The 115,343-nt window shown below is 71.8% G+C and carries 100 protein-coding genes (2 of these 100 cut by a window edge); 59 read left to right on the top strand and 41 right to left on the bottom strand.

The features are described 5' to 3' along the window. The 3 genes in view from AB4880_RS00845 to AB4880_RS00835 are tightly spaced (each overlapping or abutting the next) and all read left to right on the top strand, a layout consistent with a single transcriptional unit that may run on beyond the window. On the top strand, positions 1–206 hold the end of the coding sequence (locus AB4880_RS00845) for a DUF3375 domain-containing protein (protein ID WP_367917300.1). The gene continues 1,285 nt to the left of window position 1, outside the view; 206 of the gene's 1,491 nt are visible here — the last part of the coding sequence; its start codon lies beyond the left edge, outside the window; it ends in the stop codon at positions 204–206. Beyond that, a complete protein-coding gene (locus AB4880_RS00840) occupies positions 203–976 on the top strand; it encodes a DUF4194 domain-containing protein (RefSeq protein WP_367917299.1) in 774 nt (257 codons plus the stop codon). The genes AB4880_RS00845 and AB4880_RS00840 overlap by 4 nt, the downstream gene beginning before the upstream one ends. Continuing rightward, positions 973–4,428 (top strand): ATP-binding protein, encoded by a 3,456-nt coding sequence (locus AB4880_RS00835; protein WP_367917298.1) that lies wholly within the window; start codon positions 973–975, stop codon positions 4,426–4,428. Before AB4880_RS00840 ends, AB4880_RS00835 begins: the two co-directional genes overlap by 4 nt. On the opposite strand, the gene AB4880_RS00830 is transcribed toward AB4880_RS00835, so the two are convergent. The 3 genes from AB4880_RS00830 to AB4880_RS00820 form a co-directional block, all read right to left on the bottom strand. Further along, complete coding sequence (locus tag AB4880_RS00830; RefSeq protein ID WP_367917297.1) at positions 4,403–4,900, bottom strand: hypothetical protein; 498 nt, start codon at positions 4,898–4,900, stop codon at positions 4,403–4,405. The genes AB4880_RS00835 and AB4880_RS00830 overlap by 26 nt on opposite strands. Positions 4,901–4,910: 10 nt before the next feature. Further along, positions 4,911–6,779: a fibronectin type III domain-containing protein gene (locus AB4880_RS00825; RefSeq protein ID WP_367917296.1), complete on the bottom strand. Its 1,869-nt coding sequence runs from the start codon at positions 6,777–6,779 to the stop codon at positions 4,911–4,913. Between the two features lie 77 nt (positions 6,780–6,856). Then, on the bottom strand, positions 6,857–8,206 hold the full coding sequence (locus AB4880_RS00820) for an aminotransferase class I/II-fold pyridoxal phosphate-dependent enzyme (RefSeq protein WP_367917295.1): 1,350 nt from the start codon (positions 8,204–8,206) through the stop codon (positions 6,857–6,859). 60 nt (positions 8,207–8,266) lie between these two features. On the opposite strand from AB4880_RS00820, the gene AB4880_RS00815 reads away from it, so the two are divergent. Together AB4880_RS00815 and AB4880_RS00810 are read left to right on the top strand one after the other, a co-directional pair. Then, on the top strand, positions 8,267–9,757 hold the full coding sequence (locus AB4880_RS00815; RefSeq protein WP_367917294.1) for a CoA-acylating methylmalonate-semialdehyde dehydrogenase: 1,491 nt from the start codon (positions 8,267–8,269) through the stop codon (positions 9,755–9,757). 11 nt (positions 9,758–9,768) lie between these two features. Next, a complete protein-coding gene (locus tag AB4880_RS00810; protein ID WP_367917293.1) occupies positions 9,769–11,136 on the top strand; it encodes an aspartate aminotransferase family protein in 1,368 nt (455 codons plus the stop codon). A 200-nt stretch (positions 11,137–11,336) separates the two neighbouring features. Here the strand turns inward: AB4880_RS00810 and AB4880_RS00805 are convergent, their stop codons facing one another. Further along, positions 11,337–12,788: a gamma-aminobutyraldehyde dehydrogenase gene (locus tag AB4880_RS00805; protein WP_367917292.1), complete on the bottom strand. Its 1,452-nt coding sequence runs from the start codon at positions 12,786–12,788 to the stop codon at positions 11,337–11,339. Between the two features lie 125 nt (positions 12,789–12,913). Here AB4880_RS00805 and AB4880_RS00800 point away from each other — a divergent pair, with 125 nt between their 5' ends. Then, positions 12,914–14,308 (top strand): aspartate aminotransferase family protein, encoded by a 1,395-nt coding sequence (locus AB4880_RS00800; protein ID WP_367917291.1) that lies wholly within the window; start codon positions 12,914–12,916, stop codon positions 14,306–14,308. A gap of 187 nt (positions 14,309–14,495) precedes the next feature. Here AB4880_RS00800 and AB4880_RS00795 read toward each other — a convergent pair whose 3' ends face one another. Genes AB4880_RS00795 through AB4880_RS00780 form a run of 4 tightly spaced genes read right to left on the bottom strand, consistent with a single transcriptional unit; the run spans position 14,496 to position 18,448 of the window. Next, complete coding sequence (locus tag AB4880_RS00795) at positions 14,496–15,308, bottom strand: ABC transporter permease (protein ID WP_367917290.1); 813 nt, start codon at positions 15,306–15,308, stop codon at positions 14,496–14,498. After that, complete coding sequence (locus tag AB4880_RS00790; RefSeq protein ID WP_367917289.1) at positions 15,305–16,153, bottom strand: ABC transporter permease; 849 nt, start codon at positions 16,151–16,153, stop codon at positions 15,305–15,307. Before AB4880_RS00790 ends, AB4880_RS00795 begins: the two co-directional genes overlap by 4 nt. Beyond that, entirely contained in the window at positions 16,153–17,298 is a 1,146-nt protein-coding gene (locus AB4880_RS00785; RefSeq protein WP_367917288.1) for an ABC transporter ATP-binding protein, read from the bottom strand. Before AB4880_RS00785 ends, AB4880_RS00790 begins: the two co-directional genes overlap by 1 nt. After that, positions 17,282–18,448: an ABC transporter substrate-binding protein gene (locus AB4880_RS00780; RefSeq protein WP_367917287.1), complete on the bottom strand. Its 1,167-nt coding sequence runs from the start codon at positions 18,446–18,448 to the stop codon at positions 17,282–17,284. The genes AB4880_RS00785 and AB4880_RS00780 overlap by 17 nt, the downstream gene beginning before the upstream one ends. A 174-nt stretch (positions 18,449–18,622) precedes the next feature. Between AB4880_RS00780 and AB4880_RS00775 the strand changes: the two genes are divergently transcribed. Next, on the top strand, positions 18,623–19,087 hold the full coding sequence (locus tag AB4880_RS00775; protein ID WP_367917286.1) for an Lrp/AsnC family transcriptional regulator: 465 nt from the start codon (positions 18,623–18,625) through the stop codon (positions 19,085–19,087). 3 nt (positions 19,088–19,090) lie between these two features. On the opposite strand, the gene AB4880_RS00770 is transcribed toward AB4880_RS00775, so the two are convergent. After that, positions 19,091–19,726, bottom strand: a complete 636-nt coding sequence (locus tag AB4880_RS00770) for a TetR/AcrR family transcriptional regulator (protein WP_367917285.1) — start codon at positions 19,724–19,726, stop codon at positions 19,091–19,093. Between the two features lie 102 nt (positions 19,727–19,828). Here AB4880_RS00770 and AB4880_RS00765 point away from each other — a divergent pair, with 102 nt between their 5' ends. The 3 genes from AB4880_RS00765 to AB4880_RS00755 are packed head-to-tail and all read left to right on the top strand — an operon-like array spanning position 19,829 to position 24,917. Then, on the top strand, positions 19,829–21,328 hold the full coding sequence (locus tag AB4880_RS00765; RefSeq protein WP_367917284.1) for an aldehyde dehydrogenase: 1,500 nt from the start codon (positions 19,829–19,831) through the stop codon (positions 21,326–21,328). 14 nt (positions 21,329–21,342) lie between these two features. After that, positions 21,343–22,863: an APC family permease gene (locus AB4880_RS00760; protein WP_367917283.1), complete on the top strand. Its 1,521-nt coding sequence runs from the start codon at positions 21,343–21,345 to the stop codon at positions 22,861–22,863. Then, entirely contained in the window at positions 22,863–24,917 is a 2,055-nt protein-coding gene (locus AB4880_RS00755) for an oxidoreductase (RefSeq protein WP_367917282.1), read from the top strand. Before AB4880_RS00760 ends, AB4880_RS00755 begins: the two co-directional genes overlap by 1 nt. A gap of 168 nt (positions 24,918–25,085) precedes the next feature. Here the strand turns inward: AB4880_RS00755 and AB4880_RS00750 are convergent, their stop codons facing one another. Next, a complete protein-coding gene (locus AB4880_RS00750; protein WP_367917281.1) occupies positions 25,086–25,907 on the bottom strand; it encodes a carbon-nitrogen hydrolase family protein in 822 nt (273 codons plus the stop codon). A 198-nt stretch (positions 25,908–26,105) separates the two neighbouring features. Between AB4880_RS00750 and AB4880_RS00745 the strand changes: the two genes are divergently transcribed. Both AB4880_RS00745 and AB4880_RS00740 read left to right on the top strand, forming a co-directional pair. Next, positions 26,106–27,527, top strand: a complete 1,422-nt coding sequence (locus AB4880_RS00745; protein WP_367917280.1) for a purine-cytosine permease family protein — start codon at positions 26,106–26,108, stop codon at positions 27,525–27,527. Then, positions 27,524–29,041, top strand: coding sequence for a GMC family oxidoreductase (locus AB4880_RS00740; RefSeq protein ID WP_367917279.1), 1,518 nt, complete (start codon positions 27,524–27,526; stop codon positions 29,039–29,041). The genes AB4880_RS00745 and AB4880_RS00740 overlap by 4 nt, the downstream gene beginning before the upstream one ends. Before the next feature lie 85 nt (positions 29,042–29,126). Here AB4880_RS00740 and AB4880_RS00735 read toward each other — a convergent pair whose 3' ends face one another. Both AB4880_RS00735 and AB4880_RS00730 read right to left on the bottom strand, forming a co-directional pair. After that, the gene (locus tag AB4880_RS00735) at positions 29,127–30,263 is read right to left on the bottom strand and encodes a class II histone deacetylase (protein WP_367917278.1); all 1,137 of its coding nucleotides are present in this window, start codon (positions 30,261–30,263) and stop codon (positions 29,127–29,129) included. Beyond that, positions 30,263–31,522 (bottom strand): flavin-containing monooxygenase, encoded by a 1,260-nt coding sequence (locus AB4880_RS00730; RefSeq protein WP_367917277.1) that lies wholly within the window; start codon positions 31,520–31,522, stop codon positions 30,263–30,265. Before AB4880_RS00730 ends, AB4880_RS00735 begins: the two co-directional genes overlap by 1 nt. 237 nt (positions 31,523–31,759) lie before the next feature. On the opposite strand from AB4880_RS00730, the gene AB4880_RS00725 reads away from it, so the two are divergent. Genes AB4880_RS00725 through AB4880_RS00705 form a run of 5 tightly spaced genes read left to right on the top strand, consistent with a single transcriptional unit; the run spans position 31,760 to position 36,361 of the window. After that, positions 31,760–32,206, top strand: coding sequence for a RidA family protein (locus tag AB4880_RS00725; protein ID WP_367917276.1), 447 nt, complete (start codon positions 31,760–31,762; stop codon positions 32,204–32,206). Next, positions 32,203–32,871, top strand: a complete 669-nt coding sequence (locus AB4880_RS00720; protein ID WP_367917275.1) for a DUF1028 domain-containing protein — start codon at positions 32,203–32,205, stop codon at positions 32,869–32,871. Before AB4880_RS00725 ends, AB4880_RS00720 begins: the two co-directional genes overlap by 4 nt. Position 32,872: 1 nt before the next feature. After that, complete coding sequence (locus tag AB4880_RS00715) at positions 32,873–34,006, top strand: M20 family metallopeptidase (protein ID WP_367917274.1); 1,134 nt, start codon at positions 32,873–32,875, stop codon at positions 34,004–34,006. Beyond that, positions 34,003–35,409: an aspartate ammonia-lyase gene (locus AB4880_RS00710; protein ID WP_367917273.1), complete on the top strand. Its 1,407-nt coding sequence runs from the start codon at positions 34,003–34,005 to the stop codon at positions 35,407–35,409. The genes AB4880_RS00715 and AB4880_RS00710 overlap by 4 nt, the downstream gene beginning before the upstream one ends. 25 nt (positions 35,410–35,434) lie before the next feature. Next, a complete protein-coding gene (locus AB4880_RS00705) occupies positions 35,435–36,361 on the top strand; it encodes a LysR family transcriptional regulator (protein WP_367917272.1) in 927 nt (308 codons plus the stop codon). Here the strand turns inward: AB4880_RS00705 and AB4880_RS00700 are convergent. Then, the gene (locus tag AB4880_RS00700) at positions 36,338–37,219 is read right to left on the bottom strand and encodes a helix-turn-helix domain-containing protein (protein WP_367917271.1); all 882 of its coding nucleotides are present in this window, start codon (positions 37,217–37,219) and stop codon (positions 36,338–36,340) included. The two genes, AB4880_RS00705 and AB4880_RS00700, sit on opposite strands and share 24 nt — an antisense overlap. A gap of 134 nt (positions 37,220–37,353) precedes the next feature. On the opposite strand from AB4880_RS00700, the gene AB4880_RS00695 reads away from it, so the two are divergent. Both AB4880_RS00695 and AB4880_RS00690 read left to right on the top strand, forming a co-directional pair. Next, a complete protein-coding gene (locus tag AB4880_RS00695; protein ID WP_367917270.1) occupies positions 37,354–38,538 on the top strand; it encodes an NADH:flavin oxidoreductase in 1,185 nt (394 codons plus the stop codon). A 41-nt stretch (positions 38,539–38,579) separates the two neighbouring features. Then, entirely contained in the window at positions 38,580–39,383 is an 804-nt protein-coding gene (locus AB4880_RS00690; protein ID WP_367917269.1) for an SDR family oxidoreductase, read from the top strand. Positions 39,384–39,464: 81 nt separating this feature from the next. Here the strand turns inward: AB4880_RS00690 and AB4880_RS00685 are convergent, their stop codons facing one another. Continuing rightward, entirely contained in the window at positions 39,465–40,859 is a 1,395-nt protein-coding gene (locus AB4880_RS00685; RefSeq protein ID WP_367917268.1) for a purine-cytosine permease family protein, read from the bottom strand. A gap of 166 nt (positions 40,860–41,025) precedes the next feature. Between AB4880_RS00685 and AB4880_RS00680 the strand changes: the two genes are divergently transcribed. Beyond that, entirely contained in the window at positions 41,026–41,367 is a 342-nt protein-coding gene (locus AB4880_RS00680) for a DUF1801 domain-containing protein (protein ID WP_367917267.1), read from the top strand. Here the strand turns inward: AB4880_RS00680 and AB4880_RS00675 are convergent, their stop codons facing one another. From AB4880_RS00675 to AB4880_RS00665, 3 genes are read right to left on the bottom strand one after another with little or no spacing between them, the layout of a single operon-like run. Beyond that, positions 41,368–42,795 (bottom strand): sodium:solute symporter family protein, encoded by a 1,428-nt coding sequence (locus AB4880_RS00675; RefSeq protein ID WP_367917266.1) that lies wholly within the window; start codon positions 42,793–42,795, stop codon positions 41,368–41,370. Further along, on the bottom strand, positions 42,792–43,085 hold the full coding sequence (locus tag AB4880_RS00670) for a hypothetical protein (RefSeq protein ID WP_367917265.1): 294 nt from the start codon (positions 43,083–43,085) through the stop codon (positions 42,792–42,794). Before AB4880_RS00670 ends, AB4880_RS00675 begins: the two co-directional genes overlap by 4 nt. Beyond that, positions 43,082–44,521, bottom strand: coding sequence for an amidase (locus tag AB4880_RS00665; protein WP_367917264.1), 1,440 nt, complete (start codon positions 44,519–44,521; stop codon positions 43,082–43,084). The genes AB4880_RS00670 and AB4880_RS00665 overlap by 4 nt, the downstream gene beginning before the upstream one ends. Before the next feature lie 213 nt (positions 44,522–44,734). Between AB4880_RS00665 and AB4880_RS00660 the strand changes: the two genes are divergently transcribed. Continuing rightward, the gene (locus AB4880_RS00660) at positions 44,735–45,694 is read left to right on the top strand and encodes an AsnC family transcriptional regulator (RefSeq protein ID WP_367917263.1); all 960 of its coding nucleotides are present in this window, start codon (positions 44,735–44,737) and stop codon (positions 45,692–45,694) included. Between the two features lie 10 nt (positions 45,695–45,704). On the opposite strand, the gene AB4880_RS00655 is transcribed toward AB4880_RS00660, so the two are convergent. From AB4880_RS00655 to AB4880_RS00625, 7 genes are all read right to left on the bottom strand, one after another. After that, positions 45,705–46,715, bottom strand: coding sequence for an alkaline phosphatase family protein (locus AB4880_RS00655; RefSeq protein WP_367917262.1), 1,011 nt, complete (start codon positions 46,713–46,715; stop codon positions 45,705–45,707). 75 nt (positions 46,716–46,790) lie between these two features. Then, positions 46,791–47,273: a nucleoside deaminase gene (locus AB4880_RS00650; protein WP_367917261.1), complete on the bottom strand. Its 483-nt coding sequence runs from the start codon at positions 47,271–47,273 to the stop codon at positions 46,791–46,793. Beyond that, positions 47,270–48,751 (bottom strand): cytosine permease, encoded by a 1,482-nt coding sequence (locus tag AB4880_RS00645; protein ID WP_367917260.1) that lies wholly within the window; start codon positions 48,749–48,751, stop codon positions 47,270–47,272. Before AB4880_RS00645 ends, AB4880_RS00650 begins: the two co-directional genes overlap by 4 nt. Positions 48,752–48,765: 14 nt before the next feature. After that, the gene (locus AB4880_RS00640; RefSeq protein WP_367917259.1) at positions 48,766–50,193 is read right to left on the bottom strand and encodes a YlbE family protein; all 1,428 of its coding nucleotides are present in this window, start codon (positions 50,191–50,193) and stop codon (positions 48,766–48,768) included. Further along, positions 50,193–51,740: an acyl-CoA synthetase FdrA gene (gene fdrA / locus AB4880_RS00635; protein ID WP_367917258.1), complete on the bottom strand. Its 1,548-nt coding sequence runs from the start codon at positions 51,738–51,740 to the stop codon at positions 50,193–50,195. The genes AB4880_RS00640 and fdrA overlap by 1 nt, the downstream gene beginning before the upstream one ends. 11 nt (positions 51,741–51,751) lie before the next feature. Further along, positions 51,752–52,354, bottom strand: coding sequence for an ankyrin repeat domain-containing protein (locus AB4880_RS00630; protein ID WP_367917257.1), 603 nt, complete (start codon positions 52,352–52,354; stop codon positions 51,752–51,754). After that, on the bottom strand, positions 52,351–53,316 hold the full coding sequence (locus AB4880_RS00625) for an oxamate carbamoyltransferase subunit AllH family protein (protein ID WP_367917256.1): 966 nt from the start codon (positions 53,314–53,316) through the stop codon (positions 52,351–52,353). Before AB4880_RS00625 ends, AB4880_RS00630 begins: the two co-directional genes overlap by 4 nt. A 120-nt stretch (positions 53,317–53,436) precedes the next feature. Here AB4880_RS00625 and AB4880_RS00620 point away from each other — a divergent pair, with 120 nt between their 5' ends. Further along, positions 53,437–54,414 (top strand): carbamate kinase, encoded by a 978-nt coding sequence (locus tag AB4880_RS00620; protein ID WP_367917255.1) that lies wholly within the window; start codon positions 53,437–53,439, stop codon positions 54,412–54,414. After that, entirely contained in the window at positions 54,414–55,130 is a 717-nt protein-coding gene (locus AB4880_RS00615; protein WP_367917254.1) for a GntR family transcriptional regulator, read from the top strand. The genes AB4880_RS00620 and AB4880_RS00615 overlap by 1 nt, the downstream gene beginning before the upstream one ends. 27 nt (positions 55,131–55,157) lie before the next feature. Here AB4880_RS00615 and AB4880_RS00610 read toward each other — a convergent pair whose 3' ends face one another. Genes AB4880_RS00610 through AB4880_RS00590 form a run of 5 tightly spaced genes read right to left on the bottom strand, consistent with a single transcriptional unit; the run spans position 55,158 to position 62,324 of the window. Beyond that, positions 55,158–55,763, bottom strand: coding sequence for a DUF1326 domain-containing protein (locus AB4880_RS00610; RefSeq protein ID WP_367917253.1), 606 nt, complete (start codon positions 55,761–55,763; stop codon positions 55,158–55,160). A gap of 48 nt (positions 55,764–55,811) precedes the next feature. Continuing rightward, the gene (locus tag AB4880_RS00605; RefSeq protein ID WP_367917252.1) at positions 55,812–56,840 is read right to left on the bottom strand and encodes a phosphatase PAP2 family protein; all 1,029 of its coding nucleotides are present in this window, start codon (positions 56,838–56,840) and stop codon (positions 55,812–55,814) included. Between the two features lie 42 nt (positions 56,841–56,882). After that, entirely contained in the window at positions 56,883–57,767 is an 885-nt protein-coding gene (locus tag AB4880_RS00600; protein ID WP_367917251.1) for an arylamine N-acetyltransferase family protein, read from the bottom strand. A gap of 7 nt (positions 57,768–57,774) precedes the next feature. Beyond that, positions 57,775–61,266 carry an indolepyruvate ferredoxin oxidoreductase family protein gene (locus AB4880_RS00595; protein WP_367917250.1) on the bottom strand — a complete coding sequence of 1,164 codons (3,492 nt, stop codon included), beginning with the start codon at positions 61,264–61,266 and terminating at the stop codon, positions 57,775–57,777. Beyond that, positions 61,263–62,324, bottom strand: coding sequence for a Glu/Leu/Phe/Val dehydrogenase dimerization domain-containing protein (locus AB4880_RS00590; protein ID WP_367917249.1), 1,062 nt, complete (start codon positions 62,322–62,324; stop codon positions 61,263–61,265). Before AB4880_RS00590 ends, AB4880_RS00595 begins: the two co-directional genes overlap by 4 nt. A 131-nt stretch (positions 62,325–62,455) precedes the next feature. Here AB4880_RS00590 and AB4880_RS00585 point away from each other — a divergent pair, with 131 nt between their 5' ends. Continuing rightward, entirely contained in the window at positions 62,456–62,908 is a 453-nt protein-coding gene (locus AB4880_RS00585) for an Lrp/AsnC family transcriptional regulator (protein WP_367917248.1), read from the top strand. 5 nt (positions 62,909–62,913) lie between these two features. Here AB4880_RS00585 and AB4880_RS00580 read toward each other — a convergent pair whose 3' ends face one another. Then, positions 62,914–64,140 carry a cysteine desulfurase-like protein gene (locus tag AB4880_RS00580; protein WP_367917247.1) on the bottom strand — a complete coding sequence of 409 codons (1,227 nt, stop codon included), beginning with the start codon at positions 64,138–64,140 and terminating at the stop codon, positions 62,914–62,916. A gap of 119 nt (positions 64,141–64,259) precedes the next feature. Here AB4880_RS00580 and AB4880_RS00575 point away from each other — a divergent pair, with 119 nt between their 5' ends. The 3 genes from AB4880_RS00575 to AB4880_RS00565 are packed head-to-tail and all read left to right on the top strand — an operon-like array spanning position 64,260 to position 67,960. Continuing rightward, the gene (locus tag AB4880_RS00575) at positions 64,260–65,363 is read left to right on the top strand and encodes an S-methyl thiohydantoin desulfurase family protein (protein ID WP_367917246.1); all 1,104 of its coding nucleotides are present in this window, start codon (positions 64,260–64,262) and stop codon (positions 65,361–65,363) included. Between the two features lie 3 nt (positions 65,364–65,366). Beyond that, positions 65,367–66,911 carry a hydantoinase/oxoprolinase family protein gene (locus AB4880_RS00570; RefSeq protein ID WP_367917245.1) on the top strand — a complete coding sequence of 515 codons (1,545 nt, stop codon included), beginning with the start codon at positions 65,367–65,369 and terminating at the stop codon, positions 66,909–66,911. A 29-nt stretch (positions 66,912–66,940) separates the two neighbouring features. After that, a complete protein-coding gene (locus tag AB4880_RS00565; RefSeq protein ID WP_367917244.1) occupies positions 66,941–67,960 on the top strand; it encodes an acetamidase/formamidase family protein in 1,020 nt (339 codons plus the stop codon). A 152-nt stretch (positions 67,961–68,112) separates the two neighbouring features. On the opposite strand, the gene AB4880_RS00560 is transcribed toward AB4880_RS00565, so the two are convergent. The 10 genes from AB4880_RS00560 to AB4880_RS00515 all read right to left on the bottom strand — a co-directional run bounded on the left by AB4880_RS00560 (position 68,113) and on the right by AB4880_RS00515 (position 79,436). Then, entirely contained in the window at positions 68,113–69,366 is a 1,254-nt protein-coding gene (locus tag AB4880_RS00560; protein ID WP_367917243.1) for an HNH endonuclease signature motif containing protein, read from the bottom strand. A 161-nt stretch (positions 69,367–69,527) separates the two neighbouring features. Further along, positions 69,528–70,871, bottom strand: a complete 1,344-nt coding sequence (locus tag AB4880_RS00555; protein WP_367917242.1) for a dipeptidase — start codon at positions 70,869–70,871, stop codon at positions 69,528–69,530. Next, entirely contained in the window at positions 70,868–71,923 is a 1,056-nt protein-coding gene (locus tag AB4880_RS00550) for a threonine aldolase family protein (RefSeq protein ID WP_367917241.1), read from the bottom strand. Before AB4880_RS00550 ends, AB4880_RS00555 begins: the two co-directional genes overlap by 4 nt. Continuing rightward, positions 71,920–72,660 (bottom strand): HpcH/HpaI aldolase family protein, encoded by a 741-nt coding sequence (locus AB4880_RS00545; protein ID WP_367917240.1) that lies wholly within the window; start codon positions 72,658–72,660, stop codon positions 71,920–71,922. Before AB4880_RS00545 ends, AB4880_RS00550 begins: the two co-directional genes overlap by 4 nt. After that, positions 72,657–73,376, bottom strand: coding sequence for an aspartate/glutamate racemase family protein (locus AB4880_RS00540; protein ID WP_367917239.1), 720 nt, complete (start codon positions 73,374–73,376; stop codon positions 72,657–72,659). The genes AB4880_RS00545 and AB4880_RS00540 overlap by 4 nt, the downstream gene beginning before the upstream one ends. 110 nt (positions 73,377–73,486) lie before the next feature. Continuing rightward, a complete protein-coding gene (locus AB4880_RS00535) occupies positions 73,487–75,001 on the bottom strand; it encodes a helix-turn-helix domain-containing protein (RefSeq protein ID WP_367917238.1) in 1,515 nt (504 codons plus the stop codon). Continuing rightward, entirely contained in the window at positions 74,998–76,065 is a 1,068-nt protein-coding gene (locus tag AB4880_RS00530) for an S-methyl thiohydantoin desulfurase domain-containing protein (RefSeq protein ID WP_367917237.1), read from the bottom strand. The genes AB4880_RS00535 and AB4880_RS00530 overlap by 4 nt, the downstream gene beginning before the upstream one ends. Before the next feature lie 26 nt (positions 76,066–76,091). After that, on the bottom strand, positions 76,092–77,156 hold the full coding sequence (locus tag AB4880_RS00525) for an S-methyl thiohydantoin desulfurase family protein (protein ID WP_367917236.1): 1,065 nt from the start codon (positions 77,154–77,156) through the stop codon (positions 76,092–76,094). After that, the gene (locus tag AB4880_RS00520; RefSeq protein WP_367917235.1) at positions 77,149–78,720 is read right to left on the bottom strand and encodes a hydantoinase/oxoprolinase N-terminal domain-containing protein; all 1,572 of its coding nucleotides are present in this window, start codon (positions 78,718–78,720) and stop codon (positions 77,149–77,151) included. The genes AB4880_RS00525 and AB4880_RS00520 overlap by 8 nt, the downstream gene beginning before the upstream one ends. Continuing rightward, on the bottom strand, positions 78,717–79,436 hold the full coding sequence (locus tag AB4880_RS00515; RefSeq protein WP_367917234.1) for an aspartate/glutamate racemase family protein: 720 nt from the start codon (positions 79,434–79,436) through the stop codon (positions 78,717–78,719). Before AB4880_RS00515 ends, AB4880_RS00520 begins: the two co-directional genes overlap by 4 nt. A 206-nt stretch (positions 79,437–79,642) precedes the next feature. Here AB4880_RS00515 and AB4880_RS00510 point away from each other — a divergent pair, with 206 nt between their 5' ends. The 32 genes from AB4880_RS00510 (at position 79,643) to AB4880_RS00355 (ending at position 115,255) form a co-directional block, all read left to right on the top strand. Beyond that, entirely contained in the window at positions 79,643–80,695 is a 1,053-nt protein-coding gene (locus AB4880_RS00510) for a sugar ABC transporter substrate-binding protein (RefSeq protein WP_367917233.1), read from the top strand. A gap of 5 nt (positions 80,696–80,700) precedes the next feature. After that, positions 80,701–82,239: an ATP-binding cassette domain-containing protein gene (locus tag AB4880_RS00505; RefSeq protein ID WP_367917232.1), complete on the top strand. Its 1,539-nt coding sequence runs from the start codon at positions 80,701–80,703 to the stop codon at positions 82,237–82,239. Beyond that, entirely contained in the window at positions 82,236–83,225 is a 990-nt protein-coding gene (locus AB4880_RS00500; protein WP_367917231.1) for an ABC transporter permease, read from the top strand. The genes AB4880_RS00505 and AB4880_RS00500 overlap by 4 nt, the downstream gene beginning before the upstream one ends. Positions 83,226–83,250: 25 nt before the next feature. Continuing rightward, positions 83,251–84,813, top strand: coding sequence for a hydantoinase/oxoprolinase N-terminal domain-containing protein (locus AB4880_RS00495; RefSeq protein ID WP_367917230.1), 1,563 nt, complete (start codon positions 83,251–83,253; stop codon positions 84,811–84,813). A gap of 1 nt (position 84,814) precedes the next feature. Continuing rightward, a complete protein-coding gene (locus AB4880_RS00490; protein WP_367917229.1) occupies positions 84,815–85,894 on the top strand; it encodes an S-methyl thiohydantoin desulfurase family protein in 1,080 nt (359 codons plus the stop codon). Next, complete coding sequence (locus AB4880_RS00485) at positions 85,891–87,144, top strand: metal-dependent hydrolase family protein (RefSeq protein ID WP_367917228.1); 1,254 nt, start codon at positions 85,891–85,893, stop codon at positions 87,142–87,144. The genes AB4880_RS00490 and AB4880_RS00485 overlap by 4 nt, the downstream gene beginning before the upstream one ends. Positions 87,145–87,407: 263 nt before the next feature. Next, a complete protein-coding gene (locus AB4880_RS00480; RefSeq protein ID WP_367917227.1) occupies positions 87,408–88,208 on the top strand; it encodes an ABC transporter ATP-binding protein in 801 nt (266 codons plus the stop codon). 178 nt (positions 88,209–88,386) lie between these two features. After that, the gene (locus tag AB4880_RS00475) at positions 88,387–88,974 is read left to right on the top strand and encodes an Rv1363c family protein (RefSeq protein WP_367917226.1); all 588 of its coding nucleotides are present in this window, start codon (positions 88,387–88,389) and stop codon (positions 88,972–88,974) included. Next, positions 88,971–89,768: an MlaE family ABC transporter permease gene (locus AB4880_RS00470; RefSeq protein ID WP_367917225.1), complete on the top strand. Its 798-nt coding sequence runs from the start codon at positions 88,971–88,973 to the stop codon at positions 89,766–89,768. Before AB4880_RS00475 ends, AB4880_RS00470 begins: the two co-directional genes overlap by 4 nt. Positions 89,769–89,773: 5 nt before the next feature. Beyond that, entirely contained in the window at positions 89,774–90,622 is an 849-nt protein-coding gene (locus AB4880_RS00465) for an ABC transporter permease (RefSeq protein WP_367917224.1), read from the top strand. After that, the gene (locus tag AB4880_RS00460) at positions 90,623–91,771 is read left to right on the top strand and encodes an MCE family protein (protein WP_367917223.1); all 1,149 of its coding nucleotides are present in this window, start codon (positions 90,623–90,625) and stop codon (positions 91,769–91,771) included. It begins immediately after the preceding gene. Further along, positions 91,768–92,859: an MCE family protein gene (locus AB4880_RS00455; protein ID WP_367917222.1), complete on the top strand. Its 1,092-nt coding sequence runs from the start codon at positions 91,768–91,770 to the stop codon at positions 92,857–92,859. Before AB4880_RS00460 ends, AB4880_RS00455 begins: the two co-directional genes overlap by 4 nt. After that, positions 92,856–93,902, top strand: a complete 1,047-nt coding sequence (locus AB4880_RS00450; RefSeq protein WP_367917221.1) for an MCE family protein — start codon at positions 92,856–92,858, stop codon at positions 93,900–93,902. Before AB4880_RS00455 ends, AB4880_RS00450 begins: the two co-directional genes overlap by 4 nt. After that, positions 93,899–95,065, top strand: coding sequence for an MCE family protein (locus tag AB4880_RS00445; protein WP_367917220.1), 1,167 nt, complete (start codon positions 93,899–93,901; stop codon positions 95,063–95,065). The genes AB4880_RS00450 and AB4880_RS00445 overlap by 4 nt, the downstream gene beginning before the upstream one ends. Before the next feature lies 1 nt (position 95,066). Beyond that, on the top strand, positions 95,067–96,119 hold the full coding sequence (locus AB4880_RS00440; RefSeq protein WP_367917219.1) for an MCE family protein: 1,053 nt from the start codon (positions 95,067–95,069) through the stop codon (positions 96,117–96,119). After that, positions 96,116–97,159 (top strand): MCE family protein, encoded by a 1,044-nt coding sequence (locus tag AB4880_RS00435; protein WP_367917218.1) that lies wholly within the window; start codon positions 96,116–96,118, stop codon positions 97,157–97,159. The genes AB4880_RS00440 and AB4880_RS00435 overlap by 4 nt, the downstream gene beginning before the upstream one ends. Positions 97,160–97,170: 11 nt before the next feature. Next, positions 97,171–97,971 (top strand): hypothetical protein, encoded by an 801-nt coding sequence (locus AB4880_RS00430; RefSeq protein WP_367917217.1) that lies wholly within the window; start codon positions 97,171–97,173, stop codon positions 97,969–97,971. A 26-nt stretch (positions 97,972–97,997) separates the two neighbouring features. After that, a complete protein-coding gene (locus tag AB4880_RS00425; protein ID WP_367917216.1) occupies positions 97,998–99,269 on the top strand; it encodes a hypothetical protein in 1,272 nt (423 codons plus the stop codon). Positions 99,270–99,348: 79 nt separating this feature from the next. Continuing rightward, on the top strand, positions 99,349–100,032 hold the full coding sequence (locus AB4880_RS00420) for a hypothetical protein (RefSeq protein ID WP_367917215.1): 684 nt from the start codon (positions 99,349–99,351) through the stop codon (positions 100,030–100,032). A gap of 139 nt (positions 100,033–100,171) precedes the next feature. Further along, positions 100,172–101,050 carry a hypothetical protein gene (locus AB4880_RS00415; RefSeq protein WP_367917214.1) on the top strand — a complete coding sequence of 293 codons (879 nt, stop codon included), beginning with the start codon at positions 100,172–100,174 and terminating at the stop codon, positions 101,048–101,050. A gap of 209 nt (positions 101,051–101,259) precedes the next feature. Then, the gene (locus AB4880_RS00410) at positions 101,260–101,589 is read left to right on the top strand and encodes a hypothetical protein (RefSeq protein WP_367917213.1); all 330 of its coding nucleotides are present in this window, start codon (positions 101,260–101,262) and stop codon (positions 101,587–101,589) included. 41 nt (positions 101,590–101,630) lie between these two features. After that, on the top strand, positions 101,631–102,566 hold the full coding sequence (locus AB4880_RS00405) for an alpha/beta hydrolase (protein WP_367917212.1): 936 nt from the start codon (positions 101,631–101,633) through the stop codon (positions 102,564–102,566). A 39-nt stretch (positions 102,567–102,605) separates the two neighbouring features. After that, positions 102,606–103,310, top strand: coding sequence for a hypothetical protein (locus tag AB4880_RS00400; protein ID WP_367917211.1), 705 nt, complete (start codon positions 102,606–102,608; stop codon positions 103,308–103,310). Positions 103,311–103,327: 17 nt separating this feature from the next. Beyond that, positions 103,328–104,041, top strand: a complete 714-nt coding sequence (locus tag AB4880_RS00395) for a flavodoxin family protein (RefSeq protein ID WP_367917210.1) — start codon at positions 103,328–103,330, stop codon at positions 104,039–104,041. Further along, the gene (locus AB4880_RS00390) at positions 104,038–105,486 is read left to right on the top strand and encodes an amidase (protein WP_367917209.1); all 1,449 of its coding nucleotides are present in this window, start codon (positions 104,038–104,040) and stop codon (positions 105,484–105,486) included. Before AB4880_RS00395 ends, AB4880_RS00390 begins: the two co-directional genes overlap by 4 nt. Positions 105,487–105,559: 73 nt before the next feature. Beyond that, the gene (gene glgX / locus AB4880_RS00385) at positions 105,560–107,728 is read left to right on the top strand and encodes a glycogen debranching protein GlgX (protein ID WP_367917359.1); all 2,169 of its coding nucleotides are present in this window, start codon (positions 105,560–105,562) and stop codon (positions 107,726–107,728) included. Further along, positions 107,725–110,079 (top strand): malto-oligosyltrehalose synthase, encoded by a 2,355-nt coding sequence (treY, locus tag AB4880_RS00380; RefSeq protein ID WP_367917208.1) that lies wholly within the window; start codon positions 107,725–107,727, stop codon positions 110,077–110,079. The genes glgX and treY overlap by 4 nt, the downstream gene beginning before the upstream one ends. Next, complete coding sequence (treZ, locus tag AB4880_RS00375) at positions 110,076–111,854, top strand: malto-oligosyltrehalose trehalohydrolase (RefSeq protein WP_367917207.1); 1,779 nt, start codon at positions 110,076–110,078, stop codon at positions 111,852–111,854. The genes treY and treZ overlap by 4 nt, the downstream gene beginning before the upstream one ends. Position 111,855: 1 nt before the next feature. After that, a complete protein-coding gene (locus tag AB4880_RS00370) occupies positions 111,856–112,215 on the top strand; it encodes a cupin domain-containing protein (RefSeq protein ID WP_367917206.1) in 360 nt (119 codons plus the stop codon). 15 nt (positions 112,216–112,230) lie between these two features. Then, on the top strand, positions 112,231–113,211 hold the full coding sequence (locus AB4880_RS00365) for an SAM-dependent methyltransferase (RefSeq protein WP_367917205.1): 981 nt from the start codon (positions 112,231–112,233) through the stop codon (positions 113,209–113,211). Between the two features lie 135 nt (positions 113,212–113,346). After that, a complete protein-coding gene (locus AB4880_RS00360) occupies positions 113,347–114,549 on the top strand; it encodes a ScyD/ScyE family protein (RefSeq protein ID WP_367917204.1) in 1,203 nt (400 codons plus the stop codon). Between the two features lie 409 nt (positions 114,550–114,958). Then, positions 114,959–115,255, top strand: coding sequence for a GNAT family N-acetyltransferase (locus AB4880_RS00355; protein ID WP_367917203.1), 297 nt, complete (start codon positions 114,959–114,961; stop codon positions 115,253–115,255). Between the two features lie 35 nt (positions 115,256–115,290). Here AB4880_RS00355 and AB4880_RS00350 read toward each other — a convergent pair whose 3' ends face one another. Next, positions 115,291–115,343 carry the end of a DUF6326 family protein gene (locus AB4880_RS00350; protein ID WP_367917202.1) on the bottom strand. Its footprint extends 418 nt past the window's final position, so the window shows 53 of its 471 coding nt (coding positions 419–471); the start codon falls outside the window, past its right edge; the stop codon is at positions 115,291–115,293.

The raw sequence follows: 115,343 nt of genomic DNA, 5'->3' as shown, positions 1-115,343 counted from the left end.
AGCTCTTCGACGGGCTCGAGCCGTCGCTGCGCCGTCCGGTCGAGATCTTCGGACTGCTCCACCTCGCCGCCGACCGCGCGTGGACGTCCGACGACGTCACCGAGCAGTTCGCCGCCGTCCGTCCCGACGGCTCGCGACGCACGTTCGCGGTGCCCCGCACGCCGCTGCCCGACCCCGACCTCCCGCGAGAGGAGAGCCGCCGATGACCGTCGACCTGGACGAGTCGGTCGAGCCCGACCACGAGCCCGGCCACGAGCCCGGCCACGAGCCCGACCACGAGCCCGAAGGGGCCGTCGACAACGACTTCGACGACCTCGACGTCGTCGCCGACGAGCACTCCGTCTCCCTGTTCGAGGGCGACGAGGGCGGCCTCGAGTACGCCCAGCGCCACACCCTGGTCACGCTCCTCAAGCAGCGCTTCATCAGCGCCCGCACCCACCCGCGCGACTGGCAGACGCTGGTCGACCACGAGCGGGTGCTGCGCTCGCGGCTCAACGACCTCTTCCTCGACCTCCAGATCGACCCGCTGCGCGAGGTCGCCTGGAAGCGCCAGGCCACCTCCGAGACGGCGAGCCGGTTCCCGACGCTGCTCCACGACACCGCCTGGTCGCGTGAGGAGACGCTGGTCCTGGTGCACCTGCGCGACCGGCTCCGCGCCGGCCTGGCCAGCGGCGACGCGCGGGTCTACATCGACCGCGAGGACATCGTCGAGTACGTCGCGAGCTTCCGCCCGGCGCACGCCACCGACGAGGCCGGCGACGAGAAGCGCGCGCGCAACGCCGTCGTCAGCATCGTCAAGGCGGGCCTGCTCATCGGCTCGTCCGGCGACGACCGCTACGAGATCAGCGAGGCCGTCGAGCCGCTGCTCCCGCTCGAGCTGCTGCAGGAGCTGCTCGAGGCGCTGCAGCGCGCCAACGGCACCGAGGTCCCCGACGCCGACCCCGAGGCCGACCTGTTCGAGGAGGACGCCGAGTGAGCATCGACGAGATCGAGCACGTCGAGGGCGGCGGGCTCTTCGAGCGCGAGGTCGTCGAGACCCCCGCCGACGACACCGTCCAGTGGCGTGCGGCGCTGCTGCAGCTGGTCAACTGGGGCGGCTTCAGCGGCCTGACGACGGTTCCGCTGCGCGGCGACGCGACGATGATCTCCGGCGCCTCCGGCGTCGGCAAGAGCACCATCCTCGACGCCTACACGGCGCTGATGATGCCGTCCGACACCAAGTTCAACGGCGCCTCCAACGACGCCGTCGCCGGCCGTGCCCGCAGCGCCGGCCAGCGCAACCTGCTGTCCTACCTGCGCGGTGCCGTCGACGTCATCGACAACCCGCGCACCGGCCGCCCCGAGGAGAAGCTGCTCCGCGGCAAGGGCGCCGACACCTGGGGCGCGGTCGCGATGACCTACGTCAACGACCAGGGCGGCCGGTTCACCGCGCTGCGCACCTACTACGTCCCGCGCCGGGCCACCCGCTCCGGCGAGGTGCAGATGCAGCTCGCCACCCACGAGGGCCCGCTGTCGCTCGAGACGCTCGAGGTCGCCGTCCCCGAGCGCTTCCACGCCAACACCCTCAAGAAGCTCTTCCCCGGCATCCGCGTGCACCGCACCTACGCCGAGTTCTCCGCCGTCCTGCACGCCCGGCTCGGCATCGGCGCCAACGGCGACGGCGCCAAGGCGCTGCGGCTGCTGGCGCGCATCCAGGCCGGCAACCAGGTCCGCAGCGTCGACGAGCTCTACAAGGACATGGTCCTCGAGCGGCCCGCCACCTACGCCGCCGCCGACCGCGCCATCGAGCACTTCGACGACCTCGACGCGTCGTACACCGCGATGCGCACCGAGGAGCAGAAGCTCGAGCTGCTCGAGCCGATCACCGACCTCCACGAGCGCAAGATCGCCGCCGAGCACCGCCTCGCCGAGCTCGACTCCTACGGCGTCACGCTGCCCGGCGACACCCCGCTGCGGCTGTGGCTGCTCAAGACCCACCTGCGCCTGATCGAGGCGGCCGTCGGCGCCAACCGCGACGAGCGGTCGACCACCGCCGAGCTGCTGAGCCAGACCCGCTCCGCCGAGACGACCTACGCCGGCGACCTCGAGGCCGCCAAAGAGGCCCACCGCGCCGCCGGCGGCGGTGACCTGCAGGCGCTGGCCGCGCAGGCCGAGCACGAGCGGGTGATCCGCCAGGAGCGCGGCAACCGGCTCGCCGAGCTCGAGGAGCGCGTCTACCCGCTGGTCGGCCTCACCGACACCGACGCTCCCGACCTCGAGTCGGCGCTCGACTCCGCCACTGCCTTCGCCGAGCTCCAGCTGCTCGCCCGCAAGCGGCTCTCGGCCGGCGACCAGGCCTCGGCCGCGCTGCGCGCCGAGCGCGACCGGGTCCGCGACGCGCTGGTGCCCCTGAAGAACGAGCAGTCGGTCCTGCAGCGCGAGCGCGCCTCGCTCGAGAACCGCGCCGGCCGGGTGCCGTCCTACCTCCACGACCTGCGTGGCGCCGTCGCCCAGGCCAGCGGGCTCAGCGTCGACGAGCTGCCCTTCATCGCCGAGCTGATCGACCTCGCGCCCGAGGAGGCGCGCTGGCGCACCGCGATCGAGACCGTCCTCGGCGGCACCGCGCGGATGATGCTGGTCCCGCTCGACCGGCTCGACGACTTCTCCGCCGCCATCGACGGCCTGCGGCTGCCCGGCCGGCTGACCTTCCAGGGCGTCGAGCTCGACCTGCCCGACACCGGCCCGTCCGACCCCGAGCGGGTGGCCGGCAAGCTGCTCTTCAAGGAGTCGCCCTTCTCCGGGTGGGTGCAGCAGCACGTCGAGGAGCCGGCCCGCAACGCCTACTGCGTCGAGAGCGCCGCCGAGCTCGACGGCCCCGGCTTCCGGGTGACCGCGTCCGGCCAGACCCGCAACGGACGCCGCGGCGCCCACGGCCGCAACGACCAGCGCAACATCATCGGCTTCTCCAACGAGGACGCGATCGCCGAGATCGACGCCCAGCTCGAGGGGCTCGAGCGGCGCCTCGAGGAGGTCGACGCCCAGCTCGTCGAGCTCGACCGGCGCGGCCGGGTGCTCGAGCAGCAGCGCAAGGCCTACGACGCGATCGCGATGGTGCGCTTCGACGACGTCGACGTGGCCGGCAGCGACCGCCGCATCGGCGAGCTCGAGCAGCGCCGCAGCGACATCCTGTCCTCCGACGACCAGCTCCAGGTGCTCCAGGAGCAGATCGACGAGCTCGGCCAGCGCCTCGACGAGGCGCGCGAGCAGCGGTTCGGCCTCGAGCAGCGTCAACGCGAGCTCAACGCCGCCCACTCCGAGCTGGTCGATTCCGAAGACCTGGTCAAGGACCGGCTCGAGGCGATGGAGTCCGGCGACGTCGTCCTGACCGACGAGCAGGACGCCGCCCTGGCGGCCGACTTCGCCGCGGCCGCGGCCCCGGCCGACCCCGACGATCTCGACCGCTTCGCCGACAACGCGCACCGGCTGGGCGAGCGACTGCGCACGGCAGTCGCCGACGCCGACGCCGAGATCCGCCGCTGCGACGACGACCTGGCGCTGATCTTCAAGCACTACAAGTTCCAGTGGGACTCGCCCAACCTGGGCGCCACCGCCGACTCCTACCCCGACTACGCCCGGATCCTCGACGACATCCGCGGCAAGGGCCTCGCCGAGCGGCGCTCCGAGTGGCGCCGTCGGCTCACCGAGTGGAGCGGCCAGGACCTGGTCCCGCTGCTCGGCGCGATGTCCTCGTCGGTCGAGGAGATCGAAGACCGGCTCGAGCCGATCAACGCCATCCTGCGCCGGCTCGAGTTCGGCGCCGAGGGCGACCGGCTCCGCATCCGGCTGCGCCGGCTGGCGCCCGCCCACGTCCAGGTGTTCATGAAGGACCTGCGCTCGCTCTCCGGCGGCGCCACCGGCGAGCTCGACGAGGCCGGGCTCGAGAAGCGGTTCACCGAGCTGAGCCGGTTCATGCAGCAGCTGCGCAAGCCGGCCCAGTCCGGCGAGGGCCCCGCGCTGACCACCGATCGCGACCGGCTGCTCGACGTACGCCGTCACGTCGAGATCAGCGCCGAGCGCTACGACCACCTGACCGGCGAGCTGCGCGCGACCTACCGCACGCTCGGCGAGAAGTCCGGTGGCGAGAGCCAGGAGCTGGTCGCCTTCATCGTCGGCTCGGCGCTGCGCTTCCGGCTCGGCGACGAGATGCGCTCGCGGCCGCGGTTCGCGCCGGTCTTCCTCGACGAGGGCTTCGTCAAGGCCGACTCCGAGTTCGCCGGCCGCGCCGTCCAGGCGTGGAAGGGCCTCGGCTTCCAGCTGATCATCGGCGTCCCGCTCGACAAGGTGACCGGCCTCGAGCCCCACATGGACGAGCTGCTCGCGATCACCAAGAACGCACAGACCCACCAGTCCTGGATCACGCCGATCAGCGACGCAACCGCTCCCGCGTGACCTCACAGACGTCGGGCTGATCCCCGCAGAGCTCGGGGATCAGCGCGCCGTCGGTCGCGAGCACGCGGACGTCGAACGCCGTCTCGGTGGCGCCGCGCGTCGTCGTCCCTCGTGCCAGCGCGTAGCCGTTCCACTCATACCGGGTCGCCGCGTCGTCGGTCGGCGCGACCGTGACCTGCGCCGCCGCGCGGTAGAGGGTCACCGCCACCACCCGGCTCGACCCCAGCTCGGCGTCGAGCGCGTCGGCGAGCTGGACGATGGCCGCGCGCGAGCGCATGTCGACGACCTCCCGCGGCCGGAGTGTCGGCTCGGGAGCGGTCGTCGCGGAGGTGTCCGGCTCATGGTCGTCGGCGATCGCCAGCCGGACGCCGACCGTCACCACGGCCGCCATCAGCAGCACCAGGACGCCGTAGACCAGCGGGACGTGCCGCGGATGCTCCGTCGGCTCGTACGGCGCCCACTCCTGACTCACGGGCAGGAGCCTAGGGGCCGCCGACCGGATCAGTGACCGACACCGCGACCTGGCGAGACGCCACCCCGGCCGCGCCGAGCGTGATCGTCGTGGACCCGGCGGCGACGGCCTGGACGGACACCTGCTGCGGGACGTCCCAGTCGTCGTGCGTGAACGTCAGCGTCGTTGGATCGACGGTTGCCGGGGCGCCCGGGTCGGACGGGGCGGACGGGTCGATCGCGATCGTGACGGTGACGTCGGACGTCGGCCGATAGGCGAGGGAGACGCCGACCGGTCCGGAATCGCCGGTCGTGAGGTCGAGGGTCTCCGTCGTCAGAACCAGGGCCTGGACGTCGTCGTCGTGGACCGTGACCATGATCGGCATCGTCTGATCGCCGTAGGCGGCGGTGACGATCGCGTACCCGTCCTCGACGTCGTCGTCCTGGGGCGCGTCGATGGCGAAGGTCGCCGTCGACTGCCCGGCCGGCACGGTCACCGTCGCCGGGACGACGACGCTCGGGTCGTCCGAGATCAGGGGCACCACCGTGTCGGTGGTGGGCGCAGGGGTCAGGCTGACCGTGCCCAACGCCTGCTGCCCCTCGGTCACCGTGATGTGCACATCGATGACCGAGAACAGCGTGTACCAGGTCGTGGCCTCGGCGCTCGCCGCGCTCGTGCCGTGGGCGTTGTGCGACACGACGCGGTACGTGTAGATCCAGCCGACGTTGACGTTCAGGTCGGTGTATTCCACGCCGAAGCGCACCGCGACGTCCTCGAACGGCTCGCCGTTGACGCTGCGCTCGATCACGTAGTAGTCGGGGGGCGTGCCGTTCGGCGGCGCGGTCCAGGTCAGGACGTTGTCGATCTGGCTGCCGGTGCGTAGCGACGTCGCCTGCAGGCCGGTCGCTGCGTCGGGTGCCGTTCCCGGAGCCCCGGGCTGGATGACGACGCCCGGCCCCCAGCCCAGCTTGCCGTTCGCCGCGCGGGCGCTCACGCGGAACCGGTAGGCGGTCCCGTTGGACAGCCCGGTGGCCGGATAGGAGGTGGCGGTGGGCGTGGCCAGCTCGGTCCAGGTGGTGCCGTCGGTCGAGCGCTCGACCCGGTAGCCGGTCGCGGCCGGTACGCCGGCAGCGACGTCGGCGGCGGGTGCGTCCCACGTCAGTGCGACCGAGCCGTCGCCGGGCACGCCGGCGAGGCCGGTGACCGCGCCCGCGGTGGTGAAGACGCGGTAGGGCCCGGCGGCCGAGCTCGGCCCGAAGCCGGCGGAGTTGTGTGCGTGTACACGCACGTAGTAACGGGTGCCGGGGGTCAGCCCGGTGAGCCGGACCGGATCCTCGGCCGTGGGGGCCGTGGTCCGGCTGACGCCGCCGGTCCAGGTCGCGCCGTCGGTCGAGTACTCGACGCGGTAGCGGTCGATGGGGGAGCCGTTCGCGTCAGGTGCCTCCCAGTAGACGCCCAGTCCGCGCAGGTAGCCGTCGGCCTCGGGGAAGCGCGGCGCGCCCGGCAGCCCGCGCGGCACGGCGTACGTGGCCGGGCTCCAGGCGCTCCAGCCGTTGGGTGTGTGTACACGCACACGAAATCCGTAGGTGGTCCCGTTGACCAGGCCGCGCGTCGTCCAGGATCGGGCAGCCGCCTTCACGACGCCGGCCGCCTGCCAGGTGCCGGTCTGGCCCTGGCGAGCCTGGATCGCGTACCGGTCGACCTTGGCGCCACCCGTCCGGGCCGGCGCGGTCCAGTGCACGGTGATCGCGCGGTCGGCGGGCACCGCCTGCACCGCGCGCGGCGGCGACGGCTTCACGACGGGTACGGCGTGCGCCGGCGCGCCGATCGCGACCAGCAGCAGTCCCGTCACCACGGCGGCGAGCAGCCGGGCGAGCATCCCCATGGACTTGTCCCTCACGGGGCGACGTTAGGGGAGCGGGCACGCCCCGGGGCTCGAATCACGAAACCCTTTACCCGCTGCTGCCCCAGGTGCGACTACCGAGCCCGGCTGCCCCAGCCGCCGGTCCGCGCGGCAGCGGCGACGGCGGCGGCGACGGGCGGGATGTCCGCGACGTCGAGGAGTCCGCAGGTGACGCGGACATGCGGGTCGTCGGGCAGCACGAGGAAGGGCGAGCCCGGCGCGACGCCGACGCCCTGGCTGGCCAGTCGCATCAGCGCGGCCGCCTCGTCGAGGACGGGCACCCAGGCGTTGAGCCCGTCGCCGCCGCCGGTCTCGACGCCCTCGAGCGCGAGTGCGGTCGCGAAGGCGGAGCGCCGCTCGGCGTACGTCTCGCGGGCATGGTCGACCTCACCGCGAGAGGCCGGGTCGGTGAGCAGGTGCAGCAGGATCCGCTGCAGGAGGCGGCTGCTCCAGCCCTGGCCGAGCTGGCGGCGGTGGCGGATCTCGTCGATCAGCGGGCCGGGTCCGCTCATCGCCGCGAGCCGCAGGTCGGGGCCGTGGGACTTGGAGTAGCTGCGCAGGTGCACGGTCTGGCCGGGCAGCAGGACGCCGATCGACGCCGGGTCCGCGCCGCCGAGGGCGCTGGTGGAGTCGTCCTCGATGACGAGGACGTCGGTGCGGTCGAGGAGGGCGCCGAGCTCCTTGGCCCGCGCGGCGCTCATCGAGACGCCGGTCGGGTTGTGCGCCCGCGGCTGCAGCACGATCGCCCGCACCGGATCGGTCAGGGCCGCCGCGAGGGCGTCGGGCACGAGGCCCTCGTCGTCGAGCGGCACGCCGACCACGTCGGCGCCGACGGCCTCGAGCAGGTCGAGGATCGGCGGGAACGAGGGGTGCTCGACGACGACGCGGTCGCCGTACTGCAGCGTGGTGCGCAGGACCAGCTCGAGCCCGTCCATCGTCCCGTCGACGACGGTGAGCGCAGGCGGGGGATAGGGCCACGACCCGAGCAGGACGTCGTGGAGCTCGGGCAGGACCGGGTCGTCGAGGTAGGAGTGCGGCGTCCCGGCGGTGGTCAGCGCCTGCAGGGCGCCGCCGAGGCCGGGCAGCAGCGACGCGTCCGGTACGCCGGTCGACAGGTCGAGCGCGAAGGTCGTCGGATGCTCGAGGGCCTGCTGGTAGCGGCCGGTCCGCGGGGCCGAGGTGTCGGCGACGACCGTGCCGCGGCGGCCGGCGGTGCGCAGCGTGCCGGCCCGGGTGAGCAGGCCCCAGGCGGCGCTGACCGTGGTGGGGGACAGGGTCAGCTCGTGGGCCAGCTCGCGGATCGGCGGCAGTCGGTCGCCCGGCGAGAGGACGCCGTCGCGGATCGCGCGCCCGACGGCGGCCGCGAGGCCCTTGGAGGTGGGCTCGTCGAGCCGGCTCTCGATGTCCGAGATCAGGGTCCGCACGTTTGTAACATAACAACCTCCTCTTCAAGAGGGCCATAGGTGGCACATAAAGTTCGAGTCATGAGCGAACGCGTCTCCCACTGGATCGACGGACAGGTCGTCGCCGGCACCTCCGGCCGCACCGCCCCCGTGCACAACCCCGCCACCGGCGCCGTCACGGCCGAGGTCGACCTCGCCTCCGCGGCCGAGGTCTCGACCGCCGTGGCCAGCGCGCTGGCCGCCGCGAAGTCGTGGCGCAGCGCCTCGCTCTCGCAGCGCTCGGCCGTCCTCTTCGCCTTCCGCCAGCTGCTGCACGAGCGCGCCGACGACCTGGCGAAGATCGTCACCGCCGAGCACGGCAAGGTCCACGCCGACGCCCTGGGCGAGATCGCCCGCGGCCTCGAGAACGTCGAGTTCGCGACCGGCGTCCCGCAGCTGCTCAAGGGCGGCTTCTCCGAGGGCGCCGCCACCGGCGTCGACGTCTACAACATCCGCCAGCCCCTCGGCGTCGTCGCCGGCATCACCCCGTTCAACTTCCCGGCGATGGTGCCGCTGTGGATGTGCGCCAACGCCATCGCCTGCGGCAACGCCTTCATCCTCAAGCCCAGCGAGAAGGACCCGTCCGCGGCGCTCTTCCTCGCCCGGCTCTGGCAGGAGGCCGGCCTGCCCGACGGCGTCTTCACCGTCCTGCACGGTGACAAGGAGGCCGTCGACGGCCTGCTCACGCACCCCGACGTCGCGGCCGTCAGCTTCGTCGGCTCCACCCCCATCGCGAAGTACATCTACGAGACCGGCACCAGCCACGGCAAGCGGGTCCAGGCCCTCGGCGGTGCGAAGAACCACGCCCTCGTCCTGCCCGACGCCGACCTCGACGTCGCCGCCGACGCCATCGTCTCCGCCGCCTACGGCGCCGCGGGCGAGCGCTGCATGGCGCTCTCCGTCGCCGTCGCGGTGGGCGACATCGCCGACCCGCTGGTCGACGCGATCGCGCTGCGCCTGCCCAAGCTGGTGGTCGGCGACGGCGCCCAGCCCGGCACCGACATGGGCCCGCTGATCACCCGCGAGCACCGCGACAAGGTCGCCGGCTACGTCGACTCCGGCGAGGCGCAGGGCGCCACCGTGGTCGTCGACGGCCGCACGGCCGACGTACCGGCCGACGGCTTCTTCCTCGGCACCACGCTGCTCGACAACGTCACGCCCGAGATGACCGTCTACCGCGACGAGATCTTCGGCCCGGTGCTCGGCGTCGTCCGCGTCGAGACCTACGACGAGGGCCTCGCGCTCATCAACGCCAACCAGTACGCCAACGGCACCGCGATCTTCACCCGCGACGGTGGCGCCGCCCGCCAGTTCCAGTACGACGTCGAGGTCGGCATGGTCGGCATCAACGTGCCGATCCCGGTCCCCGTCGCCTACTACTCCTTCGGCGGCTGGAAGGACTCGCTCTTCGGCGACACCCACATGTACGGCCCCGAGGGCATCAACTTCTACACCCGCGGCAAGGTCGTCACCTCGCGCTGGCCCGACCCGGCCACGTCGAGCGTCGACCTCGGCTTCCCGCGGACCCGCTGAGGAGCACGACGATGAGCAACGACAGCCTCCTGCCGTCGTACGACGCCGAGACCATCCGGCGCCTCGACAAGGCGCACGTCTTCCACTCCTGGTCCGCGCAGGGCCAGATCACCCCGCTGCCGATCGCGCGCGCCGAGGGCTCCCACTTCTGGGACGCCGACGGCAACCGCTACCTCGACTTCTCCTCGCAGCTGGTCAACGTCAACATCGGCCACCAGCACCCGAAGGTCGTCGCGGCCATCCAGGAGCAGGCCGGCCGGCTCGCGACCCTGGCGCCGGGCTTCGGCAACGACGTCCGGGCCGAGGCTGCGCGGCTGATCGCCGAGGTCGCCCCGGGCGACCTCAACAAGGTGTTCTTCACCAACGGCGGCGCGGAGGCCAACGAGAACGCCGTCCGGATGGCGCGTCTGCACACCGGCCGCCACAAGGTGCTCGCCGCCTACCGCAGCTATCACGGCGCCACCGCCGGCGCGATCGCGCTCACCGGCGACCCGCGCCGCTGGGCGTCCGAGCCGGGCATGCCGGGCGTGGTGCGCTACTGGGGCCCCTACCTCTACCGGTCGGCCTTCCACGCGACCACCGAGGCGGAGGAGTGCGAGCGCGCGCTCAGCCACCTGCGCGACCTGATCGCGGTCGAGGGGCCGGGCACGATCGCCGCGATCATCCTCGAGACGGTCGTCGGCACCAACGGCATCCTGGTCCCGCCGGAGGGCTACCTCCAGGGCGTGCGGGCGCTGTGCGACGAGTTCGGCATCGTGATGATCGCCGACGAGGTGATGGCCGGATTCGCCCGTTGCGGCGAGTGGTTCGCGGTCGACCGGTGGGGCGTCGTCCCCGACCTGATCACCTTCGCGAAGGGCGTCAACTCGGGCTACGTGCCGCTCGGCGGCGTGATCATCTCCGAGGAGATCGCCGCGACCTTCGCCGACCGCCCGTTCCCCGGCGGCCTGACCTACTCCGGTCACCCGCTGGCCTGCGCGTCGGCGGTCGCGAGCATCAACGCGATGCGCGACGAGAAGATCGTCGAGAACGCCCGCCGCCTCGGCGAGGACGTGATCGGCCCCGAGCTGCGCGCGCTCGCCGAGCGCCACCCCAGCATCGGCGAGGTCCGTGGCCTCGGCGCGTTCTGGGCGCTCGAGCTGGTCCGCGACCGCGAGACCCGCGAGCCGCTGGTGCCCTACAACGCCTCCGGCGCCGACGCCGTCCCGATGGCGGAGCTGGCGGGCGCCTGCAAGGTCGCCGGCCTCTGGCCGTTCACGCACTTCAACCGGACGCACGTCGTCCCGCCGTGCACGATCAGCGACGACGAGGTGCGCGAGGGCATCGCGATCCTCGACCTGGCGCTGGAGAAGGCCGACGCCCACTACACGGGCGCCTGACCTCACCCCGCAACACCGCCACCACCACAGCACCACCGACACCACAGCACCCGGCATCCCTGTCCACCAGGGTTGCCGGGTGCTGTGTCGTTCGCGGTCTACGGCCCGGTCGTGACGGTCTCACCCGGCATTCCTGTCCGCCTTTCGGCGATTTCACGACAGGAATGCCGGGTGAGACGCGTCCCCGGGCCGAGGCGAGGTCACTCCCCGTGGAACGACATCACGTGCTTGATCCGGGTGTAGTCCTCCAGGCCGTACATCGACAGGTCCTTGCCGTAGCCGGAGTGCTTGAAGCCGCCGTGCGGCATCTCGGACACGAACGGGATGTGGGTGTTGATCCACACCACGCCGAAGTCGAGGCGCTTCGACATCCGCATCGCGCGGCCGTGGTCCTTGGTCCAGACGCTGGAGGACAGGCCGTACTGGACGTCGTTCGCGTAGCGCGTCGCCTCCGCCTCGTCGGCGAACCGCTGGACGGTGATCACCGGGCCGAAGATCTCGTTCTGGATGACCTCGTCGTCCTGGCGCAGGCCGGACACGACGGTCGGCTCGAAGTAGTAGCCGCCCTCGCCGCCCGCGACGGTCGGCACGCCGCCGCCGGTCTCGAGCGACGCGTGGTCGGGGAGTCGGTCGACCAGGCCGCGCACGCGGGCCAGTTGGTCGGGGTTGTTGAGGGCGCCGTAGGCGACGTCGGGGTCGGCGGGCAGGCCGGTGCGGGTGCCCTTGGCCTTCGCCGCGAGCGCGGCGACGAAGTCGTCGTGGATCCGCTCGGAGACGAGGACGCGAGTCGCGGCGGTGCAGTCCTGGCCGCCGTTGAAGTAGCCGGCGGCGGCGATCGCCTCGGCGGCGGCGGGGATGTCGGCGTCCTCGAAGACGACGACCGGCGCCTTGCCGCCGAGCTCGAGGTGGACCCGCTTGAGGTCGGCCGCGGCGGAGCCGGCGACCTCCATGCCGGCGCGGACCGAGCCGGTGATCGCCACCATCTGCGGGGTCTTGTGCTCGACGAGCGCGCGGCCCGTCGTCCGGTCGCCGCAGACGACGTTGAGGACGCCCGCGGGCAGGAACTCCGCGGCCAGCTCGGCGAGGAGGACGGTGCTGGCCGGCGTGGTGTCGCTGGGCTTGAGGACGATCGTGTTGCCCGCGGCGAGGGCGGGGGCGATCTTCCAGATGCCCATCACCAGCGGGTAGTTCCACGGCGTCACCTGGCCGATGACGCCGATCGGCTCGCGGCGGATCCACGAGGTGTGGTCCTTGAGGTACTCGCCGCTGCTGCGGCCCTCCATCACCCGCGCGGCGCCCGCGAAGAAGCGCAGCTCGTCGACGGCGGGCGGCAGCTCCTCGTCGGCGGTGAGGCCGATCGGCTTGCCGGTGTTCTCGCACTCGACGCGCACGAACTCGTCGGCCCGGTCCTCCAGCGCCTGGGCCAGCCGCAGCAGCGCCTCCTGACGCTCCTTGGGCGTGGTGTCGCCCCAGGTCTCGAAAGCCGTCTCGGCGGCGCGCATGGCGCGGTCGACGTCCTCGGCCGTGCTCATGGGGGCGGTGGCGTAGGCCTGTCCGGTGGCCGGGTTGACGACGTCGTACGTCGCGCCGTCGGCGGCGTCGACGGACGCGCCGCCGATGAAGTTGCGCAGGGTGGTGCCAGGGGAGGTCATGAGCGTGAAGCGTAGCCAGCATCTCCGTTGCGCGGAAGGCTATTGACAACGAAATCCGTAGCGAAATCGCACGATTGGCTACTGATTCGCTTGCCGTTTCGCGCCGAGGGGGTCAAGATGGTCGGGTGGTAGACGACACCGAACTCAGCGCCCTCCAGCAGTCCGCCCGCGACCACCTGTGGATGCACTTCACCCGCATGTCGTCGTACGACTCCGCGGAGGTGCCGATCATCACCCGCGGCGACGGCGCCTACATCTGGGACGCCCACGGCCGCAAGTACCTCGACGCCCTCGGCGGCCTCTTCGTGAGCCAGCTGGGCCACGGCCGCACCGAGCTGGCCGAGGCCGCCGCCAAGCAGGCGTCCGAGCTGGCCTACTTCCCGCTGTGGTCCTACGCCCACCCGTCGGCGATCGAGCTCGCCGACAAGATCGCCGGCTATGCGCCCGGCGACCTCAACCGGGTCTTCTTCACCACCGGCGGCGGCGAGGCCGTGGAGTCGGCGTGGAAGCTGGCGAAGAACTACTTCAAGCTCGTCGGCAAGCCGCTCAAGCACAAGGTGATCAGCCGCGCGATCGCCTATCACGGCACCACCCAGGGCGCCCTCTCGATCACCGGCCTGCCCGGCCTCAAGGCGCCCTTCGAGCCGCTCGTGCCCTCGACCTTCCGGGTGCCGAACACCAACTCCTACCGGGCCTCCGAGATCACCGGCGGCTTCCTCGACGGCTCCGACCCCGAGGCCTTCGGCCGCTGGGCTGCCGACCAGATCGCGGTCGCCATCGAGAACGAGGGTGCCGAGACCGTCGCCGCCGTCTTCCTCGAGCCGGTCCAGAACGCCGGCGGGTGCTTCCCGCCGCCGCCCGGATACTTCGAGCGGGTCCGCGAGATCTGCGACCAGTACGACGTGCTGCTGGTCTCCGACGAGGTCATCTGCGCCTACGGCCGGCTCGGCCACATGTTCGGCGCCTCGCGCTACGGCTACCAGCCCGACATCATCACCTCCGCCAAGGGCATCACCTCCGGCTACGCCCCGCTCGGCGCGATGATCGCCAGCGACCGGCTCTACGAGCCCTTCGCCAAGGGCACCGAGACCTTCCTGCACGGCTACACCTTCGGCGGCCACCCGGTCTCCACGGCGGTGGCGCTGAAGAACTTCGAGATCTTCGAGAACGAGAAGATCAACGAGGGCGTGCGCGAGCGCGAGGGCGCCTTCCGCGGCACCCTGGAGAAGCTGCTCGACCTGCCGATCGTCGGCGACGTCCGCGGCGACGGCTTCTTCTACGGCATCGAGCTGGTCAAGGACAAGGCGACCAAGGAGACCTTCAACGAGGACGAGTCCGAGCGCCTGCTTCGCGGCTTCCTCTCCAAGGCCCTCTTCGACGCCGGTCTCTACTGCCGTGCCGACGACCGCGGCGACCCGGTCATCCAGCTCTCCCCGCCGCTGATCTGCGGCCAGGAGCACTTCGACGAGATGGAGCAGAAGCTCCGCGAGGTCCTCACCCAGGCGGCGAACCTGCTGTAGCAACGGGGACGCGACGGCACCGTCGTCGCCGTGAAGACCACGGAGCGGCGGCCCCGATTCACTCGGGCCGCCGCTCCGTGGCCTTTTCGTAGCCTTTTCGTGGCATTTTCGCGCCGGGTCGGCGCGGGCCGGGTGCACTTTTGCGCCGGGTCGGCGGGGACTGGGTGCAGTTTCGCGCCGGGTCGGCTCAGGCGGGCTTCTTGCGGGTGGCCATCATGTTGCCGACGACGATCAGCAGCGAGATCAGGAACATGACCGTGCCGATCACGTTGACCTGCATCGGCACGCCGCGCTGGTTGGCGCCCCACACGAACATGGGGAAGGTCAGTCGCTGGCCGGCGTTGAGGTTGGTGATGATGAAGTCGTCGAACGACAGCGAGAAGCTGAGCATCGCGGCCGCCGCGATGCCGGGCAGCACCAGTGGGAAGGTGACCCGCCAGAAGGTGACGCTCTCGCTGGCGTAGAGGTCCATCGCGGCCTGCTCGAGGTTCTGGTCGAGGCCGGACAGGCGCGCCTTCACGGTCACGATGACGAACGACAGGCAGAACATCACGTGGGCGATCAGGATCGTCACGAAGCCGAGCCGGCCGCCGAAGCCCGACGCCACGAAGAGGGCGAGGAGCGAGGAGCCCATCACGATCTCGGGGGAGGCCATCGGCAGGAAGATCACGGTGTTCATGATCGAGCGGCCGCGGAACTCGTGGCGCACCAGCGCGAACGCCGCCAGCGTGCCGAGGATGGTCGCGACGACGGTGGCGAGCGCGCCGATCTCGATGCTGAGCAGCACCGACTGGCACATGCCGTCGGGCTTGCAGACGCCGGTCCAGTTGTTCCAGGTGAAGCCGCGGAACGCGTAGACGTTGCGGGAGTGGCTGTTGTCGTTGAAGCTCATCAGCATCACGATGGCGATGGGCAGGAACATGTAGGCCAGGACCAGGATGCCGCCCGCGAGGACGACGTGGTCGCCGATGAAGCGCCGTACGCGCCGCAGACCGCTCACACCAGGTCCTCCGTTCCCGCGACGCGGATGTACATCATGACGAGGATGACGATGATCGCCATCAGGATCACCGACAGCGCGCCCGCCGAGGCGTAGTCGCCGGTGTCGGTGAAGAGCTGCTGGATGACGTTGCCCGCCATCCGCTGGTTGGGGCTGCCCAGCAGCTGGGCGTTGATGTAGTCACCGGCCGCCGGGATGAAGGTGAGCAGCGTGCCGGCGACCGCGCCGGGCACCGACAGCGGGAAGGTGACCTTGAGGAAGCCGCGGGCGGGGGAGGCGTAGAGGTCGCCGGCCGCCTCGATCAGCCGGTGGTCGATCTTCTCCAGGCTGGCGTAGAGCGGCAGCACCATGAACGGCAGGAAGTTGTAGACCAGGCCCGCGATGACGGCGACCGGTGTGGCGAGCAGTCGCCCGTCACTGCCGAGGATGTGCAGGAACTGCAGGCTGTTCACGACGAAGCCGTCGTCGGCGAGGATCAGCTTCCACGACAGGGTGCGGATCAGGAAGCTGGTGAAGAAGGGCGCGATCACCAGCACCAGCAGGAAGTTGCGCCACCGGCCGGCCTTGAACGCGATCGCGTAGGCGAGCAGATAGCCGACGACCAGGCAGATCGCGGTGGCCACGGCGGCGTACCACAGCGAGCGCCACAGCGGGCCCCAGAAGTCCTGCAGGACGTGCACGAAGTTGTGGAAGTGGTAGGTGACGTCGTAGCCGGTGAGGACCGAGCCCTGGGGGTCGTAGAGGCTCGTCGCCAGCAGCGAGTAGAACGGGATGACGAAGAAGATCGCGAGCCACAGGGCTGCCGGCAGCATCAGCCAGTAGCCCGTGAGCCTCCGGCTGCGCATCAGTCCTCCTCGACGACGCCGGCGTGGACGTCCTGGCTGGCCGGCAGCAGGAAGGCGAACTCGGGTCGCCACGAGACGTCGACCTTGGTGCCGTGGGCGAGGACGCCGCGCCGTCCGGTGTTCTGCTCGAAGGCCATCAGCTCCTGGCCCCACGGCATCATCACCAGGTACTGGGTGCTCACGCCGACGAAGCTGACGTCGGTGATGACGCCGCCCGTCATGTGGTTGCCGGGGGCGTCGATCGGCTCGCCGGCCGGGGCGACGAGCACCTTCTCGGGGCGGATGCCGACCCAGCCGGCGCCGGCGCGGGTGTGTGCGCGCTCGGCGGGGATGGAGACCTGGGTGCCGTGCATGTCGACGCGTACGACGCCGTTCTCGGCGGCCGCGACGGTGCCCTCGATCAGGTTGGACTGGCCGAGGAAGTTGGCGACGAAGGTCGTGCGCGGGTTCTCGTACAGCTCGGCGGGGGAGCCCATCTGCTCGATGACGCCGGCATTCATGACGGCGATCGTGTCGGCCATGGTCATCGCCTCCTCCTGGTCGTGCGTGACGTGCACGAAGGTGAGGCCGACCTCGGTCTGGATCCGCTTGAGCTCGATCTGCATGGCGCGCCGCAGCTTGAGGTCGAGTGCTCCGAGCGGCTCGTCGAGCAACAGCACCTCGGGGCGGTTGATGAGGGCGCGGGCGAGCGCGACGCGCTGCTGCTGGCCACCGGAGAGCTGCGTGGGCTTCTTGGATGCCTGCGTGTCGAGCTCGACCAGCCCGAGCATCTCCTTGACCTGGCGGTCGACGTCCTTGATGCCGCGCCGGCGCAGGCCGAAGGCCACGTTGTCGTGGATGTTGAGGTGGGGGAAGAGCGCGTAGTTCTGGAAGACCGTGTTGACCGGGCGCTTGTAGGGCTTGGCGTAGGTGATCTCGTCGTCGCCGAGGTGGATCGTGCCGGACGTCGGCGTCTCGAGGCCGGCGACCATCCGCAGCGTCGTGGTCTTGCCGCAGCCGGAGGGGCCGAGCAGCGCGAAGAAGCTGCCGGCGGGGATCTCGAGGTCGAGCGAGCGCACCGCCGTGAAGGTGGCGAACTCCTTGGTGAGCGCGGTGAGCCGGAGGCTCCGAGCGCTGCCGGGGGCGTTGTCAGCCGCCAGTGACATCGGCGAACTCTCCTTCATAGGCGCGGGTCTGGTACTCCTGGAGGGCCATGAACGTGTGCGTCGTGGCCAACGACTCCTCCGTGGGGAAGATGAGCGGGTTGTCGACGAGCGTGGGGTCGACCTTCTCCATCGCCTGCTGGGCGCCCTTGACCGGGCAGATGTACCAGACGGCGGCCGCGAGCTTCGCCGCCACCTCGGGCTCGTAGTAGTAGTTGATCCAGTCCTCGGCGTTCGTCTTGTGGCTCGCCAGGTTGGGGATCAGCATGTTGTCGGACCAGATCATCTGGCCCTCCTCGGGTCCGACGAAGACCAGGTTCTCGTCGTCGGCGGCGGCGACGTCGCCGGACCAGGCCTCACAGGCGACGATATTGCCGGCGGAGAGGTCCTGGATGTACTCGTTGCCGGTGAAGGCCCGCACCTGCCCGTCGTTGCGGGCCTTGCGCAGCCGGTCGAGGGCGTTCTGCCAGTCGTTCTCGGTGAACTTCTCGGGGTCCTTGCCCTGCGAGAGGAGGATCAGGCCCATCGTGTCGCGCATCTCGGTGAGCAGCGAGATGCGTCCCTTGAGGTCGCTGCGCGACAGCAGCTCCTCGAAGGAGCGGACCTCCTTGACCTTCGACTTGTTGTAGGCGATGCCGGTCAGGCCGCTCTGCCAGGGCGCGGAGTAGGTGCGGTCGGGGTCCCAGCCGACGTGGGCGAGCGAGTCGATGAGGTTCGCGTGGACGTTGGGGACCTTGGTCTTGTCGAGCGGCTGGATCCAGCCGACCTGGATCATCCGCGCCGCCATCCAGTCGGTCAGCATGAACAGGTCGCGCTTGGAGGGCTGGCAGGAGCCGAGCTGGTTGACGACCTTGGCGAAGAACTCCAGGTTGTCGTTGACGTCGGCGGTGTAGTGGACGTCGAGATGGAAGCGCTCGCCGAACGCGGTGAGCGTCGAGACGTAGTCCTTGGCGTCCTCGTCGATATAGCCCGGCCAGTTCGACACGATCAGCTGCTTGTCGGACGCCGACAGGTCGCGCGTGACGCACGTGGTCGGGTCCTGCTTGCGGTCGGGCGTGCTGAACAGCGGCAGCACCCCCAGGCTCGCGACGCCGAGGGCGACCCCGGCTCCACCGCGCAGCGCGGTCCTACGACTCAGTCCACCGGACGGCAACGATCGCCACCTCCCCCAGAAATCGATCAGCTGCGTCGATGACCTGCACCGACTTGCGCATCGTGACATGACCCGGATCACATGACAAGCGATTCCGAAGGTGAGTAGCACAAACGCAACGGAATCCGTACTTGGTTGTTGCACGAGGGGCGCGTGGGCTGTGAAGATCTGCCCGTGAGCAAGCCCAAGCCGACCCCGCTGGACGACGTCTCGAAGGCGATCATCGCCGAGCTCCAGGAGGACGGGCGGCGGTCGTACGCCGCGATCGGCAAGGCGGTGGGCCTCTCCGAGGCCGCCGTCCGGCAGCGGGTGCAGCGGCTCGTGGACAGCGGCGTGATGCAGGTCGTCGCGGTGACCGACCCGACCGAGATCGGCTTCGCCCGCCAGGCCATGATCGGCATCCGCGCCTCCGGCGAGCTCGAGCCGGTCGCCGACGCCCTCGCCGAGGTCAAGGAGGTCGACTACGTCGTCATCACGGCGGGCTCCTTCGACCTGCTCGCCGAGGTGGTGTGCGAGAGCGACGCGCACCTGCTGGAGATCATCTCGCGACGGATCCGCACCATCCCTGGCGTGATGTCGACCGAGACGCTGGTCTACCTGAAGCTGCGCAAGCAGACGTACTCGTGGGGCGTCCGCTGATCCCTATTCTTTGCCGCTTGCGGCAATGGAAGCGGCCGGCTTGATCCGGACGCCGGTGGTCGCGAAGGCATAGCTCGCGAGCTGCTCCTCGGCCCGCTCGAGGGTGAGCGAGGAGTTGTGGGCGAGCAGGTGCAGGCCGAGCGCGTCCTCGAGGGCCACGAAGTTGCGGGCGACGATGTCGGCCGGGTCGGTGAGGGTGAAGACGCCGGTGGCGCGGCCGACCTCGAGGACGGCGGCGTAGAGCGACACCTCGCGGTCGAAGAGCAGCGTCATCAAGGTGGCGTGCATCGGGCTGCGGCTGGCGTTGACCGAGATCTCGTCGAGGACCTGGCTGAGCAGCAGGTCGTGGCCGCGCGGCAGGCCGGAGTGCATGAGGCGCGCGAGCTTCTCCTCGGGCGAGAGGTCGCCCTCGAGGTCGCGCTGGCGCGCCCAGTAGTAGCGCTCGGTCGCAGCCTGGTGCGTGGCCTCGATCAGGTCGTCGAGGTCGGGGTAGTAGTAGGCGACCAGCCGGGGGGAGATGCCCGCCTCCTCGGCGATGCTCTTCATGGTCACGGCGCCCAGGCCGCGGGTCGCGATGATCGTCAGCGTCGCCGCGATGAGGTGCTCGCGGCGGGCGGCCTGGTCCTTGCGTCGTGCCATGCGCACACCGTAGCGCCCCCGCGCCGCGCCGGGCGCTGCCGTTGACAGCGGCGGGTGATCCGGGTCATATTTGCGCCGAAGCGCAAAGAAAGGACTTCCCGCGTGCCCACTCAGCAGGACCGGACTCACCAGGACTGGGTCAAGGAGGCCGCCGAGGTCGTCCTCCCCGACCGGCCGTTCATCGGCGGCCGCTTCGTCGACGCCGGCGAGACGACCTTCGAGAACCGCAACCCCGCCAACGGCGCGCTGCTCGCCAAGGTCGCCGACGCCGGTACGGCGGGCGTCGACCAGGCCGTCCGCGCCGCCCGCGCCACCTTCGACTCGGGCGTGTGGAGCCGCGCCGGCGTCGCCTTCCGCCGGGAGCGGATGCTCGCCTTCGCCGACCTGCTCGCCCAGCACTCCGCCGAGCTCGCCATCCTCGACTCGCTCGACATGGGCAAGCGGGTGGTCGACGCCCACCAGCTCGACCTGCCGTTCTCGGTCAACCTGTTCCGCTACTACGCCGAGGCGATCGACAAGATCAACGACGAGGTCGCCCCGACCCCGCCGGGCACGCTCGGCCTGATCCGCCGGGTGCCGCTGGGCGTCGTCGGCGCCGTCGTGCCGTGGAACTACCCGGTCGACATGCTCGCCTGGAAGGTCGCGCCCGCGATGGCCGCCGGCAACAGCGTCGTCCTCAAGCCGGCCGAGCAGTCGCCGTCGTCCGCGCTGCGGATCGCCGAGCTGGCCGCCGAGGCCGGCATCCCGGACGGCGTCCTCAATGTCGTCCCCGGCCTGGGCGAGACCACCGGTCGCGCGCTCGGCCTGCACCCGGACGTCGACGTCCTCGCGTTCACCGGCTCCACCGAGGTGGGCGCCTACTTCCTGCAGTACGCCGGCCAGTCCAACCTCAAGCAGGTCTGGCTCGAGTGCGGCGGCAAGAGCCCGCACCTGGTCTTCGCCGACGCCGAGGACCTCGCCGCGACCGCGAAGGCCACCGCCTTCGGCATCTGGTTCAACCAGGGCGCCGTGTGCTCCGCGCACTCGCGGGTCCTCGTCCAGCGCGAGGTGCACGAGGAGTTCGTGGCGCTCGTCGCGGCCGAGGCGGCGGCGTACGCGCCGGGCGACCCGCTCGACCCGGCCGCCGGCATGGGCGCGATCGTCTCGCCCGAGCAGACCGACCGGATCATGCAGTTCGTCGACGAGGCCCGGGCGACATCCGCCCGCCTCGTCACCGGCGGTGAGCGGATCACCCGCGACGGCAGCGACTGCTACGTGCGACCGACCGTCTTCGACGGCGTCGACCCGTCGTCCACCCTCGCCCGCGAGGAGGTCTTCGGGCCGGTCCTCGCGATCACGCCGTTCGACACCGAGGAGGAGGCCGTCACCCTGGCCAACGACACGGCGTACGGCCTGGCCGCCTCGGTGGCGACCAGCAGCCTGAGCCGGGCGCACCGGCTCGCCGAGCGCATTCACGCCGGCACGATCACCGTCAACGGCGTCGACGCCTTCAGCGCGTGGACCCCCTTCGGCGGCTTCAAGGGCTCCGGCTTCGGCCGCGACCTGTCCCTGCACGCCCTCGACAAGTACGTCGGTCTCAAGACCGTCTGGATCAACCACTGAATCCGGGAGCCCCCATGTCCGACAACAACCGCCCCACGCAGCTGGCCGCCGAGCAGCAAGCGATGCTGCACAAGACGCTGGGCCGCTTCGACATCATCTTCCTGCTCATCGCCGCCGTCGTCGGCCTCGAGACCCTCGGCCAGGTCTCGACCTTCGGCGCCGAGGCGTTCACCTGGGCGCTCGTGCTCGCCGTCTTCTTCCTCGTGCCCTACGGCCTGATCTTCGCCGAGACCGGCGCGGCGTTCAGCGAGGAGGGCGGCGCCTACACCTGGGTGCGCGACGCCTTCGGCAGGCCGGCCGCGGCGGTGGCGTCGCTGCTCAACTGGGTGACCCAGCCGGTGTGGGTGGGCGGCTCGATGTCCTTCCTCGCCGCCGAGACGGTCAGCACCTACATCACCCCGCTGCCGGCGGGCTCCTTCGCCGACTACGTCTTCAAGCTCGTCTTCATCTGGATCACCGTCCTCGCCGCGGTCGTCAGCCTGCGCAAGGGCAAGTGGCTGCCGACCAGCGGTGCGGTGCTGAAGGTCGGCGTCCTGGTGCTCTTCGTGGTGACGACGGCGATCTACGCCGTCCAGCACGGCGTCGAGGGCCTCAGCACGGGCGACTTCAGCCCCACCCTGCTCGGCCTGTTCGGCTCGGTCCCGATCCTGTTGTTCGCCTACCTCGGCTTCGAGTCCGGTAACAGCGCCGCCGGCGAGATGGAGAACCCGGGGCGCGACGTCCCGGTCTCGATCGCCCGCTCCTGCGCGACCGCCGCCTTCTGCTACCTGGTGCCGATCCTGTCGATCCTGCTCGTCGTCCCGAAGGACCAGATCACCGGCATCGGCGGCTTCCTCGACGCCGTCAAGACCGTCTTCTCCGTCTACGGCGACGCCGCCGGCCCGATGCTGAAGATCACCGCGATCGTCGTCGTCTACGTGCTGATGAGCCAGGGTTCGGCCTGGATGATCATCTCCGACCGGATGCAGGCGATGACCGCCGCCGACGGCTCCTTCTTCAACGGCTTCTTCGGCCGCTTCCACCCGGGCCTCGGCACGCCGGTGCGGGTCAACCTGCTCTCCGGCGTCACGGCCACGGTCTTCATGCTGGTCGCGATGGTGGTGTCCGGCACGGGAGGCGCGATCTTCGGCGTCGTCCTCACCATCTCCATCTCGACCTTCCTGCTCGCCTACCTCTTCGTCATCCCGTCGGCTGTCAAGCTGCGCCGGATGTACCCCGAGGTCGAGCGCCCCTTCCGGGTGCCCGTCTCCGACCGCGTCTTCGCGCTGCTCGGCTGGCTCGCGTTCGCCTGGATCATCCTCGGTTCCTGGGTCGCCGTCTTCCCCGGCACCCTCGAGCACCTCTTCGGCCTCGACTACGACTTCAAGGACATCTGGGGCGTCTCCCAGGGGACCTTCGAGGCCTTCACCCTCGGCACCCTCGCCGTGATCGGCGCCCTCGGCGCGATCGGCTACGTCTTCGGCCGGTCGGTCCGCGCGGGCAGTGCCTCCAGCTCTGACAACCCTGACAGCTCTGAGATCAAGGAAACCGTCTGATGACGTCGCCGTACGACATCCTCTTCGAGCCCGTGCAGATCGGGCCCGTCACCGCCAAGAACCGCTTCTACCAGGTGCCCCATTGCAACGGCATGGGCTACCGCGACCCGAGCGCGCAGGCCTCGATGCGCAAGATCAAGGCCGAGGGCGGTTGGTCGGTCGTGTGTACCGAGCAGGTCGAGATCCACGCGACGTCCGACATCGCGCCCTTCATCGAGCTGCGGATCTGGGACGACCAGGACCTGCCCGCGCTCAAGCGGATCGCCGACGCGATCCACGAGGGCGGCGGCCTGGCCGGCATCGAGCTCGCGCACAACGGCATGAACGCGCCGAACCAGCTCAGCCGCGAGACCCCGCTCGGTCCGCAGCACCTCCCCGTCGCGCCCGACACGATCGCGCCGGTGCAGGCGCGGGCGATGACGAAGCAGGACATCGACGACCTGCGGCGCTGGCACCGCAACGCCGTACGGCGCTCGCTCGAGGCGGGCTACGACATCGTCTACGTCTACGGCGCGCACGGCTACGGCGCTCCGCACCACTTCCTCTCGCGGCGCTACAACAACCGCACCGACGAGTACGGCGGCTCGCTCGAGAACCGGATGCGCCTGCTCAAGGAGCTCCTGGAGGACACCCTCGACGAGGTCGCCGGCCGCGCCGCCGTGGCCTGCCGGATCACGGTCGAGGAGGAGATCGACGGCGGCATCACCCGCGAGGACATCGAGGGCGTGCTGCGCGAGCTCGGCGAGCTCCCGGACCTGTGGGACTTCGCGATGGGCAGCTGGGAGGGCGACTCGGTCACCTCGCGGTTCGCCCCCGAGGGTCGCCAGGAGGAGTTCGTCGCGGGGCTGAAGAAGCTCACCACCAAGCCCGTCGTCGGCGTCGGCCGGTTCACCTCGCCGGACGCCATGGTGCGCCAGGTCAAGGCCGGCATCCTCGACCTGATCGGCGCGGCCCGGCCCTCGATCGCCGACCCGTTCCTGCCGAACAAGATCCGCGACGGCCGGCTCAACCTGATCCGCGAGTGCATCGGCTGCAACATCTGCGTGTCCGGCGACCTCACCATGTCGCCGATCCGCTGCACCCAGAACCCCAGCATGGGCGAGGAGTGGCGCCGCGGCTGGCACCCGGAGCGGATCCGGGCCAAGGAGAGCGACGCGCGCATCCTCGTCGTCGGCGCCGGCCCGTCGGGCCTGGAGGCCGCGCGAGCGCTCGGCGTCCGCGGCTACGACGTCGTCCTGGCCGAGGCGGGGCGCGACCTCGGCGGCCGCGTCACCCAGGAGTCGGCGCTGCCCGGCCTCTCGGCGTGGGGCCGCGTCAAGGAGTACCGCGAGGCCGTCCTCGCCGAGCTGCCCAACGTGGAGATCTACCGCGAGAGCCCGATGACCGGCGACGACATCGTCGAGTTCGGCTTCGAGCACGTCATCACCGCGACCGGCGCCACCTGGCGCACCGACGGTGTCGCGCGCTTCCACACCACCGCGCTGCCGATCGCCGAGGGCGCGCAGGTGCTCGGCCCGGACGACCTGTTCGCCGGCCGGCTGCCCGACGGCAAGAAGGTCGTGGTGTACGACGACGACCACTACTACCTCGGTGGTGTCGTCGCCGAGCTGCTCGCTCAGAAGGGCTACGAGGTCTCCATCGTCACGCCCGGCGCGCAGGTCTCGTCGTGGACCAACAACACCTTCGAGATCAACCGCATCCAGCGCCGCCTGATCGAGAACGGCATCACCCGCGTCACCGACCACGCCGTCGTCGCCGTCGGCAACGGGGGAGTGACCGTCCGCGACGTCTACGCGAGCCGGGAGCGCGACCTCGACTGCGACGCCGTCGTCATGGTGACCGCCCGCCTGCCCCGCGAGGAGCTGTACCTCGACCTCGTCGCCCGCCGCGACGCCGGCGAGATCGCCTCCGTGCGCGGCATCGGCGACGCCTGGGCGCCCGGCACCATCGCCGCCGCCGTGTGGTCGGGCCGCCGTGCGGCCGAGGAGTTCGACGCCGTCCTGCCCTCGAACGACGAGGTGCCGTTCCGGCGCGAGGTGACCCAGCTGGCCTGAGGCGCAATCACGCCGGCCGGGGGCCCGGTGCGGAGGCGGGTTCCGTCTCCGCACCGGGTCTTTCCTCCGGGTCGGTCGCCGACCCGGCACAAACAAGCTCGCAAGATGCGCCGACCCGGCACAAACTGGCTCGCGAGATGCGCCGACCCGGCAGAAACTTCTGCCGGGTCAGTAGAGGTCGGGGCGGGTGTCGGTCCAGAGGGCGGCGCCGTGCCGGTCGGCCGTGGCGATGCCGGCCGCGAGGTCGACGGTGCAGACGGTGACCGCGGGGCCGTCGGCGTCGTGGCGGGGCGCCTCGCAGACGACGGCGCCGTCGGGCGCGATCACCCGGCTGCGGCCGAACATCGCGGCGTCGCCTTCGCCGCCGGCCTGGTTGACGGTCACCCACCACTGGCCGTTGGCGAGTGCGTTGGCCGGGTGCAGCAGGTCCCACCAGGTCTCGGCGCCGGCCTCGTAGGCGGCGGGCATCACGACCAGCCGGGCGCCGCGCTCGCGCAGCGCGCGGGCATAGCCGGGGTGGTCGCCGTCGAAGCAGGTGGCCATGCCGACCGGGCCGAAGGGCTCGGTCGCGACGACCGACACCTCGGAGCCCGCGGCGAAGACGGCGTCCTCGGCGGTGGGCCGGTAGAGGTGGGCCTTGCGATGCCGGCCGACGACGGCGCCGCTCGGGTCGTACGCGAACGTCGTGTTGTACGTCGCCCCGTCGGCCAGCTCCGGCACCGACCCCGCGAACAGCCAGATCCCGTGGGTGCGGGCGGCCGCCGCGAGCCGGTCGCTGCGGGGGCCGGGCACCGGCTCGGCCGCCGCGGCCACGATCTCGCCGAGTCGCGGCGCGTCGTAGCCGCTGGCCCAGAGCTCGGGCAGGACCACCAGCTCGGCGCCCGCGTGGGCGGCGTCCGCGATCAGGGCGAGCGCGGTCTCGAGGTTGGTGGTGGGGTCGCCGGGCACGGCGTGCCACTGGACCAGCCCGATGGTGACGCGGCTCTGCATGGGTACTCCTTCGACGAGGGACGAACGCCTCATCCCAGGCCCCGGCCGAGGCGATGTCAACGACCGGGGTCATCTGGTTTGCCGATGCAGAGCAACGAAAACCGGTGTTGGTCGGCGAGCCGCGCGCGGCCCTACCGTGAGCGGGATCACGACTCCCGCGCCCGGCGCCGGAATCGGCCCTCAGGAAGGGGACACCCCATGCAGCACGATGCAGGCGAGACCACGATGACGGTCGAGAAGCGCACCATCGACCACATCCCGGTCACCGAACGGCACGGGCGCGCCCGCGACCTGTTCACGATCTGGTTCGGCTCCAACATCATGCTGCTCACCGTGGCAACCGGCGTGGTCGCGACCGCCGTCTACGGACTGCCGATCTGGGCGGCGGTGCTCGCGCTCGTGGTCGGCCATGCGGTCGGCGGCGTGGTGATGGCGCTGCACGCGGCGCAGGGCCCCCAGATGGGCGTGCCGCAGATGCTGCAGACGCGGGCCCAGTTCGGCTCCTACGGCAGCCTGCTCGTCGTCGTCCTCGTGATCTTCATGTACGTCGGCTTCTTCGCCTCCAACATGGTCCTCGGCGGCCAGGCGGTCTCCAGCCTGTTCGGGCTCGACGAGACCGTCGCGATCGTCCTGATCGGACTGGTCAGCGTGCTCGGCGCGATCGTCGGCTACCGGATGATCCATGCGCTGACCGGCCTGATGAGCCTGGTCTCGGGCGTGGTCATGGTCCTCGCGTTCGTGTGGATGCTCGGCGTCCACCACCTGCCGACCGGCGCCTTCCACGCCGACGGCGCCACCCTGGCCGGCTTCATGGGGACGGTGTCGCTCGCCGCGCTGTGGCAGATCGCCTACGCGCCGTACGTCTCCGACTACACCCGCTACATGCCGCGCGACACCGGTGTGCGCCCCGCGTTCTGGGCGACGTACGCCGGAGCGGTGCTCGGCTCGCTGTTCCCGATGATCCTCGGCGCGATGGTCGGCGCCGCGCTGCCGGACGCCGACACGGTGAGCGGCCTGCAGGACCTGACGCACGGCGTCGGCGGCCTGGTCATCGGGGTCTTCGGCATCGGCATCGCCTGCACCAACGCGATGAACCTCTACTGTGGCGCGCTCTCGACGATCACGGTCGGCCAGACGATCTTCCCGAAGTGGGTGCCCGGCGCCTCGGCGCGCGCGGTCGTGTCCGCCGTCCTGTTCGCCGGCGCGGTCGTGATGGCGCTGGCCGGCAAGGACAACTTCCTCGTCAACTTCACCAACTTCATGCTTCTCCTGCTGTGCGTGCTGGTGCCGTGGACGGCGGTCAACCTGGTCGACTACTACGCGCTCAAGCACGGCGAGTACGACATCGACTCGCTCTTCGAGCGCGACGGCGGCCGCTACGGCCGGTTCAACCCGATCGCGGTCGCCTGCTACTTCCTCGGCATCCTGGTGCAGATCCCGTTCCTGGTCACCACGAAGTACACCGGCCCGATCGGCGAGCGGCTCGGCTTCGTCGACATCTCCTGGATCGTCGGCCTGGCCGTCATCTGCCCGCTCTACCTGTTCCTGATGAAGCGCTTCGGCCGCTTCGCCGGCCACCGCCCGGTCGTGGAGGCGGCCGCGCAGGGCAGCGTCGCGTGACGGAGTTCGACTACCTCGTCGTCGGCGGTGGTACGGCGGGCAGCCTGCTCGCCGCGCGCCTGAGCGAGGACCCGGGCGTCACCGTCGGGCTCCTCGAGTGGGGCCCGGACGACGAGCGCGAGCCACGCGCCCGCGAGCTGCGCCGCTGGGCGGAGATGCTCGAGGGGGAGTACGACCTCGACTACCGCAGCGTCCCGCAGGAGCGCGGCAACTCGGCGATCCGCCAGGCCCGGCTGCGGATCCTCGGTGGCTGCTCCGACGGCAACACGATGATCTCGTGGCGCACGCTCGCCGCCGACCTCGACGAGTGGGTCGAGCGCGGCGCCGCCGGCTGGACTCCGGACGTCATCCAGCCCTACTACGACCGGCTCCGGACGCCGATCCAGCCGGTCGCGCCCGAGGACCGCAACCCGATGGTGGCCGACATGGTCGCCGCCGCGGTGGCCGCACTCGACATCCCGCTCCAGGACGCCTGGAACGACGGCCGCCTCGACGAGCGCGCCGAGGGCGCCGGCTTCTTCGAGGTCGGCTACACGCCCGACGGCAACGTCCGGTCGTCGACGTCGATCCACTACCTGCACCCGGCGCGCGCCACGCGCGACAACCTGGCCGTCGTCCTGGACGCGCGGGTCGAGAGGGTCGACGTCGTCGACGGCCGCGCGACCGGCGTCCGGGCGCGGGTCGACGGCGCGTTGGTGACCTTCACCGCCCGCCGTGAGGTGATCCTCTGCTGCGGCGCGATCGACACCCCGCGGCTGCTGCAGCTGTCCGGCATCGGGCCGCGCGCCGTCCTCGAGGCGGCGGGGGTCGCGGTCGTGGCGGACCTGCCGGGCGTGGGGGAGAACCTGATGGACCACGCCGAGGGCCTGGTCGTCTGGGAGCTCGCGGAGTCGCCGCCGCCGACCTGCGCGAGCGGCTGGGACGCCGGCGCCCTGGTCAGCATCGTCGAGCCGCACGACCGGCCCGACGTCCTCATGCACTTCCCGGTCGAGCCGTGGGCCGTCCACGCCGAGGCCTATGGCGCCCGGCTGCCCGAGCGGATCGTGTCGATCGCCCCGAACGTCGCCCGCCCCGCCTCTCGCGGCCGCGTGTGGATCACCTCGGCCGATCCCGAGGCCGCGCCGTCGATCGACTACCGCTACTTCACCGACCCCGAGGGCCGGGACGAGGCCACCCTGGTCGCGGGCGTGCGCCTCGCGCGGCGGATCGCCGAGGCCGAGCCCTTCGCCTCCCGGCTGGTCCGCGAGGTCTTCCCGGGCCCGGACGTGCAGACCGACGGGCAGATCAGCGAGGTCGCCCGGGCGACCCACCAGACCGTCTACCACGTCAGCGGGACGTGCGCGATCGGGGCGGACGACGATCCGCTCGCCGTCCTGCGGCCGGATCTGCGGGTGCGCGGGGTCGAGGGATTGCGCGTCGTCGACGCGTCGGTGTTCCCGCAGCTGGTCGCGACCAACCCGGTGGTCACCGTGATGATGGTCGCCGAGCGCGCGGCCGACCTCATCCGCGGCTGACGACGCCGCTGCGCGGGGGTCGTGTGCCTGAGACCGCGTCTAGGCGGGTTCTCAGGCACACGACTCCACACGGAGCCGGCCGGCCCTATTCGCCGGCCAGCTCCTCGACCAGCTCGGCGACGATGGCGAGCTGGTAGGTCAGGGTCCGCGCGGACGGCTGCTGCGCGATGAAGGTCTCCTCGAACGGGTCGACGACCTCGGTGCGGATGCCCGAGAGCGTCTCGACGATCGCGAGCCCGCAGAAGGGCACCTCCGACTCGGCGTACCCGCCCTCGTGGACGGCGACGACCCGGCCGTCGCACACCTCGTCGGCGACCTCCATGACCAGGGCGGTCATCTGGCGGAAGCTGTCGGCGTAGAGCAGCTGGCGGGCCAGCGGGTCGACCATGTTGGCGTCGAGGCCGCTGGCGATGACGATCAGCTCGGGCGCGAAGTCGCGGACGGCGGGCAGCACGATGTCGCGCATCGCCGCGAGGTAGGTCTCGTGGCCCGCGCCCGGGGGCAGCGGGACGTTCAGGTTGTAGCCCAGCCCGGCGCCGCGGCCGCGGTCGGCGGTGGTGCCGGTGTCGACCGGGAAGCAGTTCTCCTGGTGGATCGACACGGTGAGGACGTCGTCGCGCTCGTAGTAGACCGCCTCGGTGCCGTTGCCGTGGTGCACGTCCCAGTCGATGACGGCGACCCGGCCGAGACCGTGCTCGGCCTTGGCCGCCTCGACCGCGATCGCGATATTCGCGAGCAGGCAGAAGCCCATGCCCTCGTCGGGCAGGCAGTGGTGACCCGGCGGACGGGAGAGTGCGTAGGCGTTGCGATAGCGGCCGGTCACCACGTCGGCGACGGCACGCTTGGCCAGGCCGGCGGAGAGCGCGGCGATCTCGAAGCCGCCGTGCGAGAACAGCGCCTCGGGGCCGATCTCGCCGCCCTTGCCGGCGCTGAGCTCGGCGAACCGGTCGAGGTACGCCGCGGGGTGCACCCGCTCCATGTCCTCACGGGTCACCGGCTCGGCGCTCAGGACGTCGAGCCGGTCGGCGAGGCCGGACACGTCGAGCAGCGACTTGAACCGCCGCTTCGACTCCGGCGACTCCGGGTGCCCGCCGGTCGCGAGCGGCTGGAGCCACCCGCCGACCGGCAGGAAGAGGACCGCCTCACCCGTGCTGTGCCACAGGCAGCGCTCGTCGTGGTAGAACGCCGTCCCGGTGCCGGGAGCGCCCGCCGCGGCGGTCACTACGCACGCGCCTGACGGTCGTAGTCGGCATAGCTGCGCTGGGTCGCGATGTGGCCGGCGACGTGCTTGGCGTCGTGCCAGACGCCCCAGATGAAGCTGGAGCCGCGGCGCGAGAGCCAGGGGAGGCCGACGAAGTAGACGCCGGGCTCGGTGGAGACGCCGCGGCGGTGGGCCGGGCGGCCGTTCTCGTCGAGGGCGTCGACCTGGAGCCAGCTGTAGTCGGTGGCGAACCCGGTCGCCCAGATCACCGAGGTGACGCCGGCGGCGGCGAGGTCGAGCGACAGCAGCGGGGTGGTGGCGGCCTGCGGGTCGGGGCCGAGGATGTGGGCCTGCGGCTCCTGGGGCAGGTCGATGCCGTTGCGGGCGACGTACTCGTCAGCGGCCCGGAGCAGGGCGAGGTAGTTGGCGTCGCCCAGGGCGATGTTCTCGGCGAGGTCCTCGCGGAAGGTGAGGGTGCCGGCGTCGTAGGTGTCGGTCATGCCGACGAGCTGGATGCCGGTCGCCTCGAGGGCGCGGAAGTCGACGGTGTGGCCGCCGCGGGCGCCGCTGACGGCGATCGTGACGTGCTCGGCGCCGGCGGCGGGCGTCTCGAGGTCCCACAGGCCGAGGACGCCGAGCCACCAGCAGAAGTCGCGGCCGCGGTAGCTCCGCGGGGGACGGTCGTGCGGGCCGACGGAGAGGAAGACCTGGCGGCCCGAGCGCTGCAGCTCGTCGGCGATCTGGACGCCGGACGACCCGGCGCCCACGACGAGGACGGCGCCCTCGGGGAGCTGCGCGGGGTTGCGGTAGCTGCTGGAGTGCATCTGCAGCTCGACTGCGCCGTCGGGGACGATCGGCGGGTAGACCGGCTTCTGGAAGGGGCCGGTGGCGGCGACGACGTACCGGGCGTCGATGACGCCGTCGGAGGTCTCGACGCGGAAGCCGGGGCGGCCCTCGTGGCGGGTCACGGAGGTGACCTCGACGCCGGTCTTGATGGGGGCGTTGATCTTCTCGGCGTACGCCTCGAAGTAGGCGGCCACCTGGTCCTTGGTCGCGAAGCCGTCGGCGTCGACGTCCTGGAACTCCAGGCCGGGGAAGCGGTCGTGCCACGCGGGGCCGTTGGCGACGAGCGAGTCCCAGCGCATGGTGCGCCAGCGCTCGGCGATCCGCTCGCGCTCCAGCACGAGGTGCGGCACGCCGTTCTCGCTCAGGTGCTCGCTCATCGCCACGCCGGCCTGGCCGGCGCCGACGACGAGGACCTCGACCTCCTGGTTCGACATCCCCAACCTCCACTCTCGAATCGGCATCTGCCTCGGGGGGAGACGTGCCGCTGCGGCACGTCCGTTGATGACGATCCTGAACGCCGCCGAGTCCTCTGTCCAACAGATGTTGTGGAAGCACTGCATCGGTTCTGCTGATCCAATCGGCTCGCGTCTCGCGATTGGATCTGGTTTGGAGATGAAGGTCGTAAGAAAGATCTGTTGGACACATGCGTCGGGGTGGAGTGGACTGGCTCCATGAGCATCGTCGTCGGCGGCCACACCCGCATCCGTCCGTTCAACACCAGCGTCACCTACCCGGAGCAGAACCTCGACAACGATCTGTGCCAGGCCGTCGTCGCGGGCAACACCGTGTACGTCCGCGGCCAGATCGGCCAGAACCTCGACACCAGCGAGTCCGTCGGCATCGGCGACGTCGAGGCGCAGACCGAGCAGGCGATGGCGAACATCAAGATGCTGCTCGAGGAGGCCGGCGCTCGCATGGAGCACCTGGTCAAGCTCACCATCTACATCATCGACCCGCGCTACCGCGAGACCGTCTACCGGACCATCGGCCGCTGGACGAAGGGCGTCCACCCCATCTCGACCGGCATCGTCGTCTCCGCCCTCGCCCGCCCGGAGTGGCTGGTCGAGGTCGACGCGATCGCCGTGATCTCCGCCGAGGACGCCGAGGACGCCCGGTGACCTTCTCCGTCCTCGCGACCGACGGCACGGGTGCCGTCGGCATCGCCGTCACCTCGTCGAGCCCGGCCGTCGCCGCGCGGTGCATCCACCTGCGCCCCGGCGTCGGCGGCGCCTCGTCGCAGAACATCACCGACCCCCGCCTCGGCACCGCGCTGCTCGACGCGCTCGAGAGCGGCCTCGACGCCGCCGCCGCGCTGGCCGCGGTGACCGAGGGGCGCGAGCACATCCAGCACCGGCAGCTCACCGTCCTCTCCCTCGACGGCAAGGGCGCCGCCTTCTCGGGTGAGGGCTCGCTCGGCGTGCACCACCAGGTCGTCGGGGACGGCGTCGTCGCCGCCGGCAACCTGCTCGCCGACACCGCCGTCGTCGACGCCGTCGCCGCGGGCTTCGCGGCCGCGACCGGCGACCTCGAGGAGCGGCTGCTCGCCGCGCTCGAGGCCGGCCTGGCCGCCGGTGGCGAGGCCGGTCCGGTCCGCTCGGCCGGCCTGTCCGTCGTCCGGGACGTCGCCTGGCGGGTCACCGACCTGCGCGTCGACTGGGCCGACGACCCGATCGGTCAGCTCCGCGAGCTGCTCGGCGTCTGGCTGCCGCAGCGCGACGACTACGTCACGCGCGGCATCGACCCCACCGTCGCGCCGTCGTACGGCGTACCCGGGGACGAGTGACATGAGCCTCGATGGCAAGGACACCGCGGCCCGCACGGTGGCCGCCGACGCGGAGCGCCTGATCGGGCTCTCCGAGCAGCTCCACGCGAACCCCGAGACCGCGTGGGAGGAGCACGACTCCTCCCGCTGGGTCGCGGAGGCGCTCGCCGAGGTCGGCTACGACGTGACGCCGTCGTACCTCGGCCTGGAGACGGCCTTCCACGCCACCATCGGCAGCGGACCGTTCCGGCTCGGCCTCTGCGCCGAGTACGACGCGCTGCCGGGCCTCGGCCACGCCTGCGGCCACAACCTGATCTCGGCGATCACCGTCGGCGCGGCGCGGGCACTGGCCCCGCTGGCCGACGCGGCGGGCCTGACCATCGAGGTCTACGGCACGCCCGCCGAGGAGGGCGGCGGCGGCAAGATCGAGCTGCTGGAGCGTGGGGCGTTCCGGGACCTCGACCTCGCCATGATGGCCCACCCCGCGCCGGTCGACGTCGCCGAGGCGGAGCCCTTCGCGGTGTCCCACTCGCACGTGGAGTATCGGGGCAAGGCGTCGCACGCGGCGGCGTACCCCGAGCAGGGCGTCAACGCCGCCGACGCCTTCACCATCGCCCAGGTGGCGATCGGCATGCTGCGCCAGCAGCTCCCGCCGTCGGTGCGCGTCCACGGCGTGATGACCAACGGGGGAGAGGCGCCCAACGCCATTCCCGCCCACACCGAGGGCCGCTGGTACGTCCGCGCCGAGTCGCTCGCGCAGCTCGCCGAGACCGAGGACCGGGTCTGGAAGTGCTTCCAGGCCGGCGCCCTCGCCACCGGCGCCGCACTGGAGATCACGCCGGAGAGCAAGCCGTACGCCGAGTTCCGGACCTACCAGCCCGCGCTCGACGCCTACGTCCGCAACGCGACCGACCTCGGCCGGGTCTTCGACCAGGGCACGCCCGCGCGCCGGATGAACCGCGCCTCGACCGACATGGGCAACGTCTCCCAGGTCGTCAACGCGATCCACCCCTACGTCGGCATCGGCTCGCTGCCCGCGCTCAACCACCAGCCCGAGTTCGCCGCCCATTGCGTCGGCGGCGACGCGGAGAAGGCGCTGCTCGACACGGCGACCGCGCTGGCCTGGACCGCGCTGGACATGGCGGTGGCGCGATGACGGCGACGACGCAGACGCGGATCGAGCTCGACTCGCTCGGCCCGCACGAGGTGCCGGCGACGGCGTACTGGGGCGTCCACACGGCCCGCGCCCTGGCCAACTTCCCGATCAGCGGCACGCCGGTCGGCAGTCACCGCGAGCTGGTCGCCGCGCTCGGCGCGGTCAAGCTCGCCGCGGCGCGCGCCAACCACGAGCTGGGCCTGCTCGACGACCGCCGGTACGACGCGATCGCGGCCGCCGCGGAGGAGGTCCGCGCGGGCGCACTCGACGGCGAGTTCGTCGTCGACGTGATCCAGGGCGGCGCCGGGACGTCGACCAACATGAACGCCAACGAGGTCGTCGCCAACCGTGCGCTGGAGATCCTCGGCCTGTCGCGCGGCGCCTACGACGAGATCCACCCGCTCGACCACGTCAACCGCTGCCAGTCGACCAACGACGTCTACCCGACCGCCGTCCGGCTCGCGCTGGTCGCCGCCATCGAGCGGCTGCGGGTCGCGACGTCGGCGCTCGCCGACTCGTTCGCGGCGAAGGCGGAGGAGTTCCGCGCGGTGCCGAAGATCGGGCGCACCCAGCTGCAGGACGCCGTACCGATGACCGTAGGGCAGGAGCTCGGCGCCTTCGCGACGACCCTGCGCGAGGAGATCGCCCGGCTCGCCGACTCCCGCGCCCTGCTGTGCGAGATCAACCTCGGCGCCACCGCCATCGGCACCGGCATCACCGCCCACCCCGACTACCGCCGTCGCGCGGTCGCTCACCTCGCCGAGATCACCGGCGTCCCGGTGGTCGGCGCGGACGACCTGGTCGAGGCGACCAGCGACACCGGCGCCTTCGTGCAGGTGTCGGGCGTCCTCAAGCGGGTCGTGGTCAAGGCGTCGAAGATCTGCAACGACCTGCGCCTGCTCGGCTCGGGTCCGCAGGCCGGCTTCGCCGAGCTGCAACTGCCGGCGCGCCAGGCCGGGTCGAGCATCATGCCCGGCAAGGTCAACCCGGTCATCCCGGAGATGGTCAACCAGGTCGCCTTCTGGGTGATCGGCAACGACATGACCGTCACCATGGCCGCGGAGGGCGGGCAGCTCCAGCTCAACGCCTTCGAGCCGGTCATCTGCCACGGCCTGCTGCAGGGCTTCGCCTGGACCGCGGCCGCCTTCGACTCGCTCCGTGAGCTGTGCGTCGACGGGATCACCGTCGACGCCGTCAAGCTCGCCGCGGTCGCCGCGGAGAACGCGGGCCTGGCGACGGCGCTGACGCCGCTGCTCGGCTACGCCCGGTCGGCCGAGATCGCGAAGGCGGCCCTCGGCGGCGCCGGCGTGGTGCGCGACCTGGCCCTGGCGACGGGCGGTGTGGAGGCCGACGTCCTCGATGCGCTGCTGCGGCCCGAGGTGCTCGCGAACCTCGAATCGTGACGGGAGGTACGGCAGGATGGCCGCCATGGCCGAGGTCGGGTTCACGCTGACGCAGCTGCGCTACTTCGCCGCGGCGGCCGAGCAGGGCAGCATGACGGCGGCCTCGCGGCAGCTGATGGTGTCGCAGTCGGCCATCTCGACCGCCGTCGCCCAGCTGGAGAAGGAGCTCGGCGTCCAGCTCCTGCTGCGCCACCACGCGCGCGGGCTGACGCTCACCGCCGCCGGTGAGGAGTTCTACCGCGAGCTGCGCAGCTATCTGGTGCACACCACCGAGCTCGCCGAGGTCGCCCGCTCCGCCGGCCAGGCCCTCGTCGGCGAGCTCGCCGTCGGCTGCTTCACCACCCTCGGCCCGTTCGAGCTGCCCCGCCTGCTCGCCGCCTGCGAGGCCGAGCACCCGGGCATCCGGATCTCCGTCGTCGAGGAGGAGCACGCCGCGCTCAAGCAGGCGCTCCGCTCGGGGCGCTGCGAGCTGGCGCTGATGTACGGCTACGACCTCGACGACGACATCGACCACGTCCGGGTCGGCGTCGCCGCGCCGTACGTGCTGGTGGCGAAGGGGCACCGGCTCGCCCGCCGCAAGAAGGTCGCCCTCGCCGATCTCGCCGACGAGCCGATGGTGCTCCTCGACCTGCCGCACAGCGGCCTCTACCTCGAGCGGCTCGTCGCCTCCACCGGCGTCGAGCCGCAGATCCGCCACCGCACCGCCGGCTTCGAGACGGTCCGCGCGATGGTCGCCAACGGCCAGGGCTGGTCGGTGCTCAACCAGCGCCCGGCGAGCGACATGACCTACGACGGCGCGGAGGTCGTCAACCTCGAGATCTCCGACCCGGTCGAGCCGCTGGACGTCGTCCTGGCGTCGATGAAGGGGGTCCGGCTGACCTCGCGGGCGCAGGCGTTCGTGCGGTCGTCGGTGCGGACGACGCGGCGCTCAGCGTCGACCGAGCGCGGCTGAGGCCGCGGCCGCGGCGCGGGCGGTCGCCTCGCCCCAGGCACGCGCGAGCGCGACGGTCGCATCGGGGCGCTCGGGCACGACGGTGAGGGTGTACTGCTGGGCGCCCTGGCGGTCGAAGACCGGTGCGCTGATGTTGGCGACGGGCAGGGGAGTCGCGTCGTCGTCCGGCAGGGTGGTGACGAACTCCGACCAGTCCTCGGGCGGCAGGTGCCCGCGGAGCTCGTCGACGATGCGGGGCGGCAGGTCCGAGGCCAGCAGGCTGGCGAGCACCACGCTCGAGGACGACGACGTCCGCAGGCACTCGATGATGTAGCCGTTCGCGAGCCCACCGGCCACGATGTCGCGCACCGGCAGGGCATCCGCCGCGATCGGGATGAGGGGCGGGCGCGCCAGCCACTCGTCGACGACGCCCGGGTGCTCCCAGGCGATGTTGACGAGCCCGAGCGGGGGAGCCAGGGGGAAGCGCTCGCCGACGAGGTCGCGCCGGTCGCCGGGAATGGCCGTGCCCAGGCGGTCGAGGATCATGGCGTGCTCGTCGTACACGGCGCTGAGGACGCAGCTCAACCCGAGCCGGTCGTGCAGGTCGACCAGGAACGGCCGGACCAGGTCGAGGTTGGCGAGGCCGGACTCCGCGGCGGTGCCGAGCCGGATCAGCGCGGGGCCGAGACCGTAGGACTTCGCGTCGTCGCGGGTCACGTAGTCGGCGTCGGTGAGCGCGGCGAGGATGCCGAGGCAGGTGGGCTTGTTCAGCCTGAGCGTGTCGGCCACCTGGGTGAGGGTGAACCGCTCGCGCGGCGCGTCCGCCAGCAGGTCGAGGATCCGGACCACCCGATCGGTCGGCGGCGACTTTCGCTCCACGGAACCGGCCCTTGTCCCGGCGCTGGGGGCGTGCGTACGATCACCCGGCTCTCTGGAATTCGGCATTCATATTTTGTAACACATGTCCGCGTCCCGGATCCAGCCCCACGACCTGTCCAGCGAAAGAGAAGCCCATGACGACGACGTCCCCGCCCGACGTACTGGCCCCGGCCCGGCTCGGCCCGATCACCCTGCGCAACCGCATCATCAAGTCGGCGACCTTCGAGGGCCGTACGCCGGGTGCGCTGGTGACCGACGAGCTCATCGAGTTCCACCGCCGGCCGGCCGCCGGCGGCGTGGGGATGTCGACGGTGGCCTACTGCGCGGTCGCACCCGAGGGGCGCACCGAGCACGGACAGCTCTGGATGCGCCCGGAGGCCTTGCCGGGTCTGCGCCGGCTGACCGACGCGATCCACGCCGAGGGCGCGGCGGCCTCGGCGCAGCTCGGGCACGCCGGCCCGGTCGCCAACGAGAAGTCGACCGGCTTCCCCGCGCTCGCGCCGTCGCGCTCGTTCAACCCGATGAGCATGCGGACGATCCGGGCCGCCTCGGTCGACGACATCGCGCGGATCACCCGCGCACACGGGACGGCGGCCGAGCTCGCGGTCGAGGCCGGGTTCGACGCCGTCGAGATCCACTTCGGCCACAACTACTTCGCGAGCTCGTTCCTGAGTCCCAAGCTCAACCGCCGCAAGGACGCCTACGGCGGCTCGCTGGCCAACCGCGCCCGCGTCGTCCGCGACACCGCGCGGGCGGTCCGCGAGGCCGTGGGCGACCGGATCGCGATCCTCGCCAAGCTCAACATGGACGACGGCGTGCCCGGCGGGTTCTGGGTCGACGAGGCGATCCAGGTCGCGCAGTGGCTCGAGGCCGACGGGAGCGTCGACGCGCTCGAGCTGACCATGGGCAGCTCGCTGCTCAACCCGATGTACCTGTTCAAGGGCGACGCACCGATCCGCGAGTTCGCCGCGGCGATGCCGCAGCCGGTCCGGCTCGGGGTGCAGCTGCTCGGCAAGCAGTTCATCCACGCGTATCCGTACCGCGACCTCTTCATGCTCGGGGAGGCTCGCCAGGTCCGCTCCGCCGTCGGGCTGCCGCTGGTGCTGCTCGGCGGCGTCACTGACCGGGCCGGCATGGACACCGCGATGGCCGAGGGCTTCGAGTTCGTGGCGATGGCGCGGGCGCTGCTGCGCGAGCCCGACCTGGTCAACCGGATCGCCGAGGATGCGCGCACCCGGTCGCTGTGCATCCACTGCAACAAGTGCATGCCGACGATCTTCTCGGGCGCGCGCTGCGTCCTGGTCGAGCGCTCGGTCTGACCCGAACGACCCATCCACGCACCCGATCGAGGAGTCACCCCATGAGCACGTACGTCATCACCGGAGCCGCATCGGGCATCGGCGCCGCCACCAAGGCGCGCCTGGAGGCCGACGGCCACCAGGTCGTCGGCATCGACCTGCGCGACGCCGACGTCGAGGTCGACCTCGGCACCACGGAGGGCATCGCGCAGGCGGTCGCCGGTGTGCGCGAGCTCGTCGACGCGATCGACGGCTTCGCGCCGATCGCCGGGATCGCGCCGTCCGCGGGTCGCTCGGGGCAGCAGCTCGTCGCGGTCAACTACTTCGGCGCGGTCGACCTGCTCGAGGGGCTGCGGCCGCTGTTGGCCGCCGGAACCGATCCGTCGGTCGTGCTGCTCAGCTCGAACTCGACGACCACGCAGCCGCACTGGCCGACCGAGCTGGCCGAGGCCTGCGTCGCCGGCGACCGGGAGGGCGCCGGCGCGATCGCCGACGGCTTCGGCGACCTGTCCGCGATCACGGCCTATCCGGCGTCGAAGGCAGCGCTGGCCTACTACGCCCGCACCCGCGCCGCGGACTACCTGACGTCGGGCATCCGGCTGAATGCGGTGGCGCCCGGGTTCATCGACACCCCGATGACCCAGGAGGCGTTGAAGGACCCGCTCACCGCGCAGGCCATCCAGGAGTTCCTCGCCACGGTCCCCGCCGGGCGCGGCGGCCGGCCCGAGGAGGTCGCCTCCCTGATCGCCTACCTGCTGGGGCCGGAGTCGACCTATGTCGTGGGGTCGGTGCTCTTCGTCGACGGTGGGCTCGATGCGTCCCTGCGCGGCCTGGACTGGCCGAAGGTGTGGCAGCCGGGCGCCTGAGACGTGGCCCGCAATGGCTGACGGGCAGGCCGCCGATCCGTGGATCCGCGACCTGCCCGTCGGACAGGGTTCCGGGTGGCGTCAGACGTGCGCCGGCACCGGAGCGAGCTCGCTCGGCGCCAGCTGGCGTCCGCGCGCGAGGAAGTAGTAGACCGGGGCGGTGACGACCAGGCCGATGATCCAGCTGAGGTCGGCGCCGCCGAGCTGGTCGGAGACCGGACCGGCGTACAGCGGGGTGTTCATGAACGGGATCTGCACGAGGATGCCCACGACGTAGGCGATCAGGGCCTGCGTGTTGAAGCGCCCGTAGATGCCGCCGTCGGCCGCGAAGATCGAGTCGAGGTCGTAGTTGCCGCGGTGGATCAGGTAGAAGTCGATCAGGTTGATCGCGGTCCACGGCACCAGAACGACGAGCAGCGCGAGCACGATGTCGACGAAGTGCGAGATGAAGTCGCCCGAGACGCCGATCGCGAAGTACGTCGACGCGGCCATCACGACCAGCGACAGCACCAGGCGGGTGCGGGCGGTGGGGATCCACTTGGCGACGAAGGTCTGCACGCAGGTGATGGCGGACAGCACCGTGCCGTACAGGTTCAGCGCGTTGTGGCTGATCACCGACAGCAGGAAGAGCACGAGCAGGACCGGGCCGAGGCTGCCGGTGGTGTCGCGGACGCCCTGCATGACGTCGATGCCGGGCTTCATGGCCAGGGCGACGATGGCGCCGAAGGTGAAGGGCAGGATCGAGCCGAGGGTGCAGCCGAGGTAGGTCGCGTTGAACGTGGCGCGGACGCCCACGTCGGCGGGCAGGTAGCGCGAGTAGTCGGAGACGTACGGCGCGAACGCGATCTGCCACAGCGCGGCGAGCGAGACCGTGGCGAGGAAGCCGGCGTTGGTGTAGCCGCCCTGCGTCCAGAAGCCCGCGGGGACGCCGGCGACGAAGATCGCGCCGATGCCGAGCACGATGCCGATGCCGAGGACCCAGGTCGCGACCTTGTTGATCTTGTGGATGACCTTGTAGCCGATCACGCAGATCAGGCCCGAGCCGAGCGCGCCGACGACGATGCCGGCGGAGACGGGGACCGAGTCGGCGATGCCGTGCAGCGACTGGCCGGCGAGGACGATATTCGAGGCGAAGAACGCGAGGTACATGACCGCGGCGATGACGACGACGATCAGCGCGCCGAACGAGCCGAACTGGCCGCGGCTCTGGATCATCTGCGGGATGCCCATCTGCGGGCCCTGCGCGGAGTGCAGCGCCATGAAGACGCCGCCCACGAGGTGGCCGACGACGATGGCGACGACGCACCAGAACAGGTCGAGGCCGAAGACGCTGACGCCGGCGGCACCGGTGACGACGGGCAGCGGGGCGATATTCGTCCCGAACCACAGGGTGAAGAGGTCGCGCACCTTGCCGTGGCGGTCCTCCGGTGGGACGTAGCCGATGGTGTGCTTCTCGACGACAGACTGATCAGACATGGTTCAACTCCAAAAGTGAGGCGCAGCACCTATGGTCGGTAGGCCATGCATCCCCTGGCAAACGAATCCTTTTGGCCCAAGTCATCGACTTCTCAGATAGTTCGGCGGGTGTCTCGGCACCCTGTCCGCGCCTGTCCCGAGGCAGCGGATTCAGTAAGGTCGGCGCATGACTGCTGACTGGCGTGCCGACCTCGTCGACCAGGTGCGTGGCCTCATCAACGAGGCCGAGCCCGAGGTCGTCGAGGAGGCCAAGTGGAAGAAGGCCTCCAACCCCGACGGCGTCCCGACCTTCTCCTGCGACGGGCTGATCTGCACCGTCGAGACCTACAAGGACAAGGTGAAGCTGACGTTCGCCAAGGGTGCGTCGCTCGCCGACCCGACCGGGCTGTTCAACGCGAGCATGGACGCCGGCACGCGGCGCGCGATCGACGTCTTCGAGGGGGAGGAGCTCGACGGCCCCGCGCTGGTGGCTCTGGTGCGCGAGGCCGTCGTACTCAATCGCTCCTGATCAGGCCTCCGCGCCCACGGCGTCGCGGACGGAGACGGCCGCGGCGCCGCGGGTACGACGCCGTACCGCCTCGGCCACGACGAGCACCAGCAGGTTGGGACCGAGGGCGATGAGGCCCGAGTCCCAGCTGCCGATCGGGACCTCGAAGAAGGTGATCCAGGCGACGCCGGCGACGCCGACGACGAGTCCGAGCAGCACCGGCACGGCGCCGACGGTGACCTTCTTGCGCAGCGCGATCGCGGTCGCGGGCGCCATCTGGGTGAGGCCGCCGTAGGTCAGCAGGAGCAGCGAGGTGATGTCGGAGCCGGCGAGGCCGAAGGCCAGCGAGCAGAGGATCGCGGCGACGACGAACAGCGTGTTGACCTTGAGCCGCAGCGACTCGCGCACGGTCACCAGGTTGGTCGAGACCAGCGAGGAGATGCCCATCGCGATCGCCGCCGCGGGGACCATCGCGGCGGACGCGCCGGCGATGGCGACGACCGCGACCAGCCACGACGGGAGCGTCGCGGTGGCGGTCTCGAGCAGCACGTGGTTTCCGGTGGTGTCCGACGGCAGCTTCTGGGTGGCGGCGAGGCCGACGAAGATCGGCGCGAACAGGGCGAGCTGGTAGAGCGCGAGCCACTTGTAGTTGCTGCGCAGCACCTCGCCGGTCTTGGCGGCGAGGACCGGCGGCCACAGGTGCGGGAAGGTGTTGAGGCCCGCGCCGATGCTGGTGACGATCACCGCGGTCAGGAAGAAGGTCTTGTCCCAGCCGGGCTGGTTGAGGTCGAGCAGCTGCGGGCCGACGCTGTGGATGTGGGCGAAGGCCTCCGGGATGCCGGCGATGCCGAAGACGGCGCCGCCGAGGACGATGAGCAGCGCGGCGACCATGAGCACGTCCTTGACCACGGCGACGCGGGCGACGCCGCGGATGCCCGACCAGACCACGAAGATCACGACGAGCGCGCTCGCGACGACCATCGACAGGCCGCGGCCGGCGGCGCTGCCGGTGGCCAGCTCGACGATCAGGCCGAGGCCGGTGATCTGCAGCTGCAGGTAGGGGAGCAGGAAGACCGCGCCGACCAGGGCGGTGACCTTGCCGAGCGCCTTGTTCTGGAAGCGGTCGGCGAAGAAGTCGGCCTGGGTGAGGTAGCCGCGCTCCGCGCCGAGCTGGCGCATCCGCGGACCCACGAAGTAGAGGCCGATCGCCGACAGCGACAGGTAGGCCAGCGCGAAGACGCCGACCACGCCGCCGCCGAACGCGATGCCGGCGAGGCCGAGGAAGCTGAACGTCGTCAGTGAGTCGCCGGCCTGGAGGAACCACGACGTCCAGCGGGCGAAGCCGCGGCCGCTGACGGTCCAGTCGGACATCGTGGTGCTGCGTCGGCCGCTCATGCCGAGCACGCCCAGCGCGATGATGCCGATGACGATGGCGGTGGTGAGGATCATCGGTGGCCTCCCTGGGCGCCGTGGGTGTGCTCGGCCGCGTCGGCCTCGGCCAGCTCGGCGGCGTCGGCCTCGGCGCCGCCGTCCTTGCGATAGCTCGCCTCGACGAACTGGAGCGCGACGACGGTGCCGACGACCCAGATCGCCGTCCAGACCAGGACGGACGGGACGCCGAACCACAGGTGGGGGCCGTTGACGAACGGCAGCAGCGGTGTCGACAGGAAGCCGACGACCGGGACGGCCGCGATGGCGAGGCGCCGCGGGCTCATCAGGTTGGGGACGGGCGGGTTCACGAGTGGACCTCCGGGAGGCGAGGGGCGACGCGGCCGTGGCCGGTCGCGGCTTCGAATGCTGCGGCGATGCCGAGCAGGGTGGACTCGGTGCGGGCGCGGGTGATGATCTGGAGACCGACCGGCAGCCCGTCGGGCGTGAACCCCGCGGGCACCGAGATCGCCGGCACTCCGAGGGGCGTGAAGAGGTAGCTGGCGCGCATCCAGTCCAGATAGGTGTGCTGGGGGATGCCGTCGATGTCGGTCGGCCAGATCTGCTCGACCGGGAAGGCGGCGACCTGGCTGACGGGCGCCAGCAGGACGTCGTAGTCGTCGAAGAAGTCGTGCGCGGCGCGCTGGAGGCGGGTGAGCTCGGCGAACGCGCGCATCACGTCGCGCCCCGAGCTCTTCCGGCCCTCGTTGATGTTCCAGACGATGTCGGCCTTGAAGGCGTCGGGCTCGGCCGCGAGCCGGTCGCCCCACATCAGGTCGAACTCCGCGGCGCGCAGCACGCGGAAGGCGTCGTCGGAGCCGTCGAGGTCGAGGCACGCGTGCTCGACGTCGGCGCCGAGCTCGGTGAAGACCTTCACCGCCGGGTCGAGTACGTCGAGCACCTGGCGCTCCATCGCGACCCGGTCGCCGAGGGTCGGCGCCCAGGCGACGCGCAGGCCGCGCAGGTCGGCCGCGGTCACCGCGTCGGCGCTGGGGTGCTCGCCGTGCATCGACATCGGGTCGTGGCGGTGGGGACCGGACATGACCGACAGCAGCAGCGCGGTGTCGTCGACGGTGCGGCCCATCGGCCCGGAGACCGCGAGCGGCGTGAAGGCGACGCCGGTGGTCGGCTCGGCGATCCGGCCGGGCGTCGGGCGCAGGCCGACGACATTGCACATCGACGCCGGGTTGCGCAGCGAGCCGCCCATGTCGCTGCCGTCGGCGATCGGCTGGAAGCGGGCCGCGAGGGCGGCGGCCGCGCCGCCGCTGCTGCCGCCGGCGGTGCGGCCGACGGCGTACGGGTTGTGGGTCGGACCGAACACCTCGTTGAAGGTGTGCGACCCGGCCGCGAACTCGGGGACGTTGGTCTTGCCGGTGCGGACGGCGCCTGCGTCCTGGATCCGCCGGACGACCTCGTCGTCAGCGGTGGGGACGTTGTCGGCGTGCAGCGGCGAGCCGTACGTCGTGCGCAGGCCGGCCGTCGCGTGCGTGTCCTTGAACGCGATCGGGACGCCGTGCAGGGGAGCGAGTGGCAGGCCGGCGGCGCGGCGTCGTACGGCCTCCTCGTCGGCGGCGGCCGCGGCCCGCTCGGCGCCCTCGCGGTCGAGGGTCACGATCGCGTTGACGGTCGGGTTGTCGCGGTCGATCCGGTCGAGGTGGGCCGCCAGCACCTCGCGCGCGGAGAAGTCGCCGCGCTGCTGGCCGGCGACCAGCTCGCGGGCGGTGGCTTCGGTCAGGTGGTCGACCACGGTGGGGGCTCCTTCGCAGGGGTGGGCGGGACGTGAGCTCGGGGCGTCGGGTGACGCCGGCCACACTGTCCTTTGAGCCATAGTGTTTGCGATGATGTAGATCTGGGTCAATAGATCAAGCAAAAAGAATGAAATGAGCCAAGTGGTGAGGTTTTCGTGAATGTGCGGGCCGTCGCGTCCGAGCCGCGCACGGTCGTGCCGGATACTGGCCGCGTGTCGAGCGCACCCCTGGACCCGCTGTCGCAGCGGATCGTCGGAGCCCTGCAGGTCGACGGTCGCGCCTCGTGGCGCAAGGTCGCCGAGGTCCTCGACGAGCCGGTACGCACCGTCGCCCGCCGCGGCGCCGCGCTGCTCGAGGACCGCACGGTCCAGGTCGTCGGCCTGCCCAACACCGACCAGACCCACATCATCCGCCTGCGCTGCCGCGCCGGCGCCACCGCGGCGGTCGCGACGGCGGTCGCCGCCCGGCGCGACACGGTCTTCGTCTACGCCGTCGGCCGAGCGCCCGAGATCGTCGCCGAGGTGATGACGCCCTACGACGCGCTGGCCGGGCTGGTCCTCGACGAGCTGCCCGCGCTCGACGGCGTCGAGGAGGTGCGCGCCGACTCCGCGCTGCTCTACTTCCGCACCGTCGCCGAGTGGTCGCCCGACCTGCTCAGCGCCGACGAGACCGCCGCGCTCGGCGAGGTCGCCGACGGCGAGCCGTTCTCGCCCGAGACCCGCTTCCAGCTCGACGAGACCGAGCGCGCGCTGCTCGACGCGCTCGTCGCCGACGGCCGCACGCCGCTGCAGGACATCGCCGAGCTGCTCGGCTGCTCCGACGCCACCGCGCGGCGCCGGGTCGAGCAGCTCATCGACCGCGGCGCGCTGCGGATCCGCGCCGTCGTCGAGCCCGCGCTGCTCGGCCTGCCCGTCGAGACCCTGGTCTGGCTGCGCGCCCACCCGACCCGCATCGACGAGATCGGCCGCGCGCTCATCGCCTCGCCGCTCGTGCGCTACTGCGCCTTCGTCGCCGGCGAGGACCAGCTCCTCGTCGACGTCACCACCCCCGACGTCGACACCCTGCGACGGCTGCTCACCGACCCGGCCTGGGCCGGGGCCGCCGACCAGGTCAGCGCGACGCCGCTGCTGCGCGCCTACAAGCGCGGTGGCGTGCTCGTCGGCGAGGGCTGACGCCCGCCCCTCAGAGGCCGAACGCCGCCCGCATGTCCGGCGCGGTGCGTCCCGCGCCGAGCGGCCTGACGCCGAGGATCTGCCCGATGAACCGGGTCAGCGAGTAGTGCGTGAGCGGGGTGCGGACCACCTTGTGCCGCAGCCTCGCGTGCAGGACGGCTGTCAGCACCGTGTTGTTGCCGCTCCTGTCGTCCTCGTCGGCCGTGATCACGACCACGAGCCGACCGCGGGTGAAGTCCGCGCTGGCGAGGACCGGAGCCAGCTGCGTCCGCAGCCACGCGTCGGCGGTGCGGAGGGAGCCGTCGTGGGCGTCATGGACCAGGTCGGGGACGAGCAGGCCGACATTCGGGAGCGTGCCGCGGCGCGCGTCCCTCGCGAGCGCGGCCACCGGGACGTCGTACCTGCGACACTGGGCGCGCTCGGCCGTGAAGTAGACCCACGGGTTGTGCCGCACGGCGTAGGTCGGCGCCCCGACCGAGCGGTCGGGGCTGTCCCAGACGTGGCAGGCGTCGGGCATCGCGTCGGCGTACGTCTTCGCGGTCTTGCCGACGCTCAGCGCCTGGCCGAACACCGAATGCGCGCGGCCCACCTTCGCCGCATTGGCCGACGGCGCCCGGTCGTCGGTCACGCCGTACGTCGAGCCGCCGGCGATCGCCAGGTAGTTGGGCTCGCTCGGGTGGGTGAGCGCGCGCCAGCGGGTGGCGTAGCCGTACCGCTGGGCCAGCGAGGCGACGTACGGCATGCCGGCGCGCATCTGGGCGAGCGTGTGGTTCTCCTCGATGACGACGAGGACCTTGGTGGGGGAGCCGGGCGTCGCGCGCCCCGATGCGGTGCTGCTCGGTGCGGGCTTCGGGGCGGGCTGTGGCCGGCGGGTCGAGCCCGGCGTCGGCGTCGGTGACACGCCGGCGGTGCGGCTCGCCGGCCCGACATTCGACGGCGCCGGGCCGTCGCTGCCGCAGGCGGCGGACAGGGGCGCGGCGATCAGGACGACGGCGGCGGCCGCCACGAGGCGCGTTCTCACCGCTCCATGGTCTCACCCGGCATTCCGGTCGAGAGATCCTCGATTTCGGGACCGGAATGCCGGGTGCGACCGGGGTCAGCCGTTGAGCCGGCGGAACTCCGCCCAGATCTCCGCGCACTCCTCGCGGCCCTCGTCGAGGTGCACCAGGTCGAACGTGCTGGTGTCACTGCCGTCGAGGTAGCGGCGCAGGTGCATGTCCGAGAAGCCGTGCTCGGCGGCGTCGTCGCGGGTCGACGCGTAGTAGCACTCGGTGATGCCGGCCCACATCATCACGGCCACGCACATGGGGCACGGCTCGCAGGTGGCGTACATGACCATGCCCGACAGGTCGAGCGTGTTCCGCTTCCGGCACGCCTCGCGTACGGCGACCATCTCGGCGTGGCCGGACGGGTCGGTGTCGCGCAGCACGGTGTTGCCGACGCTGACGACGACCTCGCCGTCGTCGACGAGGGTCGCGCCGAAGGGGCCGCCGGTGCCGGCCCGCATGCCCTCGACGGTGATGTCGGCGGCCTGGGCGAACCAGCCGTCGACCTGGGCTCCGGTGGGGGTGGTGGTCATGCCGATGCCTTTCGCGCGCCGCGGATCGTCAGCGCGTAGCCGACGAAGCCGATGAACAGACCCGAGAAGAACGCCAGGTTCTTGATGTCGACGAGGAAGCCGACCTCCTTCAGGCCGGGCACGGTGCCGGCCATGGTGATCACGAAGCTGATCGCCAGGACGGCGATCGCCCGCCAGTTGTAGGCCTGCTGCGGCGCCTTCGGGTCGGCGTAGATGCCGTCCAGGTCGACGGTCCGCTTCCGCTCCACGAAGTACGACGCCAGCATGATGCCGGCGATCGGGCCGAACATCGAGCCGATGAACGAGTAGAACAGGAACAGCGCGTCGGTCGCCTCGAGGAACTTCCACGGCAGGAACAGGGTTCCGGCCACGGCGGTGATGATCGCGCCCTTGCGCACGGTGAACCGCTGCGGCCACTCCGCGGTGAGCTGCAGGCCCGCCGGCAGCATGTTGCCGAACACGCAGAAGGCGGTCATGCCGACGTTCATCGACAAGATCAGCAGGACGACGACGAACGGGTTGCCGATCGAGTTGATCGCGTCGACGAAGATCGTCGGCCGGTTGACGTCGAAGTCCCCGTGCGTGGTGACGCTGAGCGACGCCATGAAAGACACCGTGACCAGCGTGAACAGCAGGTACGACGCGATCACGCCCACCGGGAACCCGAGCGCCGGCGCCTTCGTGGTCGTGGCGTTGCGGGTGTAGTCGCCGGTGTTGACGATCGGGCCCGCCCAGTTGGAGACCAGCGCCGCCACGCAGCCGACGAACACCAGCGGGGTCACCGGGGTGTGCACCGGGTGCAGGTCGAACAGGGCGGAGACGCTGCCGACGTTCTTGATCGCCAGCACCACGCCGATCACGATCAGCACGTACACGGCCGGGTTGGCCCACGTGCTGAACTTCCCGAGGAAGGCCTGACCCGCCAGGAACAGCGCGACGGTGATCGACCACATGATCAGGTAGGAGATCGCGGTCGGCACGGCGAGGCCGAGGATCGACCCGCCCAGGTCGGCGTACCCGGGGAAGATCTTGTCCATCACCACGTCCAGCGCCTGGGCGCTGGAGACCGTGGAGAGGCCGAAGAACACGATGCCCGCGATGGTGCCGCGGATCGCGGCCGGGATCAGCGCGCCCTTCGAGCCGAAGGAGTCGCGCAGCAGCATCGCGAAGGGCACGCCGTACCGCGCCGAGGCCTGGCCGTTGAGGACGTAGCCGACGGACACGATCACCGCGCTGAGCAGGATCGCGGCCACCACCTGCGTTGCCGACAGGCCGAGCGCGAAGAATCCGACCACCGTGAAGTAGGACAGGATGTTGTGGATCGGACCCATCCACACGGTGACGAACTGCGGCGTGGACCAGGACCGGTCCTGCGGCCGGATCGGGAGGACGTCGGCCGCGTAGCCGCGGGCGGCGTACGTCGCGAGCGCCTCGGCGCCCGGGTCGATCAGGTCGTCGACGCTAGAGGTCGTGGACATGCCACCCCATCCCCTCAGGCCTGGCCGATGGTGTCGGCGAGCGCGAGGATCGCCTGCTGGAAGGCCTCGACGGGCGGGTGCACGATGCCCGCGCCGATCATGCCGATGCCCGGCTCCTTGTGCGCGATCGCGGTGTTGATCAGCGGCAGGATGCCGGTCTCGATGACCTTGCGGACGTCGATGCCGGTCGGAACGCCCATGAAGTCGAGCGCGGGGATCGTGACATTGGGGTTGTTGGCCGTGGTGATGGCGTTCATGGTCTTCGAGTAGCCCATCGCCTCCTGCACGGTGCCGCCGACGAGGGCGACGATCGCGGGAGCCGCGGCCATCGCGAAGCCCCCGATGCCGAAGGTCTCGGTGATGGCCGAGTCGCCCATGTCGAGGCCGGAGTCGGCCTCGGTGTAGCCGGCGAACATCGGGCCGACGACCTGCTGCGCGGGGCCGGTGAACCACCGGTCGCCGGTGCCGGACACGCGGATGCCGAAGTCGACGCCGTTGCGGCACATGGCCGTGACGACGGTCGAGTTCTCGATGCCGGCGGCGGCGTCCATCGCGGCCTTCGCGGTGACCATCCAGGTCGGGCCGGAGAAGTAGTCCGAGGAGGCGACGAAGTCGAAGACCTCGCGCTTCTCCTTGGTCGTGAAGTCCGTCTCGAGGATGTACGGCGCGAGCGCCTGGATCAGCAGCGTGGTGCCGGCGACGTTGCGGTTGTGCGCCTCGTCGCCCATGTGCAGGGCCTGGGAGAGCAGCAGGCGCAGGTCGAGACCGCCCTCGTTGAGCTCCATCGCGCCGGCGAGGATCGGGCCGAAGACGTCGCGCATCCAGTTGAGGCGGTCGATGACCGACTGGTCGTTGGCGCCGAACCGCAGGATCTTGGAGAGCTGCTCCGAGAGGTTCGTGAACGCGACATTGCCGTGCGTGCGGTTGGTGACCTTGTGCACCCACATGCTGGCGCTGGTGACGCCGGCCATCGAGCCGACCGACTGGTGCTCGTGACAGGGGGAGAAGGTGATGTCGCCCGAGGCGGCGAGCTCGCCGGCCTCGTCGAGGTCCTTCGCCAGGCCCTCGAAGACGAGCGCGCCGGTGACGGCGCCCTTCATCGGACCCGACATCCGCTCCCACGTGATGGGCGGGCCGGCGTGCAGGATCGTCGTCTTCGTCATGCCCGGCACGGTGTCGATCGCCTGGCCGAAGCCCTCGAGGAAGGGCTGCGCGGCGAGGACGCGGCCGACCGCCTCCTCGTTGGCCGCGGCGATCTTCTCGACGAGCTCGGGACGCTCGAGGCGGCCGAGGGCGGCGATGATCTCCGGGTCACCGCCACCGGGCGGCGTCCAGTCCATGCGGACCGGCGCCACGCCCTGGGCGGTCAGGTCCTCGGCGAACATGTCCAGGCCCAGGTTGACCGGCTTGAGGTCGGTCGAGAACAGGCTGTTGATGCTCATCAGTTGTCACCCTTCGCTACGAATTCGCGGGCCAGCAGGCCGAGGTTGGTGGAGGAGGAGGCGATGGTCACGCCGGCTGCCTCGAGCTGAGCGACCTGGCCGGCGATGGCCGGGGTGTCGAGGTCGGTGCCCAGCACGTAGCCGAGGATCTCGAGGTGCTGACCGCGCGCGGCGGCCTTGGCCTTGGCCTCCTCGATGGCGGGGATGGTCACGCCGACCGGGTCCTCGTGGGCGCCGAAGCCGAGGATGAAGTCCATCGCGATGACGCCGACCTCGGGGTCGTCGGCCTCCTGGACCAGGCGCTGCAGGCGCAGCGACGGGTCGATCATCGGGTGCGGGCGGCCGTCGGTGAAGTCGTCGTCGCCCATGTCGAGGAAGGTGTGCTCGCGCGAGGGAGCGGTGGCACCGAGGACGTACGCCGGGTCCTTCTGGATGTTGGAGTAGACGTTGTCGAACGTCGCGAGCGCCGCGAACATCGCCTCGTCGCACAGGGTGCCGCCGCAGAAGAGACCGCGGACGTACTTCTGCTCGGGGGCGAGCTTGCCGCGGACCTCCTCGATCAGCGGGATGTTCAGCGCGTGCAGGTCGAGCGTGGACTCGTCGACGCCGGTGGCGAGGACGGCGGCCAGTGCGGCGGGCTTGGTGCCCGACACCAGCTGCACGTTCGGGTAGCCCGACTCGGTGCGGCTCGAGCCGAGGAAGCAGACCACGACCGGCTTGCCGGTCGCGCCCAGGACGCCGAGGACCTTGTCCGCGACCTCCTCGGCCGGCGGCTTGGAGACGACGACGATGACCTCGGTGGCCGGGTCGGCCGCGAGCGCCTCGATGCCGTCGATCATCATCCGGCCGCCGACCTCGGCGGACAGGTCGCGACCGCCGGTGCCGATCAGCTGCGAGACGCCGCCGCCGAAGTCGTGCACGCGGACCGAGATCTCCTGGCTGCCGGTGCCCGAGGCGCCGACGATGCCGATCGAGCCACGGCGTACGGCGTTCGCGAACGCGAGGCCCGTGCCGTTGATGATCGCGGTGCCGCAGTCGGGGCCCATGAGCAGCAGGCCGTTGTCGTGGGCCAGGTTCTTGAGCTCGATCTCGTCGTCGACGGAGACGTTGTCGGAGAAGATCATCACGTGCTTGCCGGCGACGAGCGCCTTGCGCGCCTCGCGGGCGGCGAACGCGCCGTTGACCGAGATCAGCACGAGGTTGCTGTCGGGGACCTCCTCGAAGGCGCCGTCGAGCGTGCGGTAGCGGATCTCCGCCTCGCCGGCGGCCGAGGAGCTCTTGCGCGCGAGGATGTCGTTGACCGACCGGATCGCGTCCTCGACGAGGTCGTCGGCGGCGTCGATCACGATCATCAGGTCGCTCGGCTTGGCCGCGTCGATGGCGGGGTCCTGGACGCCGACGTTGGCGAGGACCTCCTTGTTCATCGGGGTGGCCATGCCCAGCAGCGCCTGGGTGACGCCCTCGACGGCGTTGGCCTTGGTGCTCATGGACATGAGCGAGACCGAGTCGAGGTAGGTGTTCTTGCGAATGTCGATGTGCCTGGTCATCGAAGTTCCTTTCAGAGGTAGCGCTCGATCACGGCGGCGAGGTCGTCGAAGCCGCGCTTGCGCGCCAGGTCGAGGGGAGTGACGCCCCATTCGTCGGTCATGCCGGGCTTGGCGCCGTGCTGGAGGAGGAGCTCCGCGGTCTGCTGGCGGACCGGGCCGCCGTCGCCGAGGATGATCGTCTCGATCAGGGCGGTCCAGCCGAGGGTGTTGGTCAGGTTGACGTTGATGTTCGTGTTCTCCAGCAGGTACCGGACGATCTCGAGGTGGCCCTTCTCCGCAGCCGGGGTCAGGCCGTTGCCGCCGAAGCGGGTGAGCCGCTTGAGGTCGGTGCCGGCCTCGACCATGAGCTTCACCAGCTCGAGGTCGTCGTGGATGCACCCGTGGATGAACGGGTTGAAGCAGGTCTGGTCCTGGGCGTCGATGTCGACGCCCTCCGCGATGAGGAAGCGCACCACGTCGTAGTGCTGGGCCCGCGCGGCGGCGAGGATGGCGCTCGCCTCCTCCCGGTCGAGGGCGTCCTTGTCCGCGCCGTCCGCGAGCGCGGCCCGGACGCCGTCCAGGTCGCCGGCCGCGGCCGCGGCCAGATAGCGCTCGTCGGCTGAGGGTGTGGTCACAAGGTCTCCTTCGGATGGGTGGGGATGCGGGCGAGGAGGGCCTCCTCGCGCAGGTCTGCCTCGACGACGAGGCCGAGCCGGACGCCGGTCAGCACGTCGGCGCCGGAGCTGTGGCCGATCGCGCGCACGTGCTGCGCGGCGGCGGCGAGGGTGGGGTCGTCGGCGCCGGCGGCGATCGTCGCCACCAGGTCGTGCACCCGCTGCCGGGCGCGGCCGTCGGCGGCCTCGGCGAGGGTGGCCGCGCTGACCGCGGTGGTGCGGGTCTCCAGTGCGGGGGCGGCCATGACGGCGGCAAGCAGGGCGGTGAGCGCGGTCGCGCCGAGCGACCCGCTCGCGGCCGCGACCACGGCCAGGCCGGTGAGGATGTCGTCGCCGCTGGGGGTGAGCCCGGCGCCGAGGCCGATCAGCGCGCGCATCGCGGCGGCGGCCGCGTCGACGTCCGTGGCCCGGAGCGCGTCGCCCAGCACACCGGTACGACGCGCGAGCTCGGCCGCGCTCGCCTCCTCGAAGGGGCAGCGGCCGGCCGGTGGCACGAGGTGCCCCGCGAGAACGTCGGCGGCGTGGCGGAGGCGCGCCACGTCGACCGCGGACAGATCGGCCGCAGGCGGCTGCCAGCGGGCGGCGCCGGCGAGGACGACGGTCGTGCCGTCGTCCGCGCGTCCCGCGCCGCGGTGACGGAGCTCGCCGGGGGAGAAGGCGACCGCGTCGCCGTCGCGCCAGCCCAGCCGCGCCCAGGCGGTCGCGGGGAGGCGGATCGTGCGGGGAGCGTCGTCGAGGGCGTCGGTCGAGAGACAGCAGAGCAGCCCGTCGGGGGTGAGCAGGTTGACGACCTTGTCGTGGACCGAGTGCACGAGACCGCCGCGGCCCTCGGCGGGGAGGCCGTCGAGGAGGTCGACCAGCCGGGCGTCGGCGGACACGGCGTCGATCCGCCGTCCCGCACCGGCTGCTGCCGTCGCGACCACCCTGTCGCTCCTTCATCTGTCATCCGGCACCTGTGAGCCGGGTCTCACCTTGTTCATGGATGGTATACCATTCCCTAAAATGGTATACCACTCCCTACATCATCTATCAGGAGGAAGCCGATGCGAGTCGTAGTGGCACTGGGGGGCAACGCGCTGGCACGCCGGGGCGAGCCCATGACGGCGGAGTACCTGCGCGAGAACGTGCGCTCGACCTGCCAGGCGCTGGCCGAGCTGGCCCGCACGACCGAGCTGGTCATCACGCACGGCAACGGCCCGCAGGTCGGTCTGCTGGCGCTGCAGAACCTCGCCTACCAGGACGTCGCGGCGTACCCGCTCGACATCCTCGGCGCGGAGACCCAGGGCATGATCGGGTACGTCGTCCAGCAGGAGCTCTCGAACGCGGTCAAGGGCGAGCGTGAGGTCGCCGGCATCATCACGACCACCGTCGTGTCCGAGGACGACCCGGCCTTCGACCGGCCGACCAAGCTGATCGGCCCGCAGTACTCGGCGCACGACGCCGCCGAGGCCGCGGCCGAGTACCGCTGGACCATCGCCAAGGACGGCAACGCCTTCCGGCGCGTCGTCCCGTCGCCGCAGCCGATCTCGATCGTCCAGGCGCCCCTCATCCAGCGCCTGCTCGACGGCGGCACGCTCTGCGTGTGCGTCGGCGGCGGCGGCGTCCCGGTCCGCATCGACAGCAAGGGTCGTCACGTCGGCGTCCAGGCGGTCGTCGACAAGGACCAGGCCAGCGCGGCCCTCGCGGCCGACATCAAGGCCGACATGCTCATCATGCTCACCGACGGCGACTACGTCAGCGAGAACTGGGGCACGCCCGAGCAGCGCGACATCGTCACCGCGTCGGCCGACGCGATCGCGCAGCTGACGTTCGCCGAGGGCTCCATGCAGCCCAAGGTCGACGCCGCCATCCGCGTCGCGCGCGCCGGCGGCCGGGTGCTCATCGGGCCGCTCGACCGGCTCGACGACCTGCTCGCCCGCAGGGTCGGCACCGAGATCGTCCCGACCCTCGACGAGGGCATCGTCTTCCTCGGCCAGGACGGCGCGGTCCAGGCGCCGGCGAAGGCCACGGCGAAGGCCTGATGGCGATGGGCGCGGGTGCCTCGCGGGCCGGCACCCGCGCCGACGGGCTCAAGGACATGCCCAAGGACATGCCCAAGGACATGCCCAAGGAGTCGGCGCGGGTCGCGGACTGGCTGCGCAACCAGATCATCGATGGCGAGCGCGAGCCCGGCAGCAAGCTGGTCGAGCGCGACGTCGCGACCGAGTTCGGCGTGAGCCGGGTGCCCGTGCGCGAGGCGTTGAAGATGCTCGACGCCGAGGGCCTGGTCCTGCTGCGCCCGCACACCTGGGCGATCGTGCGCGAGCTCTCGGAGGAGGACGTCGCCGAGCTCGACGAGGTCCGCACCGCGCTCGAGGTGCTCACCTTCCGCCTCGCCGCGCAACGCCGTACGGCGACCGGGCTGGCGCGGCTGCGCGTCGCCCTCGACGCCGAGCTCGCCGGTGCCCGCGCCGGCGACCGGGTCGTCGCGCGCCGCGCCGCGGCCGACTTCCACGAGATCGTCACCGAGATCGCCGGCAACCGGCTGCTCAGCGAGCTCGGCCAGACCATGCGCAGCCGGCTGCGCTGGCTGCTGGGGCAGCACGACGACCTGATGCACGTCACCGAGGAGCACCAGGTGCTCTACGACGCGATCGTCGCGGGCGACGTCGCCGACATCGAGCGGCTGGTGCTCGCGCACATCGAGAGCAGCCACGTCCAGCGCATCGCCCACGAGCAGGCGCTGCGCGGGAGCTAGCAGGCTACGACTCGCCAGCCGGGACGGCTAGGCCGACCAGGCGAAGGGCGCCGAGAAGGAGTTCTTCCCGCTCGTCTCCCACACCAGGCCGAAGGCGTTGACCTTCGCCACGGTGGCCGTGCCGGCGGCCAGCGTGTCGGCCGGGAAGCCCACGCCGCTGACCCGGATCCCCTTGCCGGTGGGGTCGAGCCCCGACACGAAGTCCTGCACGCTGAGGTCGACCATGTCGCCCACCCGCACGGTGTGGGTGAAGCCGTCGTCGGCGTACTCGATCGGAGCGGGGCCGCCGCCCACCATCTCGCCGATCAGCGGCGCGAGGTCGGCCAACGGGCCGCCGACCTGTCCGCCGAAGATGGCGTTGAGGGCGTTGGTCTGCTCCTCGGAGGCCTGGTCGTCGACGAGCAGCGCGGCCTTCCAGCCGCCGTCCATCATCATGGCCGGGGCGTCGGCGAGCATGCAGACCGTGCGTCCGGAGAGGTCGACGCCGTCGGAGGCGCCCGCGTCGATGTGGAACGCGAGCGCGACGGTGCAGCGCTCGGTGTCGGCGGCCACGGTCAGCCCGGAGGTCGAGCAGGGGCAGATCATGTCGCAGCTGCAGTTCTCGAAGTACGTGCCCTGAATCTCCCAACTCATGCTTCGAGGGTAGGTCTGCGCCGCCCTCGCGGGGAGATCAAAAGTTGGCTATGTCTGCGACCGGGCAGGGGGCCGCTTGACCCCCACGGTGCGCGGCCCGAGCCACCACGCGAGCGCCCCGATCGCCAGACCGGCCGGGACGTCGACGAAGAAGTGCCAGCCGAGATAGACGGTCGCCACCATGGTGCCCGCGAGGAAGACCCACATCACGATCGTGGTGCGCCGCATCCGGTGCCACCAGGCCAGGCCGAGGATGGTCGCGGTGATGCCGACGTGGAGGCTGGCGAAGGCCGACACCTGCGCGAAGGCGTCGGACGCGTGGGGGTGCGCGAGCAGGTAGTCGCGCTGCGCCATGTACTTGTCCTGGGTGTCCTGGATCATCATGTGCGGCAGCCCGGCGAACTCCTCGGGCGCCGCGTTGAACGGCCCGAGCGAGGGGATCGCGTAGTAGCTGAAAGTGCCCAGGATCCAGGCCCAGACGAAGGCGGCGATGCCGGCGTAGGCCTCGCGGGTGCGACGCACCAGCACGGCCGCGGCCGGGAACGAGAAGATGACGAGCGTCGGGAAGGCCTCGTACCAGACCATCAGCACCCAGGCGGCGACGTTCTCGCCGAGCACGTCGTGCAGCAGGACGGCGGGGCTGTGGCCGAAGAAGAGCCAGCGGTCCCAGCGCAGCAGCATGTCGTCGCGCGGGGCGTTGAGGACGTCCCAGCTCTTCAGGTTGTGATAGGTGAAGTAGGTGACGTGATAGGCGAGCAGGGCCAGCGCAGCCAGCCCGAGCCGCCGGGGGGTCCAGCGGCCGCGGATGGTCGCGACGACGCTCGCGCGCGAGCGCGGGCGGGGCGAGCGCAGGATGCCGTCGAGGACGATCAGCCCGACGGCGATGGCGATGGTGACGCCGATCCGATTGACCAGGAAGGCGCCGTGGGGGTCGCGGAAGGGGATGCCGACGTCGATCGACCGCGCGAGGGCGATCGCGACGAAGGCGAGGACGACGGCCCACAGCCGGACGGCGAGCCACCCGTCGTTGCGATCGTTCGCGTCGACGGCGGTCAGCCGCTCCTCCTGCAGCGCCATCGGGTTCCTCTCTGGGGGGTGAATCCGGGTAACAGACGGAGCCTACGTGGTGGCCTGCGCCGCCTCCCAACGGCGGTGCGCCGCCAGGACGCCGTCCCACAGGCGGTCGCGGGCCTCGGACGCCATCGCGTCGAGGCGCAGGTCGAAGACGTCGGCGAGCAGCCCGAACCACGCGCCGCGGTCGGTCACGGGCTCGTCGACGCGGTCGTCGTCGCCGATCCGGCTCAGCACCAGACCGCGGACGACGTCGACGCCGGTGGCGTCGCGCTTCTCGGCCATCGCCACCTGGACGAAGCCCGACTCGGGCGCCGTCGACAGCCATCGGTGCTTGGCCTCGAAGTCGGAGGGGCGCGCGTCGGCGGTCGACCAGGTCATCCCGCGGAAGCCGCCCCGGGGGTCGTGGGTCAGGTGCCACGTCGTCGGGTCGCCGTCCTGCTCGAGGGAGAGGGCGAACGGCGGCTGCGGGTGCGGGCCGGCGCGCAGGGGGAGTGGGCCGTGGAGCGCGTCGCCGAGGCCGGCGTCGACGTACCAGGTGCCAGTGGGGTTGTCGTCGTTCGGCAGGCCGTCGACGGTCAGCACCAGGTGGTTGCCCATCGCGGCGGGGTCGGGGCCGTCGGCGCCGTGGACGCCGCCGACGTGGCCACGGACGGCATAGCCGAGCGAGGTGAGCAGCAGGCCGAGCGCGCCGTTGAGGTGATAGCAGTAGCCGCCGCGGCTCTGCAGCGCGATCCGGGCAGCCGCCGTGCCGGCATCGATATCCCACGCCTCGCCTGCGTGGATCCAGATCGTCTCGTAGGGCACCCGCTCGGCGTGCCGTCGTACGAGGTGGTGGAGGGCCGCGACCGATGGCGGCTCGGCCGCCACACCGAGCCGAGCCAGGTAGGCCTCACGGACCTCCTGGCTCAGCTCGGGCAGCGACGCGAACATGCTCACATCATGGCAGGACCGGCGCGTCCGCCCCGAGCTCGGCGAGCGCGGTGACGTAGCGCTCGACGTTGCCGAGCTTGACGCCCTCGTAGCCGCGGACCAGGTCGGGCAGGTCGGCGATCCGCACCGCACGGTCGAGGCTCTCGGCGGTGAGGTCGCGGGCCAGCTCGGTGACCAGCGTGCGGTAGTGGTCGCGCAGCGCGCGCTCGACCTTGCGCAGGTGCGCGCGGCCGAACGGGTCGGCGGCCGTGCCGCGCAGGAACTTCATCCGCGCGAGCGTGCGCAGGGAGCCGTGCGAGCGCGGGCCGAAGGCGATCTTCTTCTTGCGACCCAGGGCGCGCAGCGCCGGCGGGTGCAGCTGGAAGGCGACCGTGGCGTCCGGGTAGGCCTCGCCGGTCTCGGCGAGGAACGCCGGGTCGGTGAGCAGTCGGGCGACCTCGTACTCGTCCTTGTAGGCGGTGAGCTTGAAGAGGTTGCGCGCGACCGCCGCGGCGAGCCGGGTGTCGCTCGACACGGCCTGCTCGGCCTTCGCGACCCGGGCGACCAGCTCGACGTAGGAGTCGGCGAGCTTCTCGTCCTGGTAGTCGACCAGGTCGGCGGCGCGCTGCTCGACGAGCCGCAGCACCTCGCCCTCGAGACCGGACGCGGCGACGGACGCCGGGACGTGCCGCTCGCGCGGCGTCACGGTGCGCTCGTTGGCGGCCCGGAAGGCGGCCGGGTCGGCGACCGCGACGCGGCCCCAGCGGAAGGCGGCGACATTGGCGGCGACGGCGGTGCCGTTGATGGCGATCGCCTCCTCGATCGCGGCGGCCGGGAGCCGCAGCGCGCCGGTCTGGTACGCCGCGCCCACCAGCAGGAAGTTGGCGGCGACGGTGTTGCCGAAGATCCGGTCGGCGGCCTCGAGCGCGTCGAAGTCGAAGAGCGCGGCGCTCGCCGTACGGACCCGGGCGAGGAGGTCGGCCTCGTCGGGGTGCTGCACGCTCGGGTCCTCGACCATCGCGCCCGTCGGGGTGCGGCTGGTGGAGAGGACGGTCCGGGTGAACTCCGGGTTGCCGTAGGTGAGGTTGCGGTCCTCGGCGAGGGTGAGCAGGTCGAAGCCGAGGAAGCAGTCGGCCGAGCCCGGGGTGAGCCGGTTGGCCGGCTCGATGTCGCCGTCGGCGAAGCGCAGGTGGCCGGTGACCGGGCCCGCCTTCTGGCTCATGCCGGTCTGGTCGAGCGACTCCACGGCGTACCCGGCCCGGAGCGCGGCGGTCGCGAGCACCTGGTTGACGGTCACGATGCCGGTGCCGCCGATGCCGACCATGAAGACGTTCTGCGTGGTGCCGACCCGCTGTTCGGCGTCGCTCGCGGCGACCTCCGGCGGCGTCGGGTACGACGTCTTGCGGCGCGCCTTGACCTTGCGGCGCTTGCGCGGCGCGGTCTCCACGGTCACGAACGACGGGCAGTCGCCGTCGAGGCAGCTGTAGTCGGTGTTGCACGACGTCTGCTCGATGCGGGTCTTGCGGCCGTACTCGGTCTCGACCGGCTGCACCGAGAGGCAGTTGCTCTTGGCGCCGCAGTCGCCGCAGCCCTCGCACACCGCCTCGTTGATGACGACCCGCTTGGTGCGGTTGGGCAGGGCGCCGCGCTTGCGCTGCCGGCGGGCGTCGGCGGCGCAGTGCTGGTCGTAGATCAGCACGGTGACGCCGGGGATGTCGCGCAGCATGCGCTGCGCCTCGTCGAGCCGGTCGCGGTCCCAGAGCAGGGTGCCGGGAGCGAGGTCGCGGCGCTTGTGGCGGCCGGGCTCGTCGGCGCAGACGATGATCTTCTTGACGCCCTCGGTGTGCAGCTTGTGGGTGAGCCGCGGCACTGACAGGGCGCCCTCGGCGTCCTGGGCGCCGGTCATCGCGACGACGTCGTTGTAGAGCACCTTGTAGGTGATGTTGACGCCGGCGGCGATGCACGCCTGGACGGCCATCTGACCGGAGTGGAAGAAGGTGCCGTCGCCGACGTTCTGGAAGACGTGCGGGGCGTCGGTGAACCAGGCCTGGCCGATCCACTGCGCGCCCTCGCCGCCCATCTGGGTGACGCCGGTGACGGCGCTCTCCTCGCGGTCGGACGAGGTGACCATGACGTGGCAGCCGATGCCGCCGCCGCCCATCGAGCCCTCGGGCAGCACGGTCGAGCGGTTGTGCGGGCAGCCGCTGCAGAAGTACGCCGACCGGCTGGCCGACAGCATCGGCAGGGGAGTGCGCTTGGCGGCGGGCACCTTGAGCTCGACGACGCCCTGCAGCAGGTGCCGCATCGGCGCGAGCAGGCGGCCCGAGGTGAGCTCGCCGTCGGCGGGGATCAGGGTGAGGCCGGTGACGTCCTTCTTGCCCACGATCTGCGGGGTGTCGGCGGTGCCGTAGAGGACGTCGCGGATCTGGGCCTCGATGAACGAGGTCTTGTCCTCGACGACGACGACCTTGTCGAGACCCTCGGCGAAGCGGCGGACCGTGGCGCCGTCGACCGGCGACATCATGCCGAGCCGCAGCACGCGGATGCCGGCGGCGTGCAGCGCGTCGTCGGTGATGCCGAGGTCGGTCATCGCCTGGCGCATCGAGTCGTAGCAGCTGCCGGACGCGACGAAGCCGATGCCGGCCTGCGCGGGCGCGACCTCGACGACGTCGAGGCCGTTGGCGCTCGCGTAGGCGCGGACCAGCTCGGTGCGCGGGCCGACCATGTCGGCCTCGGCGCGGATGATCGCGTCGGGCTTCACGACCATCGGCCGCTGCGCATAGGTGTAGGGCTTGCCGTCCCACTCGATGCTCGCGGCCACCGGGTCGACCGCCACGTCGGCGGCGTCGACGACCCACGCGCCATCGGCGACGTCGGCGACGATCTTGAGCGCCACCACGCAGCCCGTCGTCCTGGACATCTCGATGCCGTGCAGACCGAGCGAGACGATCTCCGCGGCGTTGCGGGGGAACAGGACCGGGATGCCGAGCGCGGCCAGCGACCGCTCGCTGACGGCCGGGACGGTCGAGGACTTCGACGCCGGGTCGTCGCCGACCAGGAGCAGGACGCCGCCGCGCGGGTTGACGCCGTACATGGTGGCGTGGCGGAGAGCGTCGGTGGCGCGGTCGAGGCCGGGGCCCTTGCCGTACCAGAATCCCGTGACGCCGTCATGGGTCCGCCGGCCGAGCGGCAGGTCGATCTGGCTGCCCCACACCGCGGTGGCCGCGAGCTCCTCGTTGACGCCGGGGACGAACCGGATGTCGTTCTCGTCGAGGACGTCCAACATGTCGCCGAGCATCTTGTCGAGGCCGCCGAGCGGGCTGCCCTGGTAGCCGGAGACGAAGGACGCCGTGTGCAGGCCGCGGCGGCGGTCGAGGGCACGGTGCTCGACGAGCAGCCGCGCGATCGCCTGGACGCCGGTCAGCAGCACCGGCGGGGCCGACGGCTTGAACCGGTCCGCCAGGTCGTACGGCGTCGCCGGGGTCGCCGGCTCGGTCGGACGGTTCAGCAGCTCGGTCATGCGCGGTCTCCCTCGGTCTCCTCGACGGTCGTCGGGGTGCCGGCGGCGAGTCGCTCGGCGACGATGTCCGAGGCGACCTCGATCGGCAGGCGGCCGGTGGCGGCGGAGCGGGTGAGGATCTGGCGGACGGTCTCGCCGATCGCGGCGACGTTCTCGCGGACCTGGTCCGCGCTGCGGTCGAACGGCTCGCCGCCGACCTGGATCAGGCCGCCCGCGTTGGCGACGTAGTCGGGCACCCAGGTGATGCCGCGCTCGTGGAGCAGCGGGCCGACGGTGGCGTCGAGGAGCTGGTTGTTGGCGGCGCCGCAGACGATCTCGGCGCGGATGGTCGGCACCGAGGCGGGCGTCAGCGTGGCGCCCAGGGCGCACGGCGCGTAGACGTCGACGGGGGCGTCGATCACCGACGGGCGGACGTCGACCTCGGGGTGGTCGGCCAGGAGCCGGGTGATCGAGACGCCCGACGGGTCGGCGACGGACACCGTGGCGCCGGCCTCGAGGAGCAGCGCGACCAGGTTGGCGCCGACCTTGCCGACGCCCTCGATGCCGACGGTGCGGCCCTGGAGGCCGGTCGCGCCCCAGCGCAGCTCGGCGGCGGTCCGCATCGAGCAGAACACGCCATACGCGGTGGAGAAGCCGCTGTCGCCGGAGCCGCCGTTGCTGCCGACGACGTACTTGGTCTGGGTGGCGACGACGTCGAGGTCCTCGGCCGTGGTGCCCACGTCGGCGGCGGTGAAGTAGCGGCCGTTGAGCGCGTCGACGAAGCGGCCGTAGGCGGCCAGCAGCTCGGGGGTCTTCGCGGTGGCCGGGTCGCCGATGATCACGGCCTTGCCGCCGCCGAGGGGGAGACCGGCCGCCGCGGCCTTGTGGGTCATGCCCTCGGAGAGGCGCAGGACGTCGGTGAGCGCCTCGGCCTCGGAGGCGTAGGGGTAGAAGCGGGTACCGCCGAGGGCCGGGCCGAGCCGGGTGTCGTGCAGCGCGATGATCGCGTGCAGACCGGTCTCCTCGTCATGGCAGGTCACGACCTGCTCGTGCGTGGTGGGCGAGGCGGTGATCGTCATGCGCAGGAGCCTGCTGGCTGGTGGGCCCGGTCACAACACTGATCGTCGAGTTACGCGAAGATCCGCAAACTCCTTGGTTGTTTGGCTCCTTGTCGCGCAACAAACGAACTGGCTGGCTTAGGATCTGTTGCGTGAGTGAATCGGCTGCCACCGTCGACCGGACGGACCGCGAGATCCTCGAGCTGCTACGCGAGAACGCGCGCCGTCCGCTGCGCGAGATCGCCCACGCCGTGGGCCTCACCGTGGCGCCCGTGCAGCGCCGGATCGCGCGCCTGGAGAAGCTGGGCGTCATCGAGCGGTACACGGTGCAGATCAACCACGGCCGGATAGCCAACGGCATCGAGGCGGTCACCGAGCTGCAGTTCGCCGACGACCTCGATCTGGCGCAGATCATGGAGTACGTCGCCGGCATCCCCGAGGTCGACGAGGTGCTCACCCTGGCCGGCGACCCGGACGCGCTGCTGCGGATCCGGGTCGACGGCGTCGAGGACCTGCGTCGGGTGGTGAGCCAGCTGCGCGCGGGCGGTCAGATCTCCAGCACCAAGACGCTCGTGGTCCTGGAGCACTGGACCCGTCTCGGCTGAGACCGCTACCGCGTGAGGCAGTCGCGGATGCCGGCCAGGAGCCGGTCGACGTCGCTGTCGTCGACGTACGGCGCGAGGCCGATGCGCAGCGCGCCGTAGTCGGGAAGGCCGAGGTGGCGGGCCGCCTCGTAGGCGTAGAAGGTGCCGGCCGGCGCGTTGACGCCGCGCTCGGCGAGGAAGGCCTGGATCGCGCGCGGGTCGTGACCGGCGACGGTGACCAGCAGGGTCGGCGTCCGACGCTCGGCGCGGGAGTGGATGGTGACACCGGGGAGGCTGAGCAGCTCGCGCTCGATGCGGCTGCGCAGCCGCTCCTCGTGGGCCTCCAGGGCGGTCATCGTGGCGACCAGCCGCTCACGGCGGCTCCGCTGCGCGGCGTCGGGGCAGGCGAGCGAGGCGAGGAAGTCGACCGCGGCCGTGGTGCCGGCGAGCAGCTCGTAGGGCAGCGTGCCGAGCTCGAAGCGCTCGGGGACGTGGTTGGGCGACGGCAACAACTTGTCGGGGCGGAGCTCCTCGAGCAGTTCCGGCCGGCCCCAGATCACGCCGCAGTGCGGCCCCAGGAACTTGTACGGCGAGCACGCCAGGTAGTCGGCCCCGAGCGCCGCCACGTCGACCACCGCGTGCGCGGCGTAGTGGACGGCGTCGACGTACAGCCGGGCGCCGGCATCGTGGACGAGCGCGCTGATGGCGGGCAGGTCGGGCATGGTGCCGATCAGGTTCGACGCGGCAGTGACGGCGACCAGCCGGGTCGCGGGCGAGAGGTTGCGCGCGATCTCGGCCGGGTCGAGCTCGCCGGTCTCGCGGTCGAAATCGGCGAACCGGACGGTCGCGCCGACGCCCTCGGCCGCCAGCACCCAGCTGCGGACGTTGGAGTCGTGGTCGAGGCGGGTGACGACGACCTCGTCGCCGGGCCCCCACTGCTTCGCCATGGTCCGCGCAAAGTCCATGGTCAGCGCGGTCATGCTGCGACCGAAGACGATGCCCGACGGATCGGCCCCGAGCAGGTCGCCCATCGCGGCCCGCGCCCCGACGACCGCGGCGTCGGCATTGCGCTCGGCCTCGGTCAGCGCGCCGCGGTTGGACAGCGGCCCGGTGAGGGTGTCGTAGATCGCCTGCGCGACGACGTCCGGCGTCTGGGTGCCGCCGGGGCCGTCGAAGTGCGCCGTGCCGCTGCGCAGCGAGGGGAAGCGCGCGCGGATGGCCGCCAGGTCGAGCACGGGGGTGTCGTCGTTCATCGCGTGAAGGCTCCTTGCCGCCGGGGGAGTCGGCCATGTGCAGACTGCTCAGCCGCCGCCTCCCGAGTGTGCCATCGGACCAGAACGTCGCGGTCGGGGGCTGGCTAGCGTCGCCGGGCATGCGGCGCAGATTGAGTGAGCGGGACATCGAGGCGATCGCGGAGGGCTCCGCGATCCTTGGCACCGGGGGCGGCGGCGATCCCTATCTGGGCTCGCGCTTCGCCTGCCGGGCGATCCGGGAGCACGGCGAGCCGGAGCTGGTCTCCGTCGACGAGCTGCCGGACGACGCGCTCGCGGTCGCGGCGGCCGTCGTCGGCAGCCCGGTGCCCATGATGGAGAAGCTCAGCCTGGGCGAGGAGCTCGGCCGCGCGTTCGACGGCATGCAGGAGGCGATGGGCCGCCCGATCACCGCGATGATGTCGCCGGAGATCGGCGGCGTGAACACCGTCGTCTCGATCGCGCTCGCCGCCGAGCGCGGCCTGCCGGTCGTGGACGCTGACTCGATGGGCCGTGCCTTCCCCGAGGTGCAGCTGGTCACCCAGACCATCCACGGGATCGGCGTCAGCCCGATGTCGATGGCCGACGAGCACGGCAATGTCGTGATCATGAAGGCGGTCGACAACTTCTGGACCGAGCGGCTGGCCCGGTCGACCGTCATCCAGTTCGGCGCGATCGCACCGGCATTGGCGTTCCCGCTGACCAAGGAGCAGATCGAGCTCGCCTCGGTGCACGGCTCGGTGTCCCTGGCGCGCGACATCGGCGAGATCCTGCTCGAGCGCTCCGGCGAGGACGCGCTGCGGGCGGTGCTCGACCGGACCGGCGGCGTCGAGCTCTTCGCCGGCAAGATCAGCGGCGTCGACCGGCACGTCACCGGTGGCTGGGCGGTCGGCGAGGTGCACATCGAGGGCGCGGACGCCTTCGCCGGCGCGACCATGCGGGTCACCTTCCAGAACGAGAACCTGATGGCCTACGTCGGCGACGAGCCGATGGCCTGCGTGCCCGACCTGCTCACCATCGTCGAGCAGGACAGCTGCCGCGGGATCACCACCGAGCGGCTCCGCTTCGGCTCCCGCGTCTCGGTGCTCGCGATGCCCTGCGACGAGCAGTGGCTGAGCCCGCGGGGACTGGAGATCGCCGGCCCGCGGCACTTCGGCTACGACGTGGACTACCGACCGTTCGAGGGTCGGCGTCCGTCGCCGGCGCTCTTGGCTGCGAGGGGCTGACCCATGCGCATCGGCATCGACATCGGCGGCACCAACACCGACGCCGTCCTGATGGACGGCGACCGGGTGGTCGCCTCCCACAAGTCGCCCACCACCGCCTCGGTCGGCGAGGGCGTGGAGCGCGCGATCCGCGAGGTGCTCGACATCGCCGGCGTCGACGGCGAAGTCGTACGGCGGGTCGTGCTCGGCACCACCCACTTCACCAACGCCGTCGTCCAGCGCCGCGGACTCGACCGTGTCTGCGCGATCCGCCTCGGCGCCCCGGCCTCGCGCGCCTTCCCGCCGTTCTCGATCTGGCCCGACGACCTCGCCGACGCCACCCGCGGCTCGGTCGCCCTGCTGCCCGGCGGCGTCAACTTCGACGGCTCGCCGATCACCGCCCTCGACGAGGCCGCGCTGCGGACCGCCGCCGACCGCGCCGTCGCCGACGGACTCACCTCGATCGCGCTCACGTCGGTCTTCGCGCCGTTGAGCAGCGACAACGAGACCCTCGCCCGCGACGTCATGGCGGCGCAGCAGCCGACGCTGAGCTTCAGCCTGTCCAGCGACATCGGCAACCTCGGCGTCCTCGAGCGCGAGAACGCCACCATCCTCAACGCCTGCCTGGCCTCCACCGCCGTCGAGGTGATGAAGTCGATCGAGTCGGCGCTCACCCGGGTCGGCGTCGACTGTCCGTTCTACCTGAGCCAGAACGACGGCACCCTCATGTCCGCCGACTTCGCCGCGCGCTTCCCGGTGCGGACCTTCGCCTCCGGACCCACCAACAGCATCCGCGGCGCGGGCTTCCTCGCCGGCGTCGAGGACGCGCTCGTCGTCGACATCGGCGGCACCACCACCGACGTCGGCGCGCTCCGCCGCGGCTTCCCGCGCGAGTCGGCCAACACCACCGAGCTCGCGGGCCTGCGGACCAACTTCCGGATGCCCGACCTGGTCTCCATCGGCGTCGGCGGCGGCTCGATCGTCTCGCTCGACGCCTCGCCGATCGCGATCGGCCCGCGCTCGGTGGCCCGCGAGCTCCGGACCCGCGCCCGCGTCTTCGGCGGCGACACCCTCACGGTCACCGACCTCGCGGTCGCCGCCGGCCGGCTCTCCGTCGGCACGCCGTCGCTCGTTGCCGCGCTCGACCCCGAGCTCGTCGCCCGCGCCACGAGCCGGATCCAGGAGCTCGTCGAGCGTGCTGTCGACGCCATGCGCCTCGCCGCGGACGCCGTCCCCGTCGTCCTGGTCGGCGGCGGCGCGCCCCTCGTCGGACCGGACGCCTTCGCGGGCCAGACCGTGCTGCGTCCCGACCATGCCGACGTCGCCAACGCGGTCGGCAGCGCGATCGCCTATGCCGGCGGCGAGTCCGACCGGATCTACGACCTGGACGGCCTCTCCCGCGAAGAGGCCGTCCAGCTCGCCGAGGACGAGGCTCGCCGCCAGTGCGTCCACGCGGGCGCCGAGGCCGGAACCGTTGAGATCGTGGAGGTGGATGCGCTTCCGTTGACCTACCTGCCCGGGCAGTCGGTGCGGATCCGGGTCAAGGCCGCCGGGCCGCCGGCTGCGTGACAGAGGTGAGCGGAACGAGAGGAGTGAGCATGGCTGAGTTCGAGGTGCTGACCGTGGGCGCCGGGGAGGCGCCGTACGCCTGGACGTTCGGTGGCGCCGCTCCCATCGCGCGGATCGCGCCGGGCACGGTGCTCGAAGTCTACACGGAGGACTGCTTCGATGGCCGCGTCCGCGGCGTCGACGACCTGGTCTCCCAGGTGTGCGAGTTCCCGTTCCTCAACCCGCAGACCGGGCCGTTCTACGTCGAGGGCGCCGAGCCCGGCGACACCCTCGCCGTCCACTTCGTGTCGATCGAGCCCGCCCGGGACTGGGCGGCCTCGACCACCGTGCCGCTCTTCGGCGCCCTCACCTCGACGCACACCACCGCGACGCTCCAGCCGCCCCTGCCGGAGATGGTCTGGATGTGGAAGCTCGACCGCGAGCGCCGTACCTGCACCTTCCAGGCACGCCAGAGCGACCTCACCGTCGACCTTCCGCTGGACCCCATGCACGGCACCGTCGGCGTCGCCCCCGCGAACCTCGAGGTCCGCTCCGCCCTCGTCCCGGACGCCCACGGCGGCAATCTGGACACGCCGGAGATGCGTGCCGGCGTCACCTGCTACCTCGGCGTCAACGTCGAGGGCGCGCTGTTCAGCCTCGGCGACGGACACGCGCGCCAAGGCGAGGGCGAGACCTGCGGTGTCGCTGTCGAATGCGCGATGAACACGGTCGTCATCGTCGACCTGATCAAGGGCGTCCCCACGCCCTGGCCGCGGATGGAGTCCGACACCCACCTCATGTCCGCCGGCTCCGCCCGCCCGCTCGAGGACGCCTTCCGGATCGCCCAGCTCGACCTGCTCAGCTGGGTGGTCGCCGACCACGGCCTGTCCGAGCTGGACGCCTATCAGCTGCTCACCCAGGCGGTGGAGTCACCGCTCGCCAACGTCTGCGACACGAACTACACCTCGGTCGCGAAGATCCGGAAGGCGTGGCTGCCTCCCGGGCGGACGTCCGACGTGCATGCGGGATTGCGGGCGCGGGCTACTGCCTTTGGGGCGGGTGTCCGGTAGGTCCGGGTTGTCGCGGTGCCGGCTTTCGTTATCGATTGCGTGGTTGCGCGCCGCGGTGGTCGAGGTGATTTGTTGTGGTCGCCTGTCGACCGGCCGTTGCTGCCGGTACACCCTTGTCGTGCGGGGTGTGAGTGGGTGCTCTGTTCAGCGGCTCATGTTCGGAGGGGGTGGGTGCCTCGGTGGTCGACCTGCCAGAGGAAGCCGTGGGGGCTGGTCCAGGTGTAGGTGCCGGGCTTGGTGACCTTGTAGCGCCAACGTGAGTGGGTCTTGGCGCGGTGGTGCCGGCGGCAGAGGGGGACCAGGTTGCAGGGGCAGGTGGGTCCGCCCTTGCGGTGGGGTTTCGCGTGGTCGAGGTCGCAGGTCTTTGCCTTGCGGCCACAGCGCGGGAAGCGGCAGGTGTGATCGCGCAGCTCGACACTCACACGGTGGCGATCGGGGATCTCGTAGGAGTCGACCGGGATGTGGTCGGCCAGATCGACCACCGGCCGCACCACGACCGTGGTCGCGGTGCCGAGCCACTCACGGACCTGCTCGGTGGAGATGGGGCGGTCGTTCCAGCGGGCGACGGGGTTGTCGCCGGTCAGGGTGGTGTCGGTGATGTGGACGTTGATCGTCGCTCGTCGAGCCGGGGCGCCGTCGAGGTCGAGTGCGAGGTCGGCCCGCGCCAACTCGCCCAGGGCCTGAGACCTGCGGACGTCGAGCGACGCTTCACCGCCGAGGGCGCCCAGGCTGCCCAGGGTCCCGAGGAGGGCGGCGCGGCGGACGATGGCGTCGTGGAGGTCGCGGGCGTCGGCGGCGTCGAGGAGTCCGGAGATATGCGCCAGGCCCTGGGCGTTGGGTTCGTCGATGTCCAAGTACCGCTCATCGGCCACGGCCGCACGTTCCGCCTCGGCCCGTACGGGGTCGAACCGGACGATCGCTTCGGTGATGAGGCGTTCGAGCTGGGCCCACCCGACGCCGGAGGCGTTGAACAGGTTGCGGTCCACGAACGCAGCGGCCTCGGCTGAGAGCGGCCCGACCAGCTTGGCGATCCGTACGGCGCGCCACGGCGCCAACCGCCCCGCCATGACCGCGGCCCAGACGTTGGGCAGGCGCCAGGCGCAACCCAGCACCTTCCCGACGTAGGCGCGGCCGCCGGCGGGTGAGCGGCCCAGGACCGCGATCAGCTCCATGAGCGCGAACTCCGACACCAACGGCGCCCCGTCACCGGCGATCGGGAGACCGGTGTCGACGAACCCGTCGCCGGTCGTCGCCGGACTCTCCGCGGCCTCGACCACGTTGGCTTCAGCCCAGGCCGCGATCGTCGCCCACTCCCGGATCAGCGACGCCTCACGGCCCTCGATCTCCGCGCGCAGCGAGGCCAGCATCGTGCTGATGCCGGTGTCGGGTGCGGGCGCTTGAGCCATGCCGCCATCCCAACACCGCCCTCCGACTCTGCCAATCTCAAAGCGTCAGCCTGTGCACAAAGCACCGGAAAAATAGGGGTTGTGGACAGTCCGTGGCTATCGGACCGGCCTTTCCCGGCGGCGTTCGAGGTTCGCCGCCTTCGCTGTCGGGCCCCGACCACTCAACCCTGATCACCCGACCGCCCCAACCTCTCGAGCAGCAGCGCCTCGGCCACGCACGCATTGCGGAAGTCCCCGAGGTGAAGGCTCTCGTTCGGGCCGTGCGCGCGGGTGTCCGGGTCCTCGACGCCGGTGACGAGCACGGCCGCGTCAGGGAACGCGTCCGTGAACAGCTTGATCAACGGCAGCGTCCCGCCCACGCCGATCTCGACCGGCTCGACGCCGTCCCAGGCCGTGCGGAGGGCGTCCAGCGCCGCGTCCCGTACGGCGGGCGGCGGGTCCAGCCGGACCGGGTGCGCCAGCGGCCCCGGGGTGACGCTCACGTGGGCGCCGTGCGGGGCGTGGGCGTGCAGGTGCTCGGTGAGGGCGGCGAGAGCGCGGTCCGGGTCGTCGCCGGGGGCGATCCGCATCGAGAGCTTGGCGCGGGCGGAGGCGCTCAGCATGTTCGCGGCGCCGTCGACGCGTTGGCTGTCGATGGCGGTGACGGTGATGCAGGGCTGCAGCCAGAGGCGGTCGGTGATGGAGCCTGTGCCCGTGAGCCGTACGCCGTCGAGCAGGCCCGCGTCCTTGCGGAACCGCGCCTCGTCGTACTCCACCTCGCTGCCGCGTCCGCGCGCCAGCCCGGCCACCGCGACCGAGCCGTCGGCGTCGTGGAGGGTGGCGAGGGTCGCGACGAGGGTGGTGAGGGCGTCGGGGAGCGGGCCGCCCCAGGCGCCGGAGTGCAGCGGGTGCTCGAGGGTGCGGACCTCGACGACGGCGTCGACGAGCCCGCGCAGCACCACGGTCAGGGACGGCGTCCCGACAGCCCAGTTGACCGAGTCCGCGACGACGATGACGTCGGCGGCGAGGTCGTCGCGGTAGCGGTCGAGCAGGTCCGGGAGGCTGGGGGAGCCGATCTCCTCCTCGCCGTCGACGAGCACGGTCACGCCGACCGGGAGGTCGTCGCCGTGCGCGAGCAGGGCGGCCAGGTGCACGGCCAGACCGGCCTTGTCGTCCGCGGCGCCGCGTCCGTAGAGCCGTCCCTCGCGCGCGCTCGGCTCGAACGGGTCCGACGCCCAGTCGGTCACCTCGCCGGCCGGCTGCACGTCGTGGTGCGCGTACAGCAGCACGGTCGGGGCGCCCGGAGGCGCGGGGCGGTGCGCGATCACCGACGGCAGGCCGCCGGCGTAGACGACGCGGGCGGACAGGCCGAGCTCGGTGAGGAGGTCGGCGGAGGCCCGGGCACTGCGGGCGACGTCGTCGGCATGCTCGGGGAGGCTGCTGACCGACGGGATCCGGACCAGCTCCTCCAGGTGTCCCAGGACGACGGGCAGCGCCCGGTCGATCCGCTCGGGGATGCTGCTCATGCGGGGACTCCTTCGTGGCTGGCGGCCCTGACGAGCGCGTCGACGTCCTCGGCCGTGGTGTCGAACGACGTCATCAGCCGGACCTCGCCGGTCGCGGCGTTCCAGGTGCTGAACGACCAGTGCCGGCGCAGCCGGTCCGCGACCCCGTCTGGGAGGACCGCGAACACGACATTCGCCTGCACCGGATGGGTGATCGTCACCCCGGGCAGCGCGGACAGGCCGGCGTGGAGGCGGTCGGCCATCGCGTTGGCGTGGGCGGCGTTGCGCAGCCACAGTCCGTCCTCGATCAGCGCGAGCAGCTGTGCCGAGATGAAGCGGGTCTTGGACGGCAGCTGTGTGCTCGCCTTCTTCAGGTAGGGCAGACCGGCCACGGCCGTCGGGTCGAGGACGATCACGCAGTCGCCGAACATGCCGCCGTTCTTGGTCGCCCCGAACGACAGCACGTCGACGCCCGCGTCGGTCGTCAGCTCCCGCAGCGAGACGCCCAGACGCGCCGCCGCATTGGCGATGCGTGCGCCGTCGACGTGGACCCGGAAGCCCGATCGGTGCGCGGCATCGGTGAGCGCGCGCAACTCGTCGGGTGAGTAGCAGGTGCCGAGCTCGGTGCTCTGGCTCAGTGACAGCACTCCCGCCTGCGCGTGATGGCGGTTGGCTCGATCGGCCGCGATGGCGGGGAGCGCGTCGGGTGAGACCAGTCCGTGCGGCGACGGCACCGTGATCAGCTTGAAGCCGTGGTGCTCGGGCGCCGCGCACTCGTCGGTGTGCAGGTGCGCCGACTCGGCGCAGACGATCGCCTCCCACCGCTGGGCCATCGCCTGCAGCGCGATGATGTTCGCGCCGGTGCCGTTGAAGACCGGGTAGACCGATGCGTCCGGCCCGAACTCCCGCCGTACGACGTCGCGCAGCCGCTCGGTGTAGACGTCCGCGCCATAGCTGGGCTGATGCCCCAGGTTGGCCGTCGCGAGGGCGGCGAGCACATCTGGGTGCACGCCGGCGAAGTTGTCGGACCCGAAGTCGCGGCGGTCCGGGTCGTGCAGCCGCGGGATGGTCATCGGCCCACCAGGACAGGTGATTCGGCGAAGAGAGCGTCCAGACCGACCTGCAGTACGGCGGCGTCGGTCGCGACGCCGAGCAGGTCGACCGGCGGCAGTGCGGCGGTCAGCTCGCGGTTGCCGGAGAAGACGCCGAAGGCGCGGTTCCAGCGGCGCGCCGCGGCAGCCACGTCGGCGATCGCGGAGAGCATCAGGCCGGTGGAGACCGAGGGCTCGCTCAGGGCGAGGGAGAGGTCGTAGGGGCCGACGAAGATCCCGTCGACGCCGTCCACTTCGGCGATCTCGTCGGCGGCCGCGAGACCGGCGGCGGTCTCGACCATCGCCAGGAGCAGGGGGCGCTCGCCGGTCGGGGCGAGGGCGGCGCGGCACAGTCCCGTGCTGCGCCGCCCCAGCGGGGGGAGCGAGGCCGCGGCGACCAGCTGGGAGGCCTGTGCCGCGGACTCGACGCCCGGGACGATGACGCCGGCCACGCCGGTGTCGATCATCCGGGCCAGGTGCGCCGGGTCGTGGGAGGAGAGGCGCACCAGGACGGGGATGTCGGTCGCGCGCAGCAGCGGGGCGACGTCCTGGGGCTCGATGTCGCCGTGCTGCAGGTCGACGCCGAGCCAGTCGATCCGGCCGGCCGCGGCGGACGCGGCGACCACCTCGAGCCCGAACGGTCCGAGGAAGCTGAGCCAGAGGCCCCGCAGGCAGCCCGTCCCGGAGCGCGCCCGGAGCCGGGCTGCCAGGGAGCTCACGCCTTGCGGTCCTTCGCGGGCGGCGGCATGTACGTCGTCCGGCTGGGCGTCACGCCGAGGCGCACGCACGACTCGAGCCATGCGATCGCGGCACCAGTCGGGTCGACGACGGGGACCTTGTGGCCCGCGGCGGCGAGCCGATCGCGCAGCTCGGCGGCGACGCCGAGCATGCCGGTGCAGCCGAGCACGATGACGTCGGCCTCGCCCTTGGCGACGGCGTCCGAGGCCTGCTCGAAGAGCCGCTCGATGAGGACGTCGTGGTCCTCGAGGCCGAGCACGGGGAGGTCGACGACGCGGATCGTGCCGACCCGGCGCTCGATCGTGTAGCGGCGGGCGAGGGAGTGGAGCATCGGCAGCACGTTCGGCAGAACGGTGATGATGCCGACCTTCTCGCCGAGGCTGAGGGCGGTGAGCATCGCCGGCTCGAAGCCGCCGACCACGGGCGCGTCGATGATCTCGCGGGCCGCGTGGACGCCGGGGTCGCCGAAGCACGTGATGAAGACGCCGTCGACGCCGTCGGTCGCGGCCTCCTCGATGCGCTGGAGGATGCCGGGGGCCGAGAGCGCCTCGTCGTACTCCGACTCGATGCTGGCCGTCCCGCGCTCCAGCGAGATGACGTCGACCTTGGTGTCGGGCGCGGCCCACGCGAGGACCTCGCTGCGGACGTGCTCGATGAGCGTCTCGCCGATGACCGGAAGAACCACTCGGATGTGCATGCCGTCTCCTTCGGTTGGTTACCTCGGAGGTTAGGTGGGACGCGTCACACCCGGAATGTGCATCCTGCCGCCGCCCGCAGGGGGCACTGTGCAGGACGCCCCCGGACGTCTCAGACGTCGAGCGCGCGGCACGCGACCTGCAGCGCGAGCCGCTGGCTCGGGTCGTCGAGGTCGACGCCGAGCCGGTCGCGGATCTGCTGGATCCGCGTGGTGACCGTGTTGCGGTGGACGCCCAGCGCCTGAGCCGTCAGTACGGCGGAACCGCCGCTCTCCAGGTAGGCGTGCAGCGTGCTGAGCAGGTGGCTGTGCGAGGGGTCGCGCAGCGGCGAGAGCGCGGTCTCGGCGAAGGCACGGGTGACGTCGGAGCGCTGCCAGGTCGCCAGCAGCCGCGCCACGCCGAGCTCGTCGGAGTGCTCGACGGCGGGCCGGAAGTCGTGGCTGCGCGCCAGGTCCGCGGCGTCACGGGCTTCGCTGAGCGACTCGGCCAGGCCGTTGGGGCCCCGGTGGGGGCGGCCGATGCCGGCGGTGAGGCTCCAGTCGCGGGGCAGCGCCGCCGCCACCAGCCGTACGGCGCGCATCAGCCGGCGCGCGTCGTCCGGGGCGGGCTCGTCGTCGGTGGTGATCCACATCGCCCAGCCCGGGCCGCGGCGGGCCGCGGCGACCAGCTCGATGCCGTGCCCGGCCAGGGCGGTCGTGATCTGGTCGATCATCCGCTCGCGGTCGACGTGGTCGCCTGCCTCCGACAGCACGTGGATGCCGACGTGCCAGCCGGGCAGCCGCCAGCCGAGCGACACCGCGCCCTCGACGACGTCCCGGCTGACGGAGTCGCGGCCGGCGATGATCTCGGAGATCAGCTGGGCGCGGAAGACCGAGTCGCGGTCGGCCTGCGCGCGCTGCCCCGACAGCCAGGAGCGGATGAACGGCTCAGTCATCGCCAGCCCCACCGCGAGGACGTCGAGCCGCGCGTCGGCCGCCCGCTCGAACGGGCAGGCCAGCCAGGCGGCCAGCCGGTTGACCTGCGGGTCGAGCACGGGGTGCACCAGCAGGTGCTCGCCATGCTGGGCCACCGCCTGGTCGAGGTGCAGCCGCGGGTCGAGGTCGACCGGGTCGCCGAGGATGCACGCGCCGTCGGAGGTCATCAGCGAGACCTTGGCCGACAGCACCGACGCGGCCGTGGCGAGGATGTCCTGGCCGGTGCGCTTGGTGCTGAGCTGGCGCAGCAGCCGCTCGATGGTGCGGGCACGGACCTGCTCGGGGGCGCGCACCAGCGCGGTCAGCTCGAGCGCGATCTGCCCCGGCGAGCCGCTCTCCACCCACAGCACCGGGATCTCGAGCCGGTCGGCGAGCCGCACCGTCGACAGCAGGGGCCGCGCGGTCGCGGCCACGACGAGCAGCGCGGCGGCGCCGGCCTCCTGGGCGCGGCGCACCACCGCCTCCAGCCGGTACGGCGGGCTGGCGTGGGCGTCCCCGCACACGACCAGGTGGTCGGTGACGTCGGCGAAGGCGCCGTCGTACCAGAGCACGTCGGTGACCCGCCGCTCCAGGCCGGCCGCACCGGCGACGATCCGGGCGCCGTCGAGGACGGGGTCGTGCAGCAGGTCCGCGACGCGCGGCGCACTGGTCATCGGACGGTCTCCTCGAGGTCCAGGTCCAGGCCGAACGCCCGGGGGCCGACGACGGCGTCGGCCTCCGGCGGCCAGGCGTGCAGGGCGCGCAGCGTGACGAGGGCGAGCAGCTGGCCGGGCCGCACCTGGCCGACGCTGAGCACGCCGCCGCTCGTCGGGTCGAGCGCGACGATGACGTCGGGCGTGCACGCACGGGTGACGCCGTCGACGGTGACCGCGAGGAACTCCTCCAGCAGGTCGATCCGCGCGGCCGAGCCGGCCACCCGGTCGGTCACGGTGATGCTGCCGGGCAGCGCTCCGTCGCGCGGGCGGATCTCGTCGACCCGCCCCTCGAACAGGAAGGTCCCGCCCAGGTGCTCGGCCAGCGCGGCGACCTGCGTCCGCGGGAACTCGCCGTAGGCGGCGCCGAGCGCGACGCAGGCCGAGAGACTGCCGACGACGCCGGCCTCCGCGAGGAAGGCGGCCGTCGTCGGGTAGAGGGCCAGCGCGCCGGCACCGCCCATCGCGCCGGCCGTGCTGAGCAGCACCCGCTCGGCCAACGCGGCCGAGCTCTTCGTGACCAGGACCGTGTCGCCGGCCGGCCCGACGACACCCATCGGGGCGGCGCTCCCGCCGGCCAGCGCCATCGTGGTCTTGTTGATGCTGGGGAAGGCGCGGCCCATCAGGTCGCCGTCGACGACGGGCAGGCCGAGCTCGCCGGCCGCCACCACGCCGGCGAGGCCGTTGAGGCCGCCGATCTCGATGATGCCGACCGCGTCGACCCGGCCGCCGACGCGTTCGGCCACGGCGTGCGCGGCGGTGGCCATGTCGCGCGGGTCGATCAGGCGCTCGGCGAGGACGTCGGGGCCGCCGACCACGCCCACATGGACGACGAGGGCGTCGGGCGGCAGGTCCGCCGCCCGCCGTACGACGACCGGGCGGCGTCGTACGGCCTGGCGGAGCAGCTGATAGGCCAGCGCGACATTGCCGCCGCCCCCGGACCCGAGCAGGTTCGCGCCCGCGGTGAGCGCGTCGACGTGCTCCTCGGCGATGAGGCCGAGCGGGGGGGCGTCGACGTGACTCACAGGTGCGATGATCGCAGAGCGCGGGCTCAGACCGGCACGTACTCGTGGTCGTAGCCGAAGTACGCCGGGCCGGTCAGCGCGAGCCCCTCCGGGCTCCGCCAGCGCGGGTCGCACGGCGCCACCACGACGCTGACGCGCAGGCCGTAGCGCAGCATCTCGGTGGTGACCGGCTCGCCGGTGTCGGTGTCGAGCACGCAGATCAGGTCGGGGACGCTGGCCAGCACCTGCCCGTCGCGGATCGCGACCAGGTTCTCGTTCTGGATCGAGATGTCGAGCTGGGCGCCGAGGTCGTCGCCGAGCCCGTCGAGCCGGACCTCGCCGCGGGCGAAGCCGCCCTCGGTGCCGCGTCGTACGTCGACCAGCTTGCCCTGGAAGATCCGCCGCCCGCCGAGCACCTCGGCCGTCGCGGCGACGGGGTCGCGGTGTGCGGCGGCGGCCTCGCGGATGGCGACGCCGATCCGCTGGGTCAGCGAGATGGTGCCGTGGACCATGAACTCCTTGGTCTGCCTGCCGGTCAGCACGTAGAGGCTGATCGCCGAGCTGCAGCCCATCTCGATGGTGGCGGTGCGGGCGAACCGCTCGGCCCAGGCGTTGTCGAGCGTGTTCATGCTGATCGCGTTGCCGCGCTCGTCGGCCAGCGCCATCGGCGTCGCGCTGATCCCGCCGAGGGTGGGCATCAGCATCTGCAGCTCGGGGAACGCCCGGCCCATGCCGTCGGCGTCGACCATCGGCAGGCCGAGCTCGGCGGCGGTCGCGAACGGGATCACCGAATTGAGGCCGCCGGCCTCGATCGAGATGGTGTGCGTCGCCTTCTTGCCGATGAGCGTCTCCAGCGCGCGCAGCGCGGTGACCAGCTCCTTGCCCGACGGCAGCTTCTCCAGCATCACCGTGGGCGCGCCCATCACCGCGGTCGGGATGACGACCGCGTCGTCGGGCAGGTCCATCGGGTCGACGAGCGGCACCGGTCCGTGCCGGCGGATCGCCTGCTGCGCCAGGAGGCGCCCGATGTAGGGGTCGCCGCCTCCGCCGGTGCCCAGGACCGCGGCGCCGCGGGCGATGTCGGGCAGGTCCTCGACGGTGATCTCACGCATGGTGGTCTCCTCCCAGAGAGAGCTCGCCGACCGCCTTGACCCGGATCCGGGTGGCGTTGCCGGGCAGATAGGCCAGCGGCACTTCCTCGATGTCGACGACGCGCACCGAGCCGGGGCGCGCGCCCGCGGCGGTGGCCCGGTCGACGGCCTCCTGCCGCGCCTCGTCGAGGACGGCGTCGCGCTGGCCGGGGCTGACCGAGAACACCCGGTCGACCTCGCCGCCGACCTCCGCGATGGCGGCGCCGATCGCGTTCGCCACCGCGTAGTTCTCGGGGCGCATCACGCTCGAGGCGCTGATCAGCTCGTCGGGCACCAGAATGCTGCCGCCGCCGACCGCCACGACGGGCACGGGGTCGGCGGAGATCCGCATCCGGTCGACGATCTCGCCCATCCGTTCGCCGATGCTGGCGAGCGCGGACCGCACCAGGCCCGGGTCGAGGTGGGCGACCAGCGACGGGTCGCCGACGTCCGCGATGCCGGCGGCGACGGCGAGATCGGTGGCGGTCAGCGTGTCTCCGCCGAAGACCAGCGCCTTCTCGGTCAGCCGGTAGCCGACGCTCTGCGGGCCGACGCGGGGCGCGCCCGCGTCGCCGTCGACGATGCTGCCGCCGCCGATGCCGACCGAGAGGACGTCGGGCATGCGGAAGTTGGTCTGCACGTCGGCGACCGCGACGTCGGCCGACGCCTCGCGCGGGAAGCCGCTCTGGAGGATGCCCACGTCGGTGGTCGTGCCGCCCACGTCGATGACGGCGCAGTCGAGCTGCTGCGAGAGGAAGGCCGCGCCGCGCATCGAGTTGGTGGGGCCGGACGCGAAGGTCGCGACCGGGTAGCGGCGGGCGTAGTCGACGTCCATCAGGGTGCCGTCGTTCTGGCTCAGGAAGACCGGCGCGGAGATGCCGGCGGCGAGCACGCTCTGGCTCAGGCCGGTGGTGACATTGTCGGCGAGGTCGCGCAGCGCGGCGTTGATGACCGTCGCGTTCTCGCGGCCGAGCAGGCCCATCCGGCCGATGTCGTGGGAGAGCGAGATCGGCGCGCCGGGGGAGACCTCGGCGATGATCTCGGCCGCCCGCAGCTCGAACTCCGCGTTGACGGGGGAGAAGACCGACGAGATCGCGAACGACCGGGCGCCTGCCTCGAGCGCCTTGTCGACGACGTCGCGCAGCTCCTGCTCGTCGAAGGCGGAGATCTCGGTGCCGTCGTACTCGTGGCCTCCGTGGCACAGATAGCTGTGCCCGCCGATCGCCGTCCGCAGCCGTTCGGGCCAGTCGACGAGCGGCGGCAGCGCGCTCGTGGCCGGCAGGCCGAAGCGGATCGCCGCGGTCTGGGTGAGCCGGGTGCCCTCGACGAGGGCGTTGATGAAGTGCGTGGTGCCGATCATCACCGCGGAGACCTGCGCCGGGTCGAAGCCCGAGGCGGCCTTCAGGTCGGCGATGGCGGCGACGATGCCGCTCGTCACGTCGGACGTCGTCGACGACTTCGTGGCGGCGACGACGCGCTGGCCGTCGATCAGGACGGCGTCGGTGTTGGTGCCTCCGACGTCGATGCCGAGTCGCAGCATGCTCATGCGATGCGCTCCTTCGCGGGCGGGGTGAGATAGGTGGTCCGGCTCGCCGTCAGGCGCATCCGCACCTGGGACTCCAGCCACAGCACGGCGGCCGCGGTCGGGTCGACGACCGGTACGACGAGCCCGTCGGCCGCGAGCCGCTCCTGGACGGCGGCGGCGACGCCGAGCATCCCGGTGCAGCCGAGCACCAGCACGTCGGCCTCGCCGGCGCACACCGCCGACGCGGCCTGCTCGACGAGCCGGTCGACGAGGTCGTCACCGTGGCTGAGGCCGAGCACCGGCAGGTCGATGACGCGGATGGTGCCGAGCCGCTCGCCGATCGCGTAGCGGCGGGCCAGGCTGCGCAGCATCGGCAGCACGTTCGGCAGCACCTGGAGGATCCCGATCCGCTCGCCGAGGGTGAGCGCGGTCAGCATCGCCGGCTCGAAGCCGCCGACGACGGGGAGGTCGGTGATCTCCCGCGCGGCCTGGATCGCCGGGTCGGCGCCGCAGCTGACGAAGATCGCGTCGACGCCGTCGGCGTTCGCCTCCTCGACCCGCTGCAGGATGCCGGGGCCGGCGAGCGCCTCGTCGTACTCGCTCTCGATGCTGGCGGGGCCATGGTCGAGGGAGACCACGTCGACCTCGGTGCCGGGCGACACCCAGGCGCTGACCTCCGACCGGATCTGCTCGATGAAGGTGTCGCCGATGATCGGCAGGATCACGCGCAGGTGCATGGGCTGGCTCCTCGGGTCCGTCGTTCCTTGCCGAGGACGCTAGAGGCTCGCCCCCGGCGTCGCTCCGGGCGGCGCGCCCAGTCCAGGGGTGGTTCCTGTGCGATCCGCCCAGTGACCCGGGACACGTATGGCGGTTCGATCCCTGTCACGGCACCTCGGGGGAGCTGACCCACCCGAACTCCTCGGACAACACCTGGAGACAGCACATGAAGCGATTCCTCACCGCACCCCTCCTCGCCGGTGTCACGGCGCTCGCTCTGGCGGCGTGTGGCACCGGTTCGACGGGAGACGCGGGATCGGGCGACAAGCCGCTCGCCGCGGCCAAGGTCGACACGACCGGCGCGCTCGCCGGCAAGAAGATCCTGTACGTCGACGGCGTACCGGGCAATGCGCTCCTCGACGGCCTGGCCCAGGGCCTCGCCTCGGAGCTCAACAAGCAGGGCGCGACCATGGCCCGCGTCTTCCAGCTCAACGCGCAGAACCAGATCGACCTCGCGACCGGCAACCAGCGCATCAACGAGGGCATCGCGGAGGGCGTCGACGCGATCGTCACCTTCCCGCTCGACGCCAACGCGATCCGCCCCGGCGTGGAGGCCGCCAACAAGGCCGGCATCCCGATCTTCACCTTCCAGGACCTCGGCGGCCTCGACGTCACCGGCAAGCTGAAGTTCCCCGACGAGCAGCGCGGCGCGGACACCGGCAAGGCGCTCGCCGAGCTCGCCGGCGGCAAGGGCGAGGCGACGGTGCTCTCCGGCATCCCGACCGACAACATCGAGGCCGCCGTCCGCGGCGCGGTCAAGGGCCTGGAGGCGGGCGGCATGAAGCTCGTCGGCGACCCGAACAACCAGCGCAACCTCAAGGACGACGCTCCCGAGGCGCAGCGCGTGGCGCAGACGATCTTCCAGAAGTTCCCCGACCTGCGCGCGCTCGTCGTCTACAACTCGGCGTCCGCCACCGGCGCGATCGCCGCGGCCCGCCAGGCCGGCGTCTCCGACAAGGTCGTCATCGGCACCATGGCCGGCGAGGACACCAACATCGCCCAGGTCAAGCAGGGCCAGCTCGCGCTCTCCTACGACTTCAACGGCCTCGACTACGGCAAGGCCATGGCCGACCTGGTCAAGCGCGCCCTGACCGGCGAGAAGCTGCACAACGAGATCGTCGACGCGCCCCTCGGCCAGGTCTACACCAAGACCAATGTCGCCGACTACAAGCCGTGGACCGAGCGCCAGACCTACATCAAGATCCCGTCGGGCTTCTGATTCCGATGAGCGCGCTCCAGGATCAGTCCGGGTCGACCGCCGGCGTCGTCGTCTCCGGTGTCACCAAGCTGTACGGCGCGACCAAGGCGCTCGCGGGCGTCGACGTCGCCTTCCGCCGGGGCGTGGTGACGGCGGTCGTCGGCGCCAACGGCTCCGGCAAGACCACCCTGCTCCGCGTCGTGTCGGGGCTCCTCGACCCGTCCTCAGGACAGGTCGAGGGGCCCTCGGGCCGGCCGGTCACCGGTCTCACGTCGGCGCAGGACGCCGGGATCGTGCTGGTGCCGCAGGAGCCGACCCTCGCCGGGCACCTGACCGTCTGGCAGAACGTCAGCCTCGGCCGGCCCGAGGCCGCGAGCGGCCCGTTCCTGCGGGACCGAGCGGCGCGGCGCTTCGCCGCCGAGCACCTGGAGGGGCTGCTGCCCGCGTCGGTCCTCGACCAGGTCACCTCCACCCTCAACAAGTCCTCGCGCCAGCTCGTGCAGCTGGCCGCGGCGATGGCCCGCAAGCCGATCGTGCTCATGCTCGACGAGCCGACGGCCGTCCTCGACGAGGACGGCGTGCTGGCGCTGCACGCGCTGATCCGCCGGTTCGTGGGGGAGGGCGGCACCGTCGTCATCGTCTCGCACCGGCTGCGTGATGTGCTCGAGCTCGCCGACGACGTCGTCGTCCTGCGCAACGGGCTGGTCAACCACACCGGCCCGGTCACGCCCCAGACCGAGCACCAGATCGTCCGCCTCCTCTCCGCCGAGGAGCGCGACAACCGGCCGGCGCACCGCCCCGACCGGGGGCACGTCGTCCTCGAGGCGAGCGGGCTGCGCGGCTGGCGCGGGCTGTCCGTCGACCACCTTCAGGTGTACGCCGGCGAGATCCTCGGCATCGCCGGGCAGAGCGGCAGCGGCCGCTCCCGGCTGGCCTCCGTCCTCGCCGGCGCCCACCCCGCCGAGGGACAGGTCGCGGTCGAGGGCAGCACCTTCAAGCTCGGCAGCATCCGGTCGGCCCAGGCCGCCGGTGTCGCCTACATCCCGGAGGATCGCCAGGTCACCGCGATCCTCGGCAACCAGTCGGTGTCGGCGAACCTCCTCGTCGGCCGCGAGGACGGGGTCATCCGGCGTGGTCCGTTCCGCCGCCGCGCCGCCGAGCGTCAGGAGGCGGCCGACCTGATCGACCGCTTCGAGGTCCGCCCGCGCGACCCCGACCGGCACGCGGCGCTGCTCTCCGGCGGCAACCAGCAGAAGCTGGTCGTCGGCCGGGCCCTGTCCCGCAAGGCGAAGGTCATCGTCGCCGACGAGCCGACCCAGGGCGTGGACGCCAGCGCCCGGGGCGCCATCCATGCCGCACTCGCGTCCGCTGCCGCCGAGGGCAGCGCGGTGATCGCCGTGTGCAGCGAGTTCGAGGAGCTGTTCGAGCTCTGCGACCGCGTCGTCGTCGTCCGTGACGGCGCCGTCGTGCTCGACCGCCCCATCGCCCAGGTGAGCCAGGACGAGGTCCTCGCCTCCTCGCTGGGCTCCCACCTGCCCGACTCCGTGGAGGAGAACCCGTCATGACCGTCATCCAGTCCCAGCCCGCGACGTCCGCGGGGCCCGAGCCCGTCGTGGCCAGCGGCCCGTCGACGATGAAGCAGCAGGGTCTCTTCTTCGCGATCGTCCTCGCGATGTTCGTCGTCGCGCTGCCCTTCCTGCCGCAGCTGCGCAGCGGGCCCTACCTGATGGTCCAGCTCGCGACGTACTCCGCCGTGCTGGTCATGGCGCTCGGCCAGACCTTCGTCGTGATCCAGGTCGGCTTCGACCTGTCGACCGGCGCGATGCAGGGCTTCGTCGGCGGCCTGGTCTTCCTCTTCGTCGGCTGGAAGCTCGCCGACGGGCTGGTGATCGTGCTGTCGCTCGGGGCCGCCCTCGCGATCGGCGTCCTGCTGCACGGCCTGCTCATCGCCAAGGGGAAGATGAACTTCTTCATCGTCACCCTGGCCAGCTTCACCATCCTGCCCAGCCTGCTGCGGGTGATCCTCGACGGCTCCAGCAAGCCGGTCTACAGCCCGGCCCTCGACTCGCTCGCCAACGGCTCCATCCTCGGGATCCGGACGCCGGTCATCATCGCCGGCATCGTCTTCGGCCTGATGTGGGTGCTGCTCAACCGCACCGTCTTCGGCCGCAACGTCTACGCCGTCGGCAGCAACCGCGAGGCCGCCCGTCTCGCCGGCGTGAACGTCGACCGGGTCACCATGATCTGCTACGGCATCTGCGCGCTCTGCGCGGGCGTGGCCGGCCTCCTGCTGCTGGGTGCGCTCGGCGCCGCCGACCCGTCCGCCGGTCTCGGCAACGAGTTCTTCGCGCTGACCGCGGTGCTGCTCGGCGGCACCCGCTTCTCCGGCGGCCAGGGCACCCTGCTCGGCACCCTGCTGGGGCTGCTCTTCCTGATCGTCCTCTCCAACATCCTGCTGCTCAGCGGCATGCCGCAGTTCTGGATCGGCGCCGTCCAGGGCGTCGTCCTGCTCATCGCCGTCGGCATCGACCGCGCCCGCCGCGACGCCTGAACCCCCTCACCTAGGAGTCCTTCCCATGTCCCTTCGCATCGGCATCGACGTCGGTGGCACCAACACCGACGCCGTGGTGCTCGACGGCCGCCGGGTCGTCTCGTCCACCAAGTCGCCCACGACCGAGGACGTCACCATCGGCATCCGGGCCGCCCTCACCGAGGTCCTCGCCGACGTCGACCCCGGCGAGATCGGCGCGGTCTTCATCGGCACCACCCACTTCATCAACGCGATCGCCCAGGCCCGCGGCCTCGAGCGGGTGGCGCTGGTCCGTCTCGCCACGCCGCCGCAGAGCCTGCTCCCGATGATCGACTGGCCGGACCGGCTGCGCGGTGTCGTCGGCGACGACGTCTACATCTGCGCCGGTGGCGCCCAGTTCGACGGCAACCCGCTCAGCCCCGTCGACGAGGACGGCCTGCGCGACGTCGCGAAGAAGCTGGCCGAGTCGGGCATCAAGCACATCGCGCTCAGCTCGGTGTTCTCGCCGGTCAACCCGGAGCCCGAGCTGCTCGCCGAGCGGATCCTCCAGGAGGAGCTGCCCGACGTCACGATCACCCGCTCCACGCTGGTCGGCCGGGTCGGCCTGCTGGAGCGTGAGAACGCGACCATCCTCAACGCCTCGCTCCTCGACCTCGCGGCGCGGGTCATCGACGGCCTGGAGCAGGTCGTCGCCTCCTGCGGCATCGACGCCCCGATCCTGCTCTCGCAGAACGACGGCACCGTGATGACCCTCGAGCGGGCCCGGCTCTACCCGATCTTCACCATCGCCTCCGGCCCCACGAACTCGATGCGCGGCGCCGCCCTCCTCACCGGCATCGAGGACGCCGTCGTCGTCGACGTCGGCGGTACGACGGCCGACATCGGCCTGCTGCAGAGCGGCTTCCCGCGCGAGTCGACCGTCGCGCTCAGCCTCGCCGGCGTGCGCAGCAACTTCCGGATCCCGGACGTGCTCTCGCTCGCCATCGGCGGCGGCACGATCATCGCCGAGGACGGCGGCACGGTCGGCCCCGAGAGCGTCGGCTTCCGGATCACCGAGCAGGCGCGCGTCTTCGGCGGCGACACCCTCACCTTCAGCGACATCGCGGTGCGCGCCGGCGCCGACCCGATGGGCGACTCCGCCCTCGTCGCCGACATCCCGGACGACGTCGTCGCGGCGGCTCTGAAGATCGTCGGCGACCGGGTGATCCACGCAGTCGAGAAGGCCAAGCTCAGCGCGGACGACACCCCCGTCGTCGTCGTGGGCGGCGGCGGTCCGCTGCTGCGCGTCGTCCCGGGTCTCGAGTCGCTGGTCGTGCCGGAGAACGCCGGCATCGCCAACGCGGTCGGCGCCGCCTTCGCCGAGGCCGGCGGCGAGGTCGACCGGATCTACGACCTCAGCGGCACCTCGCGGACCGAGGTGCTCGAGCAGGCCAAGGCGGAGGCGATCGAGCAGGCCGTCGCGGCCGGCGCCGACCCCGCGAAGGTCCGCATCGTCGACGCCGACGACGTCCCGCTGACGCACCTCGGCGGCGGATCCGCCGTCCGCGTGCGGGTGAAGGCGGCCGGCCCGTTCGACCACCAGCCCGCCATCACCTCGGAAGGACACTGACATGCGCATCATCGACGAGGAAGCCCTCAACGACATCACCCTCGGCTCCACCATCCTCGGCGCCGGTGGCGGCGGCGACCCGTACGTCGGCATGCTGCTCGCCCGCGACGCGATCCGCCGCTTCGGCCCGGTGAGCCTGGTCGACATCGAGGAGGTCCCGGACGACGCGAACGTCGTGTTCATCGCGGGCATCGGGGCGCCCGGCGTCCTGATCGAGAAGCTGCCGCGGGCCTTCGAGTACGAGCGCGTGCTCGACGAGCTCGAGCGCTTCACCGGCGTCACCTACGACTTCGTCTGCCCGATCGAGGCCGGCGGCCTCAATGCGGTCACGCCCTTCGCGACCGCCGCCGCCCGCAACCTCCCGGTCATCGACGCCGACGGCATGGGTCGCGCCTTCCCCCACCTGGAGATGGTCACCCCGACGCTGTACGGCGCCTCCGCGACGCCGATGGTCATGATCGACGAGCACGGCAACACCATGTTCCTCGAGTCGGCGACGAACCCCTGGGCCGAGGCCTACGCCCGCGCCGCGGTGCTCGCCAGCGGCGCCAACGCCGCGTCGGCGCTGTACCCGATGTCGGGCAGGCAGGCGAAGGACTGGCTGGTGCGGGGCGCGCTGTCGATGGCCCAGGACATCGGCCGCACCATCCGCGAGGCGCGCGACGCGCACGTCTCGCCGGTGCACGCCGTCCTGGAGCAGCAGGGCGGAGTCCTGCTCTTCACCGGCAAGGTCGAGGAGGTCGACCGCCGCAACGAGCGCGGCTGGACCATCGGGACCGCGCACCTGAGCGGGATCGACGGCGACCAGGGCCACACGATGACGATCCACTTCCAGAACGAGAACCTCGCCGCCAAGCGCGACGGCGAGGTCGTCGCCACCAGCCCCGACCTGATCATGGCGATGGAGATCGACACCGGCGAGCCGATCCCGGCCGAGGAGATCCGCTACGGCTACCGGGTCGCGGTCATCGGCCTCCCGGCCGACCCGCACTGGCGGACCGAGGCGGGCATCGAGCTCTCCGGCCCGCGGCGCTTCGGCTACGACATCGACTACCGGCCGGTCGAGGAAGCCGTTCGATGAGCGGCCCGGCTCGGCGTACGGTCCTGCGGGGCGGTCTGGTCTTCGACGGGACGGGCGCCGAGCCGGTCGCGGCCGACGTGGTGATCACGGACGGCCGCATCGAGGCGGTCGGCGCCGGCCTGGGGGGCGACGCCGACACTCTCGACGACACTCTCGACGACACGGTGGTCGACGTGTCCGGCGCGCTGGTCGCGCCGGGCCTCATCGACTGCCACGTGCACACGATCTTCGACGGGATGGACATGGCCCGGCTCCAGGCCCGGCCGTTCTCGATGGAGTTCTTCGAGGCGATCGGCGCCTTGGGCACGCTCCTCGACAGCGGCGTGACCACGGTCCGTGACGCCGGCGGCGCCGACCTCGGCGTCAAGGCCGCCGTCGCTCTGGGGCTGGTCCGCGGGCCGCGGATGACGATCTCGATCTCCGCGCTCAGCCAGACCGGGGGGCACGTCGACGGCTGGAACGTCCACGGCGACGTGCAGCGGCTGTTCGTGCCCCACCCGGGCCGCCCCGACTGTGTCGTCGACGGCGTCGAGGGGATGCGGCTGCGCGTGCGCGAGCTGATCCGCGCGGGCGCCGACACGATCAAGGTCTGCGCGTCCGGGGGAGTGATGTCGACCCGCGACGACCCCCGCCACCCCCAGTTCTCCTACGACGAGCTGGCCGTCTGCGTCGACGAGGCCGCGGCCGCCGGGCGCTCGGTCATGGCCCACGCCCACGGCGCCGCGGGCATCAAGCAGGCGCTGCGCGCCGGCGTCCGCTCGATCGAGCACGGCGTCTTCATCGACGACGAGTCGATCGAGCTGTTCCTGGAGCGGGGCGCCTGGCTGGTCCCGACGCTGCTCGCCCCGGTCGCGCTGGTCACGGCCATCGACGCCGGCATGGCGGTCGCCCCGGAGGTCGAGCTCAAGGCCCGCTCGATCGCCGCGACGCACCTCGACTCGGTCGCCCGCGCGCACGCGGCCGGCGTACGGATCGCGATGGGCACCGACAGCGGCGTCTTCGCCCACGGCTCCACGCCCCAGGAGCTGACGTGGATGACCCGGGCGGGGCTGAGTCCCTGGCAGGCGCTGCACGCGGCGACCGGATCGGCCGCCGACCTGCTCGAGCTGCCCGAGGTCGGCCGGGTGGCCGCGGGCTGCGTCGCCGACCTCGTCGTGCTCGACGGCGGGTCGCGCGCGGGGGACTTCGCGGCGTTCGCGACCGACCTGCGGATGGTCCTGCAGGGCGGCGAGGTGGTCCGCGCGCGGTGACCCGCGCGGCCCCGTTGCCGTGTGAGCCTTGACACATCGTCCGCTCTGGTGTGGGGTGGCGACTATCTGTAACTCAGGGTTACAGAACGCTTGTTGGGAGAGGCAAGCGGATGTGCACCGAGGGCGGGGCCGCGAGCCCGACCGGAGTGCAGCGTGTCCACGCAACATCTGGGAGGGCCTTTCCAATGATCCTCGGATCACACGAGCACACAGCAACACCCACCGACACCACCACCACGGACCACGTCATCTCCTTGCGGGGGGTGAGCAAGTCCTTCGGGCCGGCCACGGTCCTCGACGACGTCAGCTTCGACGTCGAACGCGGCAAGATCACCGCGATCCTCGGGCCCTCGGGCACCGGCAAGTCGGTGCTGCTGAGCACCATCATCGGGATGTACCCGCCCGAGCGCGGGCAGATCTACGTCGACGGCGAGCCCCTCGTGGGCATGCGCCACCGCGACCTGATGCGCGTGCGCCGCAAGTTCGGCGTGCTCTTCCAGGACGGCGCCCTCTTCGGGTCGATCAGTCTCTACGACAACATCGCCTTCCCGCTGCGCGAGCACACCGACCTCACCGAGGCCGCGATCCGCGACGTCGTCCACACCAAGGCCGACCTGGTCGGCCTGGTCAAGCACCTCGCCAAGCTGCCCGGTGAGGTGTCCGGCGGCATGCGCAAGCGGGCCGGCCTGGCCCGGGCGCTGGCGCTCGACCCCGAGATCGTCTTCTTCGACGAGCCCGACTCCGGCCTCGACCCGGTCCGGGTAGCGCATCTCGACGTGATGATGCGCAGCGTCCAGCAGGTCACCGGGTGCACCTTCTTCGTGATCACCCACAACATCGAGTCGGTCCGGCGCACCGCCGACCACATCGGCCTGCTCTTCCGCTCGCGGCTGGTGACCTTCGGCCCCGCGGCCGAAGTGCTCGCCAGCGAGCGCCCGGTCGTCCGGCAGTTCTTCGAGGGCAGCGTCCGCGGCCCGATCGGCATGGACGAGATGGTCGACGCCGACGAGCCCGCCGACGAGACCGACGAGCTCGCGCTCGTCGGTGGCGCCCACTCCGCCTAGCCCCGCCCGCGCACACCTCGCGCGCCTCGCGGGGCTCGTGCGCGCCCGCGCCTGCGCATCTCCGCGCATCCGTGCATCCGTGCATCCGTGCATCCGCACCTCCATCCGCCGTCTGCCTGTCCGCCCGTCCGCGCTCCGCGGGCGCGGTCTCGCACCTGCCTACTCCTGGGAGAGAGACATGACCACCGCCGTCCGTTCCACGCCGTCGCTCGACGACGAGCCCACCGAGCCCACCGAGGCCGTCGCGTCGGCACCACCGCCGCGCACCCGCCGCCCCTCGCCCCGCGTCCTCGCCGCGGCCCTGGTCGCCGTCCTCGCCGCGGCGGTGATCGGCTTCCTCGCCGTCCAGCTGCAGCACAGCCGTGCCGACGTCTACCGGCTCGAGGCCGCCCAGACCACCCAGGCCCAGGTGCTGGAGCGCGCACGTGAGCTCGCGGTCGCGCTGACGACCTACGACTACCGTGACCTCGGCGCCCAGCAGCGCCAGCTCGCGCAGGGCTCGACCGACGCCTTCCAGCAGAAGTTCGCCGAGACCAACAAGACCCTCGGCCCGATGTTCACCCAGCTCGAGGCCTCGGCCAAGGGCACCGTGGTCGACGCCGCCGTCCAGCAGGTGCGCGGCGACCTGGCCACCGCGCTCGTCTTCGTCGACCAGGAGGCGAGCAGCAAGCAGAGCGCGAAGCCGACGACCCAGGCCTCGCGCCTGCGGCTGCACCTGGTGCGCCACGGCGATACCTGGCTCCTCGACAGCGTGGACCTGCTGTGAGGGCGCCCTCGACCGCCGCCGTCGCCGCGAGCGCACGCGGCTTCGGTGGCATGGTGGCGATGTTCGCCGATGCGTGCGCGGTGACCGTGCGGGCCCTCGTCCGGCGGCGCTTCTCCTGGTGGGAGTTCCTGCTGCAGACGCGCTTCCTCGCGTCGGTGGCGCTGCTGCCCACGATCCTGATCGCGATCCCGTTCGGCCTGGTGCTGGTGCTGACCGTCGGCGGACTCACCAGCCAGGTCGGGGCCGCGTCCCTGGTCGGCGGCGTCAACTCGGTCGGCACCGTGCGCCAGGCGGCGCCGATCATCAGCGGCATCGTCCTGGCCGGTGCGGGCGGATCGGCGATCTGCGCCGACCTCGGCTCCCGCACCATCCGCAGCGAGATCGCCGCGATGCGGGTGATGGCGGTCGACCCGCTCGAGCGCCTGGTCGCCCCGCGGATCCTGGCGACCGTGCTGGTGAGCGTGCTGCTCAACGGCGTGGTCGCGTTCGTCGGCATCGTGAGCGGCTACCTGTCGGCGGTCTACCTGCTCAACAGCACGGCCGGCGGCTTCCTGCACTCGTTCAGCGCCTTCGCGCAGCCGGCCGACCTGCTGGAGTCGACCCTCAAAGCCGCGCTGTTCGGGCTGATCGCGGCGCTCGTCGCGTCCTACCAGGGGATGAACGCCCAGCACGGCCCGGCCGGCGTCGGCGACGCCGTCAACCGGTCGGTGGTGCTCACCGGGGTGCTGCTCTTCGTCATCAACCTCGTCGTGAGCCAGGTGTTCCTGCTGGCCGCGCCGCCGAGGGTGGGGTGATCGCGATGGCGACGACGCTCCTGCCCCGCAGCGGACCCCGCGGCGGCGTGCTGCTGCGCGCTCTGGGTGCCAACCTGCAGCGCCAGGGCACCATGCTGCTGTTCTGCGTGCACGCGGTGGCGACGATCCCGATCGCGCTGCGGCGCTACCGCCACGAGGTGTGGCGGCTGCTCGCCGAGATCGCCTTCGGCAAGGGCCTGCTGACCGTGGCGGCCAGCACGGTCTTCGTCTCCGCGCTGCTGTCGGCCGTGATCGGCGTCCAGCTCGGCCTCGAGGGCATGCAGGGCCTCAACGTCGTGGGCCTGGCGCCGCTGTCGGGCCTGGTCGCGGCGGTCGGCAACACCCGCGAGCTGGCGCCGCTGATCACCGCCTTCGGTCTCGCCGCGCAGATGGGCTGCCGCTTCACCGCCCAGCTCGGCGCGATGCGGATCAGCGGCGAGATCGACGCGATGGACACGATGGCCGTCTCCAGCATGGAGTACCTCGTCACCACCCGGCTGATCGCGGTGAGCATCTTCCTCGTCCCGCTCTACCTGGTCACCCTGTCCGGCGCCTACGTCGCCTCCAAGCTCACCGTGCTGCTCATCGCGGGGCAGGGCACCGGCACCTACGACCACTACTTCTATCTCTTCCTCGACTCCGGCGACGTCTTCTTGTCGGTGCTCAAGGTGGTCGTGCTCGGGCTGATGATCACCTTCGTCCACTGCTTCTACGGCTACACCGCCTCCGGCGGACCCGAGGGCGTGGGCGTCGCGTCGGGCCGCGCGATCCGGGCCAGCATCGTGACCATCGCGGTCGCCGACATGCTGATGACCCTGCTCTTCTGGGGCACCTCGACGGGGGTGCGGATCTAGATGGACATCCACGCGATCTACCGCCGTCCCGGCGTCCTCGCGCGGCTCGGCGTCGTCTTCAGCATCGTCCTGCTCGCCGTCAGTTTGCTCGTCGTCGCCCAGTTCCGCGGGGTGTTCTCGAGTGCGCCGACGCTGCGCGTCGAGCTGCCGCCGGAGAGCTCGGTGGTGGCGGTCGACAGCCCGGTGACCTACCGCGACGTGCGGGTCGGCACCGTCCTCGAGGCCGCCGACACCGGCACCGACCGGGCGCCGGAGGTGCGGGTGCGCATCGACCGCGAGTGGCTCGACCGGCTGCCGCGCGACGTGGTGGCGACGGTCGGGCCGGTCTCGATCTTCGGCAATCAGTACGTCCAGCTGCTCGCGCCGAGCGACGACGCGCCGGCCGGGCTCGCCGACGGCGCCGTCGTACCGGCCTACGACGCCTCGCAGAACCCCTCGCTGCAGGGCACCTTCGTGGCGCTCGACGACCTGCTCAAGCAGGTCAGCCCGGCCAAGCTCAACGCCGGACTCAGCGGCCTCGCGAGCGCCCTGCAGGGCCAGGGCGCCCAGCTCGGCAAGACGTTGGTGTCGACCAACGACTACCTCGGCCTGATGCTGCCGCTCTGGCCGACGCTGGTGAAGGACTTCGACCAGCTCGCCACGCTGTCGGGCGGTCTGCACGACCTGACGCCCGCGTTCCTCAGCTTCGTCGAGAACGCGACCGTGACGGCGCAGACCGTCGACGCCAACTCGGCTTCCTTCACCACGCTGATCAAGGACGGCAGCCGGCTCGCCACCACGTCGTCCGCCCTGCTGCGCAGCACCGTGGCCGCCTACGGCGACACGGTCGACGGCGCGGTCGCCCTGCTGGCGGCGCTCTCCCAAGGGCCCGACGTCATCACGCAGATGCTGCGCGGTGTCGACAAGTGGGCCTCGACCTGGGCGCCGGCGCTGGCCGACGGGATGCCCGACGTCCGGCTCGCGTCGCTGTCGGTGCGCAACCCGGCCGACCTGGTGCTGGCGATGGCCGCGGGCGGCAATCCCGACGACATCGTCGGCCTGCTCAACAAGGCCGTGCGGCCGGGCTTCGCGAACCCGCCGACCTATCGCGGCTGCCCGGAGCCCCTGTGCTCCCTCAACCGTCGTCCCGTCGAGAGGAGTGCGCCGTGACCAGCGGACGTCCTGCCCATCCCCTCCGCCTGCTGACGTCGGTGGCCGTGTTCGTGGTGGTCGCTGCGCTGCTCAGCGTCTTCGTGGTGGTGTCGGTGCTCAACCTGGGCCACCGCAACGGCACCGAGTACCACGCGCTGCTCGCCGACGCCGCCGGCCTGCGCTCCGGTGACGACGTCTCCGTCGCCGGTCTCCAGGTCGGCAAGGTGACCGGCGTGGAGCTGCGCGACGACGACGTCGAGGTGACCTTCGTCGTCAGCGGCGGCCAGCCGGTGCACACCACCACGCGGACCGCCGTCCGCTACGCCAACCTGATCGGCACCCGCTACCTCGCTCTGCTCCCTCCCGAGGCGGGCGGCGATGCCCCTCGGCTCCGGCCGGGGGGCACGCTGCCCGCCGTGCAGAGCCTGCCGACGGTCGACCTGACGGCGGTCTTCGACGGCTTCCAGCCGCTGTTCGACGCGCTCGACCCCGAGCAGGTCAACCAGCTCAGCGCGTCGATCGTCAGCATCTTCCAGGGCGAGTCCGGCACGGTCGCCGACCTGGTCGACCAGGTCGGCGCCATCACCACCCATCTCGCCGGACGGCGCGAGGTCATCTCCACGGTGATCACGAGCCTCGCCGACCTGCTGAGCAAGGTCAACGACCAGGGCCAGGCGCTCGGCAGCATGATCGACAGCTTCGGCTCGGTGGTCGGCAACCTCACCGAGCAGCGCGCGGTGCTGGCCTCGACGATCGACGGGCTCGCCAAGTTCGGCCACGACGCCGCCGCGCTGACCCGGCAGTCGACGGGGGCCATCAACAAGGACATCGCCGGCGTGACCGAGGCGTCCGGGGTGCTGAGCCGCAACTCGAAGGAGATCCTCAGCCTGATGCGTGACATGCCCGGTCTGGTGACCGCGGTCAACCGGGTCGTCGACGCCGGCTCGTTCGTGAAGGTCTATCTCTGCAACCTCGACCTGCGCGTCACCGGACGACTCAATCTCTCGCTCGTCCCGGGCCTCGCTGCGCCGCAGCCGCCGGAGGGACTCGTGGCGCCCTCGGGCCCGGTAGCAGACCCGTCGCGGGTCGGAAAGGTGTGCCGATGAGGATCCGTGACTTCGATCTCGACGACTGGCGGGTCTCCGACCGCAACCCCCTCAAGGTGGCGGCGGTCGCCGCCGTCGTCCTGCTGGTGCTGGTGCTGCTGGCGCTCAACCTCACCCATCTGCCCTTCTTGCACCAGCGCACGACCTATGTCGCCTATCTGTCCAATGCGTCGGGGCTGGGCGGCAACGAGACCGTGCAGGTGCGTGGAGTCCGGGTCGGGAAGGTCACCGGCATCACGCTGGTGGGCGACCGGGTCCGCGTCGAGCTCGAGGTCGACAGCGACGTCCACCTCGGCTCCGAGACGTCGGCCCGGGTCAAGGTGCTCAACCCGCTCGGCTCGCAGTTCCTGGAGCTCGAGTCGGCCGGTCCCGGGCGGCTCGACGCGCCGATCCCCGAGGCCCGCACCCACGTCAGCCGCACCCTCGTCAATGAGCTGGGGCGCGTGTCGGGCCAGGTCGACAAGACCGACCTCCCGCAGCTGCGCGACGCCCTGCGCACGCTGACGGCCACGCTGTCGGCGTCGTCCGCCGCCTCGGTCGAGCGGGCGCTCACCGGGCTCAACGACTTCGCCGGCAACCTCGCCAACGACGCCGACAAGATCAAGGAGCTGGTGGCCTCTGGCAGCGAGCTGGTCGGCATCATCAACCAGCGTCGCGACGTGCTGGTCAACCTGGTCGGCCAGGGCGACGCGCTGACGGCGGTGCTCCGCGAGCGCCGGCAGGCGATCAGCGGGCTGGTGCAAGGGACCGCCGACCTCAGCAAGCAGATCGCCGGGATCCTCGAGGTCAACCGCGACAAGCTCGGCCCGATGCTGACCAGCCTGCAGCAGATCTCGCAGGCGCTCGCCACCGAGAACAAGGCGTTCGGCCGGGCCATCCCGGCCATGGCGCAGCTCGCCCAGAACATCGCCCGCGTCACCGGCACCGGACGGTTCGTCGACGTCGTCGTGCCCAACAGCCTGGTGCCCGACGCGGTGATCCAGCAGTGCAAGGCGGGTGCCTTCCCCAAGCCCAACGACCCGAGAGTGGGGTGCCGGCCGTGATCCGGTCACGACGTATCCGAGCCGTCGTCGTCGCGGTGGCCGTGCTGGCGGTGCTCGCCGGCGGGCTGTTGGCGGCGCGTCGGCTGAGCGGTCCCGACACCTACCGGGTGACGGCGACCTTCCGTGAGGCGCCCGGTGTCTACGCCGGCAACTCCGTGAAGATCCTCGGGGTCCGGGTGGGCCGGGTGACCGCGGTCGAGCCCGGTCCCGACGGGGTCCGGGTCGAGCTCGAGATCGACGCCGCCCACCGGCTGCCCGCCGACGTGAGCGCCTTCCTGATGGCGCCCAACGCGGTCAACGACCGGTTCATCGAGATGTCCCCGGCCTATGCCGGCTCGGGGCCGAAGCTGCCCGACGGCGGCACCATCGCGCTCGACCACGCCGTCGTCCCGCAGTCGGTCGACCAGATCATTGACAACCTCGACGAGTTCTCCCGGCTGATGGGGCCCGACGGCGCCAACGCCGACGGCGCGCTGTCGGGGCTGCTGGCCGCGCTCGCCCAGACACTCGGTGGCCAGGGGAGCACCTTGCACGACATGGTCGTGCACCTCGGCACCACGCTCGACGCGGTCGGCGGCGACAGCGACGCCGTCACCAGCGGGCTGACCGATCTCGGCCAGCTCACCTCGGCCGCCGCCGACGCCAGCACCAGCTACCGCAGCCTGGCCGACAACCTGGCCGCGGTCAGCGACGGTCTGGCCGGCGACGCGCCGCAGGTGACCGCCGTACTGACGAACCTGCAGGACCTGCTGGCCGAGCTCAATACCTTCGTGCAGAAGAACCACGCCAAGCTCGCCGGCACGGTCACCAGCCTGTCCGGTCTGGCCGGCGAGGTCGGCCGGCAGCAGAAGGCGCTGACCCGGCTGATGCGGGTGCTGCCGCTCGCGGTCTCCAACACCGGCAACGCGGTGGTCAAGACGCGCGACGGCATGGCGTTCCGCGGTCGACTCGACCCGACGAAGCGGGCGCCGGTGCGGCCACAGGTGTGCGGCGACGGGTTGCTGCGGCTGATGGCCGTGGCGCTGACGCCCGACCCGTCCGCGCGCGAGGTCCTCGACCTCGCCTGCGGCGCCGACCGCTGGCTCGACGAGCTGCGCAAGCCGGTCGGAGCGCCGGACGCGTCGGCGTGGACCCTCCGTGCGCTCCAGAACCTGGGAGGTTGAGATGAGAGCGTCCATGCGTCGTACGGCGCCGGTGCTGGTGGCCGGCCTCGCGCTGAGCGGGTGCTCGCTGAGCCTGCAGGACATGCCCAAGCCGGGCGGCCTGGAGGGCGACACCTACAGCGTGACGGCGTCCTTCGCCGACGTGCTGAACCTGCCCGCCAACGCCGAGGTCCGCGACGGTGCCCGCATCGTCGGCGAGGTCGGCGCGATGCGGGTCGACGGCTACCAGGCGGAGGTCGAACTGCGTCTGCTCGACGGCGTCCGGGTGCCGCGGGGGACGACGGTCGAGGTGCGCTTCGACAACCCGCTCGGCGACCAGTACATCGAGGTCCACCGCCCACCCGACGGCACCGGCGGGCCGCCGCTCGTCGACGGCGACCGGATCGCCGCCGCCGACACCGCCGCGGCTCCGACCGTCGAGGACACCCTCGGCGCCTTCGCCACGGTGCTGACCGGGGGAGGGATCGGCGACCTGCACGCGATCTCGCGCGAGCTCAATGCGGTCTTCGACGGCAACCAGCCGCAGATCCGCCAGCTGCTCGGGCGACTGGAGAAGTCCGCGACCCTGCTCGCCGGAGGACTCGGGCCGATCGACCGCGCGCTCGACCAGGTCTCGCTGCTGGTGAAGCGGCTCGACGGCGGCAGCGACGTCCTCGTGCAGGGCATCAAGCGGATCGCCCCGGCGATGGGCCTGCTGGCCGACCTCAACAAGGAGTTCGCCACGCTGCTGCACGGCCTCGACGACTTCGCCGCGGCCGGCAACCAGGTCATCGCGCGCAGCGGGAAGCAGACCGTGCGCGCGCTCAAGCGGCTCGCGCCCGTCGTCCAGCAGATCGTCGACTCGCGGGCGCTGATCTCGCCGGTGATCCGCAACGTGCGCGCGCTCGCCGACCAGGTCCCCGGCGTCACCCGCTACGGCTACGCGCGGGTGTCGCTCACCGCCCAGATCGACTTCAGCTCGGCGCCGTCGACGGCCAGCGGCACGGTCCGCGGTCGGCCGGTGGCGACGTCGCTGATGACGGCACTGGGCCCGATCGAGAGGAGCCGGCCGTGAACCGCGTCTCTCCGCTCCCGCGCCTGCTCGGCATCGTCGTCGGCGCCGCGCTGGGGCTCTACTACATCGGCTTCCAGATCGTCGGCTGGTCGCCCTTCGGTGACGACTACCGGGTCTCGGTCGAGGTGCCGCGCTCGGCCGGCCTGTTCGAGGACAGCGAGGTGACCTACCGCGGCGTGACCGTGGGCTCGGTGTCCTCGATCTCGGTGAGCCCGGGCGGCGTCCAGCTCAGCCTCCGGCTGACCGGCGACCGGCCGATCCCACGACAGGTCCAGGCCCGGGTGCGGATGCTGTCGGCGCTGGGGGAGAGCTATGTCGACCTGGTCCCGACCGGCGCCGCCGAGCCGCGGCTGAGCGAGGGCAACGTGATCGCCGACGCGTCGGTGCCGACCACGGTCAGCGAGGCGCTGGCCAGCGGCACCCGACTGCTGAGGTCGCTCGACCCGGCCGACATCGAGAAGGTCCAGACGCTGATGTCGGACGCCTTCGGGGGTCTCGCCCCCGAGCTGCGGACCCTCGTCGTCGGCGGCCAGCGGCTGCTCAACGCCGTCACCGCGGCCGCGCCCGGCACCCGCAGCCTGATCCTCGACGGCCTCACCGTGCTCCGCACCGGCAACGCCACCCAGGACCAGCTGGCGCAGATCGTCCGGTCGTTCGACGTGCTGTCGCAGCAGTTCGCCGACAACGACGCCGACGTCAGCAGCCTGCTGAAGGACGGCGGCCAGGCGGCGTCGACGATCGAGGAGCTGGTCCGCACCCAGACCGGTCCGTTCCAGGAGCTGCTGCGCGGCACCGGCGCGATCGGCACCGCGCTGAGCCGCAACACCAAGGCCATCTCGGTGCTCTTCGACCTGCTCCCCGGGGTCAGCACCAAGCTCAGCCAGGTCGCCCGCAACGGCGTCTTCTACGGCGACCTGACGCTCGACATCGGTCAGCCGATGTGCAGCTACCGCCCACTGCCGCTGCCGTCCACCACGGGCAGCGCCCCACCGCAACCCTGCGCGAAGAGGTCCGGCCTCCTCCAGCGCGGACCCGACTGAGGAGGAAGAACATGCTGTCCCAACGTTCCCGAGGGGTCCGCGTCCGTCGCCGCTGGCTGCGGCTCGCGGTGCCGGCGGTGCTGCTCACCACCTGGGGTCTGCTGACCCTGCCGGCCGACGCACGGCCGGGCGTGCCCCCGTCGTACGGGGTGCGGGGCGTGGGCGCCACCGCGCCCGCCGCCCAGGTCCCCGCCGGCTGCCGCCCGACGTCCAACCCGCCCCCGACCGAGTACGGGTTCGCGGCCCGCGTCGAGCAGGCCTCGATCAACGCCGGCGCGCTGCGGATCGCCGACCTGGACGTCAGCATCTGCGGCATCCTGCGCCTCGTCTCCAGCCCACCCGGCACGTCCTGCCCGGTCTCCACCGAGCTGCACGTGCCCGCCGACGGGGTGAAGGTCACCGCGCTCAAGGCGGTCTTCGACATCATCCCCGGCAAGCCGCTCGAGGTCCCGGTCACGATGCGCGCCCGCCCGACGGTCTCGCTGATCTCGTGCGAGGGCGACTCGGCCAACGGCTTCAAGGCCCGCCTCGACCTCGCCCTCGAGGGCCGCGCCGGCCTCTTCGGCCTCCAGTGCGCGATCCCCTTCACCGGCATCGCCTCGTCCGTCATCACCGGCCCGCTGCTCAGCCCGCCGTACGAGGGCCAGGCGACGTTGAAGGGCAGCGACTTCACCGTCGCCAAGGTCACCAACCACGACAAGTACTGCCCCGGTCAGCTCCCCGCGCGCGTGGGCCGGCTGGCGGGGCTGCCGATCACCAAGGTCCCGATCGACCTGAAAGCCAAGATCGCCGTCTATCAGCCCGGGGCCTGAGCCGTGGGCACGAGAGGAGACATCTCATGAGAAGCATGACCCGCCGCGGGCGCGTCCGCCTCGTCGCCGGCTCGGGTGCGGCCGTCGTCGCGCTCGCCCTCGCCGTGCCCGGGGTTGCGGCCGCAGATCCGAACCCGTCGCCGATCAATCCGTTCTACTTCACGAAGGAAGAGCTGCCCGTGCTCTCCGACGGCACCCCGTTCGTCCTGAGCCCGGATGCCGAACTGGCGAAGAGCCTGGCGCAGCTGAAGTCAGGCGATCCGACCTGTTCGGCGCCCGCACCCCTGGCCGCCACCGAGGCGGGTTCGCCGGAGGGCTACACGATTCCGGTTCAGATCAAGGTGACTAACGGGATGATGCTGGCGGGCTATTCGCCACCTGCTGTGTATTGGAAGCAGGAAGTGCCGTTCTCGCTGCAGCTGCGGGGGCTGACCGGATGGGTGAACGCGCGCGTCCAGTTGCCGTCGCTCAAGATGCTGGTGGAGCCCAGCGACGTCACGATCTGTGATGGAGCGGGGCTCGGGATCGCCCAGCAGGGCACGGCGCCCTACCCGGAGCAGGACTGGTCGCCCTGGAGCGAGCCCTGGTCCTGGTGGATGCAACCCGGGCCCGATGGCTCGCCGGTCGCCACGCCGCCAGGAGCGTTGGTCTCCTACGTCTTCTCTCCCTTCGACACCGCAGATCCGGGGAGGCGGCTTGTCGTCGAGAACCCGACCGTGCGCAAGGTCGGCGCGGCGCTGGCCGGGCTGGCCTCCGACGGATCCCTGGACCTCAAGGTCGACCTCGAACTCGACATCGACGTGGTGCGGGGCGATCACGCGCCGGGTGTCGCCTTTCCCCTCGGGGTCAGCGGGACGTTCTCCACCGCCGTCAAAGTGCCGTTCGGGCCGTCCACGCAGAACGTGCCGTGGGACATCGGTAGAACGCCCCCAGCGAAGCACCGCTCGTACCTTCCGACGACGACGCTCCCGGGTGCGGTCGAGGGCGCGACGACGACCATCGGTTCCACGGATGTGGACATCGATGTCAGTCGCCTCGACCAGGTGACCAACGACCAGGCGAAAGGGCTCGCGACCAACATCTACATGTACCTCTACGGCGTCGACCCCTGGGGCTACGGGGTCGTCGTCGACGAGCCCGACAACCCGCAGTTCTTCCAGTGGTCCAGTGGCGTGCGGGACGGTACCGCCTCGTTCTTCCCACCTGACCGCGGCGTCGCCGACGTCAGCGCCGATCTCACCATCGACCGGCTGGGCCTCCCGAAGGGTGCGCCGTCCGGGTTCGGCTTCGACGGCTAGCACCCTCTCCTGCTTCTGCCGCGCCCGGCAGATGCTCGGGCCGCGCCCGCGGCTCGGGACATCCATGAAAGGAATCTCCATGAAGACAACTCTCCGCAGGACGGCCGGCGTTCTCGGCGGGGCCGCCCTCGCCTTCGCGGCGGTCGCCACGAGCACCCCGGCCGCGCACGCCAACCCGAACTGGATCCTCTACAACGAGGGCACCAGCGCGCCGTTGACCAGCACCGACGTGCTGACGGCGACCGGATCGATCGTCATCGGCGCGACGATCGCGGGCAGCCCCAACAACATCACCTGCACCTTCACGACGGCCAACCCGCTCAAGGTCACCGCGACCGGCCCGTTCTCGGGTGCGCCCGGTTCGACTCTCACGGTCAACGCGACACCGCCGCCGTCGCTGACGTGCCAGAACCAGGCCGGTGTCCAGGTGCCCGTGACGACCACGGGCACGTGGGGCGTCTCGTTCACGGTGCCGGCGGCGGGAACCTCGCCGGGCCAGCTTTACGACGGCGTGCTCACGGGAACGCTGAACGTGCCGGCCAACGGGGTGAGCGCAGACCTGTCGAACATCGCGACCGGCTGCTCGGCCACCGGTCCGACGGCCGCGAAGGCGTTCTCGGGCAGCTACAACGCCCACTCCGGGGTGGTGACGGCGAACGCGAACCAGGGCTTCGGCGTGACCGCGACCGGTTGCGTGGTGACGAGCACGCGGCTGAGCAGCGCGAGCCTGACGGCCAACCCGATCATCGACCTCCAGTGGTGATCGAGCTCTCCGCCTGACGATCACCGCGCCCCGGTGATCAGCCGAGGGGTGGCTCGAGTAGCCGCTCGGGCCACCCCCCGGTGACCGGCACCCGCACGGGCGGGCGCCTTCTTCCAGCAGTGTGAGATTGGAGTTTCCCATGAAGCTGTTCAACGTGCAGTCCCGGCGGTCCGCCGCCGCGGCGGCGGTGGCGCTGCTCGGCGGCGCGGTCGCGCTGCTCGGGCTGAGCCCGAGCCCCGCGTCGGCCGACCCGCTGCCGCCGAACCTGTCCATGTACGCCAACTGCCCGGTCGACAACCCGGCCGTGGCCAGCTGCGTCTACATCAAGACCACGAACGCCCGACTGAAGGTAGGCAAGTTCGACCTGCGTACCCAGGACCCGATCACGCTCGAGTTCGGCCTCCGCTACGACGAGAACTACAACTCGATCGCCGTCTCGCCCTCCAACGGCGCCAAGATCCTCCACTCCCCGCCGATCGCGGTACCGGGCGGCGTGCTGGGGATCCCGGGCGCCGGAGTGGGGCCGCTCGCCGCCTACGTGACGCCGGAGTTGACGGCGCTGCCGACGATCGACATCAACAACCTCGTCCTGCAGCAGGGCACCGTGCTGGGGCTGAAGCTCAAGGCCAAGGTCCACAACCCGTTCACCGACGTCCTCAGCGTCCTCGGTCCGGGTTGCTATATCGGCAGCAACACCCACCCGATCGCCCTCAACCTGACCACCGGCACCACCTCGCCGCCGCCGCCCAACCAGCCGATCAGCGGCGTGTACCACCCGGGCACGGCGGAGGGCTGGGGAATCCGGTTCGACGGCGTACGCGCGGTCGACAACGCCTTCGCGGCGCCCGGCGCCAGTGGGTGCGGCACGCCGCTCGGCTACCTCAACCCGACCGTGAACGCGATCGCCGGAGTGCCGTCGCCGGCGGGCACCAACACTGCGGTGCTCGACACGACGGTGCACATCACCGACGCCAACGAGGTCCGCGAGGCCCTGGGCATGGAGCCGGTCTACCAGTGATCACCCCCTGACGACCGGGCGCAGGACCATCGCTCCTGCGGCCGGTCACCCACCGGCGTACGCCCGTACGCCGATCCGCGCGCGGCCGGCGCCTGCATTTCTCTCCCAGGGCGTCGGTCGCGCTTGGGGCCGCCTCGCCCAGTCCATGCAAGGAAGGGAATCACGAATGCTGCGCACGATGGCCGAACCAGGCCGGACTGCCCGCCCGGTTGATCAGCCACGGCACGTGGAGTTTCTCGTTCACGGTGCCTGCGGTGGGAACGTCGCCAGGTCAGCTCTATGACGGCGTCCTCATGGGATCGGACAACGTTCCGGTCAACGGCTTCACGATCGAGTGGTCGAGCGTCTTTGTGGGTTGCTCGGCCACCGGCCCGGCAGTCGCCAAGTCGTTCACCGGCAGTTACGACGCCGGCACGGGAATGGCGACGGGGAACGCGAACCAGCCGTTCACGGTGACCTCGACCGGATGCCCGGTGACCAGCACGCGCCTGAGCAGTGCGAGCCTGACCGCCGACCCGGTCATCGACCTCCAGTGGTGAGCAGCCGACGCTCGCGCACCCCGTCGACCGAAAGGAACCTGATGACGTACGCCGACCAGCCTGCCTGGCGCGCGATCCAGCAGCACCTGCCCGAGCGCTACCGCCTGACGCCCGAGACCGAGCCGACGGAGGAGTGGTGGCACCACGACGGCCACGAGATCCACCTCGACACCTACCGCAACCCCGAGGCTCCCGCGAAGGTGATGCTGCTCCACGGCGTCGGCACCAACGGCCGCCAGATGACGACGATCCTGGGGCGGCCCCTGGCCGAGCGGGGCTACGAGACGATCGCCATCGACATGCCCACGTACGGCGTGACGCGGGTCGCCGACGGTGCGCTGGTCACCTACGACGACTGGGTGCGGATCGGCGCCGCCCTCGTCGAGACCGAGCGGGCGCGGGACGACCGCCCGATCGTGCTCTACGGCCTGTCGGCCGGCGGCATGGAGACCTTCCACATCGCCTCGATCAGCCCGCACGTCCGGGGGATCGTCGGGATGACCTTCCTCGACCAGCGCTCCCTCCGAGTCCGGACGGCGACTGCCTTCGACCCGCTCACCGGGCTCGTCGGGGCGCCCCTGATGCGGCTGCTCGCCCGGACCCCGCTGCGGCGACTGCGGCTGCCGATGCGCTGGGTCAGCCGGATGCGGGCGCTGACCAACGACCGCGCGGCCCAGCGCGCGACGTACGCCGATCCGACGTCGGCCGGCAACCGCGCGAGCGTCGCCTTCCTCGCCTCCTACCTCAACCACCGGCCCACCACCGAGCCCGAGGACTTCGACGTCTGCCCGGTCCTGCTGACCCAGCCGGCCGCCGACCGCTGGACGCCGCTGCATCTCTCCGAGCCCTTCCTCCGCCGGATCGGCAAGGTCCCGGTGACCACGACCCTGCTCGACGACGCCGGCCACTATCCGATCGAGGAGACCGGGCTGGACCAGCTCGTCGAGGCCGTCGCCACCTTCGTCGCCGAGGCTTAGCCTGGGGAGTGGCCGCTTCGGCCATGCGAAGGGGGAGCCATGTTCGCCACCACGCTCGCGACCTCGGTGGCCGCAGCCATCCTCGTCGTCGCGGCCAGCGCCGGGCCGTCCGCGGCCCCGGCGCCCGCGCCGCAGGGCTTCGCCCATCCGCAGGCCAATGGGTGGTTCCCGCTCGAACCGGGCACGACCGTCGTCCTGCGCGGGACGGACGACGGCGTCCACTTCCGTGAGCGGGTCCGCGTCACCGACCACACGCGGGTGATCGAGGGCGTGCGGACGCGCGTCGTCCGCGACGTCCTGCGGCGTGCCGACGGCAGCCTCGCCGAGCGGACGACGGACTTCTACGCCGCCGACGACGCCGGCAACGTCTGGTACTTCGGCGAGAACACGGCGACCTACCTGCCCAACGGCCACCTCGACAGCCGAGAGGGCACCTGGCTCGCCGGCCGCGACGGCGCCCGGCCGGGGATCATCATGAAGGCCCACCCGAAGGCCACCGACGCCTACCGCCAGGAGCTCTACCCCGGCCACGCCGAGGACCAGGCGTGGACGGTCGGCTTCAAGGCGACGCTGCGGACGCCGCTGCGCCGGTTCCACCATGTGCTGCGGTCCTTCGAGTGGACCCGGCTCGAGCCCGGCGTCGTCTCCGCGAAGTACTACGCCGAGGGCATCGGCGTCGTACGCGAGCAGGACGTCGCCGGCGGCAACGAACAGTTCGTCGTCGTCGCCGTCCATCGGCGCTGAGGCAAGGAGACTGACCTGTGAGCGACTGGGACTTCAGCGATCTCAAGGCCATCTACATCAACTGCACCCTGAAGAAGAGCCCCGAGATCAGCCACACGCAGGGGCTGATCGACGCCAGCTCCGCGATCATGATGAAGCACGGCGTGACCGTCGAGGAGGTCCGTGCGGTCGACCATCCGATCGCGACCGGTGTCTATCCCGACATGCGCGAGCACGGGTGGGCGGTCGACGCGTGGCCCGACATCTACCCGCAGGTGCTCGACAGCGACATCCTGGTCATCGCCGGCCCGATCTGGCTCGGTGACAACTCCTCGATCACCAAGCAGGTCATCGAGCGGCTCTACGCGTTGAGCGGGATGCTCAACGACAAGGGCCAGTACCTCTTCTACGGCCGGGTCGCGGGCTGCCTGATCACCGGCAACGAGGACGGCATCAAGCACTGCGCCCAGAACGTCCTCTACTCGCTGCAGCACATCGGCTACACGATCCCGCCCAATGCCGACGCCGGCTGGATCGGCGAGGCCGGCCCCGGGCCGTCGTACCTCGACCCGGGCAGCGGCGGCCCCGACAACGACTTCACCAACCGCAACGCCACCTTCATGACCTGGAACCTGATGCACCTGGCGCGGATGCTCAAGGACGCCGGCGGCGTGCCGGGCTTCGGCAACCAGCGCTCGGAGTGGAACGCCGGCACCCGGTTCGACTGGGAGAATCCCGAGTACCGGTCATGACCGCCTGGCTCGACGCGAGGGCTCTGGCCGACCTGGTCCACCGCGGCGAGCTGCGTCCCGTCGACCTCGTCGAGGACGCCGTCGCCCGGGTCGAGGAGCTCAACCCGACGCTCAACGCGGTCATCATCCCCGACTACGAGCGCGCCCTCGAGGCGGCCCGTGCGACCGACCCGGCGCTGCCGTTCGCCGGCGTCCCGATCCTGCTCAAGGACCTCTGCACCGAGGCCGACGGCCTGCGCTGCTGCGAGGGATCCGCCTTCCTCGCGGACCACGTCTCGCGCGGCGACCAGGAGAACGTACGACGGCTCAGGGCCGCCGGGTTCGCGATCCTCGGAAAGACCAACACGCCCGAGTTCGGCATGGCGCCGACGACCGAGCCGCGGCTGTTCGGGGCGACGGCCAACCCGTGGGACGTCCGGCACACGACCGGCGGGTCGAGCGGCGGGTCCGCGGCGGCGGTGGCGTCGGGGATGGTCCCCGTGGCGCACGGCAACGACGCCGGCGGGTCGATCCGGATCCCCGCCTCGGCGTGCCATCTGTTCGGGCTGAAGCCGACGCGCGGCCGCAACCCCCTCGGCCCCCGCTACGGCGACGCGTTCGCGGGCATGGTCTCCGAGCACGTCCTCACCCGCACCGTCCGCGACAGTGCGGCGCTCCTCGACGTCACGTCCGGCCCCGACCTCGGCGACCCCTACTCCGCGCCGCCGGGGCCCGGGCGCTGGGTCGACGAGTGCGTCCCCGAGCCCGGCCGGCTCCGGATCGCGGTCACCACCCGCACCGCCGACGGCGACCCCGGCCACCCCGAGGTCGTCGCGGTCGTCGCCGAGGCCTGCCGGCTGTTGACCGAGCTCGGCCACGACGTCTTCGAGCGCGACCTGACCGAGCTCGACGGCCGGGTCGGCTCCGCGATCGGACGGATGTACGGCGCCGCCACCGACTGGGCCATCCGCTACTGGGTCGACGAGCTCGGCCGCCGTCCGGAGCCTGACGAGCTCGAGCCGCTCACCCGGCTCTACTGGGAGCGCGGGCAGCGGGTCAGCGGGGGAGAGCTGCTGATGGCGATCACCACCATCCAGCGGTTCACCCGCCGCCTCGCGGAGGCGACCGCCGGCTTCGACCTCTGGCTCTCGCCCACCCTGGCCGAGCCGCCGCCCCGCCTCGGCGAGATGGCCGCCGACGACGCCGACCCGACGGTCGCCGAGGCCCGTGCCGCCCGCTTCGTCGCCTACCCGCTCGTCGTCGCCAATCTCACCGGGCGCGCCGCGATGAGCGTCCCGTTCGGCTGGTCGGCGTCCGGCCTGCCGATCGGCGTCCACTTCCTCGGCACCTACGGGGGCGAGGCCACCCTGCTGCGTCTCGCGGCGCAGCTCGAGCAGGCCCGTCCGTGGGCCGACCGGAGGCCGTCGACCGCCGTCGCGGCAGCGGAGGCGGTCGCCCCTGGGTGAAGGTCGCGCCCAGGGGTACCCCCTGCTTCGAAGGCAACCGACGAGCCTGACGAGCCTGAGGAGCGTGGCGGACGTGGAGACCTGGCCCGGGACGGCGTACCCACTCGGAGCGACGTTCGACGGGAGTGGCACCAACTTCGCGCTCTTCAGCGAGGTCGCCGAGCGTGTCGAGCTGTGCCTGATCGACGTCGGGGACGACGGCGTCCGCACCGAGACGCGGGTCGAGCTGACCGAGGTCGACGCCTACGTCTGGCATGCCTACCTGCCCGGCGTGCAGCCCGGCCAGCGGTACGGCTACCGCGTGCACGGGCCGTGGGACCCCGGGCAAGGGCTGCGCTGCAACCCGGCCAAGCTGCTGCTCGACCCCTACGCCACGGCGACCGTCGGCGAGATCGGCTGGGGGCAGAGCCTGTTCGGCTACGACTTCGACGCGCCCGGGGAGCGCAACGACGACGACTCGCTCGACCCGATGATGCTCGGGGTCGTCACCAACCCCTTCTTCGACTGGGAGGGCGACCGCCGCCCGCGCACGCCGTACGCCGAGACGGTGATCTACGAGGCGCACGTCAAGGGGCTCACGGCCACCCATCCCGACGTCCCCGACGAGCTCCGCGGCACGTACGCCGGACTCGCCCACCCGGCGGTCATCGAGCACCTGCGCGCGCTCCGGGTGACCGCGATCGAGCTGATGCCGGTGCACCAGTTCGTGCACGACGACGTCCTGCTGCAGCGCGGGCTGCGCAACTACTGGGGCTACAACACGATCGGCTTCTTCGCGCCGCACGAGGGCTATGCGTCCGGTACGACGCCCGGCGGGCAGGTGCAGGAGTTCAAGGCCATGGTCAAGGAGCTGCACGGCGCGGGCATCGAGGTGATCCTCGACGTGGTCTACAACCACACCGCGGAGGGCAACCATCTCGGGCCGACGCTGAGCTTCAAGGGCATCGACAACCCGTCCTACTACCGGCTCGTCGACGACGACCGGCGGTACTACATGGACTACACCGGCACCGGAAACTCCCTCAACGCCGGCAATCCCCACTCGCTGCAGCTGATCATGGACTCGCTGCGCTACTGGGTCACCGAGATGCACGTCGACGGCTTCCGCTTCGACCTCGCCTCGGCGCTGGCCCGCGAGTTCTACGACGTCGACCGGCTCGCCACCTTCTTCGAGCTGGTGCAGCAGGACCCGGTCGTGAGCCAGGTCAAGCTCATCGCCGAGCCCTGGGACGTCGGGCCGGGCGGCTACCAGGTCGGCGGCTTCCCGCCGCAGTGGACCGAGTGGAACGGCGCCTACCGCGACACCGTCCGCGACTTCTGGCGCGGCGACCACAACCTCGGCGCGCTCGCCAGCCGGCTCGCCGGCTCGGCCGACCTCTACGAGCACACCGGCCGCCGTCCCGTCGCGAGCATCAACTTCGTCACCGCTCACGACGGCTTCACTCTGCGCGACCTGGTGTCCTACGAGCACAAGCACAACGAGGCCAACGGTGAGGACGGGCGCGACGGCGCCGACGACAACCGGTCCTGGAACCACGGCGTGGAGGGCCCGAGCGACGACCCGGTCGTCAACGAGGCGCGTGCCCGCGACCAGCGCAACCTGCTCGCCACGCTGCTGCTCAGCCAGGGCGTGCCGATGCTGCTGCACGGTGACGAGCTCGGCCGCACCCAGCAGGGCAACAACAACACCTATGCGCAGGACTCCGCGCTGAGCTGGGTCGACTGGGAGCGCGTCGACCGGCCGCTGTGCGAGTTCGTCGGCGAGCTGACCCGGCTGCGCGCGGAGCACCCGTCGCTGCGGCGCCAGCGCTTCTTCACCGGTACGACGGTCCGCGTCGGCGAGGGCGAGCGGCTCAACGACATCGTGTGGCTCCATCCCGACGGCCGCCCGATGGAGGACGACGACTGGGGCGGCCTGCGCACGGTGGGCATGTATCTCAACGGCGACGGCATCGCCGGGCGCGACCGCCAGGGCCGGCCGATCCGCGACGACCACTTCCTGATCCTGGTCAACGGCGACGACGAGCGGCTGATCACGCTGCCCGACGAGGAGTACGCCGGCGCCTGGCAGGTGGTCGCGGACACCAGCGGCAGCTGCGACCCGGAGGTCCGTCTCGACGCGGGGTCGCCGTTCAAGACGCCGCACCGCTGCGTCGTCGTCCTGCGCCAGTGGCACGAGCCGGAGCCCGAGACCGACGTCAGCCCGGCCGCGTCCGTGGCTTCGATGGCGGCCGAGCAGTGAGGGTCCCGTCGAGCACCTACCGCCTGCAGGTGCGGGAGTCCTTCGACCTCGACGCGGCCCGCGAGGTGCTGGTCTACCTCGACGAGCTGGGCGTCGGCTGGGTCTATCTCTCACCGATCCTGGAGGCGCATCCCGGCAGCGACCACGGCTACGACGTCGTCGACCCCACCCGGGTCGACCCGGCGCGCGGCGGCCCGGATGCGCTCGCGCGGCTGTCCGCGGAGGCGCACCGGCGCGGCATGGGCGTGCTGGTCGACGTCGTACCGAACCATGTCGGGGTCGAGAGCCCGGCCACCAACGGCTGGTGGTGGGACGTGCTCAAGCACGGCCGTGACTCACGCTTCGCCCGTTTCTTCGACGTCGACTGGGCCGCCGGCCGCGGCCGGGTCCTGCTGCCGGTGGTCGGCGACGACGACCAGCCGGACGCCGACGGGCCGATCGCGGGCCTCCGGATCGTCGACGGGATGCTCGGCTATCACGACCACCGCTTCCCGCTCGCGCCCGGAACCGCCGACGACACCGACGACACCGACGACACTGACGACACCGACGACCCGCAGGCGGTGCACGCCCGCCAGCACTACCGGTTGGTGAGCTGGCGCGCGGCCGACGACGACCTCGACTACCGCCGCTTCTTCGCGGTCAACACGCTCGCCGGCGTCCGGGTGGAGGACCGCGACGTCTTCGAGGCCAGCCATGTCGAGATCGCCCGCTGGTTTCGCGAACGCCTGGTCGACGGGCTGCGGGTGGACCACCCGGACGGGCTGCGCCACCCGGCGGCGTACCTGGACGATCTGGCCGACCTCACCGGCGGCGCCTGGGTCGTCGTCGAGAAGATCCTGGAGCCGGGGGAGGACCTGCCGGCGCGCTGGAGCACGGCGGGCACGACCGGCTACGAGGTGCTCGCGACGATCGACCGGGTGCTCGTCGACCCGTCCGGCGAGGCCGCGCTCGGAGCGCTCGACGAGCGGCTGCGGGGCGGTGTGCCGCCCTGGCCGGAGGTGGTGCGCGCGAACAAGCGGCACGTCGCGGACACCATCCTCCACGCCGAGGTACGACGCATCGCGCGCGAGATCGCGGTCGAGCTCGAGGTCGTGCCCGACCGCGCCTGGCGGCAGCCGGTCGAGGAGGTGCTGGTCGAGCTGCTCGCCGTCTTCCCGGTCTACCGCAGCTATCTGCCCGAGGGCCGTGAGCACCTCCAGCAGGCCGTGGACGCCGTCCGTGCCGACCGTCCGGACCTCGCCGACGCGCTCGACCTGGTGCTGCCGCTGCTGGTCGACCGGGTGCGCGCGCCGTCCCTGCGCTTCCAGCAGACCAGCGGGATGATCATGGCCAAGGGGGTCGAGGACCGCGCGTTCTACCGCTGGTCCCGGCTGACCTCGCTCAACGAGGTGGGCGCCGACCCGTCGCACTTCTCGGTCACGCCCGACGCCTTCCACGCGGCGATGGCGCGGCGGCAGAGCGTGGCGCCCGCCGCGATGACGACGCTGAGCACCCACGACACCAAGCGCGGCGAGGACGTCCGGGCCCGGATCAGCGTGCTCGCCGAGGATGCCGGCTGGTGGAGCGACACCGTGGACGCGCTGCTGGTCGCCGCGCCTGCCCCGGACGAGGGCTTCGCCAACCTGCTCTGGCAGGCGGCCCTCGGCGCCTGGCCGATCGCGCGGGAGCGACTGCACGGCTATGCCGAGAAGGCGATGCGCGAGGCCGGCGACCGCACCACCTGGACCGAGCCGGACCCGGCCTACGAGAAGGCGGTGCACGCCCTGGTCGACGCGGCGTACGACGACCCGGCCGTCGCCGCCCTGCTCGACGGCGCGGCCGCGCGGGTCGCCGGTCCGGGCTGGAGCAATGCGCTGGCAGCCAAGCTGCTCAGCCTCACCGTGCCCGGCGTTCCCGACGTCTACCAGGGCAGCGAGCTGTGGGAGCAGAGCCTGGTCGATCCGGACAACCGGCGGCCGGTCGACTTCGCCCTGCGGCAGCGGCTGCTCGCCGGGGCCGGGCCGGTCCGGCCGTGTGGGCCGGGGGACGACGGAGGCGCCAAGCTGCACGTCGTACGGACGGCGTTGCGGCTGCGGCGCGACCGGCCCGACCTCTTCGTCCGGTACGACCCGCTCACCGCGGCGGGCGCGGCCGCCGACCACGTCCTGGCCTTCGACCGGGGCGGCGCGATCACCGTCGTGACCCGGCTGCCGCTCGGCCTCGAACGGGCCGGCGGCTGGCGCGACACCCGGCTGGAGCTGCCGCCCGGCGCGTGGCGCGACCTGGTGACCGACCGCCCGGCTGCGGTCGAGGTCGACCTCCTGCTGAGCGAGCTGCCGGTCGCCCTGCTCGTGCGGGACCAGCGATGAGTCTCGACGTCTGGGCGCCCCGCGCCGACCGGGTCCGGCTCGTCCTCGGGGACGACGTGCTGCCGATGCGCGCGACGACCGGGGGCTGGTGGTCTGCCGACGTCGGCCCGGTGCCGGACGGCACCCGCTACGGCTACCTGCTCGACGACGACGAGCGGCCGCTGCCCGACCCGCGCTCGCGACGCCAGCCGGACGGCGTCCACGGGCTCTCCGCGACCTTCACCCCCGCGCCGCACGCCGAGGGCGACGGCGCCTGGACCGGACGGCAGCTCGCCGGCGCGATCGTCTACGAGCTGCACGTCGGGACGTTCACGCCGGAGGGCACGCTCGACGCGGTCGCCTCCCGGCTCGATCACCTGGTGAGCCTGGGCGTCGGCTTCGTCGAGCTGATGCCGGTGAATGCGTTCAACGGGGTGCACAACTGGGGGTACGACGGCGTCCTGTGGTCGGCGGTGCACGAGCCGTACGGCGGGCCGGCGGCCTACCAGCGACTTGTCGACGCATGCCACCGGGCGGGGATCGGCGTCATCCAGGACGTCGTCTACAACCACCTCGGGCCGTCGGGGAACTACCTGCCGCGGTTCGGGCCGTACCTGAAGGACGGCCGCAACACCTGGGGCGACCTGGTCAACCTCGACGGCGAGGGCTCGGGCGAGGTGCGCCGCTACATCCTCGACAGCGCGCTGATGTGGCTGCGCGACTTCCGCGTCGACGGGCTGCGTCTCGACGCCGTCCATGCGCTGGCGGACGCGTCGGACGTGCACCTCCTGGAGGAGCTGGCGATCGAGGTGGGCGCCTTGTCGGCACACCAGAACCGTCCGCTCACGCTCATCGCCGAGTCGGACCTCAACGACACCCGGCTGGTCACGCCCCGCGAGAGCGGCGGTCGCGGACTCGACGCCCAGTGGAGCGACGACTTCCACCACGCGGTGCACGTCGCGCTGACCGGCGAGACCACCGGCTACTACGCCGACTTCGCGCCGCTGGGCGCCCTGGCCAAGGTGCTCGATCGCGGCTTCCTGCATGACGGGACCTGGTCGAGCTTCCGCGACCGTCCGCACGGCCGACCGATCGACACCGAGCGGATGCCGGCCTGGCGGCTCGTCGTCTGCGCGCAGAACCACGACCAGATCGGCAATCGCGCCCGCGGCGACCGGACCGCCGAGCACCTCGACGACGGGCGCCTGCTGTGCGCCGCGCTGCTCACCCTCGCCGCGCCGTTCACCCCGATGCTCTTCCAGGGCGAGGAGTGGGCCGCCTCCACGCCCTTCGCGTTCTTCACCTCCCACCCCGAGCCCGAGCTGGCCGAGGCGACGGCCCGGGGGCGCCTCGAGGAGTTCGCGCGGATGGGCTGGGACCCCGACCAGGTGCTCGACCCGCAGGACCCGGCCACCTTCGAGCGCAGTCGCCTCGACTGGTCGGAGCTCGACCACGGCCGTCATGCGCGCGTGCTCGCGGGCTACCGTCGCTTGGCGGTGCTGCGCCGCCGGCACCCGGAGCTCACCGACCCGCGCTTCGGCGCGGCCACCGTCGACGAGGCCGAGGGCCGGCTCACCCTCGACCGCGGCGAGCTGTCCCTCCACCTCAACCTGGGGGAGCGGTCCTGGGAGGTGGCGGCCGCGGAGGTGCTCTTCAGCACCACCGAGCGCGTCCCCCTCGGCGGCTGCGCCCGTCCGGTGGTCGTACTGCCGGGCAACGGGGTGCTGGTGCGCCGCGCCGACCCGCGTGAGAATGCACGCAGGGACCGGACACGGAAGGATCAGGAGGAGCAGTGACATGGCCATTCACATCAAGAGCTTCGACGAGCCGGACGAGCGCCGGTCCCCGGACAAGACCACCGTCGACGTCGTCCAGCTGCCGGGCGCCAGTGTCGCCCGGATGACGTTCCAGCCCGGCTGGCGCTGGTCGGAGTGCGTCAAGCCGATCGCCGGCACCGACTCGTGCCAGGTGCACCACGTCGGGACGCTCGTGGCCGGCGAGCTCGCGGTCACCTTCGACGACGGCACCGAGCAGAAGGTCGTCGCGGGCAACGCCTACGTCATCGAACCGGGGCACGACGCCTGGGTCGTGGGCGACGTGGCGGCGGTGGGCTTCGAGTTCGAGGCGAAGGCGGTGGAGACCTACGCTCGTGGCTGATTCCGAGGAGCGCCGGTGACCGAGCAGCCCACCTTCTTCGCCGCGCTCGAGCAGGCGCTCGACCCGTTGCTCGCGGCGAGCAACCTGCTGAGCCTGATCGACCGCGCCGACCGCTCCGGGCTGCTGCGGTCGCTGCGCGACGGCTTTCAGCCGGACGGCGACCCGGTCGCGCTCTGCCTCGCGCTGGTGGCCCACGGGGTCGCGGAGGCGGAGCCCGACGGCTCGGGCTACCGGCTGACGCCGGCGTGGCGGGCGCTCACGTCCGACGACAACTTCGTGACCGTCGGGAGCGTCATCGCCCGCGGCCGGGTCGTCGACGACATGCTCGCCTGCGAGATCGGGTACGCCGACCTCAGCCCGGCCGACCGCCTCGTCTTCGCCCGCGGCGTCTCGCCGAACCCGTTCTCCGCGGGACTGGTCGAGGGCTTCCGCCGCGACCTGGCCGCCGATCCCTACTGGGCCGGCATGGCGGACGGCGCCCGCTATCTCGAGCTCGGCTGCGGCGTGGCCGGGCGGCTGCTCACGCTGCTCCAGGCGGAGCCGACCCTGCGGGCGGTCGGGGTCGAGCTCGATCCGCACCTGGCGGAGGAGGCGCGGCGCCGGGCCGCGGCGCTCGGGGTGGCCGACCGGGTGGAGTTCGTGGCGGGCGACGCGACGACGTACCGGGGCGAGGAGCCGTTCGACGCGGGCTTCTGGGCGCAGTGGTTCTTCCCCGCCGAGACCCGCGAGGCGGCGCTCGCGAGCCTGTTCGCGAACCTGCGCAGCGGAGCCGTCGTCCGCGCGCCGCTCTTCGGCGACCACGCCAAGATGGCCGCCGAGCCCGACGGGGTCGAGGCCCGCAGCTATGCGACCGAGCGGGTGATGCTCGACGGCTGGGGTGTGCCCGAGCGGACGCCGGAGCAGCTGGTCGCCGAGATCCACGCCGCCGGCTTCGTCGACGGCGCCGTCGTCACGCGGGACGGCGGCCTGGTCGCCGTCTACGCGCGCCGTCCCTGAGGCAGCGCCCCGACGCAGGGCGCTCGGGGTTGATGACCAATCTGGGTGATGCACCCGCGGGGCATCCGCCGGAGACTGTGCCGCGGGGACCATTCCTGACGGCGCCTTCGCTCCGGCGCCACCTGAAGGAGAGTCATGGCCGTTCGTCGCTTGCGCAGCCGCGTCCTTGCGTCTGCAGTGTCTGTTGTCGCGCTCTCAGCGGGCGCCCTGGTACCCACCGGCGTCACGTACGCCGCATCGTCTCCCACCATCACGCCGGTCCTCGGCGGCCTGGCCGCGCCCCGCGGCATCGCGTTCGACGGCCAGGGGAGCATGTACGTCGTGGAGTCCGGCGTCGCGGGCGAGGGCCCGGTCGGCATGACCCACTCGGGCAAGGTGAGCAAGTACAGGTGGGGCTCTTCGAAACCCGCGTGGTCGACGCAGTTCAACTCGCTCTACGCGACCGAGGACCCGTCTGCGCCTCCCGACGTCCTCGGTCCTGAGGGCATCAGTGCGTTCGGCAGAGGCTGCATGAAGCACCACCGTCACGGCCGGCACAACGGCTGCCAGGTGCGGCTGATCACCAGCGAGTCGACGCCGGGCATCCTCGCCGCGACGAACGGACAGGTGAACGACCCGCAGGCCGGTCATCTCTACCGCCTCGACGGCGCCACCGGTGCGGCCACCTCGAAGTCGGACGTCGGCTCGCAGATGTACCAGTGGACCGGCGACCACGTCGACCTGTTCCCGAGCGACTTCCCCGACTCGAACCCGTACGGCGTCCTCGTCATGAAGGACGCCCGGACCGGCCGGATCCGCACCTTCGTCGCGGACGCCGGCGCCAACACGATCAGCGAGATCAGGCGCAACGGCACCGCGCGCGTGGTGTCCTACCTCCCCAACGAGGACTTCGGAGCCTTCCGCGACTCGACACCGACCTGCATCGCGCAAGGTCCGGATGGCTATCTGTACGTCGGCACGCTCGACTTCGTCTCGAACCTGTTCGTCCCGCCGGGCACGGGTGGGTTCTCCCAGGTGTGGCGCGTCGACCCGAACGCCAACTTCCCGACCGAGCCGACGGTCTGGGCCAGTGGCCTGACCACCATCACCGCGTGCACCTTCGACCGCCACGGCAACTTCTGGGCGACCGAGATGTTCGCGGGCGGCCTGAACGCGACGCCGCCGGGTGACATCGTGCGGATCCCGTTCAAGCACCCGACGAGGCAGCACCACATCGGTGCCGGCCAGCTGCCGGTACCCGGGGGCATCGCCCAGGGGCCGGACGGGGCGATGTACGTCACCGTCGGATCCGCGGCGCCGGGTGCCAACGGCGGGGTCATGCGGGTCGCGACCCACTGAGGCCGCGACCGCCGAGGATGGTCGCGCCGGCGAGCACAGCCGCCGCCGCGACCATCCACCATCCACCAGCCGGTAGCGAAGCCGTCGCTGCCGGCCCGTCGCTGCCGATCTGGCGGGCGGTCGACTGCACGGCGGAGCCGGTCGAGAAGCGTGACGGCGGCAGCTGGCTTGACCCGAGCCCCATCGCCGTCGGAGCCCGAGCTCGCTTGTAACTCGGTGTCCGTGCATCCACCACGGTGCTGGGACCGGTCAGGACCCCGTGCCAGCTGACGCTCGACCGTGGTAGATGACCGGCCACCGTGGCAGCTGGCGCTCGACCACCGGCCGAGCCGTCGCGCCGGCCCGCCGGTCAGGCCTTGCGATTCCGTCGCGATGCGAGTCGAGTGCCTAGGAACCCAAGGAAGCTCTCATGACCGATGCGGTGGTTCGCGACAACCACGACCGGCAGCGCTACGAGATCGTCCAGGACGACGAGGTCGCCGGCTTCGTCGACTACGAGCGCTTCGGTGACCAGCTGATCCTCGTCAACACCCAGGTCGTCTTCCCCGGCACCGAGGGCAACGGCCTCGCCAGCCGGATGATCCGGACCGTCCTCGACGACGCCCGCGCGGCCGGCGTACGGGTCGCGACGGTGTGTCCGTGGGTCACCGAGTGGCTGACGCGCCATCCCGAGTACGGCGACGTCGAGGTGCGCGTGATCGAGTGAGGTCGCCGCGCTGCAGTGGGATGCGGCGATCGCGGTCACACGGTCCGGCTGGTCCCCACGGGCGCCGCGGTCGCCGACGAAGCGGCGC

Origin of the sequence: Nocardioides ginsengisoli (genome assembly GCF_039537225.1) — a bacterium.
Lineage (GTDB): Bacteria > Actinomycetota > Actinomycetes > Propionibacteriales > Nocardioidaceae > Nocardioides > Nocardioides ginsengisoli.
Note: the sequence above shows the minus strand (reverse complement) of the source record. Positions and strands in the feature narration are given on the sequence as shown.

Excerpts from the sequence above, each read along its gene's own strand:
- AB4880_RS00840 (WP_367917299.1), top strand. The coding sequence starts at position 203 with ATGACCGTCGACCTGGACGAGTCGGTCGAGCCCGACCACGAGCCCGGC.
- AB4880_RS00815 (WP_367917294.1), top strand. The coding sequence starts at position 8,267 with ATGAGCGAACGCGTCTCCCACTGGATCGACGGACAGGTCGTCGCCGGC.
- AB4880_RS00810 (WP_367917293.1), top strand. The coding sequence starts at position 9,769 with ATGAGCAACGACAGCCTCCTGCCGTCGTACGACGCCGAGACCATCCGG.
- AB4880_RS00805 (WP_367917292.1), bottom strand. The coding sequence starts at position 12,788 with ATGACCTCCCCTGGCACCACCCTGCGCAACTTCATCGGCGGCGCGTCC.
- AB4880_RS00790 (WP_367917289.1), bottom strand. The coding sequence starts at position 16,153 with ATGCGCAGCCGGAGGCTCACGGGCTACTGGCTGATGCTGCCGGCAGCC.
- AB4880_RS00785 (WP_367917288.1), bottom strand. The coding sequence starts at position 17,298 with ATGTCACTGGCGGCTGACAACGCCCCCGGCAGCGCTCGGAGCCTCCGG.
- AB4880_RS00770 (WP_367917285.1), bottom strand. The coding sequence starts at position 19,726 with ATGGCACGACGCAAGGACCAGGCCGCCCGCCGCGAGCACCTCATCGCG.
- AB4880_RS00760 (WP_367917283.1), top strand. The coding sequence starts at position 21,343 with ATGTCCGACAACAACCGCCCCACGCAGCTGGCCGCCGAGCAGCAAGCG.
- AB4880_RS00755 (WP_367917282.1), top strand. The coding sequence starts at position 22,863 with ATGACGTCGCCGTACGACATCCTCTTCGAGCCCGTGCAGATCGGGCCC.
- AB4880_RS00750 (WP_367917281.1), bottom strand. The coding sequence starts at position 25,907 with ATGCAGAGCCGCGTCACCATCGGGCTGGTCCAGTGGCACGCCGTGCCC.
- AB4880_RS00745 (WP_367917280.1), top strand. The coding sequence starts at position 26,106 with ATGCAGCACGATGCAGGCGAGACCACGATGACGGTCGAGAAGCGCACC.
- AB4880_RS00730 (WP_367917277.1), bottom strand. The coding sequence starts at position 31,522 with ATGTCGAACCAGGAGGTCGAGGTCCTCGTCGTCGGCGCCGGCCAGGCC.
- AB4880_RS00725 (WP_367917276.1), top strand. The coding sequence starts at position 31,760 with ATGAGCATCGTCGTCGGCGGCCACACCCGCATCCGTCCGTTCAACACC.
- AB4880_RS00715 (WP_367917274.1), top strand. The coding sequence starts at position 32,873 with ATGAGCCTCGATGGCAAGGACACCGCGGCCCGCACGGTGGCCGCCGAC.
- AB4880_RS00710 (WP_367917273.1), top strand. The coding sequence starts at position 34,003 with ATGACGGCGACGACGCAGACGCGGATCGAGCTCGACTCGCTCGGCCCG.
- AB4880_RS00705 (WP_367917272.1), top strand. The coding sequence starts at position 35,435 with ATGGCCGAGGTCGGGTTCACGCTGACGCAGCTGCGCTACTTCGCCGCG.
- AB4880_RS00695 (WP_367917270.1), top strand. The coding sequence starts at position 37,354 with ATGACGACGACGTCCCCGCCCGACGTACTGGCCCCGGCCCGGCTCGGC.
- AB4880_RS00690 (WP_367917269.1), top strand. The coding sequence starts at position 38,580 with ATGAGCACGTACGTCATCACCGGAGCCGCATCGGGCATCGGCGCCGCC.
- AB4880_RS00685 (WP_367917268.1), bottom strand. The coding sequence starts at position 40,859 with ATGTCTGATCAGTCTGTCGTCGAGAAGCACACCATCGGCTACGTCCCA.
- AB4880_RS00680 (WP_367917267.1), top strand. The coding sequence starts at position 41,026 with ATGACTGCTGACTGGCGTGCCGACCTCGTCGACCAGGTGCGTGGCCTC.
- AB4880_RS00675 (WP_367917266.1), bottom strand. The coding sequence starts at position 42,795 with ATGATCCTCACCACCGCCATCGTCATCGGCATCATCGCGCTGGGCGTG.
- AB4880_RS00650 (WP_367917261.1), bottom strand. The coding sequence starts at position 47,273 with ATGACCACCACCCCCACCGGAGCCCAGGTCGACGGCTGGTTCGCCCAG.
- AB4880_RS00645 (WP_367917260.1), bottom strand. The coding sequence starts at position 48,751 with ATGTCCACGACCTCTAGCGTCGACGACCTGATCGACCCGGGCGCCGAG.
- AB4880_RS00640 (WP_367917259.1), bottom strand. The coding sequence starts at position 50,193 with ATGAGCATCAACAGCCTGTTCTCGACCGACCTCAAGCCGGTCAACCTG.
- fdrA (WP_367917258.1), bottom strand. The coding sequence starts at position 51,740 with ATGACCAGGCACATCGACATTCGCAAGAACACCTACCTCGACTCGGTC.
- AB4880_RS00620 (WP_367917255.1), top strand. The coding sequence starts at position 53,437 with ATGCGAGTCGTAGTGGCACTGGGGGGCAACGCGCTGGCACGCCGGGGC.
- AB4880_RS00615 (WP_367917254.1), top strand. The coding sequence starts at position 54,414 with ATGGCGATGGGCGCGGGTGCCTCGCGGGCCGGCACCCGCGCCGACGGG.
- AB4880_RS00610 (WP_367917253.1), bottom strand. The coding sequence starts at position 55,763 with ATGAGTTGGGAGATTCAGGGCACGTACTTCGAGAACTGCAGCTGCGAC.
- AB4880_RS00605 (WP_367917252.1), bottom strand. The coding sequence starts at position 56,840 with ATGGCGCTGCAGGAGGAGCGGCTGACCGCCGTCGACGCGAACGATCGC.
- AB4880_RS00600 (WP_367917251.1), bottom strand. The coding sequence starts at position 57,767 with ATGTTCGCGTCGCTGCCCGAGCTGAGCCAGGAGGTCCGTGAGGCCTAC.
- AB4880_RS00595 (WP_367917250.1), bottom strand. The coding sequence starts at position 61,266 with ATGACCGAGCTGCTGAACCGTCCGACCGAGCCGGCGACCCCGGCGACG.
- AB4880_RS00590 (WP_367917249.1), bottom strand. The coding sequence starts at position 62,324 with ATGACGATCACCGCCTCGCCCACCACGCACGAGCAGGTCGTGACCTGC.
- AB4880_RS00580 (WP_367917247.1), bottom strand. The coding sequence starts at position 64,140 with ATGAACGACGACACCCCCGTGCTCGACCTGGCGGCCATCCGCGCGCGC.
- AB4880_RS00575 (WP_367917246.1), top strand. The coding sequence starts at position 64,260 with ATGCGGCGCAGATTGAGTGAGCGGGACATCGAGGCGATCGCGGAGGGC.
- AB4880_RS00570 (WP_367917245.1), top strand. The coding sequence starts at position 65,367 with ATGCGCATCGGCATCGACATCGGCGGCACCAACACCGACGCCGTCCTG.
- AB4880_RS00565 (WP_367917244.1), top strand. The coding sequence starts at position 66,941 with ATGGCTGAGTTCGAGGTGCTGACCGTGGGCGCCGGGGAGGCGCCGTAC.
- AB4880_RS00560 (WP_367917243.1), bottom strand. The coding sequence starts at position 69,366 with ATGGCTCAAGCGCCCGCACCCGACACCGGCATCAGCACGATGCTGGCC.
- AB4880_RS00555 (WP_367917242.1), bottom strand. The coding sequence starts at position 70,871 with ATGAGCAGCATCCCCGAGCGGATCGACCGGGCGCTGCCCGTCGTCCTG.
- AB4880_RS00550 (WP_367917241.1), bottom strand. The coding sequence starts at position 71,923 with ATGACCATCCCGCGGCTGCACGACCCGGACCGCCGCGACTTCGGGTCC.
- AB4880_RS00540 (WP_367917239.1), bottom strand. The coding sequence starts at position 73,376 with ATGCACATCCGAGTGGTTCTTCCGGTCATCGGCGAGACGCTCATCGAG.
- AB4880_RS00535 (WP_367917238.1), bottom strand. The coding sequence starts at position 75,001 with ATGACCAGTGCGCCGCGCGTCGCGGACCTGCTGCACGACCCCGTCCTC.
- AB4880_RS00525 (WP_367917236.1), bottom strand. The coding sequence starts at position 77,156 with ATGCGTGAGATCACCGTCGAGGACCTGCCCGACATCGCCCGCGGCGCC.
- AB4880_RS00520 (WP_367917235.1), bottom strand. The coding sequence starts at position 78,720 with ATGAGCATGCTGCGACTCGGCATCGACGTCGGAGGCACCAACACCGAC.
- AB4880_RS00515 (WP_367917234.1), bottom strand. The coding sequence starts at position 79,436 with ATGCACCTGCGCGTGATCCTGCCGATCATCGGCGACACCTTCATCGAG.
- AB4880_RS00510 (WP_367917233.1), top strand. The coding sequence starts at position 79,643 with ATGAAGCGATTCCTCACCGCACCCCTCCTCGCCGGTGTCACGGCGCTC.
- AB4880_RS00505 (WP_367917232.1), top strand. The coding sequence starts at position 80,701 with ATGAGCGCGCTCCAGGATCAGTCCGGGTCGACCGCCGGCGTCGTCGTC.
- AB4880_RS00500 (WP_367917231.1), top strand. The coding sequence starts at position 82,236 with ATGACCGTCATCCAGTCCCAGCCCGCGACGTCCGCGGGGCCCGAGCCC.
- AB4880_RS00495 (WP_367917230.1), top strand. The coding sequence starts at position 83,251 with ATGTCCCTTCGCATCGGCATCGACGTCGGTGGCACCAACACCGACGCC.
- AB4880_RS00490 (WP_367917229.1), top strand. The coding sequence starts at position 84,815 with ATGCGCATCATCGACGAGGAAGCCCTCAACGACATCACCCTCGGCTCC.
- AB4880_RS00485 (WP_367917228.1), top strand. The coding sequence starts at position 85,891 with ATGAGCGGCCCGGCTCGGCGTACGGTCCTGCGGGGCGGTCTGGTCTTC.
- AB4880_RS00475 (WP_367917226.1), top strand. The coding sequence starts at position 88,387 with ATGACCACCGCCGTCCGTTCCACGCCGTCGCTCGACGACGAGCCCACC.
- AB4880_RS00465 (WP_367917224.1), top strand. The coding sequence starts at position 89,774 with ATGGCGACGACGCTCCTGCCCCGCAGCGGACCCCGCGGCGGCGTGCTG.
- AB4880_RS00460 (WP_367917223.1), top strand. The coding sequence starts at position 90,623 with ATGGACATCCACGCGATCTACCGCCGTCCCGGCGTCCTCGCGCGGCTC.
- AB4880_RS00450 (WP_367917221.1), top strand. The coding sequence starts at position 92,856 with ATGAGGATCCGTGACTTCGATCTCGACGACTGGCGGGTCTCCGACCGC.
- AB4880_RS00440 (WP_367917219.1), top strand. The coding sequence starts at position 95,067 with ATGAGAGCGTCCATGCGTCGTACGGCGCCGGTGCTGGTGGCCGGCCTC.
- AB4880_RS00430 (WP_367917217.1), top strand. The coding sequence starts at position 97,171 with ATGCTGTCCCAACGTTCCCGAGGGGTCCGCGTCCGTCGCCGCTGGCTG.
- AB4880_RS00425 (WP_367917216.1), top strand. The coding sequence starts at position 97,998 with ATGAGAAGCATGACCCGCCGCGGGCGCGTCCGCCTCGTCGCCGGCTCG.
- AB4880_RS00420 (WP_367917215.1), top strand. The coding sequence starts at position 99,349 with ATGAAGACAACTCTCCGCAGGACGGCCGGCGTTCTCGGCGGGGCCGCC.
- AB4880_RS00415 (WP_367917214.1), top strand. The coding sequence starts at position 100,172 with ATGAAGCTGTTCAACGTGCAGTCCCGGCGGTCCGCCGCCGCGGCGGCG.
- AB4880_RS00405 (WP_367917212.1), top strand. The coding sequence starts at position 101,631 with ATGACGTACGCCGACCAGCCTGCCTGGCGCGCGATCCAGCAGCACCTG.
- AB4880_RS00400 (WP_367917211.1), top strand. The coding sequence starts at position 102,606 with ATGTTCGCCACCACGCTCGCGACCTCGGTGGCCGCAGCCATCCTCGTC.
- AB4880_RS00390 (WP_367917209.1), top strand. The coding sequence starts at position 104,038 with ATGACCGCCTGGCTCGACGCGAGGGCTCTGGCCGACCTGGTCCACCGC.
- treZ (WP_367917207.1), top strand. The coding sequence starts at position 110,076 with ATGAGTCTCGACGTCTGGGCGCCCCGCGCCGACCGGGTCCGGCTCGTC.
- AB4880_RS00370 (WP_367917206.1), top strand. The coding sequence starts at position 111,856 with ATGGCCATTCACATCAAGAGCTTCGACGAGCCGGACGAGCGCCGGTCC.
- AB4880_RS00360 (WP_367917204.1), top strand. The coding sequence starts at position 113,347 with ATGGCCGTTCGTCGCTTGCGCAGCCGCGTCCTTGCGTCTGCAGTGTCT.
- AB4880_RS00355 (WP_367917203.1), top strand. The coding sequence starts at position 114,959 with ATGACCGATGCGGTGGTTCGCGACAACCACGACCGGCAGCGCTACGAG.